Source organism: Actinomyces procaprae (assembly GCF_004798665.1).
GTDB lineage: Bacteria > Actinomycetota > Actinomycetes > Actinomycetales > Actinomycetaceae > Actinomyces > Actinomyces procaprae.
On record NZ_CP039292.1, the window covers coordinates 1,555,043 to 1,670,385 of the forward strand.

Genomic DNA, 115,343 nt, shown 5'->3' on the forward strand with positions numbered 1-115,343 from the left:
TCAGCGCGAAAGTCCCGCATGGCGGCCGACCAGGTGCAGTAGTCGGCTCCGTGATACATACCCGGCTCCACTCGCAGCTGGACGCGCGCCCCGGCCTGACGCAGGCGCTCGGCATATGCGCGGTCATCATCCAGGAACAGATCCAGCTCCCCGACGCCGATCCAGGCGTCCGGCAAGGCGGACAGGTCCTTGCGCCGTGCCGGCACCGCCCAACGGCCCAGCGCCGAATCCGGGGCGTCGGACGGGGGCGGGGCGGACTGGACCGGGCGACCCAGATAGGCGCCCCAGCTCTCGGCATTGCGGCGGGCGGTCCACACGAACTCTCCGCGCCCGGGAGTCTCCACTCCGCCGGCGCCGGTACGGTCATCTAGCATCGGGTAGATCAGGAGCTGGAAGGCGAGGGGGATGCCCTCATCCAGAGCGCGTTGCGCCAGGGCTGCGGCCAGCCCGCCGCCGGCGCTGGCGCCGCCTACGGCGATCCGCGCGGGATCCACGCCCAAGTCGTCGGCCCGGTGCCCCAACCACCGCAGGACCGCGTCGGCGTCGTCCAGGGCGGCGGGGTAGGGATGGGCCGGAGCGAGCCGATAGTCGACAGAAACCACCAGGATGCTCAGCTCCCGTGCGATGCGGGAGCACAGTAGGTGGTCCTGGGCCGGGCTGCCCCCGACGTGTCCGCCGCCGTGGAGCCAAATCAGGGCGCCGCTGGGTGAGGCCTGCTGACGGTTCGCAGCCTCATAAACCCAGACAGGAACCTCCCGTCCCTGCCAGGATGCGGTCTCACGTCTGCCCAGGCGGGCGGGGAACACTCTCGCAGGAAGTCGGTTTGACAGCAGCGTGGAGAAGTCGGCGGGCAGGTCCTCAGGCTCCCCGGACTGCCCCCGGCCGATCACGAGCAGAGGGGCCCGCAGCTCATGGGCAACGCGTTCCAGCCCGGGTCCCAGCTCGCGGCGGCGAACCGCCAACGCCCCCACAGCGCTGAGGGCGACGATCGTGGCAGCGCCGAGGGTGGCGCGAGCGGATGGCGGCATCGGGTGCTCCTGCTAGTCCTGGTCGAGAATGTGCTCGATGTCCACGGCGGATCCTCGCGTGGCGCGCAATGCGTCGAGCTGGCGGCGTTCCTTCTTAGTGGGACGGCCGGCGCCGCGATCCCGGATGATTGCCGCCGGCGCGTCCAGTGGCGTCGGCCGCGGCGGGGAGAAGTCGGTGTATGCGGTGCGGGCGATCGGCGCGCCCACCCGTTTAACCAGGATGCGCTCCACCCGCAGAAGGCGATCGAAACCCTGCACGCGGTAGCGGATCTCATCGCCTACCTTGACGTGCTGGGACGGCTTGGCGGCTTCTCCGTTGATGCGCACATGACCGGCGCGGCAGGCCGCGGTCGCGGCGGAGCGTGACTTGACCTGCCGCACGCTCCACAGCCACACGTCAACCCGCGCCGACGCAGGATCGTTGGCGTCGGGAGCGCTCCGACTGTCGCTTCCGGTCGTTCGGTCCGACTGGGTATCCGCCACGTGTCCGATCCTAGAGGATCGGGCGTTGGGCCTCAGTGCCACTTCTACCGACCTCGGTACGTAAGATCTACCGACCTCGGTACGTAAGATCTACCGATCTCGGTGAGAAGTGCGCTGGCGGGGGAGGGCGGCGCGTCCGCGGGCCACCAGTCCCGCACCGATCAGCAACGAGCCCGCGGCACAGGCGAGCAGGTACGAGCGGTTGCCGGCCACAGCCACAGCCACGTCGGCGCCGATCCGGTGTGCGCGTTCCAGGGCGGAGGGGGCGCCGTCGCCACCGGCAGCGCAGTCGGTCAGAACCTCGCGCAGGGCGGTGACGTCGGCCTCGGGCAGGCCCAGCCCGTAGGCGGCGGCCACACTGACGAAGCGCTGGGCATACTCGCAGCGGAAGCCGGTATTGGGCGGCCACCAGCCCGGCCCGGTGGCGGTGGTCCAAGTTCCCGTCTCCGTAGAACCGGCCGGGCAGGTGGCCGGGCCGCAGTTGGACTTTTCCTGATTGGCCGCGCCATCCACCGCCAGCAGATTCAATGGATCATTGGCGACCAGCAGACGCCGGCGCTGATTCCACTGCCAGGCCCCGTGCGCGTACAGGTAGTTCAGCGGGATCACGTGGTCGATCTGAACGGCGTCGGAGGTGTCCTGTCCCCGCTCGAAGGCGATCTCGTCGCCGGTGTACGGGTCGTGCAGAGTGCCGAACCAGACCGTGGCGTCGGGGCAGACGGCCGCCCCCTGACCGCGCCCGGCTTCGATGTCCTGCGTGCCGTCCTCGCGGGAGAAGTCCGCGTCGGTCAGGTCCCGGGCCAGGATCTCATTGCGGGTGTCGCAGCCGTCGCCGTCGACGTCCATCCACGCCTGGCCGAACCAGCCGGTGCGCGAACCCCCCTCACCCCAGGAGACGGCGGCGGGGGAGTCCTCCGGCAAGGCCTCGAGCGCGTCCAAGGCCTCCGCCGCGCCCAGCACGAGCCGCTCGCGCTCGTCCCAGGAGACAGCGGCCGCGGTTGGCGCATCCGCCGAACTCGCGGTATCCGCTGCCGCCGGGGGCCAGACCGCGCACGGAGTCAGGGCGAGCGCTGCCGCAAGCGCGCAGGCCGCCGGCACCGTCCGGGCGGATCGGTGGAGACGAGGCAGCATGATGGGCGGGTTCCGCGGCCGGAGGCGGCTCAGGGAACGATGTAGCCGGCGGCGCGGAAGACCTCGTACCACTGCTCGCGAGTCAGCTCCAGGTCGGAGCCGGCGGCCGCGGCCTCGACCCGGTCCGGGCGGGTGGTGCCCAGCACCACCTGAATACGGGCGGGGTGGCGGGTGATCCAGGCGGTGGCAATCGCCTCCGGGGTCACGCCGTACTCGGCGGCCAGGCGGTCCACGACGTCGTTCAGCTCGCCGTAGCGCTCCCGGTTGCCCAGGAACGGGCCGGAGCCGTCACCGGACTGGAAGGGGGACCAGGCCTGAACTGTGGTGTTGGTCAGGCGGCAGTAGTCGAGGATGCCGTCGGTGCGCACCACCGACTGGTCGTGGCGCATGTTCAGGGCCACGCCCTCGGCGATCATGTCCGCATGCGTCAGGGACAGCTGCAGCTGGTTGACGAGCAGCGGCTGGTCCACGGTGGCGCGCAGCAGCTCCAGCTGGCCGCGCGTGTGGTTGGAGACGCCGAAGTGGCGCACCTTCCCGGAGGCGGCGAGGGAGTCGAAGGCGGCGGCCACTTCCTCCGGCTCGACCAGCGCGTCGGGACGGTGCAGCAGCAACACGTCCAGGTAGTCGGTTTGCAGCGCCTTGAGGGAGGCGTCGACGGACTCAAGGATGTGCTGGGCGGAGAAGTCGAACCAGCCCCAGCGAATGCCGCACTTGGTTTGCAGCACCACCTGCTCGCGCTCGGTGGCCGACCAGTTCAGGGCCGAGCCGAAGCGCTCCTCGCAGGCGTGGTCGCGGCCGTAGATGTCGGCGTGGTCGAACATGGTGATGCCCGCGCCGCGGGCGGTGGCCACCAGGTCGCGGATCTCGGCGTCGCTGAGCTCCTTAATGCGCATCAGGCCGAGGATGAGGTTGGAGGCGGTCAGGTCGGATGAGCCAATTGGTTGGATTCTCATACAAATACGGTATCCGAGTCGCGTTCGTCTGTATAGGCGCAACCCGCGGGTGTCCACAGGCCCGCCCGAGGGCCCGCCGCAGGCGGTGCCTGTGGACATCGGCGAGTGCCTCGGGCCGGCTCGGGCGCGGGGCGGACGGAATCGGTCCGGATCAGGCGGGCACGCCGGCGGCGGCCGCCCGGTCCAAGTACCAGACGGTCTGCTCGCCCCGGGCACCCGAGGCCGGGGCGAGGACGATATCGGGCGCTCCCAGGCCCTTCGTCGCCGCCTCGACCTTGCCTGCGCCCCCGGCGACCACCAGCACGTGGCGTGCGCGGTGCAGCACGTCGAAGGTGAAGGAAACGCGCTCGGGCGGCGGCTTGGGGGAGTCGTGCACGGCGACGACATCCGCTCCAGTGGTGGGCGCGGCCGGGTGCCCCGGGAACAGTGAGCACACGTGCGCGTCCGGGCCGAGCCCCAGGTGCACGACGTCGAAGCGGCCGTCCGCGGGGCCGTGCCGGTGGAAGTCGTCCGCGAGCGCTCGGGCCGCGGCATCCACGGAGTCGACCTGCTCGGGTCCCAGGAGCCGATGCACGTTGCCCTCAGGCAGGCCGGCGGCCAGCAGGCCCGCTACCAGCAGGTCATTGCGGTCGGCGTCGCCCGCAGGGACGAAGCGCTCGTCGCCCTCCCACAGGTGGATCAGGTCCAGCCCTGCAGCAGGCGTTATGCCCGCGTCGGACAGGGCCGCCGGGAGCGCGGCGGCGAGCGCCTCGCCGCCGGAGCCACCGGTCAGCGCCAGATGGGCGCAGCCGCGCTCAGCGCAAGCGGCGGCCAGCAGCCGGGCGGTGAGTCGGGCTGCGGCCATGGCCGCCTCGGCGAGTGTCTCGTGCACCATCACGGCCGCAGCGGGCAGGGCGGCGGCAGCGGCGTTGATGGCGGCGGCGTTCGTGTTCAAAGATCGGTCCCTTCTTCGGCGTCGGCGGTTAGCGCGGAGTCCTTCAGGAAGGTGGCCAGAACCTCCTCATAGACGAGGTCGGGGCTCAGTCTGCGCAACTCCTCATTCATGGTGGCCACGGGCTCACGGCGGGCCATGGTCACGACCTGTGGGCGCTCGATGCCGGGACGGGTGATCATCACCCGTTCGTGATCCTTGCGGGTGATCACCAGGTCGCCGGAGTCCGTGCGCACGGTGATGGTGGCGATCCCGGGGATGTCGGGGGCGTCCACTCGCTCCACAGCTACGCCCAGGCGCAGTCGCAGCCAGCGGATCATCAGGGACACCGAGGCGTTGTGCGGCTCGCCGGCGACGACCACTCCCCGAATCTCCCCGGCGCACAGCAGCGAGTCCAGCGTGGACGCGACCATGGCGCGCCACAGGGTGATGCGGGTCCAGGCCAGGTCGATGTCGCCGCGCGTGTACTCGGGGGCCAGGGCCGCCAGGGCGGAGGACGGGTCCGGCTGAGAGGGCGTGTTGGTGATGCGGGTAGTGGCCAGCGCTCCGAGCGGACTGGTGGCGGGCCGCGTCGGCGGCGCATACGGCCACCAGGTGACCACGGGCACGTCAGGGAGGAGGAAGGGCACCACCAGGGTGTCGGCGTGGCGTGCCGCCTCGCCCTCCGGGAACAGCACCAGCGTCTCGCCGGCCCCGGCGTCGTGCCCGATCCGGATCTCGGCGTCAAGATGGCCGACGGTCGCATCCGGGCGGTGCCCGTTGTGCCGCCGGTCGTCGTCGTCGGCGTCGCCGTCGGCGCTGGTCGGCGACACGACCGCGACGATGCGGCAGGGGTGGTCGAGGCTGGCCCCATGGGCCGCCACCAGGGCGTCCTCAAGACCGGCGCGGTCGGTGTCGATCACCAGTGTGAGCACGCGTGAGCCGCTGCTGACTCCCTCGGACAGGAGCGTGGAGACGATCTCGTCGGTGGTGGTCTCGGTGAGCCTGATGATCATGAACGCCTCCAAATGCGGCCGTCGCGGGCAAGCAGGTCGTGGGCGGTCGGCGGGCCCCAGGAGCCGGGCCGGTAGCCCTCCGGCGCCCCATTGGCGGCCCAGTGCTCGATCACCGGGTCGAGGATCCGCCAGGACAGGTCCACCTCGCGCTGCTGGGGGAACAGCGGTGCGTCACCGAGCAGCGCGTCCAGGATGAGCCGCTCGTAGGCCTCCGGAGACTCCTCGTTGAAGGATGCGCCGTAGCCGAAGTTCATGGTCACGTCGCGCAGCTCCATCTGCGTACCGGGGACCTTCGAGGCCATGCGCATGGTGATGCCCTCATCCGGCTGGATGCGCAGCACGATGGTGTTCGCGCCCAGGCCGGCCGTGGCCGCGTCGTTGAAGGGCAGGAAGGGGGGCCGCTTGAACACCACGGCCACCTCCGTCACCCGCCGTGCCAGCCGCTTGCCGGTGCGCAGGTAGAACGGGACGCCCGCCCAGCGGCGGTTGGCGATCTCCAGGCGCACGGCGGCGAAGGTCTCCGTGCGGGAGTCATCCGCCACGCCGTCCTCCTCGAGGTACCCGCGCACGGGGACACCGCCCTGGAAGCCGGCCTCGTAGCGGCCGCGGGCGGTGGTCGCGTCCAGGTCGAGCTCGCCCGCCCGCTCCAGCTTCACCGCGGCCAGCACCTTCTCCTTCTCGGAGCGGATGGCGGAGGCGCGCATGCTGATCGGCTCCTCCATGGCGGTCAGGGCCAGCAGCTGCAGCAGGTGGTTCTGGATGACGTCCCGCGCAGAGCCGATCGTGTCGTAGTAGCCGGCCCGGGTGCCGATGCCGATGTCCTCCGCCATGGTGATCTGGACGTGGTCCACGTACCGCTGGTTCCACAGGGGCTCGAACATCGTGTTGGCGAAGCGCAGCGCCAGAATGTTCTGCACCGTCTCCTTGCCCAGGTAGTGGTCCACGCGGAAGACGTCGTCCGGGCGCACGATCCGGGAGACGACGGCGTCCAGCTCCTGCGCGCTGGCGCGGTTGTGGCCGAAGGGCTTCTCAATGATCACCCGCCGCCAGGAGCCCGGTACCTCGTCGACCAGGCCGGAGGCGGCCACGTGCTCGGTGACGGCGGAGAACCAGGCCGGGGGCACCGACAGGTAGAAGGCGCGGTTGCCGCCGGTGCCGCGGGTGGCGTCCAGGCCGGTGACGGTGCGCGTCAGCCGCCCATAAGCGGCGTCGTCGTCGAAGGAGGCCAGCTCGACGAACCGCATGCCGGCGGCCAGCTGGTCCCAGATCGCCTGCCGCCACGGAGTGCGGGCGCCGCCGCGCACCGCCTCGGCCACGTAGGCGCGCATGTCGTCGTCGGACCAGTGGCGCCGCCCCACGCCCACCAGCGAGAAGCTGGGGGAGAGCAGGCCGCGGTTGGCCAGGTCGTATATGGCCGGCAGCAGCTTGCGCCTGGCGAGGTCGCCGGTGATGCCGAACATGACCAGCACGCACGGGTCGGCGATACGGGGCAGACGTAGGTCGCGGGCATCCAGCAACGGATTGCCCCGCAACCCTGTGGCGCCAGCCGGGGCGCCTCCGGACGGGGTGAGTGCAGTAGAGGTTTGGGGCAGGTCCACGGGTGCCTTCTGCGCCTTCCTGATTCTTCTTCCCTGGCAGTGACTTCGACCCGGCTCCGCTCCCGCGCGGATGCGCAACAGGCGGCGGGGCCGCGACGCGGAGCCGGTAGCCCCCACTCTAAAACGCGGGGCGGCCGGGGCGCCGCGCGCGTCGGCCGGCAGGGGGTGCCTGACAGGGCCGGTCACGACGCGCGGCCGCCGTGCGCCGAGGCGGGCGCAACGGTAGGCTCTACGGGCCTCGGGTGCGCGGCCCGCGCCGCGCCCAGCCACTACCCGATCCCACAACCACGGCCCGGCTGACGGGCAGAAGGGGATATCGATGAGTTCAGCGAGCGACTTCGTCCCGCAGCCGGCATCGGCGGACATCGGTGTTTACGGCTTGGGGGTGATGGGCGCGAACCTCGCCCGCAACCTGGCCCGCCACGGTCACTCCGTCGCGGTCTTCAACCGCACTCCCGCCCGCACCGAGCGGCTCATCGACACCCACGGCGGCGAGGGCGAGTTCGTTCCGGCGGCCGACCCGGCCGCCTTCGTGGCCTCGCTGCGTCGGCCGCGCGCGGTCATCATCATGGTGCAGGCGGGTGCGGGCACGGAGGCCGTGATCGAGCAGCTGCGTGAGCTGCTCGAGCCGGGCGACATCATCGTCGATGCCGGCAACACCTACTACCAGGACACCGAGCGCCGTGAGGAGTCGCTGCGGGAGCAGGGCATTCACTTCGTCGGCATGGGGGGTCTCCGGCGGCGAGGAGGGGGCGCTGCTGGGACCGTCGATCATGCCGGGCGGAACCGCTGCCTCCTACGAGCGCCTCGGGCCGCTGCTGGAGTCCATCTCCGCCCACGTCGACGGCGTACCGTGCTGCACGCACGTCGGCCCCGGCGGCGCCGGCCACTTCGTGAAGATGGTGCACAACGGCATCGAGTACGCCGACATGCAGCTTATCGCCGAGGCCTACGACCTGCTCTGCGGCGAGTGGCCGGGATGAGCGTCCCCGAGATCGCCGGCGTCTTCCGCGACTGGAAGCGCTCCGAGCTGGACTCATACCTGATCGACGTCACCGCCGAGGTCCTCGACCGGGTGGATCCTGCCACCGGCGCCCCGTTCGTCGACGTGATCGTGGACGCCGCCGGGCAGAAGGGCACGGGCGCCTGGACCACTCGCACCGCACTGGAGCTCGGGGTGGCCGTCCCCGCCATCGCCGAGGCCACCTTCGCGCGCGCCGCATCCTCCTCGACGGCGCAGCGCGCCGCGGTGCGCCAGGCCGGCCTGGAGGCAGGCACCACGGGTGCCGGGATCTCCTCCGCGGCCGAGCGCGCCGCCTTCGTAGACTCCGTCCGCCAGGCCCTGTACGGCTCCAAGATCGCCGCCTACGCCCAGGGCTTCGACGAGATCGCCACCGCCTCCGCCGAGCACGGCTGGGACGTGGACCTGGGCGCAATGGCCAGGATCTGGCGCGGCGGGTGCATCATCCGTGCCCGCTTCCTGGACGACATCACCCGTGCCTACGGTGACGACCCCAAGCTCGCCAGCCTCCTGACCGCGCCGGTGTTCGCGGACGCGCTGCGCGAGGTCCTGCCCGCATGGCGTGAGGTCGTCGCCATCGCGGCCCGGGCGGGCGTGGCGGCGCCGGCATTCGCCGCATCGCTTGCATACATCGACCAGCTGCGCGCCGAGCGGCTGCCCGCCGCGCTGATTCAGGGACAGCGGGACTTCTTCGGCTCACACACCTACCACCGGGTAGACGACCCGGAGGGCGTGTACCACGTGCTGTGGGCGGAGCCGGGTCGGGCAGAGCAGCGGTGGAACTGATGCGGGCCGAACCAGAGTCAGGTCCGGAGCGAACAGCTCGTTGATTCGCGGCCCGCACATTGCGGCGGCGCATCACGGCAACGGTATGGTGGAACCACAGCGGTGCGACGGGCACCGCCCGACCGGAGGGGAACAGATGTCGAGTACGCCGATGGAACCGGATCCCACCTCGACTCAGGCCTTTGGGGCCGTGGGTGTCCCGGTGGAGCCCGAGCTCCCGTCCGTGGGTATCTCCCCGCAGGACCGCGCCGCCATCGCGGCGCTCCCGCCGGGGACCGCGCTGCTGCTGGTGCAGCAGGGGCCGACCACGGGTGCGCGCTTCCTGCTCGACTCGGCCGAGAGCACGGAGACCACTGTGGGCCGCCACCCCCGCGCGGACATCTTCCTCGACGACGTGACGGTTTCACGCAAGCACGCCTTGTTCACCGCGCTGCCCGACGGCGGTTTCTCCGTGCGCGATCAGGGTTCTCTCAATGGCACCTACGTGAACCGGCAGCGCGTCGAGCAGGCTGCACTGCGTGCGGGAGACGAGGTCCAGATCGGTAAGTACCGGATGACCTACCACCCCTCGCCGCGGCATCGGGCCGCCCAGTGACCAGCGTCGCTGCCAGGCGCGCAGCCGACGGGCCTGCGCGCGAGGCGAAGCTCGATCCCTGGCCGCGGGGAGTGTCCCGCGAGCCCGCCATGAAGATCGGGGAGGTAGTCGAGCTCCTCAAGGGGGAGTTCCCCGCCCTGTCGGTCTCCAAGGTCCGGTACCTGGAGTCCGAGGGCCTCATCTCCCCGCACCGGGTAGGCAACGGTTACAGGCGCTACTCGAAGGCCGATGTTGAGCGGCTGCGCTACGCCCTCACCGCGCAGCGCGACGAGTACCTGCCCCTGTCGGTCATCCGCGAGCGCCTGCAGGAACTGGACGGTGCCGTCAATGCGCCGCCGCCCGCCCCCGTCGCCCGGGTGGTGGCATCCGGCGGGCACGCGGTCTCCGGTGCCCTTGACGCCGCTGATCTGGTGCACCACTCGGGGGCCACCCTGGAGCAGATCGAAGAACTGGTGGCCATAGGCGTGATCACGCCGGATGCTCACGGGCACTTCGACTCCCGTGCGCTCACCACCGTCTCGCTCGCGCTGCGGGCGGGCCGACTGGGTATCCCGCTGCGCAACCTGAGGGCTGTGCGCAGCGCCGCTGAGCGTGAGGCCGATGCGATCGACTTGGCGACCCAGCACAAGCGCAACCGGTCGAGGAATGCGGGTGAGGACGCTGCCGCGGAACTCGCAGGCGTGCTCGCAGACTTGCATGCCAGCCTGCTGCACCACGCAGTGGAGGCACTGCGCTGAACCGCGGAGCCGGCCGCCCGAGTCGCAAACAGCACACGTAGCGCTGTTCCCGGGACAGCAGCGTCGTCGGCCGCATAGATTATGTGGCGTGCGGACCATGACGCTCATGGGAATACGTTCAACGGTCCCAGACTCGGGCCTGGTCGCTGTCCTGATGGAGGACGGTGGCCCGGGCATGCTCGCCGTGCCCGTCGGTGCCCGGGACGGCCTCCTGCTGAGTGCGCCGGAATGGTCCAGTGGCCCGAGCTGGGCCCCCTTCCTGTCCGCCTGCGTGGATGCCTTCGGATCGACGGTGCTCCATGTGGTGCTCGACGTCGATGCGGATGGCGGCATGTGTGCCTCGGCCGCACTCGATACCGATACCCCCGCCCAGTCGACGGCGGTGCCCTGCACGCCCAGTGATGCCCTGGTGCTCGCTCGCACTCTGGGCGTACCGATACTCGCCACCAGTGCGCTGCTACGGATACGCGGCCTCGACCTGGGTGAGGAGGCGCTGCAGCGTCGTCTGCGGCAGTGGCGCCGGGTGCTGGACGGAATCGTCGCCGAGGATGCCTCTTCCCTGTAGAGCCGCGACACGCGGTACGCGTGTGACTGGTGTGATTACTGTTGTGGACTGTGTCACACGACATGTGTGGGATGTGGTGTGTGTGCCGCGCGATTCTGCGTGTCTTGCGCGGTGCGGAAGCCGACCCTGAACCTCAACCTGAACTCAAAGCCACTCGATCGGCGTGCCAGTCGTTGAGTGAACACCGCTCGGGTTCTATCGTGGTGCCGTGGCCGGGCGGACCGGCCCGTGCGCGCGCCCCAGCGCGCGTCCCGATGTCGACAGGAGCCGGCCAGTGAGCGCCAACGAAGCGAGTCTTCACGCAACCGCACCCCAGCACACGCAGGGGATGCTCTTCGGCGACCCGCTCCCGCAGCTGGATGTGAACACCGGCTACCGCGGTCCCGTGGCCTGCCGGGCCGCCGGCATCACCTACCGCCAGCTCGACTACTGGGCGCGCACCGGCCTGGTAGAGCCCTCCATCCGCTCCGCCAAGGGGTCCGGCTCGCAGCGCCTGTACGCCTTCCGCGACATCCTGCTGCTCAAGATCGTGAAGCGGCTGCTGGACACCGGGGTCTCGCTTCAGCAGATCCGGGTGGCGGTCCAGGCGCTGCACGAGCGCGGCGTCGAGGACCTGACCTCCATCACACTGATGAGCGACGGCGCCTCGGTATATGAGTGCACGAGCGCGGACGAGGTCGTCGACCTGGTTCAGGGCGGCCAGGGCGTGTTCGGAATCGCGGTGGGGCGTGTCTGGCACGAGATCGAGGGGTCCCTCGCCGAGTTGCCGGTCGAGCACGCCGCCGACGGCCCCGTCGTCGAGGACGAGCTGGCCAAGCGGCGCGCAGCGCGGCAGCAGGCGGTGTAGGCGGCCGGTGACCGGGGGCGGGGCCATGACTACCAGGACTGTGGGGGCGTCCGACCTGAACGTCAGCCCCATCGGACTGGGCGGCAACGTATTCGGCTGGACGGCGGATCAGGCCACCTCGCACCGCATCCTGGACGCCTATGTGGACGCGGATGGCAATCTCATCGACACCGCCGACGGCTACTCCCACTGGGCCCCGGGCCATCACGGCGGCGAGTCCGAGACGGTCATCGGAAACTGGCTGCGCTCGCGCGGTCGGCGCGATGACGTAGTGATCGCCACCAAGGTGTCCACGAAGCCCGACCGCACGGGCCTGGCAGTCGAGAACATCTACTTCGCCATCGACGAGTCCCTGGACCGTCTCCAGACCGACTACGTCGATCTCTACTACGCCCACTTCGATGACGGCGACACGCCCCTGGAGGAGACCGTCGCGGCATTCGAGGAGGTGCGCCTGGCCGGCAAGACCCGTCACGTGGCACTGTCGAACTACACGCCCGATCGGATTGATGAGTGGTGCGCCATCGCCGCCGCCAACGACTTCGCACCGCCGATTGCGCTGCAGCCCCACTACAACCTGGTGCACCGGCAGGACGTCGAGGGCCCGGGCAATCGCGGCGAGGTGGCGGCGGCGCATCACATGGGCCTGGTCCCGTACTTCTCCCTGGCCTCGGGCTTCCTGACGGGAAAGTACCGGCCGGGTGCCGAGCCGGAGTCTGCGCGGGGCGCCTGGGTGCGGGACTACCTGCACCCGGAGTTCTTCGCGGTTGTGGACGTGGTTCGCGAAGTTGCGGCCGCGCACGCGGTTGCCCCCGCCGCGGTCGCGCTGGCGTGGCTGCGCGACCGGCCGGGGGTCGTCTGCCCGCTCGCCTCCGCCCGCACGAGTTCACAGCTGGCCCCGATCCTTGAGGCGTTGTCCCTCGCCCTGGAGCCGGAGGAGACCGCGGCGCTGACGCGGGTGTCCGACCTGGCGCACGCCTGACGGGTGCGCATCACCCCGCCCGGGGTGGGAACCCGACTCGCCGACTCGCGCCAAATGCACCAGGACGGCCCGTTGCCCGGCACGCCGTCCATGGCATGCCGAGCAACGTGGTGAGGCTCAGGCGCTCATGCGGTACGGCGGCCGAGCACGTAAGTGCGGGAGTAGCCGTCCGACAGGTCGGTCAGGGTCACGCGGATGAGCCCCGCCCCGTCGATCTCATAACGCTCCTCGACCATCGGGCCGCCACCAAGGCGGTGGACCGCCACGGTCCGGAGGTCGTCCGTGTCCCTGAGCGAGCGGTCGAAGGGGAACAGGACGTCCTCGTAGGGGGCCAGCTGACCGCGCGGCTCGCCCGACTCATCGACCCCGGCGCACTCGACGTACCGGAAGCGACCAATGTTGTGCACGGCCGGGTACCTGCGCGTGATCACCGTTCCGTGCTCGCCGTCGGCGCGCTCCTGGACGGACTCCTCGGTCAGGAGCGCGTCGAACACGGTGCGGGCACCGCCGTCGGCCTCCCGGAACACGCCGAAGCCGCGCGAGAGGCGGTCGGTCAGGGCCATTGTGGAGGTGCGGTCGGCGGCGATGGCCAGGCCGATCGCGGTGGAGGCGCCCGGATAAGGCGAGCGGTGAACCCTGCGCCCGAAGCGCTCGCGCAGCAGCCGCGGGACCAGCGGGAAGGCGGACGCACCGCCAACCAGGTAGATGCCGGCGATATCCGCCAGGTCGGGACCGCCGTCGTCCAGGCGGCCGATCAGCGGGGCCATGGTGTCGAGGCTGCGCTGGATCAGGGGAGTCGCGGCCTCATAGAAGTCGGTTGCCGGCAGCACCACGTCCTTCCCGCGCAGGATGATGACCAGGCGACGTGTCTGGGGCGCCATGGCCTCCTTGACGTCGCGGCACTGATCGAGCAGGTCATCCAGCTCCATGGTGGTCAGCTCCTCCTCGGCCAGGTTGGCGCGCTGGAGCGCGAGCTGTGCCAGCAGCAGGTCCAGGTCGTCGCCCCCCAGGTCGCCGACGCCGCGCGAGGCCAGTACCTCATGCAGGTGGCCGCGCACGTCGACCAATGAGGTGTCGAAGGTGCCGCCGCCCAGGTCGTACACCAGCACGCGCGTGCGCCGGGAGGAGACGGTCGCCGACTTGCGGTGGGTGTACTCGAAGCCGGCGGCGCTGGGCTCGTTGAGCATGGCAGTGACGTTGAAGCCGGCCTCGCGGAAGGCGTCGAGCGTGATCAGGCGCTGGGCGCCGTAGGCGTGCGCGGGTACGGCGACGACGATATTGGCGTCCTCACTGCTGGGGTCCGCGCCCTCCAGGTCGTCGGAGGCCAGCAGGTGGGAGCGCATGGTGACAAGGAAGTCGGTCAGCAGCTCGGAGACGGTGAAGGTGGACTCGCCGAGCCGAACCGGCGTCTGCGCGGTCACGGTGGGGGAGGAGAGCAGTCGCTTGAGGCTGCGCAGCAACGGGGCACCGCGACGGGCGGCGGCACGGGCCTCGAAGCCGTGCACGAGTCCCTCATCGGTCAGTGCGGTCAACGAGGGGAAGAACTCATGAATATCTCCTTCCGTGTCGGCGAAGCCGATCACGGGATAGTTTCCCCGGTCAGCGCGGACCACGACGGTGCGCGTCGTGCCGAGGTCGATACCGAGGTCCAGGGGCGCGGATGAAGCGCGCCGGCGCTTGTGGGACTGCCGCGTACTCTTGCTACCACTTCGGGCTGCCATGGGAGTGACCATATCGCTCAACCAGACTCATCGCCCGGCGGCTCGACGGGGGTGGTGGTGAGGTGTGGACCTCTTTGCGGATCTTTGCGTGCATGCCCGTATGAGACTGTGAGCCGGTCCACCGGGCGGGCCCCGGAGGTGCCGCTGGAGCCGGCCCCCGAGTGAACAGTTGGTGAATTCCGGCCGCCCGGGCTGCTGGGGCCCGGCTGCGGGGGTAAGAATGACGGCAGGCCGCGTCACCGCGGCCCGGGCAGGAGCAGTGCGCGGAGTGCCTCCGTCACGACCGTCCGCCCGCACACCCGACCGGAAATGGCATGAGTACAACCCTTTTCATCGTGGTCGTGGTCATCGTCACGGCGTTGATCTTCGACTTCACCAACGGCTTCCACGACTCGTCCAACGCGATGGCGACGTCCGTGGCCACGGGCGCCTTCACACCCCGGCGCGCCGTGCTGACGGCCGCGATCCTCAACGTCATCGGCGCCACGCTGTCCACCGAGGTGGCCAAGACGATCTCCCACGGCATGTTTGACGACGCGCTGATCCAGGCGGCGCCCGCGATGGTGTTCGCAGGGCTTGCGGGCGCGATTCTGTGGAACCTGGCCACCTGGCTGCTCGGGCTGCCCTCCTCGTCCTCCCACGCCCTGTTCGGCGGGCTCATCGGCGCCGTCGTCGTAGCCGCGGGGTTCCAGGGGGTGCACTGGGGCACCGTCATGTCGAAGATCATCCTGCCCGCGCTGATCGCTCCGACCGTTGCCGCATTGGCGTCGGCCATCGCCACCTGGCTTACCTTCCGGATCGCCGGTCCGATGGACAAGTTCAGCGACAGGATCTTCCGTTACGGGCAGCGGATCTCCGCGTCCATGGTGGCGCTCGCCCACGGAACCTCCGACGGGCAGAAGACCATGGGGGTGATCACCCTGGTGCTCATTGCCGGGGGATACCAGGAGGCGGGATCCGGGCCACACTTGTGGGTGGTTCTGGCCGCCGGAGCGGCGATAGGACTGGGAACCTACTCCGGTGGGTGGCGCATCATGCGCACCATGGGCAAGGGTCTGGTCCACATCGACCCGCCCCAGGGCTTCGCCGCCGAGACGACGTCGACGGTCGCGATTCTTGCCTCCTCGCACCTCGGCTTCGCCCTGTCCACCACGCATATCTGCACCGGTTCCATCCTGGGCACCGGCGTGGGCCGCGGCGCCAAGGTCTCCTGGGGCACCTTCGGGAAGATGGGCACCGCCTGGCTCATCACGCTGCCGTGCGCCGGCGTGGTCGGCGCGGTGACCTCCTTCATCGCGGTGCGGGGCGGCATCCTCGGCACGGTCGTCGTGATCGCGCTGCTGCTGCTCAGCGCCCTGCTGATCATCCGTCAGGCCAACCACAACAAGGTGGACTTCTCCAACGTCAATGACGCGGACAAGGTGGTCGTGGCCAAGCAGACCGACCCGGCGCTGGGACGCGCCCCCAAGACCCTCGAGCAGGTCAAGCGCGAGCTCGTGGGAGCGGGCTCAACGGGCGCGACGGACCGGGAGACAGGAGCCGTGCTATGAGCATCGACTGGTACTCGCTCGGGCTGGTCACCCTGGTGACCGTGGCGGGCGCCGCCTTCATCATGGCCGTCACCTCCGCCGCCGTACGCATGCTCGCCGCAGTCCGGCTGAAGCGGCAGGCGGGTCAGGTAGAAGGCCTGCACATCGCCGAAGTCGCTGCGGGATTCTTCATCGCCTGCGTCGTGGGGATCGCCCTGTTCGGTCTGTGGCTCCTGATCCCGTACTTCCACTGACGGGCGCTTCCGCGGACCTGGTTCCGGTCACTTCCGGTGACCGGAGGCGTCGTCGGCCATTCTCAACCGGGACGCGGTCGGCGACTGTTAGTGTCGCCACATGACCGAGGATCTGAGGGCAGCCGCCCTGGCGGCAATCAACCGCTCGCACGCAGCAGCCGACCCCGACTACCCGGTGGTGCACCTGGCACCGCCCGTCGGCCGTCTCAATGACCCCAATGGACTGCTGGTGGACTCCGGCACCTACCACGCCTTCTACCAGTTCAGCCCGTTCCACCCGCACCGAAAGCTGGTGTACTGGGGGCACGCCTCCTCCCAGGACCTGCTCAACTGGAACCACCACGATCCCACGATCATCCCCGACTCCTACTACGACCTCTCCGGTGCCTACTCGGGCGGCGCCGTCGTGCTGGAGGACGAGGAGGCGGCGTCCGCCCCGGCCGGCGCTCCGTACCAGTTCTTCTACACGGGGAACCTCAAGGACCCGGTCACCGATGAGCGCACCGCCAGCCAGTGCCTGGTGACCAGCGCGGACCTGGACGCCTTCGTGAAGTGGCCCGACAACCCGCTGCTGCCGGACCACCCGGCCGGGTACACCTCCCACTACCGCGATCCCCAGGTGTGGCGCGACCCGGACGTGCCGGGCAGCTTCCGCATGATTCTCGGCGTGCAGCGCGAGGACCTCACCGGGGCCGCGCTGCTGTACCGCTCCGAGGACCTGCTCTCCTGGAGGCTTGAGGGAGAGCTGACGTTCCCGGACGCCGATGGTGCCTTCGACCGTTTCGGCTACATGTGGGAGTGCCCCGGCCTGGTGCGCCTGACGGACGAGCTCACCGGGCAGGAGCGGGACGTGCTGATCTGGTGCCCGCAGGGCATTAGGCCCGACGCCGAGGGGTACGAGAACATCTTCCCCTGCGTGTACACGGTCGGCAGGCTGGAGGGAACCGAGCTGCGCGAGTGCGACGGCACCTTCGCCGAAGTCGACCGCGGCTTCGAGTTCTACGCGCCCCAGGCCTTCGCACGGCGGCCCGGAGAGCCCGGACCGGTGCTCCTGGTCGGTTGGGCCGGAAACGCCTCCGAGGACGACCAGCCCTCGATTGAGACCGGCGGCTGGGTGCACGCGCTCACCGTTCCCCGCACGCTCGCCCTGCGCGGCGGACGCCTGGTGCAGCGGCCGGCGGAGCCGCTTCCCGGTGACGCCGCAGCGCTGAGCGCGGTGGGGGAGCGGCTCGAGGGCTCCGCGGCCATCACTGAGCTTGAGGGGCACCGCTCGTGGCGGCTGCAGCTGGAGGCGGACTCCGACGCTGAGCGCTGGGGCGTGCGCATCGGTGACGACACCTGCTACGTCACTGTGGAGCTGGTTTCCGACGGCGCCGCCACGCGGCTGGTCGTGGATCGCTCCCACTCCCGTTACACGCAGCATGGTGACCGCCGCACCGTCACGGTGCCGACCGGCGTGCGCCCGCGGCTGGAGGTCCTGCACGATCGCTCGGTGACGGAGGTGTTCGTCGGCGACGGCGAGGTCGCCTTCACGCTGCGCAGCTTCGTGGCGCCCGGCGCGACGGGCGCCGAACTCATCACCGGTGGTGCGCTCCGACTGAAGGAGGGCGGCGTCGTCTTCTATGACTGAACACGGGCGACGGCCGTCCGGGTACGGAGACCGGCCGCGATCCGGCGACTTGCCGGGCGTAAGGCGGTTGCGGAACACCGGGCGGCCGGGTAGCCTGACCAACGTTTGACACAGGTCTGCGTGTCGGGGTCGGTGAACGACCCCAACGCACTGGAACCTTCCGTCGAGCTCAACGCAGAGTCATCAGTTCCCACAGAAAGGAAGCCCGGGTGGCAATGGATCACGCCCGCGTGGCGAAAGACGTCCTGACATACGTCGGTGGCGCCGACAACATCAACGCGGCCGCACACTGTGCGACTCGCTTGCGCCTCGTCCTGAACGACATGGACAAGGTGGACCAGAAGGCGCTGGACAAGGACCCTGACCTCAAGGGCACCTTCGTTGCCGGCGGCATGTTCCAGATCATCGTCGGACCGGGAGACGTCGACATCGTTTTCGATGAGATGGTCAAGACCGGCGGTGTCAAGGAAGTGTCCAAGGATGAGGCGAAGCAGGAAGCCGCCAAGAGCGGCAACATCGTCTCCCGCTTCATCAAGATGATCGCGGACATCTTCGTCCCGATCCTGCCCGCCCTGATCGCCGGCGGTTTGATGATGGCGATCAACAACGTCCTGACCGCGAACGACCTGTTCTTCAAGGGCGACTCGCTGGTCGGGCGTTTCGGCTGGCTGGCCGACTACGCCGAGCTGATCAACATGATCTCCTCCGCGGCCTTCGCCTTCCTGCCCGTGCTGGTCGGCTACTCGGCCACGAAGCGCTTCGGCGGTAACGTCTACCTCGGTGCCGCGATGGGTGCGGCGATGGTATCCACCTCGCTGCTGTCCGCCTACAACATGGCCAATGAGGAGGCCGCCCAGGCCTTCTGGGACTACATGGGCGCCTCCGACACCTGGAGCCTGTTCGGGCTCACGGTGGACAAGGTCGGCTACCAGGCGATGGTGATCCCGGTGCTGTGCGTCGCCTGGATCCTGTCCACCATTGAGAAGTGGCTGCACAAGCGCCTGTCCGGAACCGCGGACTTCCTGCTGACGCCGCTCATCACCATGCTGCTGACCGGCTTCCTGACCTTCGTGATCGTTGGCCCGATCACCCGTCAGCTGTCCATCTGGATCACCGAGGGCCTGGACTGGACCTACAACACTCTTGGCCCCGTCGGCGGTTTCCTCTTCGGCCTGGTCTACTCGCCGATCGTTGTGACCGGTCTGCACCAGTCCTTCCCCGCGGTTGAGATCCCGCTGCTGCCCGTCAACGGCGGTGTCGGCGACTTCATCTTCCCCATCGCCTCCATGGCGAACGTGGCCCAGGGTGCCGTGGCCCTGGCGGTCTTCTTCAACACCCGCGACGCCAAGATGAAGGGTCTTGCCGGCGCCGGTGGTGTCTCGGCCGTCTTCGGTATCACCGAGCCCGCCATCTTCGGTGTGAACCTGCGCCTGCGCTGGCCGTTCTTCATCGGTATGGGCGCTGCCGCCATCGGTGGCGCCGGCGTGGCCCTGTTCAACGTCCGTGGTGCCGCCCTGGGAGCCGCTGGATTCGTCGGCTTCGTGTCGATCATTACCGAGAAGATCCCGGTTTACGTGATCCTGGAGATCGTCACCTTCGCCATCGCCTTCGCGGCGGCATTCGTGTACGGCCGTACGCCCAAGGGGCAGGCCTCATTCGCTGCGGATGACGAGGTGGACGAGGCGGCGCTCGAGGCCGAGGCCACCAAGGCCCACTCCGCGACCGTGGAGCTGCCCGCCGAGGCCGCGACCGACTTCACCATCACCTCGCCCATCCAGGGGCGGGCGGTGCCGCTCACCGAGGTGCAGGACCAGACCTTCGCCTCGGGGATGCTCGGCCCGGGCATGGCCGTGGTGCCGGCCTCCGGTCCGGTGGTCTCTCCGGTGGATGGTGAGGTTCTGGTCGCCTTCCCGACCGGCCACGCCTACGGGCTGCGCTCGGCCTCCGGCGTCGAGCTGCTGATCCACGTCGGTATGGACACCGTCGAGCTGAACGGCAAGCACTTCACTCCCAAGGTCTCCGCCGGGGACAAGGTGCTTCGCGGCCAGCCTCTGGTGGAGGTCGACTGGGCCGGCGTAACTGCCGCCGGCTACCAGACCGTCACGCCGATCGTGGTGTCCAACGCGGCCTCCTTCGGTGGCGTCACCGACGAGCACACCGGTGCGGTTGCCCGCGGCGACGCGCTTTACGCCGTCGCTCCCTCCGCTGAGCCCGCACAACAGGGCGCCGGTGCCTGATCCGGCGCGCAGGTCGTGATGGCCTGACACAGCGATAGACGGTTGGTGGCCGACTCGGAGAACCGGGTCGGCCACCAACCGTTTTGCTCGTGCGCGCAGGGGGCGCACCGGCGGGGGCGCCGGGTTACGCGCCTGCTCGCCCGCATCCCCGAACACGAGGAGCCGGTTACGTAGTCGTGCCGGTGAGCAGGAGCCCGGGCAGCTCAATGGGGGAGTCCACGGGCGCTGCTTCCTGCTCACCCTCAGACTGCGCACGGATCTGGGCCAGCAGTACTTCGACGGCGGTTCTGGCCAGCTCTGCGATGGGCTGGCGAACCGTTGCCAGTCCGGGCAGGGCACGGCGCACGGCGGAAGTGCCGTCGAAGCCGATAACCTTGAAGTCCTGGGGCACGCGCCGGCCATGGCGCTGCGCCCAGTCCAGGACGGCGGCAGCGGACAGGTCATCAGTGGCGAAGACGGCGTCGATCACGTCCGCCGCACCATCCAGATGGGCGTCAATCATTCGTGCACGCTCGGCGTCCGGCGTGTGGAAGTCAACCGTAAAGATCACCGGCTCTATCCCGGCCTGCTCCAGCACGCTCCGGTAGCCCGCCTCGCGCCGGTTATGAGGTCCCGTTCGGGAGGTCAGCAGCGCGGGCCTACGTGCGCCGCGGTCCAGGAGCAGCCTGGTGGCGTCGCGTGCGGCGGGCTCGTTGGCGCAGCGAATGTTGGGGATGCTGGGGGAGAGGTCGCGGTCGATCGTCACCAGCGGCATGCGCACCGTCTGGTACTCCCGGAGGTTCTCGTTGTGGGCGCCGGAGATGATGCCGTCGACGCGATGCGAGACGAGCAGGTCGAGGTACTCGCGCTCCCTGTCGGCACGTCCCATCGAGTTGCATACCAGCATGCGGTACTGGTGGACCGCCAGTGCGTTCTCGATCTCCGCGGCCACCTCCCCGAAGAAGGGGAGGGCGACTGTGGGCACGATCACCCCGATGATGTTGGTCGACTTGCCGTGCAGCGCACGAGCCACCTGGTTGGGGCGGTAGTTGAGCTGAGCGATCGCCCTGGCGACTCGGTCCTTGGTCTCCTGGCTGAGGTACCCCCGGTTGTTGAGGACCCGGGAGACGGTCGTCAAGGAGACGCCGGCGACTTCCGCGACGTCGGCAAGCGTGGGTTCGCGACGGACGACCAACGGCGACTCCTTTGTGAGACTACTGCGTAAACCTGTTTCGCCGGGTCGGCCGATTTGCGCGGCCGTCCGACAAATCCCGCCCAAGCCTAGTCCCTGGCAGGCCGATGTTGTGCATCGGGCGGCCGGGCGGCCATCATGGCCGTGACTATGTCATGACATTCTACAGCATGTAGCGGGGTGGTGGACCCGGTTTGGAGGGGAGGGGCGGGGTCGGCGCGCCTGCTGTGGCATGCCCGCAGTCCGCGCGGCACCTACCGGCAACGGGCAGACCCACGGGACAAGCATATGTCCTGACAGCGGTGATAACGCAACGATCATGGCCGAAGTGCGGCGGAGGACCGGTGCCGGCCCGGCTGCCGCTGCTCGCGGAGGACGCCGTCGTGCATGACCATGATCCGGTCGCAGACCTCGAGGATTCGTTCGTCATGGGTGACCATCACGGTCGCCTTGCCCTGCTCGTGCGTCTGCTGAGCGAGCAGCCGCGCCACGTCGTGGGCCCGGTGGGAGTCCAGGGAGGCCGTGGGCTCGTCCGCGAGAATCACCTTCGGGTCGTGGTAGACGGCGACGGCGATCGCGGCGCGCTGCTTCTCGCCGCCAGACAGCTGGGAGGGGTAGGCGCGTATGCGCTTACTGATTCCCAGGGTGTCGAGGAGCTCATCTCTCCTGTCGGCAGCGGGAGGTCGCCGGAGCACGCGATCGTGCAGGGAGAACTGGTCGGCCAGGGTCAGGAAGGGGACCAGGCCGGAGCTCTGGAGCACGAAGCCCAGCCACCGCCGTCTCAGCTGCGCGCGCTTGCGCTCGGGCAGCGCCGAGAATGGGTTTCCGCCGATCTCGACGGTTCCCGTGGTTGGTGTGCGCAATCCGCCCATGACGGTCAGCAGAGTCGACTTACCCGAGCCGGAGGGCCCCAGGATGCCCGTAAGCTCGCCGCTGCGGATCTCCAGGTCGGTGGATCTGAGCGCATGCACGACCTCCTCGCCCTGGTGGAAGTCCCGTGACACCCCGGACAGCGCCATTGCCACTGCCGCGGTCGGTTTTGCAACGGCGGTCATGAGATCGCCTCCACGGGGTCGATGCCGGCGATGACGCGCACCGATGCGAGCCCGCCCAGTACGGATACGAGTATGAAGGCGAGGGCGATCGCGGCGCCGAGGCCGGGGGACAGGAGGAAGGGGACGGTGTCCGGAAGGACTGCCGAGGTCACTACGGTCAGGATCAACCCGGCAAGTACTCCGGCTGTGGCGAGGATCGCGGTCTGCGCGCCTCCGGAGCGGATGAGGTAGCCGATGGGGACGCCGCGTGCCCGCAGGATGCCCAGCACCGGCCGCTTCTGAAGGGTGAGCACGTAGAGGAAGATTCCGAGCACCAGCGACGCCACGAGGATCAGCGAACCGATCATGAGGGTGAATGTCAGTATCTGTGCGGAGTAACCGGGCAGCGCCTGGATCAGCTCCTCGGTCGTGAGGAGAGCCAGCCCGGCCGCGGTGGCGTCCGCGGCGGCATCGGCGTCCTCGGTGATGTCGGCGTCGACCACGAGTGCGGCGGTCGTGGGGGAGGTCGCGGCCGGCCCATTGGCCCTTAGGGCGTCGCCGTCCGCGGTCAGGACAGGGGCAGACTGAAACGTGCTGTCCCGAGTCAGGCCGACTACGGTCCACTCGTGGTCGGAGCCCAGGAGACGGATCGTGTCCCCGACGGCGAGGCCCTGTGACCGCAGGCTTTCGTCGGCGAGGAGCTCACGACTCGGATCGGTGATCGCCGATCCCGACGCGATGGCTGGGGCCAGCCGGCCGTCCAGGTCGATGCCGAAGGCGAAGACGTCGACCTTGGGTCCTCCGGCCTCGCCGCTCTCGCGCGTAGTCTCATCCGCCCCCGGGGCGGCGGCCGGGGACAGCTGCGCCACGGCGGGAGCGAAGATGAGCGACGACGCTCCCGTGCCTGCATCCTCGGCTATAGAAGTGGCGGCCGTCACCTGAGCAGCGGACAAGCGTGAGGCCGAGATGCTCTCATTGGACGCATCGGTGACCATGACGCTGCCGGAGTTCCAGCCGTCGACGACGGCGCGATACGAGTAGGCCAGGCCGGAGGCGAGCGAGGCGAGGAAGAAGGTCAGATAGGTGATCAGCGTGACCACCGAAACGACCAGCGCGAACCGGCCGGGCTCATGCCGGATCTCGCGCAGAGCAAGAAACACTGAGACTCCTTGGTGTCTCCGGAGGTGATCCTCGCTGGCGGATGGTGCGGCAAGGCGGATCCGCTCAGTTGGACCGGGTGCGTTCGGCTACCCGCTCTACACGGTGCCCGAAGCGCCCGGGGTTTGCGTGCGAGGGGCGTGCGAGCCCCGTAGGAGAGTGGTCTAAGCCGCCTGCGAGCCACGGTGTGACTTGGTGGGACGTGTGGACGGGGCGCTCGGCGCAATCGTGAAATGACATAATGTACATTATCGGCGAGCGTTGGGTGGTGTCGCGTGAGTCTGTTCGGTGCTTGACAGCGACATTACGGTGCAAAGCGAGAATCAGATTGGCGAGGTGATCACGTGATGCGAGATGAGACTGGACTGCCCTATAGGCGCGTTCGAGTGCATCGTCCATGGGCGTGGTGTTGGTGGCCTGTCCAAGATTTGATCGACCAGGATCCAGACGTCGCCGACAGCCATGAGCCTCGAATGATCGGCACGGTGGACGTCGACTGGTCGGTGGTGCTACAGGCTGTCCGATACGCCATCGACAAGTGCTGCAAGCTGGGCGCAGAAGCTATTCGCCAGAAGTCGGTCGAGGTTGAGTTGCCCATGCCGCTGCGGCAGGTCGAGTATGACCTGGTTGACAGTTGGGTCGGTGCCGATATGCCGGTTACCTACTGCTATGAGGACGATGAGATCGTAGACGGCCGTCACCGTCTTTGGCTCACTCGACCATATGCTGCTGGCGATGGGCTGGTGCCGCTGATTGCAGAGAACCTGTGGTATCTGGATGATGTGTTTACGGGTAGGGCTGATGCAGCTGTCTGTCTTGAATCGCTCGACAGTGCTCGCTTATGGTGGGATAGTGCCGACGGAACACTGCGTCGTAGCAATAGCTACCACTGCCGCCAACTTGCCGACGCCTACGCCGAACTCACCGTCCCGGAGCCGGTGCCAGCGTACTGGTTTCAGTACCTTCACGACTGGGACGACGCATTACCGCGACTTGCTGAATTGCATCTTGCTCACCGAACGGACCAGAACCTCCTCGGGTACGCCCTGCCTTCCGCATGGCGGTTCCGCCAAGACCGCTACGGGCTGGATCCTCAACTCGTCATCGACATGTTCCGCACTATGGCCGGCCTCAACGGCTTCACGATGTGGGGCGAGCCGGCCCCGCGCCCGCGAGGTCGGTTGACGCTATTCCGTGGTGCAACCTCAGCGAACCGGTGCGGCCCGTCTTGGACCGTTGACCCCAGCGTCGCCCGTTACTTCGCCAACTCCAGGCAATCGCCTGGGGCCATGGCCACAGTCTGGGTCGCTCAGATTCCCGCTGATCGCCTACTCGCCTACTTCCCAGATGAGCGCGAATTCATCGTCGACCTCACTGGCGCTGATCACCTCGTACACCCCGCTCCCCCATCTGCCCGCTCTCATTGGCTCACTCGTTGGCGCAGTCAGCGACTTCGACGCTTCGAGGGTCGTGGCGCCTGATCGTATTAGGCGGTCGTAGGCGGTTTCTTAGACGGCCAGGCGAATTCCACTAAAGAATGTGCTTCTTGTCGTGGCGCCGGACCGTGCGGCAGCCCCATCGGAGACGAGATGTCAATGTCTCTGACAAGCGCCGTCACCCAAATCTGGAAGGATGGGGTTGGTACGGGCGGCCGGCGAGCGCCTACTTCCCGTAGCGGCGATGGACGGCCTGCTTGCTGATGCCCAGCGCGGCGCCGATGGCCGTCCAGCTGTGGCCGGCGTTGCGCGCCCGGCGCACGGCGACCTCCTCGGCGGCGTCGAGCTCTCTGCGCGCACGCACGATGCGTCCAAGCTCCTTCAGCGGTGCGTCGTCGTCGGCGCCAATCAAGGTCTTCATGGCGTCAATTTTAGTTGACTTCATGGTGGTGTGGCAAGCTCAACGAACTAGCATTCTCCCTATGACGAGGGCCACAGTGCGTGAATGGATGGGCAATGTCTCCAATGCGGATGACGAGCGGTGTCTGTTGGTCCTGCCGGGCCTGAACTACCCGGCGCAACTTCCCGGGCTGTACCTGCCGATGCGTGCGCTGTCGCTCGAAGGGTGGAAAGTGTTTCATGGGCAGTGGGAGCTGGCTGATCTCAGTGCACCCGAGCGTCGCGCCGCCGTAAGCGAAGCCGCTGCGGAGTTCGTCTGCCGTACCGCTGGAGCAGGTCGGCGTCTGATCATGGCGAAGTCGCTGGGTAGGTACCTTGGCTGCTGGTTGTGCGGCCGACCATGCGATCCCGGCAGTCTGGGTTACTCCGTTGCTCCGCGACGACAGGTGTGTCCGTGATATCGCGCGTTCCAGCGCGCCGGCGCTGCTGGTTGCCGGAAGTCGCGACTGGGCCTGGGATGACGCGGTCGCCAGGCGGACCGGCAAGCGGCGGCTGCAGCTGGGTACTTGCGATCATGCACTGCTGACCGGCGATTGGCGGGAGGAGGTTGAGATGCTGGAGGTGTTGACGAGTGCGGTTGCTGACTTCGCGCGCGACTTTACATGTGTAAACTCGGGGGTGTGACATCGAACCTCCAAACGGCGTCGCGCACCGACTCGCCCACCGCCTCCTCACCACAGTCGCGGCAACGACTGGTCACCGCCGCGACCGCGCTGCTCGACGAACGCGACCCCGCGGGGATCACGATCACCGACGTCGTCAAGCGCGCCGGACTCACCCGCCCCACCTTCTACGCCTCCTTCCCGGATCTGCCTGCGGCCTTCGCCGCGGCCGCCGTGGCCCGGCTCGAGGACGTGTTCGCCGCGGCCCCGCCGGCAGCCACCGCACGGCAGGCCGACGCCGAGGAACTGGCGGCGACCTTCCGGCAACTGCTCACGCGCATGCAACCCCACGCCGAGTTCTTCCTGCGCGTACTCAACGGTCCCGGAGGTCCGGCCACCGAAGCGGCGATCATTCAGTACCTCGCCGAGAGGCTGCGCAGCTCCTCCCCCGCCACCGCCGCGCTCGCCGCGGGGCCCCTGCCCCTGCAGGTAAGTAGTGAGGCGATCGCCGCGGGCGTCACCTGGACCATGCGGCGCTGGCTGGCCGACCCGCACGCCCCGGGCGTCGAGGCGGCCTCCGGTCTACTGCGCGATCTGGTGCTGCGCATGACCGCACCCGGGCTTGGCGGCTGCGCGGCCGACCGCGGCGTCTTCACGGGCAAAGGCGTTAATTCATGACCGCGGCCCGCAACCGCGCAGCTGCGCGCAGGGGTCGCGGCCGGCACCTGAACTTGGACGAAGCCGTTGTACTGCTCACCGGCGCGACGGGAGGACTCGGCACCGACCTGGCTCGCGAGCTTCACCGTCACGGCGCCCGCACCGCGCTCGTGGGCCGCTCACAGGAGCGGCTCACGGCACTTGCCGCGGAGCTCGGCGGCCCGGATCGCGCCTTGGCCCTGCAAGGGAACGTGGCGGAGCTGGCACAGCTCGAAGGGGTCGCGACGCGGGCGGCGGACCACTTCGGACGCATCGACGTGGTCATCGCCGGCGCCGGAACCGACACCGCCGACACCCTCGAAGATATAGATCCGCAAGCCTTCGAACGCGACATAGATACGAACCTGACCGCCGTATGGCGCACCTTCCGAGCGACCCTGCCGTATGTGCGCCGGACCCGTGGGCACCTGGTGGCCGTCTCCTCCTTGGCGGCATTCGTCCACTCCCCCATGCAGTCCTCCTACGCCGCCTCGAAGGCCGGCGTCGTCGCCCTGTGCGACAGCCTGCGCCTGGAACTGGCCGGAAGCGGCGTCACCGTCGGCAGTGTGCACCCGACCTTCTTCGACACCCCGATGCAAGCGACACTGCGGGAGAATGCCGCACTCACCGCCGCCTGGGGCGGATACCGCGGCGTGTTCACCCCGGTCGAGCGCGGCCAAGTGGTGAAGGAGATCGTACGCAGCATCAATCGGCGCGCCCGTACCACCGTCGTGCCCCGCCGCTACGGCTTCGCCGCCCTGGCCCCCGGACTGCTCCAGCGACTGCTGGAGGCAGGGCCACTACGCCCCCACGTGAAAGGAAACCCGCATGCCTGAAATCTCTGACGCCACCGCAACGCTGACGGTGCTGCACACCGGCACCGTCATTATCGATGAGGCCCTCCCCTACCACCGGGACTCCGACCGTCCGCTGGCCTGGACGCACCTCGGCCGGAGCCGCCGCCACCTGATCGAGGCGCCCGTGTCCTGCTACCTGCTGGAGGGGCCTCACGGACTCGTTCTCATCGACACCGGCTGGAACGCCCGCAACCGGACTCGAGCCGGACAGATCGCCAACCTGCGAACCCAGTACTCCGTCAACAAGGCGGTGCTGCCTAACGGAGCGGCCATCCATGAACAGCTTGAAGAGCGGGGCATCCGGCCACGCGACCTCGACCTGGTGCTGCTCAGCCACCTGCACTGCGACCACGCCGACGGCCTGTCCCACCTCAAGGAGGCTCCCCGCATTCTGGTCTCCGCTCCCGAGTGGGAGGCGGGCAATACCGACCGGGTGCGCTACCTGCGCCACGAGTGGGACGGCGTGGACGTGGGCACCTTCCCCTGGAATACGCAGGTGGGGCCGTTCGGCGCCGGCTTTGACGTCTTCGGGGACGGCAGCCTGGTCATGGTGGCCGTGCCGGGGCACGCCCGTGGCCTGTGCGCCGCCATCGTGCGGAGCACCAGTACCGATGCCACGGATCCCTCCCTCTGGGTCGTCGGCGTGGATGCGCCGCAGGCCCCCGATCCGCGCCACTTCCTGCTGCTCACCTTCGACGCCGGCTACGGCCGCCCCTCCTTTGAGGAGGGACTGCGGCCCAGCGTCGTCGTCGATGCCGCACAGGCGAAGCGGTCACTGGACTGGGTACGCGCGGTCGGCAATGACCCGCGCTGCCTGGGCCTACTGGCGAACCACGACCCGGAGGTGGCCCCGGGGGCGCGGGCGCTCTGAGCCCCGCGCCCCCGGGTGAGCGGGCTCAGTCCCCCAGCGCGGTGCCGACGGCGCGGGCCGCCTTGATCCACTCGTGGTCGCGCGGCACGTACTTGACCTTGCCGGCGACCTCCTTCAGCGGCACCAACGCGGTGTCATGACCGCGATCGGCGACCATGACGCCGTACTTGCCGGCCGCGATCGCGTTCGCCCCGGCCACTCCCAGACGAGTGCCGAGCAGGCGATCGGCCGCGTTCGGGGTGCCGCCGCGCTGAACGTACCCCAGGATCGATACGCGCGCCTCCAGGCCGGTGGCGGCCTCCAGCTGCTCGGCAAGCGTGAAGGTGTTGGCGCGGTGGGAGGCCTCCAGGGCCTTCACGCCCTTCTTGGCCATCGCCTTCAGCTCCGGGCTGGAGGCGTCCTTGACCAGCGCCTGGGCATGAGCCAGTTCCTCGGCGTCCTTGACGCTGCGGGCGCCCTCCGCGACGGCGACCACCGAGAAGCTGGAGCCGTGCTTGCGGCGCCGCTCGATCTTCTCCGCGATCGCCTCCACCGAGTAGGGCACCTCGGGCAGCAGAATGACGTCCGCGCCGCCGGCCACGCCCGCCCCGAGGGCCAGCCAGCCGGCCCGGTGGCCCATGATCTCGGTCAGGATGATGCGGTGGTGCGAGTGCGCCGTCGAGTGCAGGCGGTCCACCGCCTCGGTGGCGATCTCCAGGGCGGTGGCGAAACCGAATGAGGTGTCCGTCTGCACAATGTCGTTGTCGATCGTCTTGGGCAGGTGCAGCACGTTGATGCCTGCGTCCATGAGCCGGCGGGCGTTCTTCGCGGTGCCGCCCCCGCCCAGGCACACCAGGGCGTCGAGCCTGTCCTTCTCCACGTTCTCCACGATTGTCGGGATCATGTCCCGCACCTCGCCGTCGACCACCATGCGATGCACCTTGTCCCTGCTGGTGCCCAGCATGGTGCCGCCGGTGGTCAGGATCCCGGACAGGGTGGCGGCGTCGAGCTCCGTGTACCGGTTCTCCGCCAGGCCGCGCATGCCGTCGCGGAAGCCGATCAGCTTCCAGCCGTGCTCGGCGATAGCCGCCTTGCCGAAGCCGCGGATCGCGGCGTTGAGTCCGGGGGCGTCGCCGCCGGCAGTGAGGATTCCGATACGCTTGGTTGCCATGGCGCCAAGTATGCCGCAGCGCACCGCGCGGCAGGCGCGTTCCGACGGCACGCATTGTCCGGTGACGGCTTGCCCGGCGGGAATGCGCCCGGGCGCTGACACGTTATCCTCTCGGCGGCAGCACAACGCTGAGCACATCGAACAGGAAGGGCATGAGCATGGCGGACCGCGCACTGCGAGGCATGACGATCGGCGCGAAGTCGATGGAGTCCGAGGAGGGCGTGGAGTTCGCCGAGCGGCAGAACATCACCTATGAGTGCCCACTCGGCCACGTGACTACCGTTCCCATGTCAATGGAGGCCGAGATCCCCCAGACCTGGGAATGCCCCGAGTGCGGTCAGGCCGCGGCGCTGCGCGGTGAGGACGAGCCGGAGTCCGAGGAGCCGAAGAAGGCTCCCCGCACCCACTGGGACATGCTGCTTGAGCGCCGCGACGTCGACGACCTGAAGGTACTGCTCGATGAGCGCCTGGAGATGCTGCGTTCCGGCGAGATCTACCGCGAACGCTTCTGAGCGCGCTGCTTGGGCGTACGCGCCCTTAGAAGGGCGTCGCGAGCCGACCTTCCCGCCGATGCGGCCAGGTCGGCCAGCTGTGATCCGCGCTTGGCGAGCCCCCACTTGGTGACCAGCGCCAGCTCCTCGGAGAAGATCCCGCCGGAGAGCTTGGACTGTCCGGCCTCACGCTCGTGGAAGGTGATGGGCATCTCCACGATGCGGCCGCCGGCGTCCGCGACCAGCTTGGTCATATTGACCTGGAAGCCGTAGCCGAGCGCCTCGACCTCCCCCAGGCTCAGCCGCCGCAGGGAGTCCGCCCGGTACACGCGGAAGCCCGCCGTCGCATCCTTCACCCGCAGGCCCAGCATGGCGTTGATGTACAGGTTGCCGCCGCGCGACAGCGCCACCCGGCGAGCGTCCCAGCCGGAGGTCGCCCCTCCCGACACCCAGCGGGAGCCGATCACCAGATCCGGTGCGTCCGCCATCTCGGCGCGCTGGATCAGCAGCGCCAGGTCCTCCGGACGGTGGGAGCCATCGGCGTCCATCTCGCAGATCAGCTCATACCCGGAGGCCAGCCCCCAGGAGAAGCCCGCCAGGTACGCCGGTCCGAGCCCGTTCTTCTCGGTGCGGTGCAGCACGTGGATGTGGTCATCCGCCTGTGCGCGGGCGTCGGCGAGGCGCCCGGTGCCATCGGGCGAGTTATCGTCCACGACCAGGACGTGCGCGGCCGGAACCGCGCGGCGTACCCCGTCCAAGGCTCCGGCGAGAGTCTCGATCTCGTTGTAGGTGGGGATGACCACCAGTGCCTTCACGATTCTTCTCCTGTCCGATGTACGGGAATATGCGAGTCGCGGAACCGGTCACGGCCGACGGCGTCGACGGCGCCCGATTCGTGACATACCGGAAACCATACCGGCAGCGGTGAGCAGGAGGGCGGCCACCTGTGCGGTGAGTCCGGGCAGGGAGCCCAGGCGGTCTGCGACGGTGATCGAGGTGCGCAGCGGCACATCGGCGACCAAGGACGCCTGCGTATACGCCTGCGTGCGCTGCTCGACGCCACCCCGGGGGTTGATGATTGCGGTCACCCCCACGGTGGATACCTGCACCAGGGCGCGCCCGTGAATCACGGCCTGGACCCGGCTCTGAGCCAGCTGTTGCTCCGCCTCGGAGGAGTGCAGGAAGCTGGCGTTGTTCGTGGGGATGATGATCGCCTCGCCGCCCTGCTCGACCCCTGCGCGCAGGGTGTCCTCGTAGGCGACTTCGAAGCAGATGCCCATGGCGAGCCTGACGTCGCGGTCCTGCACGGCGGCGTGAACGGTCAGTACCTGCGGGCCGGTGCCCGGGGCCATATCCGTGCCGATGCGGTCGACCTGATCAGTCAGGTGTCGCAGCTGCTCACGCAGGGGAATGTACTCGGCGAAGGGCACCGGGCGGTGCTTGCGGTAGTACTCCCCCGCGCCGACGCCGGGCGTCCACACCACCGTGTCGTTGTAGCGCACGCCGTCCGCATAGGGAACGACCCCGACGAGTAGCGGAGCCCCAACCGCCTGGGCGGCGGAGTCCACCAGCGCCGCAGAGGCAGGGTAGTCCCGCGGATCCAGGTCTGCGGCGTTCTCGGGCCAGACGACGACGTCGAGTGTCCCCCGCCCAACGTCCTGCGCGAGCGTGCGGGTTGCCTCGGCGTGGTTCCCGGTGACCTCCAGGGCCCGGCTGAAGGCGTCCTCGAACTCCTCGGCGACGTTACCCTGTACCGCGCCCACGCGCAGTGTGCCGTTCTGGGCGACGCCGTCCACCGGCGCCAGGACGGGTGCGAAGACGACGAGGCCTGCGAGCGCCGCCGCCAGGAGCCCGTTGAGCGCGCGGCGTCGGCGCAGCGCGGCGACGGTCTCCGCCAGGCCCGCGCCCGCCAGCGCCACCAGGGCGCTGAGCCCGACGGTGCCGCCGTAGGCGGCGAAGGGCAGCAGGGGTGCGTCGGCCATGGCGAAGGCAAGCCGTCCGAAGGGGAAGCCGCCCCACGGCCAGGCCGAGCGCAGCTCCTCCACCCCGCACCAGAGCACGGTGAAGGCAGATATGCGCGCCAGCAGGGCAAGGGCGCCGGGCTCCTCGAGACGTCCGATTCGACTGATGAGCGCCCAGGCAGCGCCGAGGGCCGCCAGGTAGAGCGCCTCCACGACGGTCAGGGCGGCCCAGCCGATCGGATTGCCCATGGCCACCGCCGCGAAGTGCAGCAGCGGGGTGAACAGGGCCAGGCCGAACACCAGGCCGAGTCCGGCTCCCGCCCAGGTGCCGCGGCCGCGCAGCGCCAAGACCAGCAGGGCGAGCCCGAGCGGGGCGGCCCACCAGGCACCGACGGGCGGGAAGGCGGCCCACACGGCCAGGCCGGCGCATCCGGAGGCGAGCAGCGGTGTCAGGAGGCGTAGGCCGTGCCTCATACGGAGGACCAACTGACCACTCCCCTGTTCACGTCCAGGCAGGCCTCGGCGGCGGTCACGGCCAGTGCGGCCAGGCCGGTCCGCTTCCCCGTGCCCGCACCGGAGGTGATGGTCGCCAGCTGGCCGAGCACATCCAGTAGCTGCTTGCACCAGCGCACGAAATCACCGGCGGTCAGGTCAGTGTCCTCAAGCATTGCAGCCAGGTCCGCGCCTTCGGCCCAGTCCCGCACTGCGGCCGCGAGGGCGGGCTCGGCACCGGTGGAGGGCTCCACCCGCTCCAGGGCCTCCAGGTCGCTGATGCGCCGGGAGACCGTCAGCTCGCGCCGCAGCACCTCCCCCAGTCGGGACCCGGGAGCGGCGGGCAGGCCGAGCGAGGACGCCGTCAGACGGGGCTCGTACACGCATGCCGACACCGCCCCCGCCAGGTCTGCCGAACCCAGGCCCTCCCACAGTCCGTGCTGCAGGCACTCGGCGACCAGCAGGTCGCGTTCGGCGTAGACCCGGGCCAGCACCCTGCCGGCGGCAGTAACCCGCAGCTCGCCGTCCTGGGGGCCGCGATCGGCGGGCTCCAGGTATCCGAGTTCCAGCAGCACCCGGCACACCGCGTCGAACTGACGGGCGATGGTGCCGGTCCGCTTGTCCACGCGGGCCTGAATGCGGTCAAGCTCCTCCCGGGTACGCACCCAGCGGCGGCCGACGCGGGCATGCTCCTCCCGGTGCGGGCAGGCGTGGCACGGGTGGGCGCGCATCTCGTGGCGCAGCCGCTCCAGACGCCTCCCCGCGTCCTCCTCCGGGCGGCGTCCGCGGCGGGAGCCGCGCCCGGTATCCGCATCGAGGTCCCCGGCGCGCAGCGCCTCCAGGAGGCTGTCCGCCAGCCGGTCCCGCTCGCGCGGGCGGCGTACGTCGAGGTGCTCGGACACCGGCAGTGAGCCGACCCGCATAACCCCGTCAGGGGCATTGTCCGGGGTGAGCGTGTGCACCCGCCGGTCCTCGCCCACCACCGTCAGCCGCGGTTCCCCGGTGTGGTCGCCGCCTTGGGATACGACGACGCCGTGCCGGTGCCGTCGTCCGATCCGGAACAGGACCACGTCGCCGCGGTCGAGCGCCTCGATGGAGCGGCTCGCCTCGCTGCGCCGGGCCGCTCGGTTCCCGCGGGACTGGTCCGCCTCGGCGTCGCTGATGCGTCTGCGCAACAGGGCGTACTCACTGAAGTCTCCCAGGTGGCATGCCATCTGCTGCTCCAGCGAGTCCAGCCGACGGCGCTTGCGGCGTACCTCAGCGGCCAGCTCAACCACGCCGCGGTCGGCCTGGAACTGCGCGAAGGAGGACTCCAGCACCTCCCGGGCGCGGGCGCGCGGCATCCGCCCCAGCAGGTTGACGGCCATGTTGTAGCTGGGGCGGAACGCGGACACCAGCGGGTAGGTGCGGCGGGAGGCGAGTGAGGAGACGAATGCGGGTTCGGCATCGTCGGTGGCCAGGACGACGGCGTGCCCCTCGACGTCGATGCCGCGTCTGCCGGCGCGCCCGGTCAGCTGCGTGTACTCGCCCGGTGTCAGGCTCACATGCGCCGAGCCGTTCCACTTGCGCAGCGACTCCAGTACCACCGTGCGGGCGGGCATGTTGATGCCCAGAGACAGCGTCTCGGTGGCGTAGACGACCTTGACCAGGTTCGCGGCGAAGAGCTCCTCCACGGTCTCCTTGAAGACCGGCAGCAGGCCCGCGTGGTGGGCGGCCACACCGCGGGTGAGCGCATTCGCCCAGGCATGGAATCCCAGCACCCCCAGATCCCCGGCGGGAATCTCCGCGGTGCGGCGTTCAATGATCTCCCGGATTCGGCGCGCCTCCTCCCGGCTGGTCAGGTCCACGCCGCGGCTGATCGCCTCACGGACTGCGTTCTCGCAGCCGGCACGGGAGAAGACGAACACGATCGCCGGCAGCAGGTCTGCGCGTTGCAGCGCGCCGATAACCGTACTGCGTGAGGGCGGACGCAGGCGGGCGTTGCGGGCACCGCCGTCGCCGCTCCGTTGGGGCCGCGGGCGCCCGCCGCCGCCACGCGACCAGCGGCCGCCCTGCCGGGACGGCGGGCGTCGTCGTCCCCCGGAAGCGCCAGGTCCGGGATACTCCCCCGCGGCAGCACGACGCGCATCCCTCACCGCGTTCAGAAGGTCGGGGTTCAGCGGTGGCCGGCCGGTCGGCGTTAGCGCGTCCCCCGGGCCCGCTGAGGCGGGGGCCGCCGGAGCCGAGTACAGCGGCAGCAGGCGCCGCCCAACCATCATGTGCTGAGTCAGCGGTACCGGACGGTGCTCGGAGACGACGACGGCGGTGCGCCCGCGCACCTGCCCAAGCCAGTCGCCGAACTCCTCCGCGTTGGACACCGTTGCAGACAGGGAGACCACCTGCACCTCCGGCGCGAGGTGGATGATGACCTCCTCCCACACCGGGCCCCGGAATCGGTCCGCCAGGTAGTGGACCTCATCCATGACCACGTAGCCGAGCCGGTCCAGGTCGCGGGCCCCGGAGTAGAGCATGTTGCGCAGCACCTCGGTGGTCATGACGATCACGTCGGCATGCGGGTTGATGGAGGTGTCTCCGGTGAGCAGCCCTACCCGGTCGGCGCCGTGCCTGGTGACCAGATCCAGGTACTTCTGGTTGGACAGCGCCTTGATGGGAGTGGTGTAGAAGGCCTTGAGCCCCTTCACCAGGGCCAGGTGGACGGCGAACTCCCCCACCACGGTCTTGCCGGCACCGGTGGGCGCGGCCACCAGTACGCCGTCTCCCGCCTCCAGAGCGCGGCAGGCGTCATTCTGGAAGTCGTCGAGGGGAAAGGCGTAGGTGGCGGCGAAGCGGGCGAGCTCGGTGCGCGATTCCGCCTGACGACGGCGTGCGGCGGCGTAGCGTTCTGCGGGTGAGCTCATGGGGTAACCCTATGCGCGGCCCCCGACTTATTCGCGCAATGGCAAGTGCGGCGGTCGGCGGCGGGATTCAGGCGTTGGCGCCGGGGGCGGGCTCGGCCAGGGCGGCGTCCAGGGCCGCATCCTCCTCGGCGCGGCGCCTGGCCACGTGCTTGTCGTGCCGGATGGAGATGTAGCAGGCCAGGAAGTAAAGGCCGGTGATCGGGATGGCCATGAAGATCATCGACCAGGGATCCGGCAGCGGGTTGGCGAAGGCCATGAAGGTGAAGATGCCGACCACCGCCCAGCGCCAGCCCTTGAGCATGGTGCGCCCCTTCATCACTCCCAGCCGGTTCAGGGCCACCATGATCTCCGGCAGCAGGAAGGCGGCGCCGAAGGCGAGCACCAGCCGCAGCACGAAGGACAGGTAGGTCGAGGCGTCCATGATGCCGGTGGAGGATGCCGTATTGGGGATGAAACCGGTGAGGATGACCACCGCGTGCGGCATGATCCACATGCCCAGGGCACAGCCGGCGGCGAACAGCAGTAGTCCGACCACGCCGAAGACCCAGGTGTAGGCCTTCTCCTTGCGGGTCATACCGGGTCCGACGTAGGCGAAGAACTCGTAGATCCACAGCGGGGAGGACAGCAGCACCCCGATCCAGATGGAGATGCGCAGCCGCATGTCGAAGGAGGACAGGATGGTGGAGAAGTTGATGTTGAGGTTGGCCCCGCGGGCATTGGCCACCTCAACCGGGTGAGTGATGAACTGGTAGGCGGCGTCGTAGAGGAAGTAGCCGACGATCGCCATCACGGTGACGCCGATCGCCGAGACGAACAGCCGGTTGCGCAGCTCGCGCAGGTGCTCCCCGATGGACATTACCGCCTCGGGATTCTCCCTGCGCTTGCTGCCCGGCAGCTTCGGCATGTGCGGCAAGTTCTACTCCTCTCGGGTCATTGCGCTCGACGAGCACCCGGGACCGGAGGGACGCCGGTCCCGAGGTCTTGCCGACGGCGAATCAACCTACGCAGGCCCGCGGTACCGTCCCTCCCGGACCGCGGGCTCCTGGTCTCACTGCTGGACGGTGCCGTCCGTGTACTGCTGCGGCTGCTGCGGGGCCTGCACCGGCTGCTGCGGGACGGCCTGCGGAGCGACCTGCCCCGGCTGCGTGGGCTGGGTGTAGTAGGTGCCCTGCTGCGGCTGCTGCGGAATCTGGGCCTGCGGCTGCTGCTGGGCGGCGGGGGCGTCATCATCCTCGCGCAGCTCCTTGACCTCCTTCTTGAACACCTTCATCGACTTGCCAATGCTTCCGGCGATCTCGGGAAGCCTGTTGGCACCGAAGATGAGAAGGACGAGGACAAGCAGAACGACGATATGCGTGGGCTTGATCACGACGCTGCTCCTTTCGTGGGGCTCGCAACTGAGATGAGCCCGCGTGGTACTGCATGAGTCTAGCGTTTCGCCGGTGGGGGCCCGAACACCTGACGGCGGTGTTCCACCCTAGGCGTATCAGCTCGGCTGGGCGTGGACCTCGGCGTCGAGGGCCAGGGCGCGCCGCGCTGCCGCACCGGCCTGAGCCATCAGGTCCGCGGGCTCCGCGGCCAGCAGGTGTCTTCCGGCGGAGAGCAGCAGGCCGGCCAGCCAGGCGCGGTCGCGGCCCCGCACCCGTACGTGCAGGGAGCCGTCCGGGGCGGTACGCACCTGCTCGCAGGGGATCTGCTCGGTGAGCCAGCGTCCCGTAGGCCTCAGGGTGAGCACCGCCTCGGGGGCGGCGGTGGCGGCCCGCGCCCCGCGCGGCGTGCGGTGTGTGCTCGCCGGGATCGGCAGTACCGTCGCCGTCAGTATCCGATCCAGGCGGAAGGACCGCTCGGCGCGGGCGGAGAGGCACCACGCCCGCAGCGTCAGGTGCGTGCCGTCGCTGACCAGCCGCACCGGATCGACGTCGCGCTCGGAGCGCTCATCGGTCGCGGAGACGTAGACCAGGTGCAGACGGCGTTGCTCGGCCAGTGCGCGGTGAACGGCCCGGAGCGTGGCGGACGGCGTACCAGGCTCGGCGGCGTCGACCGCGGCCGGCAGGTCCGTGTTGCGTATGTCACCTGGGTCGGATGCACGGGAGACGCTGTCAGAGCTCTCCGAGTCGCCCGCATCCTCTGCCGGGTCAGCGGCGCCCAGCGCCCGGCGCAGCACGCGGCGGGTGCTGGTCAGCGTCCTGACCGCCTCCGGATCGTCGGCCAGCACCTCGGCCAGCACCCCCAGCGACAGCTCCAGGGACACCGCCTCACGGCGGGACAGGCGCACGGGCCGGTCTAGGCCCAGCGGCTGGGTAAGGCTCAGCCGCCCCGCCTCGAAGTCGGTGGCGGAGAAGTCCACCAGGTCATCCGGCATGCCACCGGGTAGTCCAGAGACCCACAGCGTGTCCACGTCTGCGCGAATGGTCTGGGGGGTGACGCCGAAGTGCGCGGCCGCCTGCGCGAAGGTGGCGCCGTCGTGCTCGGCCACCCAGGCCGGCAGGGCGAGCAGGCGCACGAGCCGGTCGGTGGAACTGGGTCGGGCCACTTCACGCCTCCTCGGGGTGCGGGGATGCATCCAGTAGTGCAATCGCGTTCAGATGTGCAAGGACATCGCTGCGCAGCTGATCGGGGGCCAGCACGACGACGGCGTCCGCCAGTGCGGCCAGCGTCCCCGCGAAGGCGAAGCGGTCGGCGAAGGTGACCTGCAGAATGTCCCAGTGCGCGGGCAGCCGCCCCGCCAGGCTGGTGAGTGCCCCGTCGCCAAGCTCCTCCAGGCCCTGCGGCGTGCTGCCCGCAGCCAGCTCGGCGGCGCTAAGAGTCGCTAGGGCGCGGGAGCGCAGCTGGAGCGCGCGCCCGGGTGCGGCCGCTATCAGGGCCCGCGCCGGCGCTGGAGCGGGAGACTCGGGGATCACGTAGGCGCCGGCGTCGGAGGCCAGGGACACGGGTCCGAGCACACGTGCCAGCCGGAAGGTCCGCTTCTGGCCGGATGCCAGGTCCAGGCCGTCCAGGTACCAGGCGCCTTCGCTCATGCGCACGCGATGCGGCTCGACCACGCGAGCGCTGACTCGTCCGGAACTGGCCGATGCGTACTCGAAGCTCACGCGGCGCCGCTCCTGTACCGCAGTGAGCAGCTCGGCGGGAACCTGCCCGCCCGACACGTCGCTGCCCAGGTCGATGCTCAGGCTTCGCAGGGGGGCGACGGCGTCCGTAGCGGCGGCGACGGCGCGGATCTTGGTCAGGGCATGCCGTGCGGCGGGGGTCAGTGCCCCCGAGCGCCAGGCGGCCGCCGCCAGCTCGACGGCGGCCGCCTGCTCGGCGTCGAGGACGAGGTCGGGCAGCGCGTAGTCCGCGTCGGTGATGCGGTACCTGGCCTGATCGCCCTGACCGGTAGCGGTGACATCAATACCCAGGTCCCGCAGTACGCCCTTGTCGCGTTCGAACATACGGTCGGCGGCAGCGCCGCCGCCGGGGTCATATCCGACAACCGTCGTGATGATCTGCGCCTTGGTCATACCGCTCACGGTGTTGCGCAGGGCCAGCAGCAGGTTGACCTGCCGCTCCTCGGCGGGTACGGCCGGGTCGGTGCGGGGCGCGGGCTGGGACACGACGCCAGCGTATGCGCTGCGACCGGGGTGCAGCCGGTCAGACACCCCAGTGGCCTAGGCTGGAGTCCATGATGTGGCGTGACGGGAACGTGCTTGAAGTACTGCGGACCTGGGGGCGACCCGGTCGGCGCTGCGCAGAGGTCAGGGCACGTATTGTCTCGGCCCCACCGGGAGCAACGGTGATCGGCGACGGCGAACCGTGCCGGGCCATCGCCTACGAGTCGGTGACCGGCCTGCCGGAGCCCGGGGAGTGGGTGAGGCTGGAGGTGTCCGCGCTCGCCCGGGGACTGGGCACCGGCGGCCATGCGATGGTCACCGCGCGCCCAAGCCTGCTGCCGGAGGATCCCGTGTCGGGAGGGCACCTGGTCAAGGTCCGCTACATGCCCGATCAGGTCATGGTGACCGGGGTGGACGAGCAGGACACGGCGGACCATGCGCTGCTCGGCGCCCCGATCAACACCCTGACGCTCGGCGGCACGCCGGTGGTTGTCGCCGACCTGCACTCCGCCCTGCCCGCGGTGCTGGCGGGCCTGCGTGCCCAGGAGCCCGCGGCGGCGCCCGGGGTGCACGAGCCGCGGCGGCTGCGGGTGGCCTACGTGATGACCGATGGCGGCGCCCTGCCGCTGCCGTACTCGCGAACCGTTGCCGCGTTGCAGGAGTCCGGGGCGCTGGTGGGCACCGTGAGCGTCGGGCAGGCCTGGGGCGGAGACCTTGAGGCCGTGAGTATCCACAACGGGTTGCTCGCCGCCCGCCTGGTGCTGGGCGCAGAGGTGATCGTCGTCACCCAGGGGCCCGGCAATCTCGGTACCGACACGCCCTGGGGCTTCTCCGGGGTCGCCTGCGGGGACGCCGTCAATGCCGTCTCAGTGCTGGGCGGGCACCCGGTCGCCTGCCTGAGGGTTTCCGAGGCGGATGGTCGTCCCCGGCACCGGGGTGTCTCGCATCACTCAATGACCGCCTACGGGCGAGTCGCCCTGGCCGCCGCCGACGTCGTCGTCCCTGAGCTGGAGGGGCCCCTAGGGAGGCAGGTCGCAGAGCAGGCCGCGGCCCTGTGCGGTACTCGCCCGCAGGCTGCGGCGCACCGCCTGGTGGAGGAGCCGATCGCGGGGCTGTACGAAGCACTTGAGCGCATGCAGCGGGACACCGGGGTGCGGCTGAGCACCATGGGCCGCACGCTGGAGCAGGACGCCGCGGCCTTCCTGGCCGCGGCGGCGGCGGGCCGCCACGCCGCCCGCCTGGCCGCCGCCCGCACGCCCGCCTGAGCCCTGAGCGCGGTGCGTGCGCCCGGCCGCGGCTGCACTACGCTGAGCCCATGAAGACTTTCGAGGACCTTTTCGCAGAGCTCAAGGAGAAGGCCGCTACCCGCCCCGCCGGGTCCGGCACGGTTGAGGAGCTCGACCGCGGTGTGCACTTCATCGGCAAGAAGCTGGTGGAGGAGGCTGCCGAGTCCTGGATGGCCTGCGAGCACGAGTCCGACGAGGCCGCCTGTGAGGAGCTCAGCCAGCTGCTGTACCACACCCAGGTGATGATGCTCGCCAAGGGGTACACGCTCGAGGACATCTACCGTTACCTGTGACGGGCCCCGGCCCCACATAGACCCCCATTTCACCACTTATACAGTCAGGACCACATTGCTGCGCATCGCCGTGCCCAACAAGGGCTCCCTGTCCGAGCCCGCCACCACCATGCTCGCCGAGGCGGGCTACCGCACCCGCCGTTCCGGGCGGGAACTCGTCCTGGTCGACGACGCCAACCAGGTTGAGCTGTTCTTCCTGCGTCCGCGCGACATCGCCGTCTACGTCGGCCAGGGCACCGTGCACGCCGGCGTCACCGGCCGCGACCTGCTGCTGGACTCGGGCGTGGAGGCGATCGAGCACCTGCCGCTCGGCTTCGCCCGCTCCACCTTCCGCTTCGCTGCGCCCGCCGGCACCATGAGTACGCTCGCCGACATCGAGGGCAAGCGGGTGGCCACCTCCTACGACGTGCTCGTGCGCAACTTCCTGGCCGAACAGGGAATCAATGCTCAGACCGTGCACCTGGACGGCGCCGTGGAGTCCTCCGTGCAGCTGGGGGTGGCGGACCTGATCGCCGACGTCGTCGAGACCGGGTCCACGCTGCGTGCCGCCGGCCTGGAGACCTTCGGCGAACCGATCCTGGCCAGTGAGGCGGTGCTGATCACCACCGAGCAGTACCGCGACGAGCCCGGCCTGGCCACGCTCGTGCGCCGTCTGGAGGGGGTGCTGCGGGCCCGCTCCTACGTGCTCGTGGACTACGACATCCCCATGAACCGGCTGCACCTGGCCAGCGAGATCACCCCCGGCATCGAGTCCCCCACCGTCTCCCCGCTGCAGAACCCCGACTGGGTGGCGGTGCGGGCGATGGTCCCCCGCAAGGACGCCAACCGCGTCATGGACGAGCTCTACGCCATCGGCGCGCGCGCCATCCTGGTGTCCTCCCTGGTGGCCTGCCGGCTATAGCCGTGTTCACACGGTGAGCAGCGGCTCGCAGACGTCGTCGGAGGTCACGGTGGTCTGTCCGAGCAGGCCGCGGCCGGCCAGGAAGTCGATGGTCTGACCGACCTGCTCCGGCACCAGCGCGCCCACCACGGTGTCCTTACTGGGCCGCACCAGCTCACCCGTGGCCACGGCCACCTCGCGGGCGTTCTCGGCCTGTGCGGAGTCGACCAGGTCGGGCACGTACTCCTTGGTGGCCTCCACGGCCGCATCGGGGTCATCCACGAACCTGGTCATTCCAACGGCGGAGGCCGTCACCGCCGCCTCCAGCTCGGCGCGGCGGTCGGTCAGCACCTGCGGGGTGGTGATCAGGGAGGCGCCCAGCAGGGGCACTTCCTCACCGATTTCGATGATGCGCACCGGTGTGCCGTTGCGCGCAATCTGGACGGCGTCATTGTTGGAGAAGCCGGCGATCGCGTCCACCTTGCCGCTGGACAGGGCCGCCTGCTGGGTGTAGCCGATCTCCTGCACGTCGACGTCGTCCTCGGTCAGCCCGGCCGAGGACAGTGCCACCAGCACCGAGTACCAGGTCTCCCCCGTCTTGCCGGGGGTGCCGATCGTCTTGCCGGCCAGGTCCACGAGCTGGGTGATCTCGGAGTCCTCGGGGACGATGATGCAGCCCGGGTAGCGCTGGTAGTAGCCGCCGATGATCACCAGCTCATTGCCGTTGGACGCGGCCACGATGGCCTCGTCGCCGCCGGCCACCACCACGTGCTCGGTTCCGGCCAGTAGGGCGTCGAACTGCCCCTCCTGCTCCCCGTGGTGGCGCAGGGAGACACCCGGGGCATACTCGTCGTCGGCCAGAGCCAGGTAGAAGGGGGCGAACTGTACGTTCGGGGTGTAGGTCATGCCGATCACCAGTCCGGATGCGTCGGCGGAGGCTAACGCGGTGGCGGTCCGGGAGCCGGTGCCCGAGGCGCAGGCGGCCAGCAGCCCGGCGGTGCCCGCTCCCATGGCGGTCAGTAGCGTGCGGCGGGTCAAGCGGGGGGTCAGGGCGGTCATGGGGATTCCTTTCGGTGCCGTGTGGCGGTTCGGGTAGGCGGGCGGAGACAAGATTCGGTGCGGGTGGCGCTGGCACGGGGTGGGGCGGGAGCCTCTCAGGTGGCCCGGCGCCCCCGCATGGAGGCGACCACGCGGCTGCGGCGCTCCAGCTCGTGCAGCACCCAGTGGATGGTGGTGGCGATGACGCACAGCACCACGATGGTGGAGAACAGGCCGGTGGTGTCGACGGTTTGCCGCTGGGAGGCGAGCACCATGCCCAGGCCCTCCCCGCCCATGGTCATCTCGCCGATCACGGCTCCGGTGACGGACAGGGTGAATCCCGTGCGCAAGCCGGACAGGATCGCGGGCAGGGTCATCGGCAGCTCCATGTAGAGCAGCATGGACAGCCCGTGGGCGCCGTCGAGCCGGGCGGCATCGATGACATCGGTATCCAGGCCCCGCAGGCCCAGCAGGACGGTGACCGTGATCGGGAAGAAGACCATGAGCACGCACAGCACCACCGTCGGCACCGTCCCATAGCCGATCCACACCACCAGCAGTGGTGCAATGGCGATGGCCGGGACCGCTTGGGATGCGGCCACGTACGGCAGGACGGCCCGGGAGAAGCGGCGGGAGTGGTACAGGGTCCAGGCCAGGGGCAGGGACAGGACGGCTGCGGCCAGGCAGCCCAGCAGCGCCTCGCGCAGCGTCACCCAGGTGTATCCGGCGAGGCCGCCCTGGGTGAAGGCGAGCACCAGCCGACGGGCGACGTCGACGGGGCTGGGCAGGAAGACGGGCGGGATCAGGCCGGAGCGGGTGATCGCCCACCAGGCCGCCAGCAGCACGACCCCGAGTGCCGCCGCCGGGTTCAGCGACGGTCGCAGCAGGCGGGGTGATCCGGTACGCGGGCCCAGCGGCGCGCGGGCGGTCTCACGGTCGGCCACGCCGAGGGCGGTGCTGGCGACGGTGGCGCTGGTCATGCGCGGTGTCCTCTCCGGCTCCCCCGGAGCACCCGCCCCGGGGCACTCCGGGGTGACGGGCGGCATACGCGTAGCGCCGCACAGCGCGGGGCCGCTGCCTACGGCCGGGATGCGCCCGCATGGGAGCGCACCACGATCCGCTGACGCCGGACGCGCGCCACGTGTCTCCTCCCATCCGGACTTTCACCGTCGGTGCCGGAATTCCACCGGCTCAGCCGACCGCACCCACCCTGCGGGCGGACGCAACCGGGTCGCGGACTGTTACCGCCGGTTCGGACTTTCACCGACCCCGGAGCACGCTTGATGCACTGCCGACACTAGCGGGTGGTGGCAGCAGTGGCAACCCTGTTCGCCTGAAACGGTTGGGAGTGTGGTCCGTCTCAGTGGCGGCGTATGCCGAAGGATTTCGGGGTTGTGGGCGTGCGCGCCGCCGCTCACCAGCCCATCGGGGCCAGGCGCCATGGGAATGCTGCCGCGCCGTCGCCGGGATCGTCGGCGTCGAAAAGGCCGGGCAGCCGCCGCCCGCAGTGCCGGCAGCAGCCCACCGCATCCAGCTCGTAGGTCTCCACGGTATAGCCGAGGCGGACGATAACCGGGGCGCCGCAGCCGGGGCAGAACGTGGTCGCACCCTCCGCGTCGCGCACATTGCCCAGGTACACGAAGTGCAGCCCCGCCTCCAGCGCTGCGCGGCGGGCCCGCCGCAGCGTCACCACCGGCGTCCGCGGCCGGTCCAGCATGCGGTGGGCCGGGTGGAAGGCCGTCAGGTGCAGCGGCGTGTCCGCGCCCAGCGCGCCGACCACCCAGGCGGCGAGCCGACCGACCTCCGCGGGCGAGTCGTTCAGACCCGGGATGAGCAGCGTGGTCAGCTCCAGCCAGGTCGAGGTGTGCTCGCGCACGCGCACCAGCGTGTCCTGCACGTCGCGCAGCCTGGCCCCGGTGATCCTCCGGTAGAAGTCCTCGGTGAAGCCCTTGAGGTCAATGTTGGCGGCGTCCACGGCGCCGAACAGCTCCAGCCCCGGTTCGGCACAGATCCATCCGGCACTGACCGCGTAGGCCTCCAGCCCGCGCTCGTGGCAGGCGTGGGCGGTGTCGATGGCGTACTCGGCGAAGACCACCGGGTCGTTGTAGGTGAAGGCGACGGCGCGGGCGCCCAACCGGGCGGCCTGAGCGACGATGCTGCCCGGCGGGGCGTCCACGCTGAGCCCCTCGGTGGAGCGGGCGGTGGAGATCTCCCAGTTCTGGCAGAACTTGCATGACAGGTTGCAGCCGGCGGTGCCGAATGACAGTACCGAACTGCCGGGGTGGACATGGTTCAGCGGCTTCTTCTCCACCGGGTCCAGGCACACACCCGTGGACCGGCCGTAGGCGGTCAGCACGATCCGCTCCCCGCTGCGCCGACGCACGAAGCAGAAGCCCCGCTGCCCCTCCCGCAGGCGGCAGTGCCGCGGGCACAGGTCGCATTCCAGCCGGCCGTCCGGCAGCGGGTGCCACCAGTGGGCCGTGTAGCCGGCGTCCCCGCCCGCCGCGCCGGGCCCGAAGACGGGCGGGGCGGAGGCGGTCACGACTCCTCCCAGGCGCGAACCCGGTAGGTCTCCACCACCAGGTCCGCATCCCAGAAGGCGGCGGGCCAACCCGCCTTGAGCTTGAGATGGCGCAGGAAGTCGGCCGGGTCGGGCAGCTCATCCCACACCTGCGGCAGGAAGGTGGCGCGCCGCGCGCCCAGTCGCAGCACCACGCCGTCTACCCCCGGGCGCAGGCGACGGCGCACCTCCTGCTCGTCACGCGCGTCCATCCGCTGGGGAGTCGTCAGCACTGACACCTCCAGGCTCAGACCGGGCAGCTCCTGCGCCGTCACCGCCGGAAAGCGCGGGTCGCGCACGGCCGCGGCGACGGCGTTGGCGACGACGTCGTCGCCAAGCGGCCGGTGCGCCTCCACCGAGCCGATGCAGCCGCGCAGGGAGCCATCCGCGCCGCGCAGGGTGACGAAGGCGGCGCCGGGGCGATCCAGCCAGGCGGGCCGCTCCCCCGTCGGCAACCCGGCGGGCGCGCCGGCCTCGGCGCCCACCGCGCGGGCGATCGCCCGGCGGGCCAGCGGCAGCAGCGTGTCTCCGGCGTCGACGGGAGGCTCGGTCGGCTGTGGAACCGCCGCGGCGGCGGCAGGCTCGGCCTCAGCGGTGGCCGCCTCATGGAGGGCGACGGCGCAGTAGCCGACCACCCGATCCGGGTCGCCGGCGGTGTCCGCCGACGTGCACCGGCCCAACAGCTCCGCGCGCATGCCGTGCTCCCGCGCCGCCAACAGCATCCCGTCCAGTGGGGTGGCCCCGCAGGCGCGATCGTGGGGGATGGTGGCGTCCAGGGCGAGGATGCGCGCGACGGTCTCCTCGTCGACCGTAACGGCCAAGTCCTGCGGCAGGTAGTGGGACAGGTCGGAGGAGATGATGATGACGGTCTCCGGCCCGCCCCACAGCGCGTTGATCACGTCGGCGACCGCACGTGCACAGGCCTGTCCGACCGCCAGCGGCACCACCGTAACGTCGGCTCCCAGGACGGTCTGGATGAAGGGCAGCTGCACCTCCAGGGAGTGCTCCCAGGCGTGCGCCTCCGGTGCGGTGCTCACGCCGGGCAGGGCGGCCGCCTGCGCGCACCCGGCGGCATCGACCTTCAGCACGCCTAGAGGCGTGGCCAACTGGTCGGCGCCGGGCAGCGCCAGTCCCCGCACCGGCACCCGGTGCGTGGGTCCCAGCAGGATCACGCGGCTGATCCGCCCGCGGCCCCGGGACAGCCGCGCATAGGCGCGGGCCGCCATCGCTCCGGAGTAGATGTAGCCAGCGTGCGGGACCACGACTGCCTTGGGCACGGGGGCATTGCTCCGGTTGGCGCCGGCCCGGGCGAGCAGGTCTTCCAGCATGCGCCTGAGGGCCTTGGCCTCCCCCGGGTAGAAGCTTCCGGCGACGGCTGGGCGGCGGACGGTGTTCATGGTGCTCTCTCCCTTGAGTGCCTCAAGGATACGCCCAGACCTCCCCCGCGAGCCGGCCCCCGGATTCGTCGTCGACGCCGTCAGCGGGATGCGGCCACGGCGGCCTCGAACTCGGCGCCGACCGCCTCATCGGGGCGCCCCGCACGCGAAACGGACCACGCGGCCAGAAGGTTGGCGGCGAATCCGGGGGCGAGTTCGTACAGGTTGAAGATGCCGCCGGGCCCGCCCGAGGCATTGGCCCAGAGCATCACGACGACCGCGCCGGCGATGATTCCGGCGAAGGCGCCCGTAGCGGTCAGCCGCCGCCAGTACAGGCACAGCAGGATCGTGGGGCCGAAGGAGGCGCCGAAGCCCGCCCAGGCGAAGGCGACCAGCGCCAGGATCGTGTCATTGGGTGTCCACGCCATGGCGGCGGCGACCACGGCGACGACGAGCACGGCGAAGCGGGAGTACATGACCAGCCGCCGCTGTGAGACCTCGCGACGGAAGACGTGCCGGTAGATGTCCTCGATCAGCGCCGAGGAGGTCACCAGCAGCTGGCTGGAAATGGTGGACATGATGGCGGCGAGGATGGCGGCCAGCATGAATCCGGCCACGAAGGGGTGGAAGAGCAGCTGCCCGAGGGCGATGAAGACGGTCTCCGGATTGGCCAGCTCGGTATAGTCACGCTGGAAGACGGCGACTCCGACGATCGCGGTGGCGGCGGCCCCGGCTACGGCGAACAGCATCCAGCCGATGCCGATGCGGCGCCCTGAGACCGCCTCCTGGGGACTGCGCAGCGCCATGAACCGCACAATGATGTGCGGCTGCCCGAAGTACCCCAGGCCCCACGCCAGGGAGGAGAGGATGCCGATCACGGAGGTGGTCGGGCCCAGCACCGCCCAGTAGTGCGGGTCCACCTCACTGACGGCACGCAGAGCCTGCAGCGGCCCGCCCAGGCGCACCACGCCCACTACGGGCACGGCGACCAGCGCGGCCACCATCATGATGCCCTGGACCAGGTCCGTGTAGGAAACCGCCAGGAAACCGCCGACGAGCGTGTACATGACGGTGATGCCGGCCACCAGCGTCAGCCCCAGGCGATAGTCCATCCCGAAGGAGGACTCGAAGAAGGTGCCGCCTGAGACCATGCCGGCGGACACGTAGAACGTGAAGAAGACGACGATCACGCCGCCGCTGGCCCAGCGCAGCAGGTGGCGGTCGTCATGGAGCCGGTTGTCCAGGAAGCTGGGGATGGTGATGGAATCCTGGGCGACCTCCGTGTAGGAGCGCAGCCGGGGCGCCACGTAGCGCCAGTTGAGCCAGGCGCCCACGGTCAGTCCGACGGCGATCCACGCCTCCACCAACCCGCTGGCGTACAGGGCCCCGGGCAGGCCCATGAGCAACCAGCCGGACATGTCTGAGGCGCCGGCAGAAAGCGCGCTGACCGCGGGTCCGAGCCCGCGGTCAGCCAGCATGTAGTCGTCCAAGGAGTCGTTGTGACCGTACGCCCACCAGCCGATCGCCACCATTCCGATGAAGTAGATGATCATGGAGATGGCTTGGAAGGTCGTCTCGGTCATGGTTCTCCTATGGGGACGGTGGGCCTGCAACCTGCCGCAGTTTAAGGGACACGGCGGCGTCGGCGTCGGCGTGTACCGTCTCCAGGTCCTTGCCGGTGCCCGCTGCCGCGTATGCGGCGACGAGACCCTCCACGAGAGCGCCACCGGACAGGCGTACGCGTGCGACCAGCTCCGGGTCGAGGAGCTCCAGAGCCATCTGGGCGGACAGCACGCCGCTGCCCAGGTCTGCCAGGACCAGCACGCCGTCGCCGTCGTCGGCACGTTCAACGGCGGCCATGATCTCGGTGGCGTCGGTTCCCAGGGTGCCGTCGGGCATTCCAGCGGCCACCTCCGTGTGCACCTCCAGACCGGGGATCAGCCCCTTGGCCAGGTCCACGACTGCCTCTGCGAGGGCGCGCGAGTGAGAGACGACGACGATGCCGGTCATGCCTCACCCGCCGCGCTACCGGAGACGACGTCTGCCAGCGCCTGCACGATCAGTGCCGTGGAGGCGGCGCCGGGGTCGATATGGCCGATGGACCGCTCCCCCAGGTAGGACGCCCGCCCCTTCTTCGCCGGCATCGGCTCGGTGGCCGCGCGGCCGGAATCCGCTGCGGCTGCGGCTGCGGCAACGGCCTGCGCCAGGGAGGAGGTGTCTGCAGCGGCGGCGTTGAGCGCCTCCAGTGCGGGATTCCAGGCGTCGATCATGGTTTTGTCACCCGCCTCGGCGCTGCCGCGCTGGACAATGCCACCGACGCCGGCAGCCACGGCCGCAGCCAGGGAGTCGACGTCCAGGGCGTCCTTGCCGGCGCAGGCGGTCGACATGCGCAGGAAGAAGGTGCCATACAGCGGGCCGGCGGCGCCGCCGACCTTCGAGATCAGAGCCATGGCGGTCTGCTTCAGCACGGCCGCGGGTGCCTGCGGCTGCGACGCCAGTGCGTCGACCGCGGCGGCGAGGCCCCGCTTCATGTTGGCGCCGTGGTCGGCGTCGCCGATCGCGGCGTCAAGCGCGGTGAGCTCGTCGGCGTGCGCGGAGATGAGCTGGCTGGTGCGGCGGATCCAGTCGGCTACGGCGGCCCCGTCGAGGACTGTCAGAGGTGTAGGTGTGGTCGAGGTCATGTGCTCATACCCCCCACCGCAGTCCGGGCGTGTTCACCGGGGCGTCCCACAGGCGCAGCATCTCCTCATCCGCGCGCACCAGGGTGAGCGAGCAGCCGGCCATATCGAGGCTGGTGATGTAGTTGCCGACCAGCGAGCGCTCCACCTTGATCCCGGCGTCCTTGAGGATCCTGGCGACCTCGCCGTACATGAGGTACAGCTCCAGCAGGGGGCTGGCACCCATGCCGTTGAGGAAGGCGATTACGCCGTGGCCGTCACCGGCGGGCAGCTCCTCCAGGATGGGCGCGGTCAGGCGGGCGGCGATCTCGGACGCGGAAGCGATCTTCTCGCGGCGGCGACCTGGCTCGCCGTGGATGCCGATACCGATCTCGATCTCATCGTCGGGCAGGTCGAATGAGGGCTTGCCGTTGGCGGGCACGGTGCAGGAGGTCAGTGCCACGCCCATGGAGCGGCCCGCCTCGGAGGTGCGCTTGGCGACGGCGGCGACCTCGGCGAGCGTGCGGCCCTCCTCTGCGGCGGCGCCGGCGATCTTCTCCACGATCACGGTCACGCCCACACCCCGGCGGCCGGCGGTGTAGAGGGAGTCCTCCACGGCGACGTCGTCGGCGGTCACCACGGTGGCGACTTCGATGCCGGACTCGGCGGCGACCAGCTCGGCGGCCATGTCGAAGTTCATGACGTCGCCGGTGTAGTTCTTCACGATGTGCAGCACGCCCGCGCCGCGGTCGACGGCCGCCGTGGCCGCAGATACCTGGTCGGGAACAGGCGAGGTGAAGATCTCCCCGGCGCAGGCTGCGTCAAGCATGCCGGTTCCGACGAAGCCCCCGTGCAACGGCTCGTGGCCACTGCCGCCGCCGGAGACGATGGCGACCTTGCCCATGTCCTTGGGAGTGGCCCGGTAGATGATGTGCTGCGCCTCATCGACTCTGAGGCTGTCGGGGTGTGCCGCGGCCATTCCGGCCAGTGCGTCGGTGACTACCCCATCGACGGAGTTGATTAACTTTTTCATGGCAGAACTGTACCGCGACTGAGGCGCCGATCACTGCCGCGGCATGCGTAGGCGGCCGGTTCGATATATGCAGGGGGCTGTGCAGGACCGGTACGACGCTTCGTTCACGTCGGCCCGCTGGGCGCCGTGCAGGGCGGGTCAGGGCGCCGTGCACAGCACGATGGCCACCGCCCAGTCGCCGTCATGGCTCAGGGATACAGGCCAGCGCTCAGGTGCGGCGGCATCCTCCCCCAGGCTTGCGCCAACCGCCGCGGCAACGGTTCCGGTCAGGCGCAGGGACGGGCGTCCCCAGCGGTCACCGACCAGCTCGATCTCACGCCAGTCGACCGCCTCAGGCGACAGCTGCGGAGGGACCGATCGCCCGGCCACGGTGTTGGCGGCGGCGGACCAGGCCTTGACGAAGGCCTCCTTCGCGGCCCAGCGTCCCGCCAGGTGCTCGACCTGCGGTGAGCTGCCGGCGTCGGCCCGGCGAGCGGCGTCGCGCCGCTCGCGGGCGGTGAAGGCCCGCCCGGCGAAGACGGTGCCGGGCTGGTCCAGCTGCTCGGCCAGGCCGGGGATGTGGACCAGGTCCACGCCGACGCCGAGGATCCCACCGTTTTGACGTTCAGGGACGTCGGGCAACCGCGGTTCAACGCCCATAGTGGAGCCTGCACGCAACGACGAGAATGTCATCCCCACCGACCCGGTAAACGAGCCTGTGCTCGGCGGTGATGCGACGCGACCAGTAGCCGCTGAGATTGCCGCGGAGGGCCACAGGCTTGCCGGGTCCCTCGCTGCCGTGCCGTTGGATGTCCTGGAGGAGGAGATTGACGCGTTCGAGCACTCGACGATCCTCAGCCTGCCACCACAGGTAGTCCTCCCAGGCGTGGGTAGACCAGATGAGTCGCATGACGGGCCCGGTCAGTCCTCACCGGTGTTCACCAGCTCGTGGGCCTTGCCGCGCCCTTCCTCGAGCTCGGTGATCGACTCCAGGAGCCGTCTGGCGTTGGCGGGGTTGCGCAGGAGATAAGCGGTCTCCTTGAGCGCCTCATACTCAGCTAGGGAGACGATGACGGCGGGATCGTGCCCGGCTCGAGTGATGACGACCTCCTCGCGGTCGTCCACCACGTCATTGAGCACTTGGGCGTAGCGTGCGCGGGACTCCGTGTAGGTCATGGTCCTCATGACTCACCTCCTGTGCAGAAAACTGTACGTCGCGTTGATTCTTCACTGCAATGGAGCGTCGCCGAGCAGTTCTGTCTCGCGCCAGTCGTCCGCTGCTGGCGCCAGCCGGCGGGCCGGCGCATGGTGACCACCGGGAGCACGCCCCGCCACAGCGCCTCCGAGCCCGGAATTGCTTGGAATCCGAGTCGCCTGTAGAAGCGTTGCGCCCCACGGTTGAAGCGGGCCACATCCAGGTCGACGGGCCGGTCCGGATCCAAGCCCGCCATGGCCGCCCGGGCCAGCGCGCTGCCGACCCCGCGGTATCTGAACGCGGCATCTATGTAGAGGGCCTGGAGGTACTGGTCGCCTGCATCCCCGACCTGCGTGATCGCGACGCCGATGATCTCGCCGTCGCCGCCGTCGGCGACTATGTAAGAGCCTCGTTCCCCGGAGGCCGCGTCCTGTGCCAGCCGGGCGATGCCTTCGTCGCTGAGCCGAGGCTTCCAGATCTCGTCGACCCACTGCCGGGTGGCCCCTTCGGGGTGGACGTAGGTGTCGCACCAGGCGCGGTACCACACTCCCGTAGCCGCACGAGCGTCTGAGGCGCGCATGGGGCGCACCGTGAACAAGCAGTCTTCGTTGTGGTAGGCGGCCCGTCTGGCGTTGCTCATCACTCAATCTTAAGTCTCCGTCTGACAGCTATTCGTGTCAGCGTGTGTGGCGGGCCGACGGGTGGCCTGCGTGTGCGGAATGCCGGGCGTGCCAGGCGGACGCTCAACCACGCGCCCTCGATCTTTTGCCGAGTAGGGACACGATTCCGTCAATGATAGGTGCCCCGGCATCCTAGAAGCCATTGTCTCAAGGCTCCCAAAGCTGTGGAAACAACGCAGCACCTTCGTGTGGGGGTTCGTACCTTCTGGTCGGCGATTCGTACCTTCTGACGACGGTACGTACATCTAGGTGCCGAACCGTCGCATAAAAGTCCGAATCGTCGGCGCAAAAGTACGAACCGTCAACCAAAGGTACGAACTGTCGATACACAGACCACCACGAGCACGAACCCCGCGGGAAACACCACCGCACGGTGAGGCCCCACTCCCGGCACCAAGGAAGGGGCCCGGGGTCCGCAAAGACTCGATGCCCAGAAGAATCCCTGCCCTCGTAAACACTGGGCAGGTCGAAGTAGCTGACAGGCCGCGGTGTGTCCGAACCACGGACACATCCGCGCCGACAACCCCAAGATGCGCCCCACGGCGTGGTGGCCCCGGGAGTCGAAGCTCCCGGGGCCACCACTTCTACCGATCTCGGCGGTTATATCAACCGATCTCGCGGTGTTAGGCGAGTTCGCCGGTGTGGTAGACGCCGTCGGCGCCGAGGCGGGCCTCCGGGTCCAGCAGCATGGCGGCCTCAACCTCGTGCGGGTCGCGGCCCTTGCGCTCCTCGCCCAGGCGCCGCCCGTCGATCTGCTCGAACAGCGGGGCACGGCCGATCATGCCGGCGCGGCGGCGACGCGTGCCGGCGGCCAGGCGCCGGTTGGCGGAGGCCACCCACGCGTCGACGGCCTCCTGACCACCCTGTGCGCGCAGGGCCGCCTCGAAGGCGCCGGGGTGCACCAGGGCGATCAGGCCGGATACGTGACCGAAGCCGAGGCTGGTCAGCAGGCCCGCACGCACCGGGCCGGCGCCCGGGACGCGGCCGTCGGCTCCGCCGCGGCCCGCCAGGCGGATCGCAGTGCGCGGCCACACCCAGAAGGCGTCCTTCTCAAGCGGGGCGTCGACCACGTCGAGGCTGGCGTTACCCGGCGCGATGCCGGTGGCCAGGATCTCGGTCAGGCCGGCCACCTGGAACAGCGCGGCACCGCCCTTGGCGTGGCCGGTGATCGTCTTCTGGGAGACGGCCACCAGCGGGTTGCCCTCGCTGCGTCCCAGGGCACGCGCCAGACGGGTGTGCAGCTCGGACTCGTTGGGGTCGTTCGCGCCGGTGGAGGTGTCGTGCTTGGACACCACGGCGATGTCGTCGGCCTCAACACCCAGAGCGGCCAGGGCCTTGGCCAGGCGGGAGTCCTTGCCGCCGCGGCCCGCGCCGAGGGCACCCAGCCCGGGGGCGGGGATGGAGGTGTGGGCGCCGTCGGCGTAGGAGGAGACGAATCCGATCACGCCGGCCACCGGCAGCCCCAGTCGGGCCGCCACGGAGCCCCGGGCCAGGATCACCGTGCCGCCGCCCTCGGCCTCGACGAAGCCGCCGCGGCGGCGGTCGTTGGCGCGGGAGAAGTGGCGGGCGGAGATGCCCTTGGCGTACATGGCCTCGGCCTCCGCCGTGGCATTCATGTTGCCGAAGCCGACCACCGACTCGATGGAGATGTCGTCGATGGCGCCGGCCACGACCACGTCGGCCTTGCCGAGCGCGATCTTGTCCCAGCCCTCCTCGATGGACACCGCCGCGGTGGCGCAGGCCGAGACCGGCTGCACCATGGAGCCGTAGCCGCCGACGTAGGACTGCATGACGTGGGCGGCCACCACGTTGGGCAGCGCCTCCTGCAGGATGTCGCTGGGACGCTCCTCACCGAGGAACCGGCCGACGAACATCTTGCGCATGGACTCCATGCCACCGAATCCGGTGCCCTGCGTGGAGGCCACGTCGGAGGGGTGCACCGCCGCCAGCAGCTCGGCCGGGGAGAATCCGGCGGACAGGAAGGCGTCCACCGCGGTGACCAGGTTCCAGGAGGCGATGGTGTCCATGCCCTGCACCATTGAGGCGGGGATGCCCCAGCGCTCCGGGTCGAAGTCGACCGGGAACTGTCCGCCCACGGTGCGCGAGAGCGTCGCGCGGCGCGGCACGCGGGCCAGGGACCCGGCCAGGCGGGTGACGGTCCACTCCCCCGTGGGAGCGCCGTCGGACAGCTCCGGTGCCACCAGCGTGTGCTCGGGGTCGGTGACCTCGATGGTGCGGGCGGTGGCCTCGTCCGCCACGGTGAGGGTGATGTCGTGGTCGAGGTAGACCGCGACCTCCTCCGGGCCCTCGGTGGCGATGACGCCGTCGTCGACGAACTCGCGGATACCGCAGCGGGCCACGACCTCGTCCCGGTAGCGGGCGTAGATGTCGGACTCCTCGACGAACTCGCCGTCGGTGTCGTACCAGCCGGCCTTCGGGCTGTCCTGCCAGGTCAGCAGGCCCATGCCCCAGGCGAGCTCGAGCACGCCGGCCGCGGTCAGCTCGACGTCGTCACCGGCGCTCATGCCCAGCTCCGCCTCACGGCGGGTACGGCCCGAGCCCCAGGTGGAGACCTCGCCGGTGGAGACCACGACGACCAGGTCGTCCAGGTCCGCGTCCACCTCGCCCCAGTCGGGGGCAGTGGGCTGCGTGGGCACCTGCGGGGTGGGCAGCGCCTTAATGGTTGCCTGCGGCTCCGCCTCCGGCTGCGCCGTGGGCGCGGCGGCCAGGGCGCTTTCACGCAGTGCCACCAGGTCCACGTCGTCGCCCAGCCCACCGGTCAGGTCCGCCTGCACGGGAGCCTGGGCGGCACGCCCGCGCACCTCGGTGGTGCACAGCGCGACGAGCTCGGAGGCGATCTCCTGGGTGGACCAGGTGCGCACGCCCGCGGCCTCAACGGCGGCGACCAGCGGGTCGTTGCCGCCCATCAGCCCGGTGCCGCGCACCCAGCCGATGCGCGGGTGGGCAAGGGTGACCCGCCCAGACCAGTTCTTCTCCGCGCGCCACCGGTTCACGACGGCGTCGAGCGCGGACTTTACCTCGCCGTAGGCGCCGTCGCCGCCGAAGGTGCCCCGGTTGGGCGAGCCCGGCAGCACCACGTGCAGCCGGTGGTCGACGTGCGTGTCGGTGCCGATGGCGGACAGCGCGGCGATGGTCCGCTCCACGCTCCACAGCAGCAGCCGGGTCTGGGACTCGGCGGCCGGGCCGGCATCCGCGAGGGTGCCGACCACCCGCGGCGCCGCGAAGGGGAACAGCAGGGTCGGAACCAGCGCCTCCTTGACGAGCTTGGTGGAGCCGCCGGAGGTGACCACCTGGTCGTTGCCGATCCAGTCGGCCAGCGCATCCACGTCCCGGTAGGAGGCCAGGTTCGCGGGCACCATCCACAGGCGGGCACCGGCGGAGGCGTGCTCCCGGTACAGGCGGGTGGCGAAGGCGAGCCGGTTGTGGGTCAGGCGGGAGCTGGTGGCCACAACGGTCGCCCCGCCCGCGAGTAGCTCGCCGACGACGGCCGCGGCGATCGAGCCGGGAGCCACACCCGTGACCACGGCCACGTCGTCCGCCCAGCGGACCGAGTCCGCGCCGGCGACCGGGTTCTGGGCGGCCGCAGCGGAGATCGCCTCGGCGAGCTCCGCGCGAGCGGCCAGGTCGGCCGCGGGCAGGCCGGCGGCGTCGGCGGCGCGCAGCTGCCGGCCCCACCAGGCGGCCTGGTCGGCCACGGCGGATCCCAGGCCGGTGAAGCGCTGCGGGATCAGCAGGGCATTGGCCTCCTCCAGGTCCATGTCCCCGTTGCCCAGGCGCGCCAGGTCGTCGCGGGCCGAGGCCCAGCGGTCGTCGATCAGCACAGCACGGTCGGCGGAGAAGGCAGGAGTTACGGACTTGACCCAGCCGCTGCCCAGCTCGGCGTCAATCGCCTCAATGGCTTTGCGCGTGGCCGCAGCCTCGTCCCCGGCGTCCGCCGGGACGCCGGCCTTGTCGGCCAGGCCCAGCGCGTCAAGCAGCGCGCGGGCCGTGGTCGCCAGCACCCCGTCGGCGCCGGTGACCTGGGCGGCGAATGCGTCCAGGGCGGCGGAGTCGACCACCGCACCGCCGGCACCGCCGGCGCTCGGCATGGCCACGCTCACCCCGTGGGCGGAGGCGACGGCCTGCACGGCCGCGTCGATGAGGGCGTCGACGGCGCCCGCGTTCGTCAGCGGTGCCGAGGAGCCCAGCGTGGCGAGGTCCTCACCGCGCATCGAGGCCCCCTCACGGGTGCCCAGGAAGATCTCCGCGGTCACGTGTGAGGCCCAGCCGTCACCCAGGCCCCAGGTCCCGGTCACGCGGTCGGCGATGCGGCCGGCACGCACCCCGGAGGGGCCGAGGATACGGCCCAGGCCGGTACGGGTGGCATCGGCGAGGACGGGCCCGAAGGCCTTGTAGCCGGGGGCGCCCTTTGCGACGATGCCGGCCAGAGTGCTCATGTCCGCGTCCGCGGCGCCGTCAATGCTGGCCAGCTGCAGCTCGGTGCCCAGATCCATCAGCAGCTGGTTACGCCGCGAGGACACGCCGTTGGTCAGCGACTCGGTGGTGTCCGTCGGCGCGATCTGCTCGGGGCGGATGCGGGCGGCGTAAGCCAGCAGCACCGTCAAGGCGTCGGTGGCGCCGAAGGACAGGTCCGCGACCGGACCGGACGCGGCCGGGGCGCCGGCGGCAGGAGCCGCCGGCGCAGCCTCCGCAGGGGCCGGAGCGGAAGCGGGCGGGGCAGCGGGAGTCGGGGCGGACGGCGCAGAGTCGGCCTCCGCGGGCGCGTCGGGCAGCTCGAAGGCCTCCTCCTCCAGGCCCGCGGCCGGGTCGGTGTCGGTGGCCAGCACGCGCGCCTCGTCGCGGCGGGCGTTGTGCACCACCACGTGGCGGCCGGCGTGCTGCGGCAGCGCGAGCGTGCGGGAGGCGAGGTTCGCCAGCGTCGGGGACGCCGCCAGGCCGACCTCCACGATGTGCTCGACGCCCAGTCCGCCCTCCGCGGGGGAGCCCAGCAGGACGTCCTGCGTCTCGATCCAGCGCACCGGGGACGCGAACTGCCAGGCAAGCAGCTCCACCAGCAGCTGACGGCCGAGCTCGGTGGGCCGGTTAGCCCACCGCTCGAAGTCGTCCACGATCTCGCGCACCGGCTCGGAGGGGACCACGTCAAGCATGGCGGCGGCGAAGTCGCGGGTCAGCTCGAAGGGGCGCGCGACCAGGTTCGGCACGTACCGGCCGACCAGCCGGTCCACATCCAGGTCCGTCGGGATCAGCGTCAGCAGGCGCTCACGGAACTCGGGCACACCGGGACGCAGCACCTCCGAGTGGAAGGGGACGTCGATGCCGGGGACGTACATGAAGGGGTTCTTCCCGCCCCGGGCGGCCGCCTTGGCGCGGGCGTCGGCGGCAAGCGCCTCCAGGCCCTTGATGGTGCCCGCGACGGCGTACTGCACGCCGGCGAGGTTGTAGTTGACGATCTGCAGGAACTCCCCGCTCGCCTCAGACACCTCGCGAATGTAGTCCTCCACGCCTGCGGCGGAGATACCCGCCTGGTTCGGGCGCAGTGCACCCATCCGGTAGTTGGAGGCGCCGGTCTCGTCGCGCGGTACGAGCGAGTGCATCGTGGAGCCGCGCTGGAAGACGATCGAGATCGTCGTCTCCACGGACATGACCCGCCCGTAGGCGCTCAGAGCGGTGTACTCGCCCAGGGAGTGACCGGCGAAGGCGGCCGACTCCACCAGGGCGCCGGCCTCGGCCAGGCGCGCGGTGGTCGCCATGGCCACGGTCGCCAGCGCCACCTGGGTGAACTGGGTGAGGTTCAGCAGGCCGTCGGGGTGCCGGTAGGTGACGCCCCGGGCGGTCATCTCCGTGGGGTTGTCGCGTACGAGCGCGATGACGGAGAAGCCCAGCTCCGCACGGGTGTGTGCGTCCGCGCGCTCCCACACCTCGCGGGCCGCCTTGGAGGTGCGCATCTCGTCCAGTCCCATGCCGCGGGCCTGGATGCCCTGGCCGGGGTAGACGTAGGCGGTGGGCTCGGGCTCGGTCACCGCGGTGCCGCGGGAGACGACCTCGTCGCCGATGCGGCAGGTCACCTCCAGCACCAGGCCGCCGCCGACCACCAGGCCGGTGCGCTCAACGCTGATCTGGACGCGGTCGCCCAGGTCGACCGGGCCGAGCATGGTGTAGGTCCAGCCGGCGAGCACGTGGCGGGTGCCGTCGGTGGCCGTCGCGGCGGCCGCCTGCTGGGCGGTGGCCGACAGCCACATGCCGTGCACCAGGGGGGCATCCATGCCGGCGACCTTCGCGGCGTGGTAGCTGGTGTGGATCGGGTTGAAGTCACCCGTGACCCGGGCGAAGGCGGTCATGTCGCTCGGGGCGGTGACGGTTACGCGCCGCAGCAGGCGGCGGGCGGCCGGCGCCGTCTCGCGCCCGGTGCCGCCGGCCTGCTCGGGTGAGCTGGGCACCGCGTTGCCGGAGGCGCGGCCACGAATGGCGAAGCGCTCCCGCATCAGGGCCACCAGGCTGCCGTCGGCGGCGTCGGTCAGCTGCAGGCGCACGTCGACCACGCGGCCGGCACTGGACTCCTCCAGGGCGGCGACCCAGCCGTCGGCCTGGATGACGCAGTCGGGGCCGGCCTCACGGGCCAGTTCCGCCAGCGGACGGCGCAGGTCGATGGTGTGATCCAGGTGGACGGCGCCCAGTAGTCCCTCGATCAGCGGCATGCCGTCCTCGACGACGCTGCCCAGGGCGGCGTAGACCACCGGCCAGCAGGGGCCGAGCAGGGCGTCGGGCACGAGCTGGGCCGCCGCCAGGCTGGTGGGCAGGGCGTCGGCGGTGACCGCAGCGTGGTCCGCACCCAGGGTGTCGGCCAGGGTGAAGCGCGCGTGAACGGTGCCGAAGGGCTGGTGGGCCGGGCGGCCCAGGGCGTCGACGGCGTCGGCCTGCGGGGCGATGACCTCGGGCAGCTGCTCGACCAGGTCGCCGGTGATGGATACGGCGCCCACCCCGGCCGTGTTGCGCAGCAGGTCGTTCATGGTGTCGCTGATGCGACCCGGGTCCACGAACGGGGCCGCCCCGTCCCAGGCGCGGGCCAGTCGCAGCGGCACCACCAGGCGGCGCACGGCGTGGATGCTCTCCCCGCCGGGGGTGTCGTCCCAGTGGGTGTCAAGGGCAATGTCCAGGTCATAGGCGTCCTCGGCGACGTCGGGGCGCGCCACCACCTGGTAGGCGTCGTCGTCCAGGACCCGGGCGGGGTTGACGGTCAGGTGGCCGTTCCACAGCACGTGCGGGGTGGCGCGGACCAGCTCGGTGGCGTCGGCCACGGGGCGTGCGCCGACGCCGGAGGACGCACCCAGGCGACCGGCCGCGGGGGCGGCCTGCTCACCGGCGTCGCGCAGCGCGTCGATCACGGCCGTCTCGAAGCGGCCCAGCAGGTGGCCGACGGGCTCGTTGATGGTGGTGATGCCGGCGACGGAGACCGGGCCGGGGATGATACGCACCTGGTCGGCGGTGTAGCGGGGGTCCTGGGACTGCCACAGCGAGTCGGTCCCCCACCAGCGCAGGATGTCGGCGTCGAGCACCGGGACGAAGGGCACCGGCTTGGGGTGCTTGCGGCACAGGTCGACGAACCAGGCCGCGTCGGCGGGCTCGACCTGGGTGGTGGCGGCCGCCGGGTAGCGCTCGGCCAGCGCCGCCAGTGCGGCGTCGGCGTCAAGGACGTCGTCCTCACCGGCGAACAGCGTGGCGATCTCCCCGTGGTCGGCGGAGTGCAGACGCGCCTCAATGCGGTGCAGCAGGTCGAGGAACCGGTCGTACCAGCCCTCATCGGCCCAGTCCGCGCGGGTGGCGGCGCGTCCCTCGTGCGGGGCCACGCACAGCTGCGCGTACCGGGTCGCCCACTCCAGGTAGGTCATCTCCTCCACGTCACCGAAGTACGGCTTGGCGGTCTTCGCCAGGGCCGCGATCATCTCCTCGCGCCGCGCGGTCATGGCCTCGTCGTCGCCGGCGAGCTCCTGGATCAGGCGGGAGGCGCGGGCGGAGGAGTTGTCGATCTCATACAGGTCGGCACGCAGGTGGGACAGCCCGGAGGTCATGCCGCCGGCGGAGGCGCCGGAGGCGACCCAACCGCCCTCGTGGGCGGGGTCGATCCCGGGGGTGTCCACGAGGAGCTGCTTGACGTCCTCGTTGGTCTTGGCCTCCAGGCAGGTCATGGCGGCGGTGCCCACGCACACGCCGTCAACCGGGGCGGCGGCGGTTCCGTAGGCCTCGGCCCAGCGCCCGGTGATGTAGTCGGCGGCGCGCTCGGGGGCGCCGATGCCGCCACCCACGCACAGCACCAGGTTGTCGACCGCACGGATCGAGTCGTAGGTGGCCAGGAGCATGGTGTCCAGGTCCTCCCACGAGTGGTGCCCGCCGGCGTGCCCGTCCTCGATCTGCACGATCACCGGCACGTCCGGGACGGCCTTCGCGATGGCGATCACCTGGCGGATCTGGTCGACGGTGCCCGGCTTGAAGGCGACGTAGGGGAAGCCCTCCGCGCGCAGGCGGGTGATCAGGGCGACGGCCTCGTCTAGCTCCGGGATACCGGCGGAGATGACCACGCCGTCCACCGGAGTGCCGGCGGCGCGCGCCTTGGACAGCAGCCGCTGGGTGCCCAGGTGCAGGTTCCACAGGTAGCGGTCCATGAACATGGCGTTGAAGGCGGCGGTGCGGCCGGGCTCAAGGGCCTCCTCCAGGCCCGCGAGGTTGTCGGCCAGTACCTTGGCGGTGGTCTGGCCACCGCCGGCGAGCTCCGCCCAGTAGCCGGCGTTCGCGGCGGCCGCCACGATCTCCGGGTCGACGGTGGTCGGCGTCATGCCGGCCAGCAGGATCGCGGAGCGTCCGGTCAGCCGGGTGAAGGCGGTGTCCAGGGTGATCCGGCCGTCCGGCAGCTGGGTCAGGCGGGGTGCGAAGCGGGCGCGGTCCACGGTGGGGGCCGGGGCGGCTCCGGCCCGGTCGAGGTCATCGATGTGGCGGGCGGTCCCCGCGGGCACCACGGTGGTGCCGGTGCCGGCGACTACCGGCTCGGTCAGGCGGGACAGCACCGTACCCGGGCCGACGTCGAGGATCAGGCGCCGGGCGGGGCGCCCCTCGTCGAGGGCGGAGGTGACCAGGGAGGGCCAGTCGACGGGGTCGATGAGCACGGCCACGGCCAGCTCGCGAGCCAGCTCGGCGTCCAGCCCGGAGCGTGCGGCCCAGGCGACGACGTCGTCGACGGCGTCGGCCAGCAGCGGCGTGTGGAACGGGACGGAGGTCGTCAGGAACTCGGTGACCGGGTTCAGCACGGCGCCGCCACGGCGCCGTTCCTTACGGTCGCGCGCACTGCGGTCGGCGGCCGCCTCAAGGGCGGTGATGACGCGCTCCAGGTCGGCGGGTCGCCCGGACAGGATGTGGGCCTGGCGCCCGTTGACCACGCCGACGGCGATCTGCTCGGAACCGGGCACCCGCGCCAGCACCCCGTCAAGCACCTCGCGGGTGACGCCACGCACCGACAGCATGGGGGTGGTCTCCCCCACCGTGCCCAGGTCGAGCCTGCCGGTGGTACGTGCCGCGGCGGCACCGATCAGGCGCGCAATCGCATGGACCTCGACAACCGGCTCCGCCGTCGCGCCCGCGCCCTCAGCGCGGGCCTGGCGCAGCGCCCGCAGCAGGGCCACGCCGAGCACCCCCTGGGAGTGGCCGATCACGGCGTCGGGGACCTGCTCACCAGCGGGGTCCACCCCGGAGCCGGGCATGCAGGCGAGGGCGGCGTGCTGGGCGAACAGGATGCCGGGGACCGACACGTCGGCCGTGTCGGCGGGTCCGGCCGTCCCCCGGGGTGCGGGGGCCACCGGGGCGCCCGCCGCGGTGAAGAAGCGCGCCCCCCGCGGAGTGACGGTGAGCAGGTCGGTGGCGACGGGTGCCAGCCGGTCGGCGACGGCGGTGTCGACGGCGACGAGCTCCGCCGCCAGGTCGCGGTCGAGGCCGGCCAGCTCCTCAAGGGTGCGGCGCCAGGGCGTCGCCTGGCCGCCGAAGGCGAGCACGTAGGGCTCGCCCGCGCTCAGACGCTCGGCGATGGTGTCGGGGGTGGTGGGCTGAGTGGTCATGCGGTCCTCGGTTGTAGGGTCGATTGCGTTGGTCTGCGGGTTGTCGGTTCGGGTGCTGTTGGTGTCGGTACTGGTCATAGCGGGCCGTTGTCGTGCTTCTTGAGGGCGGCGCGCCGGCCGTCGCGCTTGTCCGCCAGGGCGGACAGCGAGTCGACGATGACGGTGCGGGTGTGCTCGGGGGCGATGACCGCGTCGATCTCACCGATCGCAACGGCCTTGTCCGGGTTGATGACCGTGGCGGTGTACTCGTCGATCAGGCGCTGCTGCTCGGCGGCCGCGGCCTCCTCGCCGGACTCCTCACGCACCTTGCTCAGCTCGCGGCGGTGAATGATGCCCACCGCCCCCTGAGCGCCGAGCACGGCGATCTCGGCGCCGGGCCAGCAGAAGTTCAGGTCGGCGCCGATCGCCTTGGAGCCCATCACGATGTAGGCGCCGCCGTAGGCCTTGCGCAGCACCACCGTGACCAGCGGGACCGTGGCGGAGGCATAGGCGTTGATCACCTTCGCACCGCGGCGGATGATGCCGGCGTGCTCCTGCTCGGCTCCGGGACGGTAGCCGGGCACGTCCACAAAGGTCACCACCGGCAGGCCGAAGGCGTCGCAGAAGCGCACGAAGCGGGCCAGCTTCTCGGAGGCGTCCACGTCCAGGGTGCCGGCATCCACCAGGGGCTGGTTCGCGACGACGCCGACGGGCCGTCCCTCGAAGCAGGCGAAGCCGACCACCACGTTCGCGGCGAAGTCCTCCTGCACCTGCACCAGCTCCCCGTGGTCCACCAGTGCCGTCACCACGGCGGTGACGTCGTAGGGCTGGCGGGGGGAGGCCGGCACCAGGTCGCCGACCTCGGCGGCGGCGTCCCTGTCCGCGGCCCGGTCGGCGTCCTCATACGCGTAGCGGGGCGCCTCCTGATCGGAGGAGGAGGGCAGGTAGGCGAGCAGGGTACGCACCTGGGCGAGGGCGTCGTCCTCGTCGTCGGCGACGTAGTGGACCACGCCCGTGACCGAGCCGTGGATGTCGGCCCCGCCCAGCTCCTCGGCGCTGATGCGCTCACCGGTGACGGCACGCACCACGTCGGGGCCGGTGACGAACATGTGCGAGGCCTCGCGGGTCGCGATCACGAAGTCGGTCAGGGCCGGGCTGTAGACGGCGCCGCCCGCGCACGGCCCGAGGATGACGCTGATCTGGGGCACCAGGCCGGAGGCGGCGCAGGTGCGGTTGAAGATGCGCCCGTACTGGCGCAGGGCGGCCACTCCCTCCTGGATCTTCGCGCCGCCCGAGTCGATCAGCCCGATCACCGGGATGGATAGGCGCAGCGCGTCATCCAGCAGCCGGACGATCTTGTCCCCCTCGACCGTGCCCAGGGCGCCGCCGGACACGGAGAAGTCCTGGGAGTAGACGGCCACCTGGCGGCCGCCGATCTGGCCGAAGCCCGTCACGACGCCGGAGGGGCGGGCCTGCTCGCCCGCGCCGGAGCCGGAGTAGCGGCCGATCTCCAGGAAGGAGTCGGCATCCAGCAGCATGTCGATGCGCTCGCGGGCGGTCTGCTTGCCCTTTGCGTGCTGGCGCGCGGCGGCCCGTTCCTCGGCCTCGGCGTCGACGCGGGCAATGCGCTCCCGGAATGCGGTGGTCGCCGGGGAGCTGGACATCATCGCGTCAGGGGCGACGGTGTTGACTGCGGGCTCGGTCATGGTCAGGCCTCCTGCTCGGGCTGTGAGTCGTCGCGGATGTCGCGCATGCGAACCAGGATCTCGCCGGCGGACACGGTGCGTCCGGCGCTGACGGGGATGTCGGCGACGGTGGCATCCATGGGGGCGTGGACGTAGTTCTCCATCTTCATGGACTCCAGCACCACCAGCAGGTCGCCCTCGTGCACGCGCTGTCCCGGGGACACGCAGATGCGGGTGACGATTGCCTGCATGGGGGCAGCGATGGCGCCGGGATCGCCGCCCTGGGCGCTGGCTCCGGTGGCGGCGCGTCCGCGGCCGGTCCCGCGCCCGCGCAGTGGCTGCTGGGCCAGGTTGGAGCCGCCGGCGTAGCCCGCCCCCAGGCGCCGGTTGTGTCCGCCGAGGATCCCGTCGGGGACGGTTACCTGGAGCCGGTGCCCGTTGATCTCGACCACGTAGGTGGAGCGGGTGCGGTGGTCGTCGGCCGGGGGCTGCTCACCCGCAGTGCCGGCGGTACCGGCATTCTGGGGGGTGCGCAGCTGAGGCAGTACGTCGTCCTCGAGCCAGCGGGTGGTGACGTTCAGCTGCGAGTCGGCACCGGGCGTGGTGAACTCCTCGCGGCCGAGCACCTGCGCGTGCAGGGAGGTGCACACGGTAACGCCCTCCACGACCGTCTCCCTAAGGGCCCGCCGCGCCCGGCGGATCGCCTGGTCTCGGTCGGCCCCGGTGACGACGATCTTGGCGAGCATGGGGTCGAAGGTGGGGGTCACGGTGTCGCCCTCGACCACGCCGGACTCGATGCGGATGCCGGGGCCCGCCGGCCACCGCAGCCGGGTGATCGTGCCGGTGGAGGGAGCCAGCCCCTGCGCCGGGTCCTCGCAGGTTATGCGCAGCTCCAGGGAGTGTCCGCGCGGTGCGGGAACCGTGCCGAGGTGTCCCCCGGCGGCGATGCGCAGCTGCATCTCCACCAGATCGACGCCGGTGACCTCCTCCGAGACGCAGTGCTCCACCTGCAGCCGCGGGTTGACCTCGAGGAACCACAGCTCTCCGGCGGGGGTGAGCAGGAACTCGCAGGTTGCCACGCCGACGTAGTCGACCGCCTCCAGCAGGCGCCGGGAGGCTTCGTGCAGCTTGTCCTCAATGCCCTCGGGCAGCCAGGGGGCGGGGGCCTCCTCCAGGAGCTTCTGATTGCGGCGCTGCAAGGTGCAGTCGCGGGTCGACACCACGGCGAAGTCTCCGTGGCAGTCGCGCGCGCACTGGGTCTCGACGTGGCGGGCAGCGGTGACGAACTTCTCCAGGATGAGGGTGCCGACGCCGGCGGCGGAGTCGAAGGCGGGAGTGGCCCGGACGGCGTCGTCGTCGCCCAGCACGGTGATGCCGCGGCCGCCGCCGCCGTCGGTGCGCTTGAGGGCGACCGGGTAGCCGTGTGCGGCGGCGAAGGTGATGACGGAGTCGGGGTCCGTGACCGCGTCGGTGATCCCGGGCACGGGCTCAACGCCGGAGGTGACGGCGGCGGCGCGGGCGCTCAGCTTGTCTCCCAGGGTGCGCATGGCCGCCGGCGAGGGGCCCACCCAGGTCATCCCGGCGTCGGCGACGGCCTGGGCGAAGTCGGCGTCCTCTGAGAGGAAGCCGTAGCCGGGGTGGACGGCGTCGGCACCGGTGCGGCGGGCGATATCAATGATTGCGGCCGCGTCGGTGTATCCCGATCCCTCCGGCAGGGCGTGTGCCTCATCGACGAGCTCCGCCGCCGGACTCATCAGGTCCTCCGGGGTGTACGGCAGGATCGACGTGCCGCCGAGGTCCCTGACGGTGCGCGCCACGCGCAGGGCGATTTCGCCGCGGTTGGCGATGAGAATGCGGTTGAGGGGTCGGGCGTGGCTCGCGTCAACGCTCACTGGGCGGCTCCTGGGGTGGATGGTCGGTGTGGGCGGGACTGTCCGAGACCTTGTCACGAACTGGCACGAACTCGCGTTTGTCTACAAAGCCGATGACGGCATTCTCTCGGGCCAGCTGCGCAAACCCCGCCCCCCCGCAACGATACGGCGACCTGCCATCGCGCGCCTATTGTGGAATCACCACAAATCCGGTCCGTTACCTTGAATATGGCCGCGGAGTGTCGGCGCACGCGCTCACCGGAGGCCTCAGTGGGCGTGGCCGGCGGCCAGCTCACGCAGGGTGGCGACCGCCGCGGCGGCGTCATCCGCCCGGTAGACGGCGGACCCGGCGACGAACACGTCGGCTCCGGCCTCGGCGGCGCGCACGATGGTCCGCTCGGTGACACCGCCGTCGATCTGGATGCGCAGCTGCTGGCCCCGCTCCCCCACCAGGCGGCGGGCGGCCGCGATCTTGGCGAGCATCGGCTCCAGGAACGACTGTCCCCCGAACCCGGGTTCAACGGTCATCAGCAGCAGCAGGTCGATCTCCGGCAGCAGCGGCTCCACCGCCGTCAACGGGGTGGCCGGACGCAGCGCCAGGCCGACGCCGGCGCCGAGTCGGTGGATCTCCTTCGCCAGCCTGAAGGGGGCCGCCGTCGCCTCGAGGTGGGTGGTGACGACGGCGCAGCCCGCCTCGGCGTACACGGTTGCCCAGCGGTCCGGCTCGGTGATCATCAGATGCGCGTCCACCGGCAGGTCGGTGTGGGCGAGCACGGTCTGCACCAGGCTCGGGCCACCGAACTGGTTGGGCACGAAGTGGTTGTCCATGACGTCCACATGCAGGCCGTCCGCGTTGCGCACGCGCTCCAGCTCGGCACCCAGATGAGCCTGGTCGGCGTTGAGGATCGAGGGGTGGATGGCCGGCTGTGTCATGGAGGGCTCCTTCGCTCGGTCGGATGGTTACACGGTACGCCGCAGCAGCGCGCAGAACATGGCGTCGGAGTCATCCAGGTGCGGCCAGGTCTGCAGCAGTTGCCGACCTGCGCCCGCCGGCGCCTGCGGAGCCAGGTCCGCGGCCACGCTCCCGGCGTGCAGCGGCTCGAGGGTGATGCCGTCACGGGCCGCCTGCCGCGTCACGTCACGGACCACCAGGCTCGTCTCCAGCGCGTGGGGCGAGCAGGTGACGTAGGCGATCAGGCCGCCCGGTCGCGCCGCCCTCGCCGCGCCGGCGAGCAGCTCCCGCTGCAGCTCGGCCAGCGCCGCGACATCCTGAGGGGTGCGCCGCCAGCGCGCCTCGGGGCGCCGCCGCAACGAACCCAGGCCGGTACAGGGCGCGTCCACCAGGATGCGGTCATACGCCCCGGGCTCCTGCCGTCCGATATTGCGTCCGTCATCGGTGCGTACGGTGACGACTCCCTCGGGGATGGCGCGGACGGCACCCTCCACCAGCCGGGCGCGATGCGGGGTCACCTCATTGGCCACGAGGGTGGCGCCGCGGTCTGCGGCCACCGCGCCCAGCAGCGCCGCCTTGCCGCCCGGGCCGGCGCACAGGTCCAGCCAGCGCTTGTCATCGCCCTCCAGCGGGGCGTGGGCGAGCATCAGGGCGACGAGCTGACTGGCCTCGTCTTCGACGCCGGCCCGGGAGTCGCGCACCGCCTCGATGCGTCCGGGGTCTCCGCCGGAGAGCACCAGTGCGTACGGGCTCAGGCGCCCGGGCGTGGGATCCTCGCCGGTGGCCGCATAGACCTGCTCGGCCAGCTCGTCGACGGAAATGAGGCCGGGGCGGGCACACACAGTCACCTGCGGATCGGTGTTATCGGCCTCCAGCAGTGCCTCCAGCTCCCCGTCGGCGTCCTCGCGGCCGTTCACCTTCAGCGCCTGCCGCATGGCCTTAACCACCCAGGCCGGGTGCGAGTGCACGCGTGACAGCGCGGTGGTGGCGTCGGGGGCGTCCGCGCGCAGCTCGGCGGCCCACTCGGCCAGGTCGTGCGCGCTGATGCGGCGCATGACGGCGTTTACGAATCCGGAGGCGCCGCGGCCGGCGCTGTAGGCGGCCAGGTCCACCGTGGTGGACACGGCCGCGTGCGTCGGCACGCGCATGGCGAGCAGCTGGTGGGCGCCGAGCCGCAGCACGTCCCTGACCACCGCGTCGACCCGGTCCAGGGGCCGATCAATGCAGCGGGAGATGATGGCGTCATAGCGCCCCTGCAGCCGGAGGGTGCCGTAGGTCAGCGCGGTGGCGAAGCCGGCGTCGCGGCGTTCGAGACGTGCCTGGTCGAGGATGGTGGGCAGCACCAGGTTGGCGTAGGCGTCGTCCTCCCGCACCTTGGTCAGCGCGTGCAGGCAGGCCAGGCGGGCCGGGTCGACGTCGGGGCCCGCGGAGCGGGGGCCACGCCGTCGCATGCGCGGCCCGTCCGCCGGCGCGGAGGAGTGGTTTTCCGGGAGGGGCATCTCATCTCTCATTCGTTCGCATCCTGTTCAGCCTGCACTGGTGCGGCTTGTTGTGCGGTTCCCAGTACGGTGTCGGCGGCGGGCCGGGCTCCGCGGGCCCAGGCGTCGGCGTCCATCCAGCTCTTGCCGGCGGGCGCCACCCGCCCCAGTCGGACCGCGCCCCTACCAGTGCCGACGCGGACCTCGTGCTTGGTGGCGCGTAAGGCGCCGGGGGCGAGGTCGTCGGCACCCGGGACGGGGGTCACCGGGCCCAGGCGCAGCCGGGTGCCCCGGTAGGTGGTGTGCGCGCCCGGCGCCGGGGTCACGCCACGGATGCGGCGGTCGACGGCGGCCGCGGTCTCGTGCCAGTCGACGAGCCCGTCCGCGGAGGTCAGCACGGGCGCATGGGTGGCCTGCCGGTCATCCTGTGGCTGCGGGCTCGCGCTGCCGGCCTCCAGGTCCGCCAGGACCTCGAGCAGCAGGGGCGCACCGGCGTCGGCCAAGCGCCCCAGTAGGTCCCCGGCGGTGTCATCGGGGCGGATCTGCTCGGTGATGCGTGCGTAGACGGGACCGGTGTCCAGCCCCTCCTCGAGCCTGAACACGCTGGCCCCGGTGACCCGGTTCCCAGCGATCAGGGCGCGTTGCACGGGGGCGGCGCCACGCCAGGCGGGCAGTAGGGAGAAGTGCAGGTTGATCCAGCCGTACGCGGGGACGTCGAGCAGCTCGGCGGGAACAAGGCGACCGTAGGCGACGACGACGGCCACGTCGGCCTGCAGCCCGCGAATCCAGTCCTGGGCGTCCTGATCGCGCAGGGTGGCGGGCGTGCGTACGTCGAGGCCAGCGGCGCGGGCCACCGCCGCCACCGGCGAGGGGTGCAGGGTGCGCCCGCGCCCGCGCCGGGCGTCGGCGCGGGTGAGTACGCCCACCACCTCATGCTCGGGCGCACTGGTCAGTGCTCGCAGCACGGGAAGGGCCGTCTCGGGGGTGCCGGCGAAGAGAACACGCATGGGCTCAGTCTAGGGGCGCGGGCAGCAGGCCCTGCTCGATCAGGACGGCACGCAGCATGGCGGCACCGGTGAAGCGGTGGGCGCGCATGCCGACCGCCCGGGCGCCGGCCACGTTACCGGGCGAGTCGTCGACGAACAGTGTGCGGCCTGCGCACAGCCCGTAGCGGTCCAGCAGCAGGTGGTAGATGGCGGGGTCGGGTTTGCTCAGGTGCTCCTGCCCGGAGACGACGACACCGCGGAAGCGCTCCAGCACAGGTGAGAGGTGGTGGGTCCTGGCGAACAGCACGTCGTTGAAGTTGGTCAGGGCGTACAGCGGCACACCGGCGTCGTCCAGCGCCTCGATGACGGCTGCCGTTCCGGGCACGGGACCGGTCTTGGTGTCGATGAAGTGGTCCCAGTAGGTGCGCATGATCCGGGGCCAGCCGGGCCGTTCCGGATGCGCGGCGGTGAGTGCCTCAAGAACCTGCTCCACTCCGGCGCCGGCGTCCAGCATGGCGTTGTACCGGGCAAACTCCCCCGCCTCCACGAACTCCTGCCAGTCCTGAAGGGGGACCCGCCCGGCGACGGCGCCTACCGCCTCCCAGGTGTGGATCACGTTGCCGTAGTCGAAGACGACGGCGTCGATGCCGCCGGGGACGGCACCTGCACTGGCGGACGGGAGGGCACTCATAACAGGAGCTCTATCACAGGATGCCCCGCGTATCTACCACAGGACTGTCGGGTCGAGCTCGACGCGCACTGGGTCCTCCCGCCGCACCGAGGCCTCCCGCACCTGCAGGCGCAGGAAGGCGGCCAGCTCACGTCCCCGGCTCAGGGGCGCGCGGATCAGTCCGCGCGCGTCCCCCGCGCCGGGGGCCGCCGACTGAGCCTGCGGGGCACCGGTCCCGTCTCCGCGGCGGGGCGCGGCGACGGGACCGAGTGCCTCGAAGCCGTTCGCCCGTGCCCTGTCGAACAGGTCCTCCAGGCGGGCGCGCGGCCCGTCGACGCGGGCGGCGCGCCATGCGGGAGGCAGGTGCAGCTCGGCCCGCTCCTCCAGCTCGCGGCGGGCGAATCCGGCATGGTCCCAGCGGACCAGCGCCTGCGCCGCCACCGGGTGGGGGCCACCCAGGAGCAGCACCCTCGCGCCGGAGTGGGCGAGGACTGCCGCATTGGACCAATTTCGCAGTGCCTGACTGGAGGCGCCCAGCTCGGCGCGTGCGGACACGGCCGCCCCGTCCAGCAGCAGCACCGTGGCGTAGCCGCCGTCGGCGACCGGCTCGGCCCCTGGCGTGGCGATCACCAGCCGGGGGCGGGAGTCCACGGAGGCAATGACCCCGTGGTCCTCCCGGGCGCCGGAGGTGACCACGGGGACCCCGGGGAATGCGCGTCCCAGCTCCTCGGCGGTGCGGGTGGTGCCCACATGGACCATGCGCAGTCCCCGGCCGCCGCACTCCGGGCACGTCCAGTTCGTTGCGGTGCGTGCGCACCAACGGCAGGTGACCGCGCCGTCCCGACCCAGGGCCAGTGGGCCGGAGCAGTTCGTGCAGCGGGCGACGGCGCGGCAGCGGGCGCAGGCCACCAACGGGGCATAGCCGCCGCGGGGCACCTGCACCAGGACAGGGCCGTGCTTGAGCGCCTCGCGCACCGCGCGGTGGGCCAGTGAGGGGATGCGTGCGGCACCGGAGGGTCCCTCCGCCTCGAGCTCGGGCAGACCGGGGACCTGCACTCGTGCCGTCGCGGCGCGCACCGTATCGCGGGGCGCGCGCAGGTCGGTCGCCCAGCCCTGCTCCACATACGCCTGGGCCTCCACCGACCGGGTGTAGCCGCCGATGAGGAGGCCCGCCCCGGACAGTGCGGAGCGCAGTGCCAGCACGGTGCGGGCGTGGACGTAGGGGGCGTGGGGCTCGTCGAGCCGGTCGTCGCTGTCGTCCCAGATGACTGCCAGGCCCAGGCTCGCGACCGGCGCGAATGCGGCCCCGCGCGTACCCACCACGACGCGGGCGCGGCCGCTCAGGGCCCGCAGGAACGCCCGGTACCGGCGGGAGGGGCCATGCTCGGCGGACAGGACGACGACGCCCTCCCCGTCCAGGGCGGTGCCGAGGGAGGCAGCGACCGCCTCGGCCCGCTCGGTGGTGGCGACGAGCACGAGTACGCCCCGGCCCCCGGCCAGGGTGGCCTGGGCGGCGTCGGCCAGTAGCGTGGTCCAGCGCGCCACCAGGCCGGGACGTCCGGGCAGCGCGGTCCACACCCGCCGCGGCGCCTGCCCGGCGGTGAGCCGTTCCAGGAAGTCGGGGCCGCCGTCGTAAGCCGCCCACGGCTCCGGTCCCGGGGCGCGCCAGTGCGGCAGGGCGGAGCCGGGCCGGTCCCGCTCCTCACGCTCGGTGGTGGCGTGCCGAGCGGGCACGGCCAGGCGGATGACGTCGGAGCGCACCCCGGCGGTACGGGCGGCCACTGCCTCCACCAGGCGCATGGTGTCCGCGGTCAGTACCGGCAGGTCGGATACGACCCGGCGGATCGCCGCCAGCCTGCCGGGGTGGGTGGTGGTATCCGCCCGCTCCCAGATCCAACCGTGCAGGTCCTGCCGCCCGAAGCGGACGACCACACGGGTGCCCACGGCGGCGGCGACGTCGAGCTCGGGCGGCACCAGGTAGTCGAAGGTCCGGTCCAGGTGCGGAACGGCGGTCTCCAGCAGTACGCGCGCCACGGGGTGCAGTACCCCGCCGGCGGTGACGCGCCTTGCCGCCGTGGCGGGGGCGTCCAGGAGCGCGCCCTGTTCCGGCGCTCCCCCTGAGGCGGCAGCCGGCTCCATGACGTCACTCCCCGCCGGCGCAGTCAGCAAGCCTCGCGCAGGGCCGCGGCGCGGTCTGTGGACTCCCAGGTGAATCCCGGCCGGCCGAAGTGCCCGTAGGCGCTGGTGCTCCGGTAGATCGGACGCAGCAGGTCCAGATCGCGCACGATCGCGGCGGGACGCAGGTCGAAGACGGTGCTGATGGCGGCGGTGATCCGATCAACCGGTGCCTTCTCGGTGCCGAAGGTCTCCACGTACAGGCCCACGGGGCGGGCGGCGCCGATCGCGTAGGCCACCTGCACCTCGCAGCGGTCGGCCAGGCCGGCCGCGACCACATTCTTGGCGACCCAGCGCATCGCGTACGCGCCGGAGCGGTCGACCTTGGAGGGGTCCTTGCCGGAGAATGCGCCGCCGCCGTGGCGGGCCATGCCCCCGTAGGTGTCCACGATGACCTTGCGCCCGGTCAGGCCCGCGTCGCCTGCGGGGCCGCCGATCACGAACTGGCCGGAGGGATTGACCAGGATCTCGGCATCCGCGGTGGCCAGTCTCAGACCCTTGGCCTCCTCGGCCTCGAGCACCGGACGGATGACCTCCTGCGTGACCGCGTCGGTGAGCCAGGCCCGGGTCCGGTCGGGGTCATGCTGGGTGGAGATGACGACCCCGGACAGGGAGACCGGGGTGTCGCCGTCGTAACCGATGGTGACCTGAGTCTTGCCGTCGGGGCGCAGGCCGTCGACGATGCCCCGCTTGCGCACGTGCGCGAGCCGCTCGGACAGGCGGTGGGCCAGGTGGATCGGCAGCGGCATGAGCTCGGTGGTATCCGTGCAGGCGTAGCCGAACATGAGTCCCTGGTCCCCGGCGCCCTGGAAGTCGAGCGGGTCCAGCTCGGCGCCGTCGTCGCGCACCTCCAGGGCCTTGTCCACGCCGGCGGCGATGTCGGGGGACTGCTGGCCGATGGAGATCGACACCCCGCAGGAGGCGCCGTCGAAGCACACCTCGGAGGAGGTGTAACCGATGGAGACGATCTCGTTGCGGACGATGTCGGGGATCTCCACGTAGGCGGTGGTGCTCACCTCGCCGGCCACGTGCACGAGGCCGGTGGTGGCCATGGTCTCCACGGCCACGTGCGCGTTCGGGTCCTGAGCGAGGATCGCGTCCAGGATGGCGTCCGAGACACGGTCGCAGATCTTGTCCGGGTGCCCCTCGGTGACGGACTCGGAGGTGAACAGACGTAGAGAGTTCGATGCCATATGTGGTGTGGTCCTTGGTTGTCGGCGGGTGCGTGCTCGCCGGATGGTCCGATGATCGGCGTTGCCTCATTCGCCCCACCGGGGACGCAGAGGATACCAGTGGCCTACGGGGCCGGTCGGCGGGGCAGGCGGTTCGCAATCATGTCGACCAGGGCATCTGCGACCTCCTGCTTGGCGCCGCTGGCGCGCCCCACCTCCCGGCCATCGGCGTCGAGCACGACGACCGTGTTGGGAACATCACCGAAGCCCTTCGTGGTGCCGACGGCGTTGACCGCCAGCAGGTCGGCGCCCTTGCGGCGGGCCTTGGCGGCACCGTGGGCCAGCACGTCGCCGTCCGCATCGCCCGTCTCGGCTGCGAAGCCGACAATCAACGCGCGTCCGCCGTCGGCCCGGGGCGGGTCGGTGACCAGGCCCGCCAGCACGTCGGGGTTCTCCACCAGGGCGAGCACGGGGCCGTCGGGGGTCTCCTGCCGCTGCCCCTCCGGCGCTTGGGCGAGCGGGTGCTTCTTCAGCTTGAAGTCGGCGACGGCGGCAGGGCGGAAGTCGGCGACGGCGGCCGCCATGACCACCGCGTCGGCGTCGACGGCGGCGCTGCGCACGGCGTCGCGCAGCTCGAGGGCGGTGCTTACGGGGACCACCGTGATCTGCTTCGGCAGCTCGGCCAGCACCAGGGAGTCGACATGCGCGGACACGAGGGTGATGCGGGCGCCTCGCGCGGCGGCGGCGCGGGCGATGGCGGCCCCCTGCCGGCCCGAGGAGCGGTTGCCGAGGAAGCGCACTGGGTCCAGCGGCTCCCTGGTGCCGCCGGCGGACACCACCACGTGACGCCCGGCCAGGTCGTCCTTGAAGTCGGCTGCGGGGGCCTCATCCAGCAGCTGCAGGGCGCGGGCGACGATGCGCTCGGGCGCGGGCAGGCGCCCGGCCCCGTACCCGGAACCGGTCAGCGGGCCCGAATCGGGTTCGATGACCACCACGCCGCGGCGGCGCAGCGTGGCCACGTTCTCGCGCGTGGCGGGGTGATTCCACATCTGGGTGTGCATCGCCGGTGCCATGGCCACTGGGGCGGTGGTGGTCAGCAGGGTGGCGGTGAGCAGGTCATCCGCCCGGCCGGCGGCCGCGCGCGCCAGCAGGTCCGCGGAGGCGGGTGCCACCAGCACCAGCTCGGCCCACTCCCCCGTGTCCACATGCGCCACGGCGGCGGGGTCCTCGAAGACCCCGGACTGCACCGGGGAGCCGGTGACGGCGGCCAGCGCCGGCGCGCCGATGAAGCGCAGGGCGGCGGCGGTGGGCACGGTGCGCACCTCGTGGCCGGCCGCGCGCAGCAGGCGGATCACCGAGGGCGCCTTATAGGCGGCGATGGAGCCGGATACGCCCACAACGATGCGGCGCGCCCGGAACGCGCGTGCGTCCCGGGCGCCGCCGGTGTCAGTGCTCACGATGACTTGTGCCGGGTCGGAAGCGGTCAGAACTGGATGTCATCCAGCCCGGTGGCGGTATCGGTCTCATCCTGGCCGCCGAAGTCCAGTGGAGCGTCCAGGGAGATGTCGGAGAACATGTCTGCCTCAGCGGCGCGGCGGGCCTCCTCGGCCTCGGCACGACGGGCGCGGGCCTCATCGCCGGGGATGACCTGCAGCTTGCCCTCGGCTACCTCACGCAGGGCGACGCTCAGGGCCTTCTCCTCGGCCTCGGCCTCAACCAGGGGGCCGAAGTACTCGAACTGGTTGTCCTCCAGCTGCTGGGTGTAGCTGTTGATCTGACGGGCGCGCTTGGCGGCCTCCACCACGAGCCCGTACTTGGAGTCGACCTTCTCCAGAAGGTCGTCAATGGGAGGGTTGGTGATTCCCTCGGGGTCGGCGGAGGTTCCGAGCATGTGCTTGTCTCCCAATGTGTTCTGCTGCCTGTTCCGGGTGATTCGAGTAGTGATCTGGCCGGGTGCGGGAACGCCCCGGGCGCCACTCGCACCGCGAGTCACAGAGTCTATCCCTTTAGGCCGAGTACGTCCTCCAACTCATCCGTGGCACGTGCCACGGAGTCATTGACGATGATGCGGTCGAACTCGTCGGCGGCAGCAAGCTCGATCCTGGCAGTGGCCAGCCGCCGCTCACGTTCGGCCTCAGACTCCGTGCCGCGGCCGAGCAGCCGGGAGACGAGCTCCTCCCAGCTCGGCGGCGCGATGAAGACCAGCTGTGCCTCCGGCATGGCGGCACGCACCTGGCGGGCGCCGTCCAAGTCGATCTCCAGCAGCGCGGGGCGGCCCGCCTCAAGCTGCTCCTGCACCGGGATGCGGGGGGTGCCATAGCGGTGGGTCCCGTGCACCAGGGCCCACTCCAGCATGTCCCCGGCGAGCACGAGCCGGTCGAACTCCGCATCCGACACGAAGTGGTAGTGGACGCCGTCACGCTCACCGGGACGGGGCGCGCGGGTAGTCGCGGAGACGGACACGAACAGATCGGGGTGGCGGCGTCGTAGCTCGGTGACGAGTGTGCCCTTCCCCACGGCGGTCGGCCCGGCGATCACGGTGAGTCGGGCGGGAGGCACCTGGACTGCGGTCATGCCCCCATCATGCCCTGCCGGCCGGTATCAGCCGAAACGGCGCACAAGCTCGGCGCGCTGGCGGGGCCCGAGCCCGCGCACGCGCCTGCTGGCGGCGATACCGACCTCCTGGGCCAGCGCCCGCGCACCCACGGCTCCCACGCGGGGCAGGGACCGCAGCAGGTCCAGCACGCGCATCTTGGCCAGCGCCTCATCGCTCTGCGCGGCCTCCAGCAGCGCGGAGACGGTCAGTGTGCCGCGTTTGAGCTCGACCTTGGCTCGGGCGCGGCGGTCCCGCGCAGCGGCGGCCTTGTCAAGCGCGGCCGCCCGTTGTCCGGGCGTCAGTTCAGGGATCGTCATGGTGTTCCTCCGTTGGCGGCGGGGAGCTGTGCCGTGGCCAGGCTATGCCCGTGCAGTGCCACGGTGCACGCCCCGCGTGGCGCGCCGGGTGACGACCCGGCGCCGCCGACGCCGGAACCGTTGCCGAAGACGGGCGGGTGGGCCGTTCAGGGGCGCAGGGCGGCCTCGGCGGCGGCCGCTGCCCTCCCGCAGGCCGCCCGCAGGTCCTTTACGGTGGGCCCGGCCTTCAGCACGCCTCGGGAAGTGGAGGCGAGCACATTGGCGCGGGCGGGTCCGAAGACCGCCTGCAACTCGGGCGCGCCGGCGCCCTGCGCTCCCACGCCGGGCGCAAGCAACGGGCCGCCCGCGGCCAGCAGGTCCAGGTCCAACTCGCGCACGGCGTCACCCACGGTGGCGCCGACCACCAGGCCCACGCTGCCGAGCTCACCGGCGGCACGAGCGGCCGCGTTGGAGGCGGCCGCGCCGGCGACCACCTCGGCGGCCACCGCCCGCCCCGAGGCGGTGCGGGCGTGCTGCACGGCCGCACCCTCCGGGTTGGAGGTCAGCGCGAGCACGAACACGCCCCGCCCGGTCGCCGCGGCAGCTTGAAGCGCGGGTGTCAGCGAGCCGAACCCCAGGTACGGCGAGAGGGTGATGGCGTCCGCCGCCAGCGGGGCGTCGTCGGCCAGGTAGGCCTGGGCGTAGCCGCCCATGGTGGAGCCGATGTCGCCGCGCTTGACGTCCAGGATGGCGAGCGTGCCCGCCTGCCGCAGGGCCGCCAGCGTCTCCTCCAGCACGGCGACGCCGGCCGAGCCGTGCCGCTCGAAGAATGCGGACTGCGGCTTGACTGCCGCCACCCGCCCGCCCAGCGCCTCAACCACCCGCAGGGAGAACTCCCGCAGGCCGGCCGGAGTGTCCGGCAGGCCCCAGGCGTCCAGCAGGGCCGCGTGCGGGTCGATGCCCACGCACAGCGGGCCGTTGGCGTCCATCGCGGCCGCCAGTCTGGCACCGAAGGGAGGGACGTCCCGCCGGGCGCGCCCTGCCGGGGCGGGCACCGGGCTCATGCGCGGACCTCCGCCGCCCCGGAGCCACCGCGGCGGGCGCGCCGGTCCGCGTCGTGCTGCTGCAGGCTGCGCACGCCCATCGGGCCGGCCAGTTGCGCCTCCAGTGCCTGCACCGCCGCCTGTAGCTCCTGCACGGTGGTGATGATGGGCTTGTCCGCGCTGGTGGTGGCGGCGCGGATGGAGTAGCCGTCGGCACGTGCGCCCTGCCCCTTGGGAGTGTTGATGACCATGTCGATGGCGCCGGACTCGATCAATCCGACGATGGTCTGCTCGCCGTGCTCACCGCGGCCCTCGCTGACCTTGCGGACCGGAGTGGCCGGGATGCCGTTCCGGCGCAGTACCTGGGCGGTGCCGGCGGTGGCGTAGATGGTGAACCCGAGCTCGGCCAGACGCGCCACGGGCAGCACGATCGCGCGCTTGTCGCGGTCAGCCACAGACACGAACAGCGCGCCCTCGCTGGGCAGGCCGCCGTAGGCGCCCGCCTGCGACTTGGAGAATGCGCGGGGGAAGTCGACGTCGTAGCCCATCACCTCACCTGTTGACCGCATCTCCGGACCGAGCACCGTGTCCACCACGCGCCCGGCGGGCGTGCGGAAGCGCTTGAACGGAAGCACCGCCTCCTTGACCGCAATCGGGTCGAACGCGTCGGAGACGGAGGCGTCATGGGCGGGCAGGTGGCCGGAGTCCTTCAAGGAGGCGATGGACTGGCCGGCCATCAGCAGGGCGGCCGCCTTGGCCAGCTGCACACCGGTCGCCTTGGAGACGAATGGAACCGTGCGCGAGGCACGCGGGTTGGCCTCGATTACGTACAGGGTGTCGGAGACCAGCGCGTACTGGATATTGATCAGGCCGCGCACGCCCACGCCTGCGGCGATCGCCTCGGTGGAGCGCCGGATGCGGGCGATCTCCGTGTCCGAGAGCGTCATGGGCGGCAGCACGCAGGCGGAGTCGCCGGAGTGGATGCCGGCCTCCTCGATGTGCTCCATGACACCGCCGAGGAACAGCTCCTCGCCGTCGTACAGGGCGTCGACGTCGATCTCAATGGCGTCGTCGAGGAAGCGGTCGATCAGCAGCGGGCCGTTGGCGTAGGCGCCCCCGGCCTCCGCGGAGGCGCGCTCGAGGTAGTCCACCAGGCCGTCACGGTCGTAGACGATCTCCATGCCGCGCCCGCCCAGCACGTAGCTGGGGCGCACCAGCACCGGGAAGCCGATCGCGCCGGCCACGGCCAGGGTCTGCTCGTCGCTCAGGGCGGTGCCGTGGGCGGGGGCCGGCAGCCCGGCCCGCTCCAGGACGACGCCGAATACCTCCCGGTCCTCGGCGGCGTCGATGGCCTCCGGGGTGGTGCCCAGGATCGGTACGCCCGCCGCCTTCAGCCGGGCCGCCAGCGACAGGGGGGTCTGACCGCCGAGCTGGACGATCATGCCGGCCACCGGGCCGGCCGCCAGCTCCGCCTCGTACACCTCCATCACGTCCTCGAAGGTCAGCGGCTCGAAGTACAGGCGGTCAGAGATGTCGTAGTCGGTGGACACGGTCTCCGGGTTGCAGTTGACCATGACGGTGTCGTAGCGCTCGGACAGGGCCATGGTGGCGTGCACGCAGGAGTAGTCGAACTCGATGCCCTGGCCGATCCGGTTGGGGCCGGCGCCGAGAATGATGACGGCCTCGCGCTCACGCGGGGCCACCTCGGTCTCCTGCTCGTAGGTGGAGTACAGGTAGGGGGTGTCGGCGGCGAACTCGGCGGCGCAGGTGTCCACCGTCTTGTACACCGGCCGCAGCCCGAAGGCGTGCCGCACCTCGCGCACCGTGTCCTCGCCGATGCCGCGCAAGGACGCGATCTGGGCGTCCGAGAACCCGTTGCGCTTGGCACGCCGCAGCAGTTCCGCGGTAAGTGCGGGCGCGTTCCGGAGGGACCGGGCGACCTCCTCCAGCAGGAACATCTGGTCCAGGAACCACGGGTCGATGGCGGTGGCATCGAACAGCTGCTCCATGGTGGCGCCGCCCCGGATGGCCTGCTGCAAGTCCACGAGGCGGTGCTCGGTGGGGGTGCGCAGCGACTCGATGAGTCCGGGCAGCTCCTCCCGGGTTGGGGCCGGGCCGTCCCAGTGGAAGACCGAGCCGGCCTTGTCGATGGACCGCATGGCCTTCTGCAGCGCCTCGGTGTAGCAGCGCCCCAGGGCCATGGCCTCGCCCACGGACTTCATGGTGGTGGTCAGGGTCGGGTCGGCACCGCGGAACTTCTCGAAGGCGAAGCGCGGCACCTTGACCACCACGTAGTCGACCGCCGGCTCGAAGGACGCCGGAGTGGAGCCGGTGATGTCATTGGGGATCTCATCCAGCGTGTAGCCGATGGCCAGGCGGGCCGCGATCTTCGCGATGGGGAATCCGGTGGCCTTGGAGGCCAGTGCGGAGGAGCGGGACACGCGCGGGTTCATCTCGATGACGATGACGCGCCCGGTCTCCGGGTGGACGGCGAACTGGATGTTGCAGCCTCCGGTGTCCACGCCGACCTCCCGGATCACGGCGATGGCGATGTCCCGCAGCTTCTGCAGCTCCCGGTCGGTCAGGGTCAGGGCCGGGGCGATCGTGATGGAGTCACCTGTGTGCACGCCCACGGGGTCGACGTTCTCGATGGAGCAGACCATCACGCAGTTGTCTACGCGGTCGCGCATGACCTCCAGCTCGATCTCCTTCCAGCCGAGGATCGACTCCTCCAGGAGCACCTCGGTGGTGCGGGAGTCGGCCAGGCCCTGCCCGGCGATGCGCTCGAGGTCCTCGGCGTTGTAGGCGAACCCGGAGCCGAGCCCACCCATGGTGAAGGAGGGCCGCACCACGACGGGATAGCCGCCCAGTGCCTCCACGCCGGCGTGGCACTCGTCCATGGTGTGGGCGATGACGCTGCGGGCCACCTCGGCGCCGCAGCGCTCAACCACGCGCTTGAACTCCTCGCGGTCCTCGCCTGCGTTGATCGCCTCGGCGCGGGCCCCGATGAGCTCCACCCCGTACTTGTCCAGGACGCCGGACTCCACCAGGCTCATGGCGGTGTTCAGGGCGGTCTGCCCGCCGAGCGTGGGCAGGAGGGCATCAGGACGCTCCTTGGCGATAATCGCCTCCACGACCTCGGGGGTGATCGGCTCGACGTAGGTGGCGTCGGCCATGTCCGGGTCGGTCATGATCGTGGCCGGGTTGGAGTTGACCAGGATGACGCGGATCCCCTCGGCGCGCAGCACGCGGCATGCCTGGGTGCCGGAGTAGTCGAACTCGCAGGCCTGGCCGATCACGATCGGCCCGGAGCCGATCACCAGCACGGAGGAGATATCGGTACGGCGGGGCATCAGGCGTTCTCCTCGGGGGTGTTGGGGACGTTGGCCAAGTCGGCGCCGGGGGCGTTGGCGGAGACGCGGTGCTCGTGCATCATGCGGATGAAGCGGTCGAACAGGTGCTCGCCGTCGTGCGGGCCGGCGGCGGCCTCGGGATGGAACTGGACGGAGAAGGCCGGCAGGTCCAGGGCGCGCAGCCCCTCGACCACGCCGTCGTTCAGACCCAGGTAGCTGACCTCGACGCGCCCGTACCGGCCGGAGTCGAAGGGCGCCGTGGCGGGACCTTCGGTGGGGGCGTCGACGGCGAAGCCGTGGTTGTGGGAGGTGATCTCCACCCGGCCCGTGGCCCGATCCAGCACCGGCTGGTTCACCCCGCGATGACCGTAGTCGAGCTTGTAGGTCCCGAAGCCCAGCGCCCGGCCGAAGATCTGATTGCCCAGGCAGATGCCGAAGAAGGGAATGCGTGCGTCCAGGATGCCGCGCAGGAGCCCCACCTCGGTGTCTGCGGTCCCGGGGTCTCCGGGGCCGTTGGAGAAGAAGACGCCGTCCGGCCTCAGGGCGAGCACCTCCTCCAGGGTCGTGGACTGCGGCAGTACGTGCACACGCACGCCCCGCTCGGCCAGCTGCCAGGGGGTGCGGGCCTTGATACCCAGGTCGATCGCGGCGACGACGGCGACCGGCTCCCGGCCGGTGAACTCGCCGCCGGGCTCCACCACGTAGGCCTCGGTGGTGGTGACTTCGGCGGCCAGTGCCTGGCCGGCCATGGCCGGCGCGGCCCGCACGGCCTCCAGGCACTGTGCGACAACGGCCGCGGACGGGTCCGCATAGGGATGCTCGGCGACGTCGTCGGGCAGGGCGGTGCCGGAGAAGATGCCGGCGCGCATGGCGCCCCTCTCCCGCAGGTGGCGGGTCAGGGCACGGGTGTCCACGTCACAGATGCCGACGACGCCACTGGTGACCAGCTCCGCCTCCAGCTCCCGCCGGGCCCGCCAGGATGAGGCCCGGCGGGCGGGGTCGCGCACCACGAAGCCCGCGACCCAGATGCGGTCCGACTCGCCGTCCTCGTCATTGACGCCCGTGTTGCCGATGTGCGGGGAGGTCATCACCACGATCTGCCGGTGGTATGAGGGGTCGGTGAGGGTCTCCTGGTAGCCGGTCATGCCGGTGTTGAAGACGACCTCGGCGACCGTGGAGCCGGTGGCGCCGTAGGAGCGGCCCACCAGCGTGTAGCCGTCCTCCAGGACAAGCAGTGCGGGGGTGCGCTCAACGGGCGCGCCGGCGGGCAGGGCCGGGCTGGTGAAGCCGCCGTATGCCGTTGCGGCCGTGGTGCTGGGGGCGCTCATGCGTTCTCCTTCTGCTCGATCTCCTCGGTGCCTCGCTCGACGGGACGCCCGGCCAGGACTGTGGCCCGACCGTGTAGGAAGGTGGCCATGACCTGTCCGGGCAGTTCCATGCCGGCGTAGGGGGTGTTGGTGGAGCGGGTCCACTGGGCCGCGGGGTCCACCACGCGACGCACGCTCGGATCGACCACCGCCAGGTTGGCGGGCTCGCCGACTACCAGCGGACGACCCTGGTCGTGCAGGCGGCCGATGCGGGCGGGGGCCTCAGACAGCACCCGGGCGACGTCCCGCCAGGTCATGCGGCCCGGCTCGACCATGGTGGCGATGATGATCGGCAGTGCGGTCTCCAGCCCGGTCATGCCGAAGGCGCCGGCCTGCCACTCGCAGTCCTTGGACTCGCGCGGGTGCGGGGCGTGATCGGTGCCGACCACGTCGATGGTGCCGTCGGCCAGTGCCGCCCGGACGGCCTCCACGTCCTCGGCGGTGCGCAGCGGCGGGTTCACCTTGTACAGCGGGGAGTAGGTGCGTGCCTTCTCGTCGGTGAGCAGCAGGTGGTGGGGGGTGGCCTCGGCGGTGACGTCGATGCCGCGGGCCTTGGCCCAGCGGATGATCTCGACGCTGCCGGCGGTGGACAGGTGGCATACGTGCAGGCGGGACCCGACGTGCCCCGCCAGCAGGACGTCGCGGGCGATGATCGACTCCTCGGCGACGGCGGGCCAGCCGGCCAGGCCGAGCTCGGCGGAGACGCGGCCCTCGTGCATCTGGGAGCCCTCCGTCAGGCGGGGGTCCTGGGAGTGCTGCGCGATCACGCCGTCGAAGGACTTGGCGTACTCCAGGGCGCGGCGCATGAGCACCGGGTCGGATACGCAGTGCCCGTCGTCGGAGAAGACGCGCACCCGTGCGGCGGAGTGGGCCATGGCGCCCATCTGGGACAGGTGCTCGCCCTGCAGCCCCTCGGAGACGGCGCCGACGGGGTGAACGTCCACCCAGCCGGCCTCGTTGCCCAGGCGCAGCACCTGCTCGACCACGCCGGCGTTGTCCTGCACGGGGGTGGTGTTGGCCATGGCGAACACGGCGGTGTAGCCGCCGACGGCGGCGGCGCGGGTGCCGGTGTAGACGGTTTCGGCGCTCTCTCCGCCGGGCTGGCGCAGGTGGGTGTGGATGTCCACGAGCCCGGGCAGCAGCACCAGGCCGGCCAGGTCGTCGTGGCGGTGGGCGTCGGCGGGGGCCTGGGCGACGGCGTCGGGGCCGATGGCGGCGATGGTTTCGTCGATGACGAGGATGTCGGTGGGGTCCTCGCCGTAGGGGCGGACCCCGGGCAGGAGGTGGGCGGTCACAGCTGGTTCCCTTCTTCGGCGAGGAGCAGGTACAGGGCGGCCATGCGCACGGAGACGCCGTTGCCGACCTGCTCGACCACGCGCGAGCGGGGGTCGTCGGCGGCGTCGGCGGTGATCTCCAGGCCGCGGTTCATGGGTCCGGGGTGCATGACGATGGCGTGCTCGGGCATGGCGGCGCGGCGCACCGCACCGAGCCCGTAGCCGCGGGAGTACTCCCCGGGGCTGGGGAAGTAACCGCCGCCGGCGGCGCTCATGCGCTCGCGCTGCACGCGCAGCATCATCACGGCGTCGGGCTCGACGGCGGTGATGGCGGCGTCGAAGTCGTAGGACACGTCGCAGGGCCAGTCATCCATGCCCACCGGCAGCAGGGTGGGTGGGGCCACCAGGGTGACGTGGGCGCCCAGGGTGGTGAGCAGGTCGACGTTCGAGCGGGCCACGCGCGAGTGCAGCACGTCGCCGACGATGATGACGCGGGCGCCTTCAAGGTCACGGCCGTGGGGGGCGGGGCCGCCGTCGCCGGCGCGGGCGGAACCGGAGGCCGGCCCGCCGGGGGTGTACCAGCGACGCAGGGTCATGGCGTCCAGCAGCGCCTGAGTGGGGTGCTGGTGGGTGCCGTCGCCGGCGTTGAGCACGGGCACGTCGATCCAGCCGGCGTGGGCCAGCAGGTGGGCGGCGCCGCAGGCGGAGTGACGCACCACCACGGCGTCGGCGCCCATGGCCATGATGGTCTGGGCGGTGTCCTTCAGCGACTCCCCCTTGGATACGGAGGAGCCCTTGGCCGGAGAAGTTGATGACGTCGGCGCTCAGCCGCTTGGCGGCGGCCTCGAAGGACAGCCGGGTGCGGGTGGAGTCCTCGAAGAAGAGGTTCACCACGGTCTTGCCGCGCAGAGTGGGCAGCTTCTTGACGGCGTGACGCTGGGTGGCGGCCATGGCCTCGGCGGTGTCGAGCACCATCACCGCCTCGTCGTGGGACAGGTCCTTGGCGGACAGCAGGTGCTTCATCGGGTGGCCTCCTGGGTCGCAGCATCGACGATGGTGACGGCGTCGGCGGCGGCGCCGAGCTCGGTCAGGGACACGACCACCTTCTCGTTGCGGGAGGTGGGTAGGTTCTTGCCCACGTAGTCGGCGCGGATGGGCAGCTCGCGGTGGCCGCGGTCCACCAGCACGGCCAGTTGCACGGCGTCGGCGCGGCCGATGGCTCCCAGGGCGTCCAGGGCGGCGCGGATCGTGCGGCCGGAGAAGAGGACGTCGTCGACCAGGATGACGGTGCGGCCCTCGAGGCTCTCCCCCGGGATGCGGGTGGGCTGGGGCACGCGGATCGGGTGGCGGCCGAGGTCGTCGCGGTACATGGTGATGTCCAGGGTGCCGACCGGTGGGGCGCCGGCGGGGTCGTCGGCCTCCTTGGCGGCGACCTCCAGGGCTGCGGCCAGGCGCTGGGCCAGCGGGACTCCCCCGGAGGGAATGCCGAGGAGCACCAGATTGCTGCTGCCGCGATTGCGCTCGAGGATCTCGTGGGCGATGCGGACGAGGGAGCGCTGGATCTCGGCGGCGCCGAGGATCTGCTTCCCGGTGGACTGTGCTGCGGCCACGGTGCGTGGACCTCCTTCTCCGCCTCACTGGACGGGCTTCAAGGATGTCGTTCGGAGCGATGTTAGCGCAGCACCTGGGCAAGTGTGAGCGGCGTCCGCCCGGTGAGCACGCGGACGTCGTCGGTGACGGCGGCCAGCTCTCCGGAGGCGATGGCGGTGTACGTGGACACCCAGGCGTCCAGCTGCCAGTCGGGCACGCCGTAGCTGCGCCGGGAGGCGTAGGCCTCCTCCAGGCTCTGGTCCCGGTAGACGGTGGGGCGGCCGGTGACGGCCGTGATGGTGGCCGCCGCCTCGGCCAGGGTGAAGGCCTCGGGCCCGGTGAGTTCGTAGGTCGCGCCGTCGTGGCTGGTGTCACCGGACGCGGCGGCGGCCAGGATGGCGGCGGCGCTGCGGGCCACGTCTGCGCGCGCGACCGCGGCGACGCGTCCGGAGCCCGCCGGGCCGGCGATGACGCCGTCGACGGCCAGATCGGGGATGAAGTCGGCGTAGAAGGAGTCGCGCAGGAAGGTGAAGGCCATGCCGGACTGGCGCAGGTGCTCCTCCGTGGCCTGGTGGGTGCGGGCCAGGGTGAAGGCGGCGTCGGGGGATGCGGCGAGGAAGCTGGTGTAGACGACGTGCCGTACCCCGGCGGCGCACGCCGCGTCGATGAAGGTCTTGTGCTGCTCGAGGCGGTCGGCGCTCTCGGCCGCGGAGACCATGAACAGCAGGTCGACTCCCTGCAGGGCCTGCGCGGCGGCGTCGGCCTGGCCGTAGGAGGCGACGGCGACATCGTCGGCCCAGGCCGGGGCCTTCGCCGGGTTACGCACGAGGAGGCGCTGGTGCAGGTCGGCGTCGTGCAGCAGCTCGGCGACACGGCCACCGACCTTGCCGGTGGCACCGGTGACGGCGATCGTGAGCGGGCGGGCGGAGGAAGAAGCGAGGGGTGGGCCGGGGGTGGTGCTCATGGCACCTGTCTACCCCACTCCCGACGAGAACATCCGCGACAACATGCCGACGGTTCGACGCCAGCGGAGCACCTCGGCCAGCGTGAGTGGTGTACGCCCGGGCGGGCACTCATCGGACTGTGCCCCAACGTTGCGGCGAGCTTCCAGAGTGAACAGGCAACGAACGAGGACCACCGTTAATCGGCGCTTCCGCTTTGGGGGTGTGGGGTGGTTTTGGTGGGCCGATCCTGGGCGTAGGCCGCAGTGGATGTTCCAGGTTCGGCGGGAGTGGTGCTGGCCGTGCTGGTGCCGGTGGCTCGTTCGCGACCGTGGGTGCACTGCCTGTGCGGCCTCGGGCTGTTCCCGCTGCCGTGTTCCCAAGTGCCGGGAGCCGGACCTGTGCGCGGGTGGGCCCGGCGACGAGCGCGCCGCACGCTCAGTTGTGGCGCTGTTTTAGGGATTTGGCGGAATCATGCGGAAAACACCTCAGTCGGTGAACGGTGCGGTCGGCTCCTACGTGCGCCGACCCCTGCGGCGCACGTGGGAGCCGACCGGCCTCTTTCGACCCAAAACCAAGAATGTTGAAATATCGGGCAAAACTCGCTGTCCGGTCAGGGCGGTGAGATGGCTGAGCGTGCGCCGCCCCCGGGGGCGTCCACCCGACCGGACCCTAACCACCCGCCAACCATCCACCGCCCAACGCCAACGCCACCCGCGCCTGCCCACCCGCACTCCCCGAGCCCCACTCTCAAACCGGAAGAGCCCGTTAATCGCCGCTCTTGTACTGCTTTCCTGACCTCGGCCTCCTCGATCTGGTTCAAATTCCGCCCCTGGCGGTCCTTCCATGCGCCTTTCCCATTCAGAGACGCTCCGCCCACGAAGCAGGCAGCGCCAGACGGGCTGTTAAAGAGCAGATCATTAGTGGCTCTTCCGGTTTGTGGGTGTGGTGGTTGGGGTCGGGGCTGCGGTGGGGGTGGTCGTTGCCGGGTTGGTGAGGTTGTTGTCGGTGGGTGGTGCTGGCTTGCGCTGATTCGTCGGGGCCGCTGGGATCATCTGGGTGCTGGACTGGGACTGCCGCCATTGACGGCGCGCGGCGGCGGTCTTGGTGCCCCACTTGACGGGCCCCCGGGCGCAGGCGTGAGCGCTCGGGGTGCGGGCCTGGCGTGTTCGCCCGCGCGCACCGGATGACGGTTCGGCACTTCGCGTGACGGTTCGGCACTTGGCGTGACGGTTCGGCACTTCGCGTGACGGTTCGGCACTTGGCACCAACGCTTCGGCACTTCGCCTGACGGTTCGGCACTTCGCGTGACGGTTCGGCACTTGGCACCAACGCTTCGGCACTTCCGGCGACGCTACGTACCCCTACCGTACGAACCGTCGCACGACGGTACGAATCGCCGACCAGAACATACGAACCCTCAGGCAAAGGTACGAACCGTCGCGTCAACACACAAACCCCCAGCCCAACACACCCTCAAACCGGAAGAGCCACTATGACAGTTCCGCCGCGCCTGCGGGTCGGAGCCTCAGTTCCCCTCTAGTACGGCGCGGGCGGTGACCTCGTCGGTGACCAGCGCGGAGAGGTAGCCGCCGCGCAGGGCCGCGCGGATCGCGGTCACCTTCTCCTCGCCCGCGGCCACGCCGACGACGAAGGGAATCCCCTTGAGGCGCTCGGGCTCCATGCACAGGGTGCGCTCGCACAGCGCCGTGGGCACGTGGCGCCCCTCGGCGTCCAGGTGGTGCCCGCACACGTGTGCAACCGCGCCGCGCCGGCGGCACTCGCGCACCACCTGCGGCGTCATCCACTTGCGCAGCAGCGGGCTGGTGGACTCCCCCACCGCGCCGATGCCCGTCAGGGCGACGTCGCTGCGGGCGGCCAGCTCCAGCGTGGTGGCGACCTGGTCCTCCTGGCGCACGGCGCGCGCCAGGTTCAGCGAGTCGAAGACCAGCGGCACGGTCAGCGACCGGTAGCGGCCGCCCAGCCGCATGGCCAGGTTGCGGCACACGTCGGCGCCGTCGCCGAGGTCGTAGGACTCCCCCGCCGAGCCGATCATCGCCACCGCCGTCGAGGTGGGCCAGGTGCGCTCTGGCATCTGATGCACGACGGCGGCCACGGCCCGCCCGTTGGACACTGCGATCACCGACCGCGGGCCGCAGTGCTCAAGCAGCAGCTCCGCCGCGGCCCGGGCGACGTCGGGGGTGACGCCGGGAACGAGCGGACGGGACACCTCGGTGACGCGCGCCTGCTTGAGGCCGAAGGTTGAGGTGAGCTCCTCCTCCAGCGCCATCAGCCGTTCGATGGGATGCGCGACCGTCACCTGGACGATCCCGACCCGGCGGGCCTCGGTCAGCTTGCGTGAGACCGTGGAGCGCGAGTAGCCCAGGCGCTCGGCGATCTCCTCCTGACTGAGGTCCCTGTCCCAGTACAGGTGGGCGATGTCCAGCAGCAGCCGCGCGTGTTCACGATCCAGGTTGGCGCACATAATTGCATCTTACAGCCGGATAACCCGGTTTTGGCGACAAGTTGGCGCATACCATCAGGTTACAAGGACCACCTTCCCTAAGGAATGGATGCACGGATGTGCAGTACGTGCCCTTGGGGGCGGCGTCGTCCCGCCTTAGCGTGGAACCACCGCGGCGGTGAGAGGCGGTGGTGACAGCCACCTCTCGCCGGCACCTGCCGGAACACATGCCGCCCGGTGTGCAGTACACCGCTCATCCGTTCGAAGGAGAACCCCCATGGCAATCGTCCGCACCACACACGGCGACGTCGACCCGTCCACGCTCGGCGTCGTCAACGCCCACGACCACCTCATCCGCGTCGGCGCCGGCGAGGTCTACATCGACCCCGACCACCTCCTGGACGACGAGGACAAGGCGGTCGAGGAGGCCGGCTACTTCGTCGACGCCTCCAAGCGCTTCGCCCCCACCGCCACCATCGTGGACATGTGCCCGGCATCCTCCGGCCGCGGCGTGCTCAAGCTCAAGCGCGTCGTCGAGCGTGTCCCCGACCTGCAGGTCATTCAGGCCACCGGCTTCCACCAGCAGAAGGTCTACCTCGAGTGGCGCCAGTCCTGGGTCAACCAGTACACCGTCAACGAGATCGCCGACCTGCTGATCGCCGACATCGTCGAGGGAGTGGACGCGGGCGACTACATGGGACCGCTGGTCAAGCGCACCGACGTGCGCGCCGGCGTCATCAAGTGGGCCACCGCCTACGGCAAGATCACCGACTGGGAGGTCAAGACCGGTAAGGCCGTCGCCATCGCCTCCAAGGAGACCGGCGCGCCCGTCAACACCCACGTCACCGCCGGCACCTGCGGTCCCGAGCAGGCCCGCTTCCTGATCGAGCAGGGCGTGGCCCCGGAGAAGATCGCCATCGGGCACATCCAGCGCAACTGGGACCCGTGGATCCAGGAGCAGATCACCAAGCTCGGCGCCTACGTGGAGCTGGACGGCACCAACCGCATCAAGTACGTGCCGGACAACGCCCGCGTGAACCTCATCAAGGTGCTCGGTGAGAAGGGCTACGGCAAGCAGATCCTGCTCGGCACCGACTCGGGCAAGGCCTCCTACCAGAAGGCCTACGGCTCGGTCTCCGGGATCGACTACGACCCGGCCGTGTTCTGCCCGCGCCTGATCGACGACGAGGGCTTCGACCCCGACTACGTCCAGGACCTGCTGGTGAACAACGCCGCGACCTTCTTCGCCTTCGAGCCCCTGGCCGGCTGAGCGAGGCGAGTTGAAATGAGCGAACCCCGCAACACACCCAGGCTCCAGATCGCCCTGGACACCCTGGACCAGCCCAGCGCGCTGGGCCCCCTGCAGCAGGCGGCGCCGTACGTCGACGTCATCGAGTGCGGCACCATCCTGATCCTGTGCGAGGGCTACCACGCGGTGCGCAACATTCGCGCCCTGTTCCCGGACAAGCAGATCCTCGCCGACGTGCGCATCGCGGAGGCCGGCGCCAAGATCGCCCGCCTCGCCTTCGAGGCCGGCGCCGACCTGGTCTCCTGCGTGGCCGGCGCCTCCATGACCACCATCGAGCAGGTCTGCAAGGTCGCCGCCGAGTTCGACGGCGAGGTACAGGTAGAGCTGGCCGACGAGTGGTATGACCCGGAGCGGGCCCGCGCCTGGCGCGCCGCCGGCGTCCAGCACGTCATCGTCAAGCGGTCCCGCGACCGCGAGGCCGCCGGCGACCTGTCCTGGAAGGCCGAGGACATGGACCGGGTCGATGAGCTGGCAGGCATGGGCTTCACGGTCACCGTCACCGGCGGCATCAACGTGGCGGACCTGCCGGCCTTCGCGGGCCGCAGAGTCGGCATCGTCATCGCCGGCCGCTCGATCGTCGGCGCCGACGATCCGGCCGCCGCCGCATCTGGCCTGCGCGACGCCATCGACGAGGTGTGGTCATGAGCGTGACCTCCCTCGACGACGGTATCCGCCTGGGCATCTACGAGAAGGCCCTGGTCGGCAACCCGCTGGCCACCCCCGACGACTGGGCGAGCTTCCTCGCCCAGGTGCCGCAGGCCGGCTACTCCTTCCTGGACCTGTCCGTGGACGAGTCCCCGGAGCGGGAGGCCCGCCTACAGTGGGGGCCACGCCAGTGCCGCATGGTGCGTGAGGCCGCCGAGTCGGTCGGCACCGGCATCGGCGGGGTGTGCCTGTCGGTGCACCGGCGCATCGGCCCGGGCTCGGCCGATCCCGAGGTGCGGCGTCGGGCCCGCGAGGTCATGGCCCGCGGCCTGGAACTGTGCCATGAGCTGGGAGCCCCCGTGATCCAGATCGCCGGCTATTACGCCTACTACGAGGACCCCCACCCGGACGCCGAACGCTGGTACGGCGAGCTGCTGGCCGACGCCGTCCCCCTGGCCTCTCGCCTCGGGGTGGTGATGGGGATCGAGAACGTCGACGGCACCGACGTGACCTCGATCCGCAAGGCCATGGAGTTCGTCGACGCCGTCGGCTCCCCCTACCTGCAGGTCTACCCCGACCTCGGCAACATCGCCGAGCAGGGGCTGGACCCCGCCGTCGAGCTCGGCGCCGGCCGCGGGCACATGGTGGCCATGCACGCCAAGGACGTGCGCCGCGGCGAGCCCCGAAGGGTGGAAATGGGAACCGGCATCGTCGACTGGGACAAGTCCTTCCAGCTGCTCGCCGCCCAGCACTGGACCGGCAGGCTCATGATTGAGATGTGGAACGACGACGCGCCCGACTCCGTCGCCCGTTGCGTGGCCGCGCGCGAGTTCATTGAGGGCAAGGCCGCCGGCGCCGGCATCGCCATCCAGCAGCCCTGAGCGCCTCCAGGCGACTCGCGACGCGAGCCGCACGCGGCACAACGCCGTCATCCCCTGACCATCTTCGACTACCCCTGCGGCTGCAGCCAGAAAGGCAGCCGTGCCGCCGCACTCGCGGCTGAACCCAGCCAACCAGAAGGACCCGAACAATGACGTACGACCTGACCACCATCGGTGAGGGGCAGATCCGCCTCACCTGTGAGCGTGGCGAGCGGCTGTCCACAGCCCGCTCGCTGCGCATGACCGCCGCCGGCTCCGAAGCCAACGTTGCCGGACTGCTCAGCGAGCTCGGCCGCTCCACCGCCTGGGCGTCGAAGCTGCCCAAGGGCGAGCTGGCCGACCGCATCGCCCTGGAGTACTCCGCCGTCGGCGTGGATATCCGCCACACCGTCATGACGGAGGAGGGCCGGGTGGCCCTGTACTTCCTGGAGCCGGGCGAGTTCCCGCTGCCGGGCAAGGTCACTTACGACCGGCTGCACACGCCCTTCCGCACCATCACGCCGGAGGAATTCGACTGGGATGCCCTGCTGGACACCCGCGTCGTCTTCCTGACCGGTATTACCGCCGCGCTCACGCCCGAGACCGCGAGGGTCGTGCGCTACTTCGCCGACGCCGCCGTCGAGCGGGGCGTGGACGTCGCCCTGGACGTCAACTTCCGCTCCCTGCTGTGGAGCGGCGAGCAGGCGCGCCGGACGCTCGAGCCGATCGCCCGAGAGTCCTCGATCCTGTTCTGCTCGCGCACCGACGCCCGCGTGGTGTTCGGCATCGACAAGCCGGGCGTATCGGCCTGCCGGGCGCTGCGCGAGGAGATGGGCGTGCCCACGGTGGTCTCCACCGATGGGCGCGCCGGGACCTACCTGTCGACGGCGGACAAGGACCGTGCCTTCGAGATCCACTCGGTGCCGGTGATCGACCGGCCGGGCGCGGGCGACTCCTTCGTCGCCGGCACCCTGCACGGCTGGCTCGACGACGACGTCGAGAAGGGCATCCAAATGGGCACGAAGGTCGCCCAGATCGCGCTGACGCACCACGGCGACCTGACCCATGTGCGCCCCGGCGAGCTGCAGACCCTGCAGAGCTCGGACATCGTCCGCTGAGCACCTCACCGCCGCCGCGGATACGGCGGCAACCTCAAGACTCTCAGATTCGGAACAAGCATGAGTACACAAGCAGTGGCGCATAGCGCGCCGTCGGGGCGCAGCGCCCCGGAACAGATCGACAACCATCGCCTTACCGGCCACCAGAAGTCCCTGATCGGCATGGCGATCGTGGGCAACGTGTCGGAGTTCTTCGACATGTTCCTGATCGGATTCATCGTCAACCTCCTCATTGAGACGCCGGGCTGGAACCTGACCGGCTTCCACTCCGGCGTGATCCTTGCCGGCGCCGGCCTGGGCACCGTCCTCGGGTCGGTGACCTGGGGGCGGCTCGCGGACGTGTTCGGCCGCAAGCACGCCTTCATCTGGTGCATCGTCGTCCTGGTGGTCTTCACGGCCGCGTCCGCCTTCACACCGGTGAACGGCTGGATCCTGCTGACGATCCTGCGCACCGGCGTGGGCTTCGGCGTCGGCGGCCTGAACATCACCTCCGTGCCCTTCGTCCAGGAATTCGTGCCCGCCAAGCAGCGCGGGCTGTTGGCGGGCCTGACCAGTGTGTTCATTCCTGCCGGCATCTTCCTGGGTGGGCTGGTGACCAAGTACTTCGGTGATGCGCTCGGCTGGCGCGGCCTGATCGCCGTCGGCTGCGTCCCGATCGTGCTGCTCGCCTGGGCCCGCATCATCCCGGAGTCGCCCCGGTTCCTGCAGTCGCGCGGCCGTGAGCGGGAGGCGAAGGAGGCCTATGCCTGGGCGATGGAGATCCCGGTGGAGCAGGTCGCGGAACTGCCGGAGCTGCCGCAGAAGTCCTCCGCCTCCTACGGGGTGATCTTCTCCAAGTACCCCAAGCAGCTGCTGGTGGTCGCCGTCGGCTCCTTCTGCTTCATCATGGGCTCCTTCACGGTGCAATCCTGGGGGCAGACGCTGCTGGGGCAGTCATTCAAGTTCCCCGCGGGCACGGTGGCGACGCTGTTCATGTTCGTCTCGCTCGGGGACCTGCTGGGCCGCCTCGGCTCGGCGTGGATCTCCGACAAGATCGGGCGGCGCTGGACCATGTTCGGTTGCGGCATGATCGGTGCCATTGGCGCCCTGGTCGCGGCCTTCTCCACCCGGATGGTCTCCTCCGGCGGGGAGATCGGGAACGCCGGCTACGTGTTCTTCGCCGGCATCTTCATCGTGATGATGTTCGGCGACGGCGCCTTCGGCATCCTCAACGCCTTCGGCGGCGAGCAGTTCCCCACCGAGGCACGTTCCACCGGGCTGGGTCTGGGCTACGGGATCGGCGCCATCGCCAAGGTGGTGGGACCGTACTTCGTTGGCGCGCTGGTCGGTTCCTCCGAGCTCAGCCCAGAGGTGGTGTTCCTGCCATTCATCATCTTCGCGGTGCTGCTGTTCCTGGGTGGCGTGGTCTACCTGTTCGCCCGTGAGACCAAGGGCGCCTCGCTTGAGGACATCTGAGCACCTCACGCTGCCGGCGGCGGCGCGCCGCCGCCGTCGGCACTGACCACAGCCAGAACGCCGTCGCCCCCGGATCTAAGTGATCCCGGGGGCGACGGCGTTCTGGCTGGTTGTCAACGACGTACGAGTGCCGCCGCACGCCGTCAGTGTTGGCCGTAGACGTTCTGGTAGCGGTCGTTGAGCCGGTCGATCATCCCCTGCTCAATCGGCACCGGCTCGCCACCCTGACGCGCGATATGCACGGTACGCGCCACCTCCTCACACATCGCCGCGGCCTTCACCGCCGCCCGCGCATCAGCCCCGATCGTGAACGGGCCGTGATTCGCCATCAACACCGCCGGCGACCGCGACCCCGACAAGGTCTCCACAATCCCCCGCCCAATCGAATCATCCCCAATCAGGGCAAACGGACCCACCGGAATCTCACCCCCGAACTCATCGGCCATCATCGTCAGCACACACGGCACCGGCTCCCGCCGCGCCGCCCACGCCGTCGCATACGTCGAGTGCGTGTGCACCACCCCACCCACATGCCCCATATGCCGGTACACATACGCATGCGCCGCCGTATCCGACGACGGCGTGAGCGAGGCCGGCGTGCCGTCCTCGATCTTGTCCCCATCCAGCGTGCACACCACCATGTTGTCCGCCGCCAGCTCCTCATACGCCACCCCCGACGGCTTAATCACGAACAACCCCGTATCCTCCACACTCCCATCCGCACGCGTCACCACCACCCGCTCAGACACATTCCCAGCCGTCCACACCACCAGACCCCACCGAACCAGCTCCCCATGCAAACGCGCCACCCGCTCACGCGCACCAGCCACCGCCTCACGCACATCCACATCCAAATCAGCCAACACAATCCGCTCGGTCTTCTCAGCCATGAGAGCACTCCTTCGTGACGGGCCGGCCCGCTGCCGGCCAACTTGTATCGTCATGGCAATCGTGCCCACCGCGGGGCAAACAGTCACCGCCCCCACCGCACGTTCGTGCATGGTGGGGGCGGTGTCGTTTCCTGCGGATTCGAAGCGCTGCAAGTGCCGATCGCAATACGTAGCCGAGCGGTCAGCGTGCTCGATTCTCAGCGCAGCGTGTCGGCGAGGTCTCCGATACGGCCCAGCAGGCCATTGAGGAAGCGGGGTGACTCGTCGGTGGAGAGCATGCGGGAGAGCGTGATCGCCTCGTCGACGGCAACCGGCGCGTCCACGTCGTCGTTCCAGACGATCTCCCAAGTGGCCAGGCGGGCGATGGCCCGGTCCGTGGCGGGCATGCGGCTCAGCACCCAGCCGTGGGAGTAGGTCTCGATGGTCTCGTCGATCTCCGCGAGGTGATCGGCGACGCCCGCCAGGGCCGTGCGCGTGTACGCGGGTGCCTCAGTCTGGTTGGCGGAGCGCAGCGCCCGCTCAGCGGCGAGCTCCCGCAGCATCTGCGCACCGGAGTCGCCGCGCAGCATGCCGCGCTGGTCCGCCTCGAACAGGACCTCCACGGCTCGCCTGCGTGCCTTGGTGCGCGCGGTGATCGGGTACTTGGGGTGCTGGTCCGACGCGGACTCGGCGTCGTCGAAAGACACTGGATCCGCGTCGGCCTCGGGCACCACCGGCATGGATTCGGTCATCGGCGGTCAGTCGGTGACGCGGGAGATGTATGACCGGGAGCGGGTGTCAACCTTCACCTTGTCGCCGATGTTCAGGAACAGCGGGACCTGGATCTCGGCACCGGTCTCCAGGGTGGCGGGCTTGGTGCCGGCGGAGGAGCGGTCGCCCTGCAGGCCGGGCTCGGTGTGGGAGACGGTCAGCACGACGGCGGCCGGCAGCTCCACGAACAGCACCGTGTCCTCGTGGAAGGCGACGATCACGTCCTGTCCCTCGAGCATGAGGTCGGCGGCCTGCCCGACCACGTCGGCCGACACGTACGTCTGCTCGTAGGTCTTGACGTCCATGAAGACGAAGTCGTCGCCGTCCTTGTAGGAGAACTGCATGTCGCGGCGGTCAACGGTGGCGGTCTCCACCTTCAGGCCGGCGTTGAAGGTCTTGTCCACAGTCTTGCCGGAAAGGACGTTCTTGATCTTGGTGCGCACGAAGGCGGGGCCCTTGCCCGGCTTGACGTGCTGGAACTCGACCACCTGCCACAGCTGGCCCTCCAGGTTCAGCACCATGCCGTTCTTCAGGTCGTTCGTCGTTGCCACGTGCGGTTCCTATCTCGCTAGAGGATTGTTGGAAGTCTCAGACTGCCTAAGCCTACCGCCATCATCCAGCCACTCCCCCGGGCGCCGGCTGTCATGCCGGTCACGGCCTTCGCACCGGCGCTCCGCCATATCGGGCTGTTCCGGTTTGGGGGTGTGGTGTCTCGGGCTGCGGCAGGAGTGCTGCCGATGTCCTGGGACATGGCGTGGGGTGGGGTGGCGTGGGGTGTCTGCTGCGCCGGTTGGACGTTAACAACGCTACTTAACGTTCTGCTGTATGGCCCGGAGCCCTTCAGCAGACGGTTAACTGGCGTTGTTAACCCCGAAGTGGCGTAGCAGACGGCGAAGTGGCGTAGTAGACCGGGAGGTGGCGCAGCAGGCGGTCCCGCTCCTGGGCGCCGGAGCCGTCGGCAGCCAAGCGCAGCCAGGCCAGGCGTTCTGGCGTGGTGAGCCGGCGCCGTGGAGGTTCAACCCGCGTCCTCGAGCACTCCGCCCGGCCGCGGCGAAGACGCCCCTGCCGGGCCGAGGACGCCCTCGCCGGCCCGAGCACGACCTCGCCGGCCCGAGCACGACCTCGCCGGCCCGACGACGTCCTCGGCGGCCCGAAAACGTCCTTGTGCGCCCGACAACGACCTGCGCCGGTCGAGCACGTCCTCGTAAGCCCCAAACCCTCCCGAACGTGGAGGGTTTGGGGATGAAGAGGACGTTCTCGACAAACCAGCACCCACCGAGCACGACCCCACCAGCCCCACACCGACGTCATCCGCCCCAACCACGACCACCGCGAACAACGCAACCCGGACCGAAGCCACCACGCCGGAAGCACCACACCCTCAAACCGGAAGAGCCGTTATATCGACCGACCTCGGCACGTAAGATCAACCGATCTCGGTGACGTCCTTGACGTCCTCGCGCAGGGCGTGCACCTCGCCAAGCCGCGCGAGCGTGGCGTAGCGCTGCTGCGCGTACGGCAGCGACACCTCCAACAGGTACTCGGCCATGCGCGCATGCCCCCGGCGCGCCAGCTCGGCGGCAAGCGAGCGGATGTCGTCGGGGTGCCGGTTCTGGCTCATCTTCGCCTTGCCCTGCACCTGCTCGATACCGACCTCGACGGCCACGATCGCCCTGGCCATACGCTCCAGCTTCTCCTCGCCGATGGGCGCGAGCACGTCGTCGGACTCATACAGCTCCGTGAGCCTGCGCGCCACTCGAAGCGCCGCCTCGGGGCGCGGATCGATGCGCACCGGCCCCCGCACGTGCAGGGTGATGTAGTCCCAGGTGGGTACGTTGGGCTTGACCTCGTTGGTGGCATACCAGCGGGGAGAGACATAGGCGTCGACGTCGTCGAAGATGACCATGCCGGGGCCCGTGATCGGCTCACGCACCTGCGGGTTGTTGCGCACCAGGTGGGTTACCAGCGTGCCGCGCTCGGCGTCCCGGTAGAAGGGCACGAGCGTGGCTGCCGGCCCGTCGGCGTGCACGGTGATCAGGTTGCCCCGCCGGGGCCGTTCAAGCAGCTCGGCGGCATAGTCATCGGGAAGCTCAAAGTGCCTGGGCACATACATGTGCTCAGCCTATGGCGCCACCCGTGGCCGGGTCGAGGCCGACCAGCCGCAGTACCGCGGCAGCGGCCTGCGCAGGCGTGGTGTCGGTGGTGTCGACGACGACGGCGCCCACGCGCGCACACTCCTCCTCGCGCTCGCGCAGCATCTGCGCGAAGGCCTGGTGGACGTTGCCCAGGGCCACGGACCGGGGAGCATCCAGTCCGTTGCGAGTGGCCAGGCGCCGGGGCGTGGCGGTGAGGTGGATGAGGTTCACGCCGGCCGCGACCGCATGCCTGAGGGCGTCCTGGACCCGCCGGTCCCCGAGGCAACCCGACCCGAGGGCGACTACCGCACCATCGGCCGCCGCCCTGCCGATAGCGGTCAGCGCGACGCCGACCAGCGCGTCCCGGTAGCGTTCCTCCGGCACGGCCACCAGCGCGAGCTCGGGGGTCGTGCCCAGGGCGCGCGCAGCGTCATCCACAACGTCCAGCAGCACACCACCCGTGGACCGCACCAGTGCGGCCCCGACGCTGGAGCTGCCTGCACCCGGCGCCCCGAGCAGAACCACGCCGGCAGCGCTCATGCCGACGCTCCCCGGCCCGCGGGAGCCCGCGTGACCGCCTCGTGGGCCGAGCGCAGCACCTCCAGGTCGGGCACCACCCCGCGCACGGGATGGGCGACGTCGTCCAGCAGCACCATCCGGATCCTGCCGGCACGCACCTTCTTGTCCGCGGTCATGGCCGCGTGCAGGGCCTCGAATGCGTCCGCGCCCTCGGGAAAGGCGATCGGAAGGCCGGCTGCCGCAAAGGCGCGCCGGTGCAGCGCGAGCGCTGCGGCGCTCAGCCGCCCCAACCGGTGAGAGACCTCAGCGGCGAACACGCAGCCGACCGCGACCGCCTCCCCATGCCGCCAGCCGTAGCCGGTGACCTTCTCAACGGCATGGGCGTAGGTATGCCCGTAGTTGAGGATCTCCCGCAGCCCGGACTCGGTGAGGTCCTCACCCACGACGGCGGCCTTGACCGCCACCGAGCGGGTCACCAGTTCCGCAACCACCGGTGAGCACGCATCCGGCGGGGCGGACCCCGCCAGCACCAGGTCCAGGATCGCGGGGTCGGCGATGAACCCGCACTTGACGACCTCCCCCAGGCCGGCGCGCAGTTCCGGCACGGGCAGTGTTCCAAGCGCCTCCAGGTCGGCGATCACCGCGGCGGGCGGATGGAACGCCCCAACCAGGTTCTTCCCGGCCTCGGAGTCAATACCGGTCTTGCCGCCCACGGCCGCATCCACCATCGCCAGCAGCGTGGTGGGCACCTGGACGATGGGCACGCCCCGCAGCCAGGTTGCCGCAGCGAAGCCGGCCAGGTCGGTGGTCGCACCGCCACCCACCCCCACCAGGCAGCCGTCGCGCCCCATACGGAAGGAGCCCAGCCGCTCCCAGATGTCATTGAGTACCGCCGCATGCTTGGCGCGTTCCCCGCCCGGCACCTCTATGCAGGTTACCCGCAGGCCCCCGGCGGACAGTGCCTGCGCGTAGCCGGTCGCCCTGGCGGCGACCGTATCCGCGTGCACGATCGCGACCCCGCCGGCTCCACCGCCGGGGGCCGCGGCGACGGCGCCGGCCACCACCTCGGCGAGCCCGGCTCCGACGACGACCTCGTAGGGGCGGCCGCCGGAGGTGCCCGGGACGGTGATGCGGGTGACGCCGTCCTCGTGCGTCTGCCGGAACGTGCCCGGCGCGGCCGCGCTCGCGGCGCCGCCACGTCCCAGCGCGGCGGCCGCCCGGGACGGGCCCGCGCCCAGTGCGACCAGCACCAGGGCGGCGACCTGCTCGGGAGTGAGCCCGTCGGTGGGCACGCTGAGCGTGGCCACCTGCCGGTACAGGGCGTCACGCTCGGCGTGCAGTGCCTCCATGCGGGCGAGCACATCGGCGTCGACGCCCTCGCCGTCGGCCTCGGCGGCGTCGGAGCCGGACCGGTCGATCAGAGGACGTCCCCGCCCGTCACCCACATGCGCGGCGGCGGTGGCCGGGCTGGCGACCAGGTGAACGACCTCCCTGCCCTGAAGCAGGCGGCGATTCTCCTCCCGCAGGACGCCACCACCGCCGAGTGCCACCACCCCGTGCGCGGCCGCCTCACCGGTCAGCACCGCCCGCAGCGCCCGCGTCTCCCGCTCCCGGAAGCCCGCCTCCCCCTCGGCGGAGAAGATCTGCGGAATCGTCATTCGTGCACGACGCCGGATCTCCGCATCGGTGTCGGTCACCTGCACGCCCAGCGCATTGGCCAGCAGGCGGGCGACAGTCGTCTTGCCGGAGCCCGGCAGGCCTACGAGCACCAGCGGGAGACGATCCGGGTCGATGGTCGCGGGCAGGGGTCGGTCCGCCCTGTCGTCGTGGAGAGGGGGCATGACTCTCGGGGCTCCTTCGGCGTGTAGGGGTGTGCGTACGGGCAGGTCACCAACGGGTGCGTTCGGCGACACGGGCGAGGTAGCCGGACAGGTTGCGGCGTGCCTCCGCTGCGGAGTCCCCGCCGGTCTTCTCCAGCAGGGCGTCGGCCAGTACCAGCGCCACCATCGCCTCGGCGATCACGGCACCGGGCACCACCGCGGTGGTGTCCGAGCGCTGATGCAGGCCGGAGGCGGGCTCCCCGTTGGCCAGGTCGACGGTGCGCAGCGCGCGGGGCACCGTGGAGATGGGCTTGTAGGCGGCCCGAACCCTCACGGCGGCACCGTTGCTGATGCCGCCTTCGATGCCTCCGGCCCGGTTGGTGGCACGTTCCACCCGCCCGTCCTCCAGCGCGACGATCTCGTCGTGAGCGGCCGAGCCACGGCGGGCGGCCTCCGCGAAGCCGTCACCGATCTCCACGCCCTTGACCGCCTGGATACCCATGAGGGCTCCGGCCAGGCGCGCGTCCAGCCGCCGATCCGCCTGCACGTGGGTGCCCAGGCCGATCGGCACGCCGGTGGCGATCACCTCCACGACGCCGCCGAGCGTGTCCCCCGCCTTGCGGGCGGCATCGATCTCGGCGACCATCGCGGCACTGGTCGCGGGGTCGGTGCAGCGCACCGGATCGTCACAAAGTCGCTGCTCGTCCTCCGGGGTCGGTGCGGGCACCGCCGGCGGCAGCTCGACCGCGCCGATGCGGACGACGTGGCTGACCAGGCGGATTCCGGCGACCTGCTCCAGCAGGGCCTCCGCGACCGCGCCCAGTGCCACCCGGGCGGCGGTCTCACGGGCGGAAGCGCGCTCCAGGACGGGACGGGCATCAGGCAGGTCGTACTTGAGCAGGCCGGGCAGGTCGGCGTGACCGGGACGGGGCCGCGTCAGCGGGAGGTTGCGGGCGATCTCACGCTCGTCGCCGGTTCCGGCGTGCCTGCGCAGGGCGGACTCCGGCACCGGGTCCGGGCTCATCACGGTCGACCACTTGGGCCACTCCGAGTTGCCGATGCGCAGCGCGATCGGGCCGCCGAGGGTGCGGCCGTGGCGGATGCCGCCGAGGACCGTCAGCTCGTCGGCCTCGAACTTCTGCCGGGCACCGCGCCCGTGCCCCAGGCGGCGCCGCGCCAGCGCCGCACGGACCTGGTCACTGGTTATGTCAATGCCCGCGGGGACACCCTCAATGATGGCGGTGAGGGCCTCGCCATGGGACTCGCCGGCGGTCATCCATCGAAGCATGGGCTGATCATCCCACGTCCGCACCCGGAGCATGGGCGGCGTCCACGCCCGCACGCTCCGTGAGCGCCGCCAGCAGTGCCTGACGCATCGGTCCGAGCTCGGGCGTGCGGCCGGTCATGACGGTGACTTGGGGGACGGCCTGGTGCAGCAGCATCAGCCACCCGGGAGCGACGGCGCCGCCGCCGGCCCGCCAGGCTCCGGCCAGCGGGGTGGGCCAGGGCGCGTAGACGACGTCGAGCATCACCGCGCCGCGCCTGGGGGCCCCGCCCTCCAGGGCGGCGGACAGCGGCGCGGACAGGGTGTCGGCGGCACCGGCCGGCAGGGTGGACACGAACACGTCGGCCTGCGCGGCGGCGGCGGCAACCTCGGCGTCGGAGGCGGCGTCGCCCGGACGCCAGGTCAGGGCGGTCACCTCTAGCCCCATGCGGTGCGCGGCGGTGAGTGCCCGGCCGGGACCGGCGTGCCGGCGGGCCGCGACGACGATATCGGTGGCCCCCAGCTCGGTGAGCGCGGCCAGGGCGGAGCAGGCGGTGGCGCCGGACCCCAGTACGACGGCGCGGGAGGGGCCAGCGCCGTTTCCGTCCGCGGCGGTCCGGCCGGCCTCGCGCACGGCACCGACGATTCCGGCGACGTCGGTGTTGAAGCCGGCCAGCAGCGCGGCGCCCCGTCCGGACCGCTGGGCGACCACCGTGTTCACCGCCCCCACGGTGGCCGCGAGCGGGTCGACAACGTCCAGCCTGCCCAGCAGTGCCTGCTTGTGGGGCATCGTCACGCTCAGGCCCGCCCAGATCGGGCCGGTCGGTGACGGTGCCGCCAGATCGTCCAGCAGGGCGGGAAGCTCGGCCGGCGCAACCTCACGGCGCTCGTACGCCCAGTCCTCCAGGCCGAGGTCGGCGTAGGCCGCGCGGTGCAGCACCGGCGACAACGAGTGCGTGACCGGGTTGCCGATAACAGCGGCCCGGTACCGAATGGGACGGGCAGGCCCGGCAGGACCAGTTGAGCCGGCACTAACGGCCGAGGCGGCATCCATGCGGGCTACTCCCCGCCGGCCGAGGCACTCGCCGATGCGCTGGGCGAGGCGGTCTCCGGGTAGCAGATCTCCCGGTTGTCCTCGCAGTACTGGTTCAGTCGCTTCTTGTTCTCCTCCTGCTCGGCGTTGGTCGTGGCGAACACCGTCTCACCGGTCTCGAGGTTCACGGTGACGAAGTAGAGCCAGTCCCCCGCCGGCGGGGAGACGACGGCCTGGATGACCGCCTCGCCGGGGCTGCCGATCGGCGTGGGCGGCAGCCCCGCGTGCTGGTAGGTGTTGTAGGCGTTGGAGGAGTCCGCGACCTCCTCGGCCGTGGGCATGCCGCCGGTGCGTCCCAGGCCGTACAGCACGGTGGAGTCCATCTGGAGCATGCCCTTGGTCTCACCCTTGGTGTCAGCCAGGCGGTTGTCGATCACCCGGGCCACCTGGCCGTAGTACGTGGCGTTGGAGACCTCCCGCTCGACGATGGATGCCTTGGTCAGCACGGCCTCGTAGTCGCCCTCGGCAACACCGGCCTTGCTTAGTCGCGCCAGGGTCGTGGACACCATGGAGGCAACCACGTCGGTGGCCGTGGCGTCCTCGGCGACGTCATAGGTGGAGGGGGCGAGCCAGCCCTCCACATCCCCGCCCGCGGCCTGGGGCAGGCCGATTGCCGCGGCATCGGCGAAGGCCTGCTCCACGTCGGCGTCGCTGTAGCCGCCCACGCTCATCAGCCTCTCCTTGACCTGCGCCTTGGTCGCACCCTCGGGAATGGTGAGCGTGTGGTCGGAGCGGGATGACGGGTCCAGCAGCAGCGCGACCGCGTTGGCCGCCGACATGTGCTTCTTGAGCGTGTAGGTGCCGGCCTGGATACTGCCGGAGTTGGAGTTGGCCGAGTAGGCGTTCTTGAAGGCGCCGGCCGTGGCAACCACATCGGCCTCGGCGAGGATCTCGGCGATATCCGCACCAGTGGCACCCTCGGGAATGGTGACGACGACCTCCTCGGTGCCCGCACCCGTGTAGTCGGACACGGCCGTTTGGGTCGACTGCGCTCCCCTGATCACGCCGACGGCCTTGTATCCCACGAATCCGACGGCGGCCAGCACCACGGCGAGCACGACGGCGGTCAGGGCGTGCCGACGCCGCTTGCGGCGCCTCCGGCTGCGCTCGGCCTGCCGGCTGCTACGACGCCGACGGCGGCTGTCCTCCGGCTGCCCGGCGTCGGGGGCCTCTACCCCGACCGCCGAGAAGAAGTCGTCCTCGGTCACTGTTCGCCTCTCTGAATGGGTGCGGCTACGTCGCCTGCGGGCGCGTTGGTGGAGCGTTCGGTCGCGAGCGCCTGCTCAAGTATGACAACTGCGGCGGCCTGGTCCACAACACTGCGGAAGTTCTGCTCCCGGCGACCCGACTCGTGCAAGGCGCGATGGGCGGAAACAGTACTGAGGCGCTCGTCAACCAGCCGGACCCGTACGGGGGCGATGAGCGCGGCCAGCTCGCCCGCCCACCGGCGCGCGTCCTTGGTGGACCGGGAGGAGCCACCGCTCAGGGAGCGGGGCAGGCCGACGATCACCTCCATCGCGCTCAACTCGTCGACCAGGTCCGCGGCCTCTTCGAGGTCCGCGCCATAACGGTCACGGTGCAGTGTCGTAAGCGGTACGGCAAGGATGGCGTCGGCGTCGCAGCGCGCCACGCCCACACGCACCTTGCCGACGTCGAATGCCAGCCTCACCCCGGTTCGCATGCCGTCCCCAGGCGATTGCGCGGGCGGTCAGGCCAGGGCCGCCGCGACGGCGGCCAGGGATGCGGGGATCGCGGCAGGATCCTGCCCGCCCCCCTGGGCCACGTCGTCCTTGCCGCCGCCGCCGCCGCCCAGTGTCTTGGCGGCGGTGCGCACGAGCGCGCCCGCCCGGGCACCGGCCGCGCGGGCCGCGGGGTTGGTGGCCACGACGATCAGCGGGCGCCCGTTGGCCTCGGCGGCCAGCGCGACGACGACCGGCTCCGACTCGGGCAGCCGTCCGCGCACGTCGAGCGCGAGGCTGCGCAGGGCGTCGGCGGAGCCCACGACGCCGAGTGAGGCACTGGCCAGCAAGTAATCGCCGCTGCGGGATGCCGCGGCCGCGATCTCCGCCGCGCGGGCGGTCAGAGCGGCCTGCTCGGCGGCGGCGAGCCGCTTCTCCGCGTCCTTGAGCCTGGCCATGAGGCTCTCGACGCGTCCCGGCAGTTCCTCTGGACGCCCGCCCACCAGCGTGGACAGCTGGGAGACGAGCGCGTGCTCCTTGCGCTGGAAGCCGTAGGCGGAGTCCGCCACCAGCGCGTCGATGCGACGCACCCCGGAGCCGATGGACCCCTCCCCCAGCAGGGCGATGCGCCCGATGTGCCCCGTGGAGGGCACGTGGGTGCCGCCGCACAGCTCGCGGTCGAAGCCATCCCCGATGGTGACCACCCGCACCTGCTTGCCGTACTTCTCCCCGAACAGCGCGATGGCGCCTGAGGCGCGGGCCTTGTCCAGACTCATCACCTCGGTGGTCACCGGCAGGTTCTCCGCGACCTTGTCATTGACCAGGGCCTCAATGTCATCCATCTGGCCGCCGCTGAGCGCCGAGCCGTGACGGAAGTCGAAGCGCAGCCTTGCGGGTGAGTTCTCGCTTCCTGCCTGGGTGGCGTCGGGCGATACGACGTTGCGCAGTCCGGCGTAGACCATGTGCGTGCCGGTGTGGGCCCGGGCGATCGCCAGGCGGCGCACCGCGTCGATCTCGGCGTAGGCGCGCTCGCCAACGGTTGCGGTGCCCTCGGTCAGTGTGCCGCGGTGCACCGACAGCCCGCGGATGGGGGCCTGCACGTCATGGACCTCGATCACGCCGCCGTCGGCCAGGCGGATCGTGCCGTGGTCGGCCAGCTGCCCACCCATCTCGGCGTAGAACGGAGTGCGGTCCAGGATCACCTCGACCTCCGCCGGCGCGGTCGCCACCGGTGCGGGGGCGCCGTCCACCAGCAGGCCGGTGACGGTGGCGTCGGCTGCGGCCTCGGTGTACCCGAGGAAGTCTGAGCCGCCGCCCATCTGCTTCTCAATCTCCTGGAACACGCGGACGTCGGTGTGCCCGGCCTTCTTCGCGCGGGCGTCGGCACGGGCGCGCTCCTTCTGCTCCTCCATGAGCGTGCGGAAGGTGGCCTCGTCCACCTCAACGCCCTGCTCGGCGGCCATCTCCAGGGTCAGGTCAATGGGGAAGCCGTAGGTGTCATGCAGCTCGAAGGCGGCCTTGCCGGGAACCACCGGCCGGGCGCCGCGCGCCTGGGCCGCGGCGGCCTGCTTCGCGGCACTCACGGCGGTGTCGAGGATGGTGGTGCCCGCGGCGAGGGTGCGACGGAAGGCGTCCTCCTCGGCGTAGGCGACATCCGAGATGGTCGCCCAGCCGGCCTCAAGCTCGGGGTAGGAGGCCTTCATCGCGTCCTTCGACGCGGTCAGCAGCGTGGGCAGTGTGGCCTCGCCGACGCCGAGCAGCCGCATGGAGCGCACTGCACGGCGGATCAGGCGGCGCAGCACATAGCCGCGGCCGTCGTTACCGGGGCGCACGCCGTCGCCGATGAGCATCAGCGCGGAGCGGACGTGATCGGCAACCACCCGCAGGCGCACGTCATCCAGGTAGGCGTCCCCGGCCTCCGGGCCGGCGGCGCCGCGCCCGTAAGTCTTACCGCTCATGGCCTCCGCGGCCGCGATCACGGGGAACACCTCGTCGATCTCGTACATGTTGGGCTTGTCCTGCATGATGAATGCCAGGCGCTCCAGGCCCAGGCCGGTGTCGATCGCGGTCTGGTCGAGCTTGCCGATCAGCTCGAAGTCGTGGCCCTCACCCTCGCCTCGGATGAACTCGTCGAATACGAGGTTCCAGATCTCCAGGAAGCGGTCTCCGGCCGTATCCGCGGCGGGGCCCCCGTCGGGACCGTAGGCGGGACCGCGGTCGTAGTGGATCTCGCAGCAGGCGCCGGCCGGGCCGGGCTGGCCGGTCGACCAGGAGATCTCCGCGAAGGGCAGTCGCTGCACCCGCTCCGCGGGCACGCCGATCACCCGGGTCCAGTGGTCGAAGGAGACCTGGTCCTCCTCCCAGATGGTCATCCACAACCGGTCACCGTCCAGGCCGTACTTGCCCTCCGCGCGGCTGCCGGTCAGCAGGTCCCAGGCGTAGTCGATCGCCCCCTCCTTGAAGTAGTCCCCGAAGGAGAAGTTGCCGTTCATCTGGAAGAACGTGCCGTGCCGGGTGGTGCGTCCGACGTTGTCGATGTCATTGGTGCGGATGCACTTCTGCACGGATGCGGCCCGCGGCCAGGGGGCCTTCTCGGTGCCCAGGATGTAGGGGATGAAGGGGACCATCCCGGCCACGGTGAACAGGATGGACGGCTCCGGGGACACCAGGGACACGGAGGGGCGGATCTCGTGATCGTTCGCGGCGAAGTAGTCCAGCCAGCGTGAGCGGATCTCTGAGGTGCGCATTGGGGTGCCTCGTCCTGTTCGTATCGGGTAGGGCGTGCGCGCGGCACGCGGTGGGTTGGAGGGCAGGGGTGACATTACCCCGAAACGCTGGGGACGCCCCGAACCGGTGTGCGGTCCGGGGCGTCCCGGCGTCGTCAATGGCGCAGGATCAGCGCGAGTAGTACTCGACGACCATCTGCACGTCGCAGGTGACCGGAACCTCGTCGCGCTTGGGACGGCGCACCAGCTGAGCCTGCAGCTTCTCCAGCTCCACGTTCAGGTACTCAGGCACGGGCGGCAGCACGTCGCGGTGCGTGCCCGCGGCGGCGACCTGGAAGGGCACCATCACCTGGGAGCGGGGGCGCACCTGAATGGTCTGGCCGGGCTTGACGCGGAAGGAGGGGCGGTCCACGACCTTGCCGTCGACCATGATGTGGCGGTGCACCACACTCTGGCGGGCCTGGGCGATCGTACGGGCGAAGCCCGCGCGCAGCACCAGGGCGTCCAGCCGCATCTCCAGCAGCTCGACCAGGGACTCACCGGTCATGCCCTTCTCGCGGCGGGCCTCCTCGAAGACCTTCTGCAGCTGGGCCTCGCGGATGCCGTACTGGGCGCGCAGGCGCTGCTTCTCCTTGAGGCGGACGGCGTAGTCGGACTCGGTGCGGCGGCGGGCGCGGCCGTGCTCACCGGGGCCGTAGGGGCGCTTCTCGAAGTAGCGGACGGCCTTGGGGGTCAGCGGGATGCCGAGGGCGCGCGAGAGGCGCACCTGGCGGCGGGAGCGTGAAGAGCTCATAGTCTTCTTCCTGTCGGATCGGTTCGCACGCCGTGGACGGACGTCCCGGCGCGGGGTCGGCCGCTGCTACGGCTGAGACCCCAGGAGTGCCCGCGCGCAAAATGAGCGTCGCAGGCAGCGGGCAAACATTAGCGCGAGTGCCGACGATCATGCACGCCGACGCCGCCGGGTGTGAGCCGGTCCTCATCCGGCTACGGCCCGGCCAACACCGGCCCGCCCGCGGCGACCAGGTCGACGGCGCGTACGCGTATGCGTGCGCCGGTGGGATCCTGGCCCTTCGCGCTGGCGGGCGCGGTCGTTGCAGTAGCGTTAGCCACATACTCAACGCGTCCTGGCTCTTCGCGCTTGTGGGTGCGGTGCTTAGCGTCGGTGCCGCAACACGGTGGTGGTTTTCAGGTGGACAAGACCGTGTTCGGGACAATGATGGCGTCCTCGGGCCGCGGGTAGCTCCTCGGGCCGACGCATGAACCGTCGGGCAAAAGCGGCATTTCCGGTTTGGGGTGCGGGGTTGTTGTGGTGGCCGATCCGGGGTGTGGGCCGTAGATCCGGTTGTGTGAGTGCTCGGGTGGCGGTGCGCGGTTGGGTGTCTGTGTGCGTGGCCGTTGAGCCTTCCAGTTGGACCGCTGTTCCCCCGCTGGACCGCCGTAGCCGCCGGTTACAGCGGTCCAACGGGGCGTCGGCGGTCGAACCAGGGCGGCGTGAGACCCACTCGCACCCCTCGACGGGCACGCACAGCCCGCTCAAGCCGGAACCCCGTAGCCACCCGATGCGAAAAACCGCCATCCACTAACCAGACCACCACCCACACCGCGAGCACCGCCCCACCAGCACAAACGACTCACACAACCAGACCTAGGGCGTGTTGCGTTAGTCGGGTGGGGTGGTCGGCGTGGTGTGCGGGATGGGGTGAGGCCTTTGGGGTATCACGGGTGGTGTGAGAACAAACCGTGACACTGCCAAAGGCCTCGACCGTTGAGTATAGACGCTGCCGCTCGTCATGACCTGACCGATGCTCAGTGGGGGCTGCTCGAGCCCCTGCTGCCCGCCCCGCCTGTTCGTGGCAGGCCGCGCGTGTATCCGCTGCGGGACATGATCAACGCCGTACGGTGGAGAACCCGGGTCGGTGCGCCCTGGCGTGACGTACCGGCCCGCTACGGGCCGTGGTGGAGGGCCTGCGCCCTGTACCGGGCCTGGCAGACCGATGGGGTGTGGGAGCGCATCGAGTCCGCCCTTGTCGCCCAGGCCGACGCCGCCGGCAAGATCGGCTGGCGGGTGTCGGTGGATTCGACCACCTGTCGGGCGCATGTGCATGCCGCTGGGGCGCGCAAGGACAGTCCCCAGCTGGTGGAGGGGGAGCCCGAGGATCACGCCCTGGGGACCTCTCGGGGTGGCTGGTCGACCAAGGTTCACGCCGCCGTGGACGCCGCCTGCGGCATGCTGGCCGGGGTGCTGACCGCCGGACAGGTCGCGGACTGCCCGATGATGATCCCCGTCCTAGACAAGATATGTGTCCAGCGTCCTGCCGGTGGACGGCCCCGCACCAGGCCGCAGATGGTGCTGGCCGACAAGGCCTACTCCTCAAAGGGGAACCGGGACTGGCTGCGCAACCACCACATCAAGGCCACCATCCCTATCAAGGCAGACCAGGCCGACAACCGCCGCCGACGCGGCAGCGCCGGGGGCAGACCGCCCGCCTTCGACCCCGTGGCCTACAAGGACCGCAACGCCGTGGAGCGGTGCTTCGGCCAGCTCAAGCAGAACCGCGCCATGGCCACCAGGTACGACAAGCTCGCCGTCCGCTACCAAGCCACCACCCACATCGCCAGCATCGACCACTGGCTCAAACGACTTACATAACACGCCCTAGCGGGGTGTCCGGATTCAGCGCGAGTAGGCCGAGTAGGCCCGGCCTGAGCATGCCGCACGCTCAGTTGCAGCACCGTTCTAGAGATTTGGCGAAATCATACGGAAAACACCTCCGGCGACGAACGGGGCGCTCGGCTCCTGCGTGCGCCGACCCCCGCCGCGCACGCAGGAGCCTACCGGCCTCCTTCGACCCAAAACCAGGAACGCTGGAATACCAGGCAAAACTCACTGTCCGCTCAAAGCTGCAAGATGACTGAGCGTGCGCCACCCCCAGAAGCGCTCACCCGACCAGGCCCCAACCACCCAAAACCCAACGCCAACACCACCCACACCCATCAAACCCCAAGCCGGAAGCACCGCAAAGGGGTGAACTGCCGGCCCGAGCAGGACCGCCGGGCTACTTCGGCTGCCCCCTGTGTGTCGGGGAGGGGCGACGGGAGCGCAGCAGCGTGGACACGATCACGTAGACGAGAAAGACGCTGAACAGGACAGAGCCGGTGCGGGGACTGATCATGCCGGCCACCCGGCTGCCCAGCGGCGAGGCCGCCGCCGAGGCGACGCCAACGACGACTCCCACTCGCAGGTCGGCGACCCCGTGACGCAGGTTGGTGACAGTTCCGGAAAGAGCCGTCGGCAGCATCACCACCAGGGAGGTGCCGCGTGCCAGGAGGTCGCCGAGGCCAACGGCGAGCTGCGTGCCGGGGACGATCACCGCGCCTCCGCCCACGCCCACGAGCCCGGAAAGTACGCCGGCCACCAGGCCGACGCCGATCAGTGCGGCCGCGCTCACGGGCGTGAGGGTCAGGCCGGCGTCGCGCACCGGCACCATGACCTGCTGGGAGACGATGACGAGCACCGCGAAGGTGACGAATGTCCACGGCAGGACGCGTGCCGGAAGGGTACGCAGCAGCCGCACCCCCAGCTGCGCGCCCGCAAGGGACCCGGCGATCAGGAAAGCGGCCGCTACCAGGGACACCTGCCCCTGCACGCCGTAGGAGACGGCGCCGACGACGGAGGTCGGCACGATCGCCACCAGCGAGGTCGCTGCCGCGTGCCGCTGATCCATCCCGGCGAAGGCCATCAGCGCCGGAACGATCACCAGTCCCCCGCCTACGCCGAACAGGCCCGCCAGGAAGCCGGCCCCAACGCCCATCAGGATGATCGCCGGCCAGCGGCGCGCCGCCGACGGCTCGGGGGCGGCCTGGGGCGGGTGCCCCGCACCATCGCCTCGGGTGGACCGGGTGCCGGGGACGCGGGAGCGGGGTGGGGTACTCACGCGTCGACCCTATCCCCGGCGCTCATCGCGGGGCCGGTCCCCCGGCGTCCGGCTCGTCGCGGTGCGCATGCACGATGCGCTTGACCGCCGCCAGGCGTCGTTGGAGCTGCTCCTCGAATCCGTTGGCGGTGGGCCGGTAGTACTCGGCCCCGGAAAGCCCGTCAGGAAGGTACTGCTGGGCGACGACGGCGTGAGGGAAGTCATGCGGGTAGCGGTACCCGGCGCCGTGGCCGAGGCGCTCCGCGCCGGCGTAGTGGGCGTCACGCAGGTGGGCGGGAACCTGGCCGCCGCGACCCGCGCGGACATCCGCCATCGCGGCACCGATGCCGACGGTCACGGCATTGGACTTGGGTGCCGTGGCCACCGCCAGTGCCGCTTGGGCGAGCACCAGTTGCGCCTCCGGCATGCCGATCAGCGCCACGGCCTGCTGCGCCGCCACCGCGGTCGACAGCACATTCGGATCTGCCAGCCCGACGTCCTCGGCCGCGTGAATGGTAATGCGGCGGGCTATGTAGCGCGGGTCCTCCCCCGCGGCGAGCATGCGCGCCAGGTAGTGCAACGTGGCGTCGGGATCCGAGCCGCGCATGGACTTGATGAATGCACTGATCACGTCGTAGTGCTGGTCGCCCTGGCGGTCGTAGCGCACGGCGGCGACGTCGGCCGCGCGCTCCACGTCGGCGAGCGCGATCTGCGGCACGTGGCCGCCGGAGTCCTCGCCGGGTGCGGGTGCGGCGGCCAGTACGGCGCCGGCGGCCGCCTCCAGCACGGTCAGGGCCTTGCGGGCGTCGGAGCCGGCCATGCGCACGATCTGCTCGCGGGCGTCGTCGGCCAGCGCCACCTGGCCGACCAGTCCCCGCGAGTCCGCCAGGGCCCGTTCGATCAGGGCGCGTACGGCGTCGTCGCCCAGCGGGCGCAGTGTCAGCAGCAGGGAGCGCGACAGCAGCGGAGACACCACGGAGAAGCTGGGGTTCTCGGTGGTGGCCGCCATGAGGGTGACCCACCGGTTCTCGACGCTCGGCAGCAGGGCGTCCTGCTGGGAGCGGGAGAAGCGGTGCACCTCATCGATGAACAGTACGGTCTCCTCGCCCGCCGCCAGGCGCCTTCGGGCGTCGGAAACGACCTGACGGATGTCCTTGACGCCGGCGGTGACGGCGGACAACTCCACGAAGCGGCGTCCCGAGCCACGGGCCACCAGGTAGGCGAGCGTCGTCTTTCCGGTACCCGGCGGACCCCACAGGACCACACTGGACACCCCGGCACCCGCGGCCCGGGGTGACGCCGGCTCCACCAGGCGACGCAGCGGTGAGCCGGGGGCGAGCAGATGGTCCTGCCCGAGCACCTCGTCCAGGGTGCGCGGCCGCATCCGCACGGCCAGTGGCGCATGGGTGTCGGAGGGTAGACCGGCGTCGTCGGTACCTGCGCTCTCAAACAGGTCGGTGCCCTGATTCATACATACGATTCAACACCCGATCGGCCATCCGCCCGAGCGGCGGGCCGTGTGTGCCCGGCGGGTCTGCCAGACTAGGCCCCATGCTTGCCTGGCTCTCCCGCCGCGTCGTCAAGGACGCCTGGATCATTGTCGGCACCTGGGTGGTTATTGCCCTGATGCTCCTGATCGCCTCCGTAACGGGAATGGGTGGCGCCAACCTCTTCGAGCGCGCGGTGGCCGGAGCCCCGTCGATCGGCGGCACCGAGAGCGCCGAGGGCGAGCAGATCCTGCAGACACTGTCCGGCGACGCCGAGACGGTGACGCTACTGGTCACGGACATCGACATCTCCGAGCCGGAGACCCAGCAGGCGGTCGCAGACGCCCTGCAGGACGCGCACACGGAGCTGCGTGCGCTGGTGGGCGAGCAGAACGTGATCGATCCCTTCGTGGTGCCCGGAATGCTTTCCGAGCCGGCCGCCCAGATGCTGGCCTCCGCGGACCTGGACGGATTCATCATGGTCGTGACCGTCGATCCCAACGGCGACACGGTCGCCTCCCCCGACGACCGCGCCTATGCCCGGGAGGTGGCGCAGCTGGTCGGCAGGGTTGAGGCCAGGCTGGCGCTCGTTCCGGATGAGCTGAGTGGAGTCGAGTCCTCGGTGCGCGGCATCGTCTCCGACGACACGCTGATGGTTGACGCGGTCAACGATCAGGTACGAGCCGACCTGCTTAAGGGCGAGCTGATCTCCCTGCCGCTGGCCCTGCTCATCATGGTGCTCGTGTTCGGCGGCTTCCTCGCCGCGGGCATGCCGCTGATAGGCGCCCTGGCATCGATCTGCGGCACTATGGGCGTGCTGTACGCCTTGAGCTTCGCCATGGATCTGCAGTCCTTCGTGATCAACATCGTGGCAGTCATCAGCCTGGGGCTCTCCATCGACTACGGGCTGCTGATCACGTCCCGTTACCGGGAGGAGCTGGCGCGCTCCCACGACGCCGAGGGCGACGGCGCCGCTGGGAGGAGGCGGCGGCGCCGCACCGGCCGGAGGGACACCCTCATCACCGCCTGCGTGACGACGACGCTGACCACGGCGGGGCGCACCGTCCTGTTCTCCGCGCTGACGGTGGCGGCGTGCATGCTCGGGCTGGCGCTGGTTGGCACCTCCATCCTGCGCTCAATCGCAGTGGCCTGCCTGGCCTCCTGCCTGATCGCCGCGACCGCCGCGCTGACGCTGGTGCCGGCGGTACTGGTGCTGGCGGGACGGCGCATGCTGCGCCCCACGCTCCTGCAGCGCATCCCGCTTGTCGGGACCCTGCAGCGCCGCATGGGAGACGTGACCAGCGACAGGGGGCTGTTCCGCTGGATCGCCCGGCAGGTGCAGCGCATGGCCTGGGTGGTACTCGTGGCCTGCGTGGTGGCCCTGGTGGTGCTGGCATCACCGGCCCGCAACCTGCACCTGCTTGCCTCGACCACCGAGCTGCTGCCGGCGGACTCCGACCAGCGGACCTACCTGACGGTGCTCGAGAACAACTACTCCGCCGTCACGCAGCAGGACGCCACCGTGATCGTCTCCGCCACTGGCGAGAAGGTCACCGACTTCATCAATGCAGACGTGGCGGCCGTCGACGGCGTGGCCGAGGTACTGCGGGTGGCTACCGCGGGCGACTACACCGTGGTCTACCTGGAGCTGGCGCCGCAGTCCTCATCCCGGGCGGCGGAGGACGCCGTCGCCTCCATCAGGGCGCTCGCGGCGCCGGCGGACATGTGGGTGACGGGGCAGGCCGCCGGGCAGCTCGACTTCAGGCAGGGAGTTTTCGCCGCCCTGCCGTGGGTCAGCGCCTTCATCGCGCTGGTCACCCTCGTGCTGCTGTTCCTGATGACCGGTTCCCTGCTGGTCCCGATCAAGGCGCTGGTCATCAACCTGCTGTCCCTGGCGGCCTCTGTGGGCGTGCTCGTCTGGGTGTTCCAGGAGGGGCACCTGACCGGCCTGCTCGCCTTCACTCCCGTCGGCGGGGTGGAGGCCTACGTGGTGGTGACGGCGGTTGCCGTCGGCTTCGGCCTGGCCATGGACTACGAAGTGTTCCTGCTGGCGCGCATCAAGGAGTACTGGGACGCCGGGGCTGACAGCGACACCGCAGTGGCCAAGGGGCTGCAGCGCTCGGGTCGTATCGTCACCTTCGCCGCGCTGATCATGGTGATCGTCTTCCTGGGATTCGTCAGCGGTGAGCTGCTGATCGTCAAGGAGATCGGGGTGGCGCTGGCGATCGTCGTCGCACTGGACGCCACCCTGGTACGGATGCTGCTCGTACCGGCGGCCATGACGCTGCTGGGACGGTGGAACTGGTGGGCGCCGGAGTCCCTCAGGCGCATCTACGACCGCTACGGCCTGGAGGCGGCTCCCGCACCGACGCCCCTGCCCTCGGAGCCCGCAGCGGCGAGCGACGACGCCGGCCGGTAACCACCTACAGCAGGCTTATGTCGCCCGCGCCCTCACGGGCCACCTGCACGCTGTCCTCGGTCAGGTCGATGACCGTCGTCGGTTCGGTGGAGGTCACCGGCCCCTCAACGACCACATCGATCAGGTGTCCGAGTTCCTCCTCGATCTCCCAGCCGTTGGACTCGGGCGCCGTCCGACCTGGGCGGATCAGAGTAGAGGACAGGATGGGCGCGCCGAACTCCTTCACCAGCGCCTGAGCGATCGCATGGTCTGGGATCCGCACCCCCAGCGTGTGCTTCTTGGGGTTGAGGGTCATCCGCGGCACTTCCTTGGTGCCCTTGAGAATAAAGGTCCAGGGACCGGGGGTGAGGCGCTTGATCAACCGGAAGGCGTTGTTGCCGACGATCGCCAGCGGCCCCGCCTGGGCGAAGTCGGCGCAGACGAAGGTGAAGTTGTGCTTGGAGTCCAGTTGCCGGATGGTGCGGATGCGTTCCAAGCCCGCCTTGTTGCCGGGCGCGCAGGCGAGCGCGTAACCGGAGTCCGTGGGATAGGCGATGAGCTCACCGTCCCGGAGCCTGTCTACGACCTTGGTGACCAGTCGTGCCTGCGGGTTGACGGGGTGCAGCTCAATGTAGCGGGACATGACCCACATTGTTGCACCGATCACCCCGCATTGTCGTGTGCCACTCTGTGGGGTGGGCCGCGGCAGACGCACTCAGTGGCGGCGGTAGGCGCTGGGGGTGGTGCCGGTCTCCTCCCGGAACCGCCGGTTGAAGTTCGACAGGTTGGTGTAGCCGCTCAGTGCGCATACCCGGGCCACCGGCAGGTCGGTGGTGCGCAGGAGGTGGCAGGCCCGCGCTATGCGACGCCGCCGCACCAGTTCGGAGAAGGTGATCCCGGCGGTGGCGTGGAAGAACCGGGAAAAGGCCGAGGGGCTGAGTGCCACCAGTTCTGCGGCCCGGGTCATGGAGACGTCCTCAGCCAGATGGGACTCCACATAGTCCAGGACGGCGTTGATTCGGGCGGCGGTGGAGTCGTCGAGGCTGGGCACGTAGCCGGCGCTCGCGATCGGGTGCGCCTCCGCGGCGGGGGCGGTGAGGAAGACGCGGGCCAGTTCCAGCAACGCCGCCAGCCGCCCCAGCGGGTCCTGACCGCCCATGTTCTCCAGAATCGCGGCCGCCCGCTCACGGCTGTCCCCCGACAGCATGATGCCCCGGCGGGCGCGGTCGACCAGCGTGCCCATGACCGCCAGCTCGGGCAGCTGCCCGGAAGCCGCCGCGAAGCGCGCGGGCAGCACCTGGCACAGTACGTCGCGGTCGGGCAGGCGTTCGCCGGGGCCGAGGTCTGAGAGCCAGTTGTGCGGCAGGTGCGGCCCCATCAGAGTGACCTGTCCGGCGTCGAAGTCG

The 115,343-nt window shown here is 70.6% G+C and carries 94 protein-coding genes, 2 pseudogenes and 1 riboswitch (2 of these 97 running past the window's edge); of the genes and pseudogenes, 26 read left to right on the plus strand and 70 right to left on the minus strand.

What is annotated here, in order from left to right; genetic code table 11:
- From E4J16_RS06200 to zwf, 7 genes are all read right to left on the minus strand, one after another.
- Positions 1 to 1,028: the 5' portion of an alpha/beta hydrolase gene (locus E4J16_RS06200; RefSeq protein WP_136313532.1), read on the minus strand. It extends 43 nt beyond the left edge of the window; the window shows 1,028 of its 1,071 coding nt (coding positions 1–1,028); its start codon is at positions 1,026 to 1,028; the stop codon falls past the left edge of the window.
- 12 nt (positions 1,029 to 1,040) lie between these two features.
- A complete protein-coding gene (locus E4J16_RS06205) occupies positions 1,041 to 1,511 on the minus strand; it encodes an RNA-binding S4 domain-containing protein (RefSeq protein WP_136313533.1) in 471 nt (156 codons plus the stop codon).
- A gap of 90 nt (positions 1,512 to 1,601) precedes the next feature.
- Complete coding sequence (locus E4J16_RS06210) at positions 1,602 to 2,642, minus strand: HNH endonuclease family protein (protein WP_136313534.1); 1,041 nt, start codon at positions 2,640 to 2,642, stop codon at positions 1,602 to 1,604.
- Between the two features lie 29 nt (positions 2,643 to 2,671).
- Entirely contained in the window at positions 2,672 to 3,595 is a 924-nt protein-coding gene (locus tag E4J16_RS06215; protein ID WP_073332302.1) for an aldo/keto reductase, read from the minus strand.
- 151 nt (positions 3,596 to 3,746) lie between these two features.
- Positions 3,747 to 4,529, minus strand: a complete 783-nt coding sequence (gene pgl / locus E4J16_RS06220; protein WP_338028878.1) for a 6-phosphogluconolactonase — start codon at positions 4,527 to 4,529, stop codon at positions 3,747 to 3,749.
- Positions 4,526 to 5,521 carry a glucose-6-phosphate dehydrogenase assembly protein OpcA gene (locus E4J16_RS06225; protein ID WP_136313535.1) on the minus strand — a complete coding sequence of 332 codons (996 nt, stop codon included), beginning with the start codon at positions 5,519 to 5,521 and terminating at the stop codon, positions 4,526 to 4,528. The genes pgl and E4J16_RS06225 overlap by 4 nt, the downstream gene beginning before the upstream one ends.
- A complete protein-coding gene (gene zwf, locus E4J16_RS06230) occupies positions 5,518 to 7,038 on the minus strand; it encodes a glucose-6-phosphate dehydrogenase (protein ID WP_275669603.1) in 1,521 nt (506 codons plus the stop codon). Before zwf ends, E4J16_RS06225 begins: the two co-directional genes overlap by 4 nt.
- A gap of 400 nt (positions 7,039 to 7,438) precedes the next feature.
- On the opposite strand from zwf, the pseudogene gndA reads away from it, so the two are divergent.
- The 6 genes and pseudogenes from gndA to E4J16_RS06260 all read left to right on the plus strand — a co-directional run bounded on the left by gndA (position 7,439) and on the right by E4J16_RS06260 (position 12,652).
- Positions 7,439 to 8,926: pseudogene (gene gndA, locus E4J16_RS06235) on the plus strand (NADP-dependent phosphogluconate dehydrogenase).
- 136 nt (positions 8,927 to 9,062) lie between these two features.
- On the plus strand, positions 9,063 to 9,521 hold the full coding sequence (locus tag E4J16_RS06240) for an FHA domain-containing protein (protein WP_136313536.1): 459 nt from the start codon (positions 9,063 to 9,065) through the stop codon (positions 9,519 to 9,521).
- Positions 9,522 to 9,610: 89 nt separating this feature from the next.
- Complete coding sequence (gene ftsR, locus E4J16_RS06245) at positions 9,611 to 10,258, plus strand: transcriptional regulator FtsR (RefSeq protein WP_136314614.1); 648 nt, start codon at positions 9,611 to 9,613, stop codon at positions 10,256 to 10,258.
- A 106-nt stretch (positions 10,259 to 10,364) separates the two neighbouring features.
- Entirely contained in the window at positions 10,365 to 10,823 is a 459-nt protein-coding gene (locus E4J16_RS06250; protein ID WP_168708126.1) for a bifunctional nuclease domain-containing protein, read from the plus strand.
- A 328-nt stretch (positions 10,824 to 11,151) separates the two neighbouring features.
- On the plus strand, positions 11,152 to 11,670 hold the full coding sequence (locus tag E4J16_RS06255; RefSeq protein ID WP_136193130.1) for a MerR family transcriptional regulator: 519 nt from the start codon (positions 11,152 to 11,154) through the stop codon (positions 11,668 to 11,670).
- Positions 11,671 to 11,695: 25 nt separating this feature from the next.
- Positions 11,696 to 12,652, plus strand: coding sequence for an aldo/keto reductase (locus E4J16_RS06260; protein ID WP_136193063.1), 957 nt, complete (start codon positions 11,696 to 11,698; stop codon positions 12,650 to 12,652).
- 125 nt (positions 12,653 to 12,777) lie between these two features.
- On the opposite strand, the gene E4J16_RS06265 is transcribed toward E4J16_RS06260, so the two are convergent.
- Complete coding sequence (locus tag E4J16_RS06265; RefSeq protein ID WP_136193062.1) at positions 12,778 to 14,373, minus strand: Hsp70 family protein; 1,596 nt, start codon at positions 14,371 to 14,373, stop codon at positions 12,778 to 12,780.
- 314 nt (positions 14,374 to 14,687) lie between these two features.
- On the opposite strand from E4J16_RS06265, the gene E4J16_RS06270 reads away from it, so the two are divergent.
- The 4 genes from E4J16_RS06270 (at position 14,688) to E4J16_RS06285 (ending at position 20,023) form a co-directional block, all read left to right on the plus strand.
- A complete protein-coding gene (locus tag E4J16_RS06270; protein ID WP_136193061.1) occupies positions 14,688 to 15,923 on the plus strand; it encodes an inorganic phosphate transporter in 1,236 nt (411 codons plus the stop codon).
- Positions 15,920 to 16,156 (plus strand): hypothetical protein, encoded by a 237-nt coding sequence (locus E4J16_RS06275; RefSeq protein ID WP_136193060.1) that lies wholly within the window; start codon positions 15,920 to 15,922, stop codon positions 16,154 to 16,156. Before E4J16_RS06270 ends, E4J16_RS06275 begins: the two co-directional genes overlap by 4 nt.
- A gap of 100 nt (positions 16,157 to 16,256) precedes the next feature.
- Positions 16,257 to 17,786: a glycoside hydrolase family 32 protein gene (locus E4J16_RS06280; protein WP_136313538.1), complete on the plus strand. Its 1,530-nt coding sequence runs from the start codon at positions 16,257 to 16,259 to the stop codon at positions 17,784 to 17,786.
- 215 nt (positions 17,787 to 18,001) lie between these two features.
- Positions 18,002 to 20,023, plus strand: coding sequence for a sucrose-specific PTS transporter subunit IIBC (locus E4J16_RS06285; RefSeq protein WP_187271259.1), 2,022 nt, complete (start codon positions 18,002 to 18,004; stop codon positions 20,021 to 20,023).
- 166 nt (positions 20,024 to 20,189) lie between these two features.
- Here E4J16_RS06285 and E4J16_RS06290 read toward each other — a convergent pair whose 3' ends face one another.
- From E4J16_RS06290 to E4J16_RS06300, 3 genes are all read right to left on the minus strand, one after another.
- A complete protein-coding gene (locus tag E4J16_RS06290; protein ID WP_136193057.1) occupies positions 20,190 to 21,197 on the minus strand; it encodes a LacI family DNA-binding transcriptional regulator in 1,008 nt (335 codons plus the stop codon).
- A 314-nt stretch (positions 21,198 to 21,511) separates the two neighbouring features.
- A complete protein-coding gene (locus E4J16_RS06295; RefSeq protein ID WP_247595267.1) occupies positions 21,512 to 22,249 on the minus strand; it encodes an ABC transporter ATP-binding protein in 738 nt (245 codons plus the stop codon).
- Positions 22,246 to 23,388: an FtsX-like permease family protein gene (locus tag E4J16_RS06300; protein WP_136313540.1), complete on the minus strand. Its 1,143-nt coding sequence runs from the start codon at positions 23,386 to 23,388 to the stop codon at positions 22,246 to 22,248. The genes E4J16_RS06295 and E4J16_RS06300 overlap by 4 nt, the downstream gene beginning before the upstream one ends.
- A gap of 471 nt (positions 23,389 to 23,859) precedes the next feature.
- Here E4J16_RS06300 and E4J16_RS06305 point away from each other — a divergent pair, with 471 nt between their 5' ends.
- On the plus strand, positions 23,860 to 24,867 hold the full coding sequence (locus tag E4J16_RS06305; RefSeq protein WP_136313541.1) for a hypothetical protein: 1,008 nt from the start codon (positions 23,860 to 23,862) through the stop codon (positions 24,865 to 24,867).
- A 181-nt stretch (positions 24,868 to 25,048) separates the two neighbouring features.
- Here E4J16_RS06305 and E4J16_RS06310 read toward each other — a convergent pair whose 3' ends face one another.
- Positions 25,049 to 25,243, minus strand: a complete 195-nt coding sequence (locus E4J16_RS06310; RefSeq protein WP_187271258.1) for a hypothetical protein — start codon at positions 25,241 to 25,243, stop codon at positions 25,049 to 25,051.
- A 61-nt stretch (positions 25,244 to 25,304) separates the two neighbouring features.
- On the opposite strand from E4J16_RS06310, the gene E4J16_RS06315 reads away from it, so the two are divergent.
- The 4 genes from E4J16_RS06315 to E4J16_RS06330 all read left to right on the plus strand — a co-directional run bounded on the left by E4J16_RS06315 (position 25,305) and on the right by E4J16_RS06330 (position 28,307).
- The gene (locus E4J16_RS06315) at positions 25,305 to 25,679 is read left to right on the plus strand and encodes a hypothetical protein (RefSeq protein ID WP_136313542.1); all 375 of its coding nucleotides are present in this window, start codon (positions 25,305 to 25,307) and stop codon (positions 25,677 to 25,679) included.
- A 222-nt stretch (positions 25,680 to 25,901) separates the two neighbouring features.
- Entirely contained in the window at positions 25,902 to 26,561 is a 660-nt protein-coding gene (locus E4J16_RS06320) for a TetR/AcrR family transcriptional regulator (RefSeq protein ID WP_168709469.1), read from the plus strand.
- A complete protein-coding gene (locus E4J16_RS06325) occupies positions 26,558 to 27,415 on the plus strand; it encodes an SDR family NAD(P)-dependent oxidoreductase (RefSeq protein WP_136313544.1) in 858 nt (285 codons plus the stop codon). Before E4J16_RS06320 ends, E4J16_RS06325 begins: the two co-directional genes overlap by 4 nt.
- Entirely contained in the window at positions 27,408 to 28,307 is a 900-nt protein-coding gene (locus tag E4J16_RS06330; protein ID WP_136313545.1) for an N-acyl homoserine lactonase family protein, read from the plus strand. The genes E4J16_RS06325 and E4J16_RS06330 overlap by 8 nt, the downstream gene beginning before the upstream one ends.
- Positions 28,308 to 28,332: 25 nt before the next feature.
- Here the strand turns inward: E4J16_RS06330 and E4J16_RS06335 are convergent, their stop codons facing one another.
- Positions 28,333 to 29,457 (minus strand): 6-phosphofructokinase, encoded by a 1,125-nt coding sequence (locus E4J16_RS06335; RefSeq protein ID WP_136193051.1) that lies wholly within the window; start codon positions 29,455 to 29,457, stop codon positions 28,333 to 28,335.
- Between the two features lie 158 nt (positions 29,458 to 29,615).
- On the opposite strand from E4J16_RS06335, the gene E4J16_RS06340 reads away from it, so the two are divergent.
- Positions 29,616 to 29,969, plus strand: a complete 354-nt coding sequence (locus tag E4J16_RS06340; RefSeq protein WP_136193050.1) for an RNA polymerase-binding protein RbpA — start codon at positions 29,616 to 29,618, stop codon at positions 29,967 to 29,969.
- On the opposite strand, the gene E4J16_RS06345 is transcribed toward E4J16_RS06340, so the two are convergent.
- The 7 genes from E4J16_RS06345 to E4J16_RS06375 form a co-directional block, all read right to left on the minus strand.
- Positions 29,951 to 30,763: a polyprenol monophosphomannose synthase gene (locus E4J16_RS06345; protein WP_136313546.1), complete on the minus strand. Its 813-nt coding sequence runs from the start codon at positions 30,761 to 30,763 to the stop codon at positions 29,951 to 29,953. The two genes, E4J16_RS06340 and E4J16_RS06345, sit on opposite strands and share 19 nt — an antisense overlap.
- Positions 30,764 to 30,811: 48 nt before the next feature.
- On the minus strand, positions 30,812 to 32,383 hold the full coding sequence (lnt, locus tag E4J16_RS06350) for an apolipoprotein N-acyltransferase (protein ID WP_136313547.1): 1,572 nt from the start codon (positions 32,381 to 32,383) through the stop codon (positions 30,812 to 30,814).
- Entirely contained in the window at positions 32,380 to 35,298 is a 2,919-nt protein-coding gene (locus E4J16_RS06355; RefSeq protein WP_136313548.1) for a DEAD/DEAH box helicase, read from the minus strand. Before E4J16_RS06355 ends, lnt begins: the two co-directional genes overlap by 4 nt.
- Positions 35,299 to 35,365: 67 nt before the next feature.
- Positions 35,366 to 36,202, minus strand: a complete 837-nt coding sequence (tatC, locus tag E4J16_RS06360; RefSeq protein ID WP_420809338.1) for a twin-arginine translocase subunit TatC — start codon at positions 36,200 to 36,202, stop codon at positions 35,366 to 35,368.
- Positions 36,203 to 36,346: 144 nt separating this feature from the next.
- Positions 36,347 to 36,667, minus strand: a complete 321-nt coding sequence (gene tatA, locus E4J16_RS06365; protein WP_136193045.1) for a Sec-independent protein translocase subunit TatA — start codon at positions 36,665 to 36,667, stop codon at positions 36,347 to 36,349.
- A gap of 117 nt (positions 36,668 to 36,784) precedes the next feature.
- The gene (locus E4J16_RS06370; RefSeq protein WP_136313550.1) at positions 36,785 to 37,831 is read right to left on the minus strand and encodes a helix-turn-helix transcriptional regulator; all 1,047 of its coding nucleotides are present in this window, start codon (positions 37,829 to 37,831) and stop codon (positions 36,785 to 36,787) included.
- Position 37,832: 1 nt separating this feature from the next.
- Complete coding sequence (locus E4J16_RS06375) at positions 37,833 to 38,891, minus strand: helix-turn-helix transcriptional regulator (protein ID WP_240038323.1); 1,059 nt, start codon at positions 38,889 to 38,891, stop codon at positions 37,833 to 37,835.
- Between the two features lie 68 nt (positions 38,892 to 38,959).
- Here E4J16_RS06375 and E4J16_RS06380 point away from each other — a divergent pair, with 68 nt between their 5' ends.
- From E4J16_RS06380 to hisG, 3 genes are read left to right on the plus strand one after another with little or no spacing between them, the layout of a single operon-like run.
- The gene (locus tag E4J16_RS06380) at positions 38,960 to 40,153 is read left to right on the plus strand and encodes a DUF3866 family protein (protein WP_136313551.1); all 1,194 of its coding nucleotides are present in this window, start codon (positions 38,960 to 38,962) and stop codon (positions 40,151 to 40,153) included.
- Between the two features lie 50 nt (positions 40,154 to 40,203).
- Positions 40,204 to 40,467 (plus strand): phosphoribosyl-ATP diphosphatase, encoded by a 264-nt coding sequence (locus E4J16_RS06385; protein WP_136193042.1) that lies wholly within the window; start codon positions 40,204 to 40,206, stop codon positions 40,465 to 40,467.
- Positions 40,468 to 40,522: 55 nt separating this feature from the next.
- Entirely contained in the window at positions 40,523 to 41,368 is an 846-nt protein-coding gene (gene hisG, locus E4J16_RS06390; RefSeq protein WP_073332221.1) for an ATP phosphoribosyltransferase, read from the plus strand.
- Positions 41,369 to 41,374: 6 nt separating this feature from the next.
- Here the strand turns inward: hisG and E4J16_RS06395 are convergent, their stop codons facing one another.
- From E4J16_RS06395 to E4J16_RS06560, 34 genes and pseudogenes are all read right to left on the minus strand, one after another.
- Positions 41,375 to 42,406 carry an ABC transporter substrate-binding protein gene (locus tag E4J16_RS06395; RefSeq protein WP_136313552.1) on the minus strand — a complete coding sequence of 344 codons (1,032 nt, stop codon included), beginning with the start codon at positions 42,404 to 42,406 and terminating at the stop codon, positions 41,375 to 41,377.
- A 95-nt stretch (positions 42,407 to 42,501) separates the two neighbouring features.
- The gene (locus E4J16_RS06400) at positions 42,502 to 43,365 is read right to left on the minus strand and encodes an ABC transporter permease (protein ID WP_136193039.1); all 864 of its coding nucleotides are present in this window, start codon (positions 43,363 to 43,365) and stop codon (positions 42,502 to 42,504) included.
- Between the two features lie 159 nt (positions 43,366 to 43,524).
- Positions 43,525 to 43,667: riboswitch (FMN riboswitch) on the minus strand.
- Positions 43,668 to 43,799: 132 nt separating this feature from the next.
- The gene (amrS, locus tag E4J16_RS06405; protein WP_136313553.1) at positions 43,800 to 44,927 is read right to left on the minus strand and encodes an AmmeMemoRadiSam system radical SAM enzyme; all 1,128 of its coding nucleotides are present in this window, start codon (positions 44,925 to 44,927) and stop codon (positions 43,800 to 43,802) included.
- Complete coding sequence (amrB, locus tag E4J16_RS15685) at positions 44,924 to 46,342, minus strand: AmmeMemoRadiSam system protein B (RefSeq protein WP_136193037.1); 1,419 nt, start codon at positions 46,340 to 46,342, stop codon at positions 44,924 to 44,926. Before amrB ends, amrS begins: the two co-directional genes overlap by 4 nt.
- A gap of 80 nt (positions 46,343 to 46,422) precedes the next feature.
- Positions 46,423 to 47,904 (minus strand): sodium/proline symporter PutP, encoded by a 1,482-nt coding sequence (gene putP / locus E4J16_RS06415; RefSeq protein WP_136193036.1) that lies wholly within the window; start codon positions 47,902 to 47,904, stop codon positions 46,423 to 46,425.
- 7 nt (positions 47,905 to 47,911) lie between these two features.
- Positions 47,912 to 48,331 (minus strand): dihydroxyacetone kinase phosphoryl donor subunit DhaM, encoded by a 420-nt coding sequence (gene dhaM, locus E4J16_RS06420; protein ID WP_136313554.1) that lies wholly within the window; start codon positions 48,329 to 48,331, stop codon positions 47,912 to 47,914.
- A complete protein-coding gene (gene dhaL / locus E4J16_RS06425; protein ID WP_136193034.1) occupies positions 48,328 to 49,002 on the minus strand; it encodes a dihydroxyacetone kinase subunit DhaL in 675 nt (224 codons plus the stop codon). Before dhaL ends, dhaM begins: the two co-directional genes overlap by 4 nt.
- Before the next feature lie 4 nt (positions 49,003 to 49,006).
- The gene (gene dhaK, locus E4J16_RS06430) at positions 49,007 to 50,011 is read right to left on the minus strand and encodes a dihydroxyacetone kinase subunit DhaK (RefSeq protein WP_136193033.1); all 1,005 of its coding nucleotides are present in this window, start codon (positions 50,009 to 50,011) and stop codon (positions 49,007 to 49,009) included.
- A 138-nt stretch (positions 50,012 to 50,149) separates the two neighbouring features.
- A complete protein-coding gene (gene acpS / locus E4J16_RS06435; RefSeq protein WP_136193032.1) occupies positions 50,150 to 50,650 on the minus strand; it encodes a holo-ACP synthase AcpS in 501 nt (166 codons plus the stop codon).
- Positions 50,640 to 50,900, minus strand: a complete 261-nt coding sequence (locus tag E4J16_RS06440) for a Txe/YoeB family addiction module toxin (RefSeq protein ID WP_136193031.1) — start codon at positions 50,898 to 50,900, stop codon at positions 50,640 to 50,642. Before E4J16_RS06440 ends, acpS begins: the two co-directional genes overlap by 11 nt.
- Positions 50,901 to 50,911: 11 nt before the next feature.
- The gene (locus tag E4J16_RS06445) at positions 50,912 to 51,175 is read right to left on the minus strand and encodes a type II toxin-antitoxin system Phd/YefM family antitoxin (protein WP_136193030.1); all 264 of its coding nucleotides are present in this window, start codon (positions 51,173 to 51,175) and stop codon (positions 50,912 to 50,914) included.
- Complete coding sequence (locus E4J16_RS06450) at positions 51,172 to 51,825, minus strand: GNAT family N-acetyltransferase (RefSeq protein WP_136313555.1); 654 nt, start codon at positions 51,823 to 51,825, stop codon at positions 51,172 to 51,174. The genes E4J16_RS06445 and E4J16_RS06450 overlap by 4 nt, the downstream gene beginning before the upstream one ends.
- A gap of 663 nt (positions 51,826 to 52,488) precedes the next feature.
- Positions 52,489 to 61,983, minus strand: a complete 9,495-nt coding sequence (locus tag E4J16_RS06455; protein ID WP_136313556.1) for a type I polyketide synthase — start codon at positions 61,981 to 61,983, stop codon at positions 52,489 to 52,491.
- A gap of 74 nt (positions 61,984 to 62,057) precedes the next feature.
- Positions 62,058 to 63,668, minus strand: a complete 1,611-nt coding sequence (locus tag E4J16_RS06460; RefSeq protein ID WP_420809330.1) for an acyl-CoA carboxylase subunit beta — start codon at positions 63,666 to 63,668, stop codon at positions 62,058 to 62,060.
- A gap of 2 nt (positions 63,669 to 63,670) precedes the next feature.
- Positions 63,671 to 65,539: an ATP-binding protein gene (locus E4J16_RS06465; protein ID WP_136313557.1), complete on the minus strand. Its 1,869-nt coding sequence runs from the start codon at positions 65,537 to 65,539 to the stop codon at positions 63,671 to 63,673.
- Between the two features lie 246 nt (positions 65,540 to 65,785).
- Positions 65,786 to 66,451: a ribulose-phosphate 3-epimerase gene (gene rpe / locus E4J16_RS06470; protein WP_136313558.1), complete on the minus strand. Its 666-nt coding sequence runs from the start codon at positions 66,449 to 66,451 to the stop codon at positions 65,786 to 65,788.
- A 27-nt stretch (positions 66,452 to 66,478) separates the two neighbouring features.
- Positions 66,479 to 67,921, minus strand: coding sequence for an RsmB/NOP family class I SAM-dependent RNA methyltransferase (locus tag E4J16_RS06475; protein WP_420809339.1), 1,443 nt, complete (start codon positions 67,919 to 67,921; stop codon positions 66,479 to 66,481).
- A 56-nt stretch (positions 67,922 to 67,977) separates the two neighbouring features.
- Complete coding sequence (gene fmt, locus E4J16_RS06480) at positions 67,978 to 68,955, minus strand: methionyl-tRNA formyltransferase (RefSeq protein ID WP_136313560.1); 978 nt, start codon at positions 68,953 to 68,955, stop codon at positions 67,978 to 67,980.
- Positions 68,956 to 68,959: 4 nt separating this feature from the next.
- Positions 68,960 to 69,625 (minus strand): HAD family hydrolase, encoded by a 666-nt coding sequence (locus E4J16_RS06485; RefSeq protein ID WP_136313561.1) that lies wholly within the window; start codon positions 69,623 to 69,625, stop codon positions 68,960 to 68,962.
- Between the two features lie 33 nt (positions 69,626 to 69,658).
- Positions 69,659 to 71,743: a primosomal protein N' family DNA-binding protein gene (locus E4J16_RS06490; protein ID WP_168709470.1), complete on the minus strand. Its 2,085-nt coding sequence runs from the start codon at positions 71,741 to 71,743 to the stop codon at positions 69,659 to 69,661.
- Positions 71,744 to 71,766: 23 nt separating this feature from the next.
- Positions 71,767 to 72,972: a methionine adenosyltransferase gene (metK, locus tag E4J16_RS06495; RefSeq protein WP_136313562.1), complete on the minus strand. Its 1,206-nt coding sequence runs from the start codon at positions 72,970 to 72,972 to the stop codon at positions 71,767 to 71,769.
- Positions 72,973 to 73,076: 104 nt separating this feature from the next.
- Positions 73,077 to 74,411, minus strand: a complete 1,335-nt coding sequence (coaBC, locus tag E4J16_RS06500; RefSeq protein WP_420809340.1) for a bifunctional phosphopantothenoylcysteine decarboxylase/phosphopantothenate--cysteine ligase CoaBC — start codon at positions 74,409 to 74,411, stop codon at positions 73,077 to 73,079.
- A 23-nt stretch (positions 74,412 to 74,434) separates the two neighbouring features.
- A complete protein-coding gene (gene rpoZ, locus E4J16_RS06505; protein WP_136193020.1) occupies positions 74,435 to 74,842 on the minus strand; it encodes a DNA-directed RNA polymerase subunit omega in 408 nt (135 codons plus the stop codon).
- Between the two features lie 107 nt (positions 74,843 to 74,949).
- Complete coding sequence (gene gmk, locus E4J16_RS06510; RefSeq protein ID WP_136193019.1) at positions 74,950 to 75,525, minus strand: guanylate kinase; 576 nt, start codon at positions 75,523 to 75,525, stop codon at positions 74,950 to 74,952.
- A 27-nt stretch (positions 75,526 to 75,552) separates the two neighbouring features.
- Positions 75,553 to 75,864, minus strand: a complete 312-nt coding sequence (mihF, locus tag E4J16_RS06515) for an integration host factor, actinobacterial type (RefSeq protein ID WP_136313564.1) — start codon at positions 75,862 to 75,864, stop codon at positions 75,553 to 75,555.
- 146 nt (positions 75,865 to 76,010) lie between these two features.
- Positions 76,011 to 76,907, minus strand: a complete 897-nt coding sequence (pyrF, locus tag E4J16_RS06520) for an orotidine-5'-phosphate decarboxylase (protein ID WP_136313565.1) — start codon at positions 76,905 to 76,907, stop codon at positions 76,011 to 76,013.
- Entirely contained in the window at positions 76,904 to 80,239 is a 3,336-nt protein-coding gene (gene carB, locus E4J16_RS06525) for a carbamoyl-phosphate synthase large subunit (protein WP_136313566.1), read from the minus strand. The genes pyrF and carB overlap by 4 nt, the downstream gene beginning before the upstream one ends.
- Positions 80,239 to 81,567, minus strand: coding sequence for a glutamine-hydrolyzing carbamoyl-phosphate synthase small subunit (gene carA, locus E4J16_RS06530; protein ID WP_136193015.1), 1,329 nt, complete (start codon positions 81,565 to 81,567; stop codon positions 80,239 to 80,241). The genes carB and carA overlap by 1 nt, the downstream gene beginning before the upstream one ends.
- The gene (locus E4J16_RS06535) at positions 81,564 to 82,901 is read right to left on the minus strand and encodes a dihydroorotase (protein ID WP_136313567.1); all 1,338 of its coding nucleotides are present in this window, start codon (positions 82,899 to 82,901) and stop codon (positions 81,564 to 81,566) included. The genes carA and E4J16_RS06535 overlap by 4 nt, the downstream gene beginning before the upstream one ends.
- Positions 82,898 to 83,903: pseudogene (locus E4J16_RS06540) on the minus strand (aspartate carbamoyltransferase catalytic subunit). The gene E4J16_RS06535 and the pseudogene E4J16_RS06540 overlap by 4 nt, the downstream one beginning before the upstream one ends.
- Positions 83,900 to 84,490 carry a bifunctional pyr operon transcriptional regulator/uracil phosphoribosyltransferase PyrR gene (gene pyrR, locus E4J16_RS06545; RefSeq protein WP_136193012.1) on the minus strand — a complete coding sequence of 197 codons (591 nt, stop codon included), beginning with the start codon at positions 84,488 to 84,490 and terminating at the stop codon, positions 83,900 to 83,902. Before pyrR ends, E4J16_RS06540 begins: the two are co-directional and overlap by 4 nt.
- Before the next feature lie 62 nt (positions 84,491 to 84,552).
- A complete protein-coding gene (locus E4J16_RS06550; protein WP_136313568.1) occupies positions 84,553 to 85,434 on the minus strand; it encodes an SDR family oxidoreductase in 882 nt (293 codons plus the stop codon).
- Positions 85,435 to 86,024: 590 nt separating this feature from the next.
- Complete coding sequence (locus tag E4J16_RS16215) at positions 86,025 to 86,444, minus strand: DUF4357 domain-containing protein (RefSeq protein ID WP_204520015.1); 420 nt, start codon at positions 86,442 to 86,444, stop codon at positions 86,025 to 86,027.
- Positions 86,445 to 86,939: 495 nt separating this feature from the next.
- Positions 86,940 to 87,896, minus strand: a complete 957-nt coding sequence (locus E4J16_RS06560; RefSeq protein ID WP_136194394.1) for a sugar-binding transcriptional regulator — start codon at positions 87,894 to 87,896, stop codon at positions 86,940 to 86,942.
- 256 nt (positions 87,897 to 88,152) lie between these two features.
- Here E4J16_RS06560 and E4J16_RS06565 point away from each other — a divergent pair, with 256 nt between their 5' ends.
- The 5 genes from E4J16_RS06565 to E4J16_RS06585 all read left to right on the plus strand — a co-directional run bounded on the left by E4J16_RS06565 (position 88,153) and on the right by E4J16_RS06585 (position 93,262).
- Complete coding sequence (locus tag E4J16_RS06565) at positions 88,153 to 89,145, plus strand: phosphotriesterase family protein (RefSeq protein ID WP_136194393.1); 993 nt, start codon at positions 88,153 to 88,155, stop codon at positions 89,143 to 89,145.
- Between the two features lie 15 nt (positions 89,146 to 89,160).
- Positions 89,161 to 89,829: an orotidine 5'-phosphate decarboxylase / HUMPS family protein gene (locus E4J16_RS06570; RefSeq protein ID WP_136313569.1), complete on the plus strand. Its 669-nt coding sequence runs from the start codon at positions 89,161 to 89,163 to the stop codon at positions 89,827 to 89,829.
- The gene (locus E4J16_RS06575; protein ID WP_136313570.1) at positions 89,826 to 90,710 is read left to right on the plus strand and encodes an L-ribulose-5-phosphate 3-epimerase; all 885 of its coding nucleotides are present in this window, start codon (positions 89,826 to 89,828) and stop codon (positions 90,708 to 90,710) included. Before E4J16_RS06570 ends, E4J16_RS06575 begins: the two co-directional genes overlap by 4 nt.
- Before the next feature lie 149 nt (positions 90,711 to 90,859).
- Positions 90,860 to 91,807 carry a sugar kinase gene (locus E4J16_RS06580; RefSeq protein ID WP_136194390.1) on the plus strand — a complete coding sequence of 316 codons (948 nt, stop codon included), beginning with the start codon at positions 90,860 to 90,862 and terminating at the stop codon, positions 91,805 to 91,807.
- Positions 91,808 to 91,867: 60 nt separating this feature from the next.
- Positions 91,868 to 93,262, plus strand: coding sequence for an MFS transporter (locus tag E4J16_RS06585; protein ID WP_136194389.1), 1,395 nt, complete (start codon positions 91,868 to 91,870; stop codon positions 93,260 to 93,262).
- 143 nt (positions 93,263 to 93,405) lie between these two features.
- Here the strand turns inward: E4J16_RS06585 and E4J16_RS06590 are convergent, their stop codons facing one another.
- The 12 genes from E4J16_RS06590 to rpsD all read right to left on the minus strand — a co-directional run bounded on the left by E4J16_RS06590 (position 93,406) and on the right by rpsD (position 106,931).
- Positions 93,406 to 94,152, minus strand: coding sequence for an L-ribulose-5-phosphate 4-epimerase (locus E4J16_RS06590; protein WP_136313571.1), 747 nt, complete (start codon positions 94,150 to 94,152; stop codon positions 93,406 to 93,408).
- 197 nt (positions 94,153 to 94,349) lie between these two features.
- Positions 94,350 to 94,883 (minus strand): transcription antitermination factor NusB, encoded by a 534-nt coding sequence (gene nusB, locus E4J16_RS06595; RefSeq protein WP_136313572.1) that lies wholly within the window; start codon positions 94,881 to 94,883, stop codon positions 94,350 to 94,352.
- 6 nt (positions 94,884 to 94,889) lie between these two features.
- The gene (efp, locus tag E4J16_RS06600; RefSeq protein WP_136194386.1) at positions 94,890 to 95,453 is read right to left on the minus strand and encodes an elongation factor P; all 564 of its coding nucleotides are present in this window, start codon (positions 95,451 to 95,453) and stop codon (positions 94,890 to 94,892) included.
- 875 nt (positions 95,454 to 96,328) lie between these two features.
- Positions 96,329 to 97,015 (minus strand): FMN-binding negative transcriptional regulator, encoded by a 687-nt coding sequence (locus tag E4J16_RS06605; protein ID WP_136194385.1) that lies wholly within the window; start codon positions 97,013 to 97,015, stop codon positions 96,329 to 96,331.
- 4 nt (positions 97,016 to 97,019) lie between these two features.
- The gene (locus E4J16_RS06610) at positions 97,020 to 97,577 is read right to left on the minus strand and encodes a shikimate kinase (protein ID WP_136313573.1); all 558 of its coding nucleotides are present in this window, start codon (positions 97,575 to 97,577) and stop codon (positions 97,020 to 97,022) included.
- Positions 97,574 to 99,397 (minus strand): 3-dehydroquinate synthase, encoded by a 1,824-nt coding sequence (aroB, locus tag E4J16_RS06615; RefSeq protein ID WP_136313574.1) that lies wholly within the window; start codon positions 99,395 to 99,397, stop codon positions 97,574 to 97,576. The genes E4J16_RS06610 and aroB overlap by 4 nt, the downstream gene beginning before the upstream one ends.
- A gap of 46 nt (positions 99,398 to 99,443) precedes the next feature.
- On the minus strand, positions 99,444 to 100,664 hold the full coding sequence (aroC, locus tag E4J16_RS06620; RefSeq protein ID WP_136313575.1) for a chorismate synthase: 1,221 nt from the start codon (positions 100,662 to 100,664) through the stop codon (positions 99,444 to 99,446).
- Positions 100,665 to 100,671: 7 nt separating this feature from the next.
- Positions 100,672 to 101,694: a shikimate dehydrogenase gene (locus E4J16_RS06625; protein ID WP_136194381.1), complete on the minus strand. Its 1,023-nt coding sequence runs from the start codon at positions 101,692 to 101,694 to the stop codon at positions 100,672 to 100,674.
- Positions 101,695 to 101,699: 5 nt separating this feature from the next.
- On the minus strand, positions 101,700 to 102,941 hold the full coding sequence (mltG, locus tag E4J16_RS06630) for an endolytic transglycosylase MltG (RefSeq protein WP_136313576.1): 1,242 nt from the start codon (positions 102,939 to 102,941) through the stop codon (positions 101,700 to 101,702).
- On the minus strand, positions 102,938 to 103,414 hold the full coding sequence (gene ruvX, locus E4J16_RS06635) for a Holliday junction resolvase RuvX (protein ID WP_136194379.1): 477 nt from the start codon (positions 103,412 to 103,414) through the stop codon (positions 102,938 to 102,940). The genes mltG and ruvX overlap by 4 nt, the downstream gene beginning before the upstream one ends.
- A 27-nt stretch (positions 103,415 to 103,441) precedes the next feature.
- Entirely contained in the window at positions 103,442 to 106,159 is a 2,718-nt protein-coding gene (gene alaS, locus E4J16_RS06640) for an alanine--tRNA ligase (protein ID WP_136313577.1), read from the minus strand.
- Between the two features lie 148 nt (positions 106,160 to 106,307).
- Positions 106,308 to 106,931 (minus strand): 30S ribosomal protein S4, encoded by a 624-nt coding sequence (rpsD, locus tag E4J16_RS06645; protein ID WP_136194377.1) that lies wholly within the window; start codon positions 106,929 to 106,931, stop codon positions 106,308 to 106,310.
- A gap of 972 nt (positions 106,932 to 107,903) precedes the next feature.
- On the opposite strand from rpsD, the gene E4J16_RS06650 reads away from it, so the two are divergent.
- Complete coding sequence (locus E4J16_RS06650) at positions 107,904 to 108,788, plus strand: IS5 family transposase (protein ID WP_136313578.1); 885 nt, start codon at positions 107,904 to 107,906, stop codon at positions 108,786 to 108,788.
- 406 nt (positions 108,789 to 109,194) lie between these two features.
- Here E4J16_RS06650 and E4J16_RS06655 read toward each other — a convergent pair whose 3' ends face one another.
- Complete coding sequence (locus tag E4J16_RS06655) at positions 109,195 to 110,073, minus strand: sulfite exporter TauE/SafE family protein (RefSeq protein WP_275669590.1); 879 nt, start codon at positions 110,071 to 110,073, stop codon at positions 109,195 to 109,197.
- 22 nt (positions 110,074 to 110,095) lie between these two features.
- The gene (locus E4J16_RS06660) at positions 110,096 to 111,523 is read right to left on the minus strand and encodes a replication-associated recombination protein A (protein ID WP_136313579.1); all 1,428 of its coding nucleotides are present in this window, start codon (positions 111,521 to 111,523) and stop codon (positions 110,096 to 110,098) included.
- Positions 111,524 to 111,603: 80 nt separating this feature from the next.
- Between E4J16_RS06660 and E4J16_RS06665 the strand changes: the two genes are divergently transcribed.
- Positions 111,604 to 113,958 (plus strand): MMPL family transporter, encoded by a 2,355-nt coding sequence (locus E4J16_RS06665; protein ID WP_136313580.1) that lies wholly within the window; start codon positions 111,604 to 111,606, stop codon positions 113,956 to 113,958.
- Between the two features lie 4 nt (positions 113,959 to 113,962).
- Here the strand turns inward: E4J16_RS06665 and E4J16_RS06670 are convergent, their stop codons facing one another.
- Entirely contained in the window at positions 113,963 to 114,580 is a 618-nt protein-coding gene (locus E4J16_RS06670; RefSeq protein WP_136194374.1) for an L-threonylcarbamoyladenylate synthase, read from the minus strand.
- Positions 114,581 to 114,652: 72 nt separating this feature from the next.
- Positions 114,653 to 115,343, minus strand: partial view of a helix-turn-helix domain-containing protein gene (locus tag E4J16_RS06675; protein ID WP_204519966.1) — the 3' portion only. 245 nt of this gene lie beyond the right edge of the window; the window shows 691 of its 936 coding nt (coding positions 246–936); the start codon falls outside the window, past its right edge; the stop codon is at positions 114,653 to 114,655.

Coding starts and splice junctions, on each gene's coding strand:
- E4J16_RS06210 (WP_136313534.1), bottom strand. CDS start 2,642: ATGCTGCCTCGTCTCCACCGATCCGCCCGGACGGTGCCGGCGGCCTGC.
- E4J16_RS06215 (WP_073332302.1), bottom strand. CDS start 3,595: ATGAGAATCCAACCAATTGGCTCATCCGACCTGACCGCCTCCAACCTC.
- E4J16_RS06225 (WP_136313535.1), bottom strand. CDS start 5,521: ATGATCATCAGGCTCACCGAGACCACCACCGACGAGATCGTCTCCACG.
- E4J16_RS06240 (WP_136313536.1), top strand. CDS start 9,063: ATGTCGAGTACGCCGATGGAACCGGATCCCACCTCGACTCAGGCCTTT.
- ftsR (WP_136314614.1), top strand. CDS start 9,611: ATGAAGATCGGGGAGGTAGTCGAGCTCCTCAAGGGGGAGTTCCCCGCC.
- E4J16_RS06250 (WP_168708126.1), top strand. CDS start 10,365: ATGGGAATACGTTCAACGGTCCCAGACTCGGGCCTGGTCGCTGTCCTG.
- E4J16_RS06255 (WP_136193130.1), top strand. CDS start 11,152: ATGCTCTTCGGCGACCCGCTCCCGCAGCTGGATGTGAACACCGGCTAC.
- E4J16_RS06260 (WP_136193063.1), top strand. CDS start 11,696: ATGACTACCAGGACTGTGGGGGCGTCCGACCTGAACGTCAGCCCCATC.
- E4J16_RS06265 (WP_136193062.1), bottom strand. CDS start 14,373: ATGGCAGCCCGAAGTGGTAGCAAGAGTACGCGGCAGTCCCACAAGCGC.
- E4J16_RS06270 (WP_136193061.1), top strand. CDS start 14,688: ATGAGTACAACCCTTTTCATCGTGGTCGTGGTCATCGTCACGGCGTTG.
- E4J16_RS06275 (WP_136193060.1), top strand. CDS start 15,920: ATGAGCATCGACTGGTACTCGCTCGGGCTGGTCACCCTGGTGACCGTG.
- E4J16_RS06280 (WP_136313538.1), top strand. CDS start 16,257: ATGACCGAGGATCTGAGGGCAGCCGCCCTGGCGGCAATCAACCGCTCG.
- E4J16_RS06285 (WP_187271259.1), top strand. CDS start 18,002: ATGGATCACGCCCGCGTGGCGAAAGACGTCCTGACATACGTCGGTGGC.
- E4J16_RS06295 (WP_247595267.1), bottom strand. CDS start 22,249: ATGACCGCCGTTGCAAAACCGACCGCGGCAGTGGCAATGGCGCTGTCC.
- E4J16_RS06305 (WP_136313541.1), top strand. CDS start 23,860: ATGATCGGCACGGTGGACGTCGACTGGTCGGTGGTGCTACAGGCTGTC.
- E4J16_RS06310 (WP_187271258.1), bottom strand. CDS start 25,243: ATGAAGACCTTGATTGGCGCCGACGACGACGCACCGCTGAAGGAGCTT.
- E4J16_RS06315 (WP_136313542.1), top strand. CDS start 25,305: ATGACGAGGGCCACAGTGCGTGAATGGATGGGCAATGTCTCCAATGCG.
- E4J16_RS06325 (WP_136313544.1), top strand. CDS start 26,558: ATGACCGCGGCCCGCAACCGCGCAGCTGCGCGCAGGGGTCGCGGCCGG.
- E4J16_RS06330 (WP_136313545.1), top strand. CDS start 27,408: ATGCCTGAAATCTCTGACGCCACCGCAACGCTGACGGTGCTGCACACC.
- E4J16_RS06335 (WP_136193051.1), bottom strand. CDS start 29,457: ATGGCAACCAAGCGTATCGGAATCCTCACTGCCGGCGGCGACGCCCCC.
- E4J16_RS06340 (WP_136193050.1), top strand. CDS start 29,616: ATGGCGGACCGCGCACTGCGAGGCATGACGATCGGCGCGAAGTCGATG.
- lnt (WP_136313547.1), bottom strand. CDS start 32,383: ATGAGGCACGGCCTACGCCTCCTGACACCGCTGCTCGCCTCCGGATGC.
- E4J16_RS06355 (WP_136313548.1), bottom strand. CDS start 35,298: ATGAGCTCACCCGCAGAACGCTACGCCGCCGCACGCCGTCGTCAGGCG.
- tatC (WP_420809338.1), bottom strand. CDS start 36,202: ATGCCGAAGCTGCCGGGCAGCAAGCGCAGGGAGAATCCCGAGGCGGTA.
- E4J16_RS06380 (WP_136313551.1), top strand. CDS start 38,960: ATGATGTGGCGTGACGGGAACGTGCTTGAAGTACTGCGGACCTGGGGG.
- E4J16_RS06385 (WP_136193042.1), top strand. CDS start 40,204: ATGAAGACTTTCGAGGACCTTTTCGCAGAGCTCAAGGAGAAGGCCGCT.
- E4J16_RS06395 (WP_136313552.1), bottom strand. CDS start 42,406: ATGACCGCCCTGACCCCCCGCTTGACCCGCCGCACGCTACTGACCGCC.
- E4J16_RS06400 (WP_136193039.1), bottom strand. CDS start 43,365: ATGACCAGCGCCACCGTCGCCAGCACCGCCCTCGGCGTGGCCGACCGT.
- amrB (WP_136193037.1), bottom strand. CDS start 46,342: ATGAACACCGTCCGCCGCCCAGCCGTCGCCGGAAGCTTCTACCCGGGG.
- putP (WP_136193036.1), bottom strand. CDS start 47,904: ATGACCGAGACGACCTTCCAAGCCATCTCCATGATCATCTACTTCATC.
- dhaM (WP_136313554.1), bottom strand. CDS start 48,331: ATGACCGGCATCGTCGTCGTCTCTCACTCGCGCGCCCTCGCAGAGGCA.
- dhaL (WP_136193034.1), bottom strand. CDS start 49,002: ATGACCTCGACCACACCTACACCTCTGACAGTCCTCGACGGGGCCGCC.
- dhaK (WP_136193033.1), bottom strand. CDS start 50,011: ATGAAAAAGTTAATCAACTCCGTCGATGGGGTAGTCACCGACGCACTG.
- acpS (WP_136193032.1), bottom strand. CDS start 50,650: ATGGGCGTTGAACCGCGGTTGCCCGACGTCCCTGAACGTCAAAACGGT.
- E4J16_RS06440 (WP_136193031.1), bottom strand. CDS start 50,900: ATGCGACTCATCTGGTCTACCCACGCCTGGGAGGACTACCTGTGGTGG.
- E4J16_RS06445 (WP_136193030.1), bottom strand. CDS start 51,175: ATGAGGACCATGACCTACACGGAGTCCCGCGCACGCTACGCCCAAGTG.
- E4J16_RS06450 (WP_136313555.1), bottom strand. CDS start 51,825: ATGAGCAACGCCAGACGGGCCGCCTACCACAACGAAGACTGCTTGTTC.
- E4J16_RS06455 (WP_136313556.1), bottom strand. CDS start 61,983: ATGACCACTCAGCCCACCACCCCCGACACCATCGCCGAGCGTCTGAGC.
- E4J16_RS06460 (WP_420809330.1), bottom strand. CDS start 63,668: ATGACCGAGCCCGCAGTCAACACCGTCGCCCCTGACGCGATGATGTCC.
- rpe (WP_136313558.1), bottom strand. CDS start 66,451: ATGACACAGCCGGCCATCCACCCCTCGATCCTCAACGCCGACCAGGCT.
- E4J16_RS06475 (WP_420809339.1), bottom strand. CDS start 67,921: ATGCGACGGCGTGGCCCCCGCTCCGCGGGCCCCGACGTCGACCCGGCC.
- fmt (WP_136313560.1), bottom strand. CDS start 68,955: ATGCGTGTTCTCTTCGCCGGCACCCCCGAGACGGCCCTTCCCGTGCTG.
- E4J16_RS06485 (WP_136313561.1), bottom strand. CDS start 69,625: ATGAGTGCCCTCCCGTCCGCCAGTGCAGGTGCCGTCCCCGGCGGCATC.
- E4J16_RS06490 (WP_168709470.1), bottom strand. CDS start 71,743: ATGGAGCCGGCTGCCGCCTCAGGGGGAGCGCCGGAACAGGGCGCGCTC.
- metK (WP_136313562.1), bottom strand. CDS start 72,972: ATGGCATCGAACTCTCTACGTCTGTTCACCTCCGAGTCCGTCACCGAG.
- rpoZ (WP_136193020.1), bottom strand. CDS start 74,842: ATGCTCGGAACCTCCGCCGACCCCGAGGGAATCACCAACCCTCCCATT.
- gmk (WP_136193019.1), bottom strand. CDS start 75,525: ATGACCGCAGTCCAGGTGCCTCCCGCCCGACTCACCGTGATCGCCGGG.
- mihF (WP_136313564.1), bottom strand. CDS start 75,864: ATGACGATCCCTGAACTGACGCCCGGACAACGGGCGGCCGCGCTTGAC.
- pyrF (WP_136313565.1), bottom strand. CDS start 76,907: ATGAGCCCGGTGCCCGCCCCGGCAGGGCGCGCCCGGCGGGACGTCCCT.
- carB (WP_136313566.1), bottom strand. CDS start 80,239: ATGCCCCGCCGTACCGATATCTCCTCCGTGCTGGTGATCGGCTCCGGG.
- carA (WP_136193015.1), bottom strand. CDS start 81,567: ATGAGCGCCCCCAGCACCACGGCCGCAACGGCATACGGCGGCTTCACC.
- E4J16_RS06550 (WP_136313568.1), bottom strand. CDS start 85,434: ATGAGCACCACCCCCGGCCCACCCCTCGCTTCTTCCTCCGCCCGCCCG.
- E4J16_RS06560 (WP_136194394.1), bottom strand. CDS start 87,896: ATGTGCGCCAACCTGGATCGTGAACACGCGCGGCTGCTGCTGGACATC.
- E4J16_RS06565 (WP_136194393.1), top strand. CDS start 88,153: ATGGCAATCGTCCGCACCACACACGGCGACGTCGACCCGTCCACGCTC.
- E4J16_RS06570 (WP_136313569.1), top strand. CDS start 89,161: ATGAGCGAACCCCGCAACACACCCAGGCTCCAGATCGCCCTGGACACC.
- E4J16_RS06575 (WP_136313570.1), top strand. CDS start 89,826: ATGAGCGTGACCTCCCTCGACGACGGTATCCGCCTGGGCATCTACGAG.
- E4J16_RS06580 (WP_136194390.1), top strand. CDS start 90,860: ATGACGTACGACCTGACCACCATCGGTGAGGGGCAGATCCGCCTCACC.
- E4J16_RS06585 (WP_136194389.1), top strand. CDS start 91,868: ATGAGTACACAAGCAGTGGCGCATAGCGCGCCGTCGGGGCGCAGCGCC.
- E4J16_RS06590 (WP_136313571.1), bottom strand. CDS start 94,152: ATGGCTGAGAAGACCGAGCGGATTGTGTTGGCTGATTTGGATGTGGAT.
- nusB (WP_136313572.1), bottom strand. CDS start 94,883: ATGACCGAATCCATGCCGGTGGTGCCCGAGGCCGACGCGGATCCAGTG.
- E4J16_RS06605 (WP_136194385.1), bottom strand. CDS start 97,015: ATGTATGTGCCCAGGCACTTTGAGCTTCCCGATGACTATGCCGCCGAG.
- E4J16_RS06610 (WP_136313573.1), bottom strand. CDS start 97,577: ATGAGCGCTGCCGGCGTGGTTCTGCTCGGGGCGCCGGGTGCAGGCAGC.
- aroB (WP_136313574.1), bottom strand. CDS start 99,397: ATGCCCCCTCTCCACGACGACAGGGCGGACCGACCCCTGCCCGCGACC.
- aroC (WP_136313575.1), bottom strand. CDS start 100,664: ATGCTTCGATGGATGACCGCCGGCGAGTCCCATGGCGAGGCCCTCACC.
- E4J16_RS06625 (WP_136194381.1), bottom strand. CDS start 101,694: ATGGATGCCGCCTCGGCCGTTAGTGCCGGCTCAACTGGTCCTGCCGGG.
- ruvX (WP_136194379.1), bottom strand. CDS start 103,414: ATGCGAACCGGGGTGAGGCTGGCATTCGACGTCGGCAAGGTGCGTGTG.
- alaS (WP_136313577.1), bottom strand. CDS start 106,159: ATGCGCACCTCAGAGATCCGCTCACGCTGGCTGGACTACTTCGCCGCG.
- rpsD (WP_136194377.1), bottom strand. CDS start 106,931: ATGAGCTCTTCACGCTCCCGCCGCCAGGTGCGCCTCTCGCGCGCCCTC.
- E4J16_RS06660 (WP_136313579.1), bottom strand. CDS start 111,523: ATGAATCAGGGCACCGACCTGTTTGAGAGCGCAGGTACCGACGACGCC.
- E4J16_RS06665 (WP_136313580.1), top strand. CDS start 111,604: ATGCTTGCCTGGCTCTCCCGCCGCGTCGTCAAGGACGCCTGGATCATT.
- E4J16_RS06670 (WP_136194374.1), bottom strand. CDS start 114,580: ATGTCCCGCTACATTGAGCTGCACCCCGTCAACCCGCAGGCACGACTG.